Annotated in this window: 104 protein-coding genes and 4 pseudogenes (1 of these 108 only partly in view); 75 read left to right on the plus strand and 33 right to left on the minus strand. The window is 62.5% G+C overall.

Features of this window, described 5'->3' with window-relative positions; translation table 11 throughout:
• The first annotated feature begins 113 nt into the window (after window positions 1-113).
• The 6 genes from HNO88_RS12170 to HNO88_RS12195 all read left to right on the plus strand — a co-directional run bounded on the left by HNO88_RS12170 (window position 114) and on the right by HNO88_RS12195 (window position 8,944).
• Window positions 114-4,127 (plus strand): strawberry notch-like NTP hydrolase domain-containing protein, encoded by a 4,014-nt coding sequence (locus tag HNO88_RS12170; RefSeq protein WP_184245520.1) that lies wholly within the window; start codon window positions 114-116, stop codon window positions 4,125-4,127.
• A gap of 131 nt (window positions 4,128-4,258) precedes the next feature.
• Window positions 4,259-6,466, plus strand: a complete 2,208-nt coding sequence (locus tag HNO88_RS12175) for a ParB/RepB/Spo0J family partition protein (protein WP_184245522.1) — start codon at window positions 4,259-4,261, stop codon at window positions 6,464-6,466.
• 84 nt (window positions 6,467-6,550) lie between these two features.
• Window positions 6,551-7,525, plus strand: coding sequence for an ArdC family protein (locus HNO88_RS12180; protein WP_184245525.1), 975 nt, complete (start codon window positions 6,551-6,553; stop codon window positions 7,523-7,525).
• 56 nt (window positions 7,526-7,581) lie between these two features.
• A complete protein-coding gene (locus tag HNO88_RS12185) occupies window positions 7,582-8,169 on the plus strand; it encodes a DUF6927 domain-containing protein (RefSeq protein WP_246381659.1) in 588 nt (195 codons plus the stop codon).
• Window positions 8,170-8,192: 23 nt separating this feature from the next.
• Window positions 8,193-8,411 (plus strand): hypothetical protein, encoded by a 219-nt coding sequence (locus tag HNO88_RS12190; RefSeq protein WP_184245530.1) that lies wholly within the window; start codon window positions 8,193-8,195, stop codon window positions 8,409-8,411.
• Window positions 8,408-8,944: a thermonuclease family protein gene (locus HNO88_RS12195; RefSeq protein ID WP_184245533.1), complete on the plus strand. Its 537-nt coding sequence runs from the start codon at window positions 8,408-8,410 to the stop codon at window positions 8,942-8,944. Before HNO88_RS12190 ends, HNO88_RS12195 begins: the two co-directional genes overlap by 4 nt.
• On the opposite strand, the gene HNO88_RS12200 is transcribed toward HNO88_RS12195, so the two are convergent.
• Window positions 8,928-9,419 carry a hypothetical protein gene (locus HNO88_RS12200; RefSeq protein ID WP_184245535.1) on the minus strand — a complete coding sequence of 164 codons (492 nt, stop codon included), beginning with the start codon at window positions 9,417-9,419 and terminating at the stop codon, window positions 8,928-8,930. The two genes, HNO88_RS12195 and HNO88_RS12200, sit on opposite strands and share 17 nt — an antisense overlap.
• Window positions 9,420-9,588: 169 nt before the next feature.
• Here HNO88_RS12200 and HNO88_RS12205 point away from each other — a divergent pair, with 169 nt between their 5' ends.
• The 8 genes from HNO88_RS12205 to HNO88_RS12240 all read left to right on the plus strand — a co-directional run bounded on the left by HNO88_RS12205 (window position 9,589) and on the right by HNO88_RS12240 (window position 15,294).
• Window positions 9,589-10,845 (plus strand): hypothetical protein, encoded by a 1,257-nt coding sequence (locus HNO88_RS12205; RefSeq protein ID WP_184245537.1) that lies wholly within the window; start codon window positions 9,589-9,591, stop codon window positions 10,843-10,845.
• Window positions 10,846-10,879: 34 nt separating this feature from the next.
• Window positions 10,880-11,680 (plus strand): Mom family adenine methylcarbamoylation protein, encoded by an 801-nt coding sequence (locus tag HNO88_RS12210; RefSeq protein ID WP_184245539.1) that lies wholly within the window; start codon window positions 10,880-10,882, stop codon window positions 11,678-11,680.
• A 58-nt stretch (window positions 11,681-11,738) separates the two neighbouring features.
• The gene (locus HNO88_RS12215; RefSeq protein WP_184246030.1) at window positions 11,739-12,050 is read left to right on the plus strand and encodes a hypothetical protein; all 312 of its coding nucleotides are present in this window, start codon (window positions 11,739-11,741) and stop codon (window positions 12,048-12,050) included.
• Between the two features lie 118 nt (window positions 12,051-12,168).
• Window positions 12,169-13,134 carry an adenine nucleotide alpha hydrolase family protein gene (locus HNO88_RS12220; RefSeq protein WP_184245541.1) on the plus strand — a complete coding sequence of 322 codons (966 nt, stop codon included), beginning with the start codon at window positions 12,169-12,171 and terminating at the stop codon, window positions 13,132-13,134.
• 229 nt (window positions 13,135-13,363) lie between these two features.
• Window positions 13,364-13,471, plus strand: a complete 108-nt coding sequence (locus tag HNO88_RS22305; protein WP_246381664.1) for a DUF3768 domain-containing protein — start codon at window positions 13,364-13,366, stop codon at window positions 13,469-13,471.
• Window positions 13,472-13,586: 115 nt separating this feature from the next.
• A complete protein-coding gene (locus HNO88_RS12230) occupies window positions 13,587-13,934 on the plus strand; it encodes a hypothetical protein (protein ID WP_184245543.1) in 348 nt (115 codons plus the stop codon).
• Window positions 13,888-14,406, plus strand: a complete 519-nt coding sequence (locus HNO88_RS12235) for a hypothetical protein (protein ID WP_184245545.1) — start codon at window positions 13,888-13,890, stop codon at window positions 14,404-14,406. Before HNO88_RS12230 ends, HNO88_RS12235 begins: the two co-directional genes overlap by 47 nt.
• Before the next feature lie 570 nt (window positions 14,407-14,976).
• On the plus strand, window positions 14,977-15,294 hold the full coding sequence (locus tag HNO88_RS12240) for a single-stranded DNA-binding protein (RefSeq protein ID WP_184245547.1): 318 nt from the start codon (window positions 14,977-14,979) through the stop codon (window positions 15,292-15,294).
• 417 nt (window positions 15,295-15,711) lie between these two features.
• Here HNO88_RS12240 and HNO88_RS12245 read toward each other — a convergent pair whose 3' ends face one another.
• On the minus strand, window positions 15,712-16,026 hold the full coding sequence (locus tag HNO88_RS12245; RefSeq protein WP_184245548.1) for a hypothetical protein: 315 nt from the start codon (window positions 16,024-16,026) through the stop codon (window positions 15,712-15,714).
• A gap of 199 nt (window positions 16,027-16,225) precedes the next feature.
• On the opposite strand from HNO88_RS12245, the gene HNO88_RS12250 reads away from it, so the two are divergent.
• The 7 genes from HNO88_RS12250 (at window position 16,226) to HNO88_RS12280 (ending at window position 22,489) form a co-directional block, all read left to right on the plus strand.
• Entirely contained in the window at window positions 16,226-16,543 is a 318-nt protein-coding gene (locus HNO88_RS12250; protein ID WP_184245551.1) for a hypothetical protein, read from the plus strand.
• Window positions 16,544-17,361: 818 nt separating this feature from the next.
• Window positions 17,362-18,354 carry a DUF2493 domain-containing protein gene (locus HNO88_RS12255; RefSeq protein ID WP_184245553.1) on the plus strand — a complete coding sequence of 331 codons (993 nt, stop codon included), beginning with the start codon at window positions 17,362-17,364 and terminating at the stop codon, window positions 18,352-18,354.
• Window positions 18,355-18,676: 322 nt separating this feature from the next.
• Window positions 18,677-19,018, plus strand: coding sequence for a hypothetical protein (locus tag HNO88_RS12260; RefSeq protein ID WP_184245555.1), 342 nt, complete (start codon window positions 18,677-18,679; stop codon window positions 19,016-19,018).
• A 731-nt stretch (window positions 19,019-19,749) separates the two neighbouring features.
• Window positions 19,750-20,514 carry a hypothetical protein gene (locus HNO88_RS12265; RefSeq protein ID WP_184245557.1) on the plus strand — a complete coding sequence of 255 codons (765 nt, stop codon included), beginning with the start codon at window positions 19,750-19,752 and terminating at the stop codon, window positions 20,512-20,514.
• A gap of 100 nt (window positions 20,515-20,614) precedes the next feature.
• Window positions 20,615-20,833, plus strand: a complete 219-nt coding sequence (locus tag HNO88_RS12270; RefSeq protein WP_184245559.1) for a hypothetical protein — start codon at window positions 20,615-20,617, stop codon at window positions 20,831-20,833.
• Between the two features lie 8 nt (window positions 20,834-20,841).
• The gene (locus HNO88_RS12275; protein ID WP_184245561.1) at window positions 20,842-21,819 is read left to right on the plus strand and encodes a deazapurine DNA modification protein DpdA family protein; all 978 of its coding nucleotides are present in this window, start codon (window positions 20,842-20,844) and stop codon (window positions 21,817-21,819) included.
• A gap of 103 nt (window positions 21,820-21,922) precedes the next feature.
• Window positions 21,923-22,489: a hypothetical protein gene (locus HNO88_RS12280; RefSeq protein WP_221419994.1), complete on the plus strand. Its 567-nt coding sequence runs from the start codon at window positions 21,923-21,925 to the stop codon at window positions 22,487-22,489.
• A gap of 122 nt (window positions 22,490-22,611) precedes the next feature.
• Here HNO88_RS12280 and HNO88_RS12285 read toward each other — a convergent pair whose 3' ends face one another.
• Window positions 22,612-22,830 carry a hypothetical protein gene (locus tag HNO88_RS12285; protein ID WP_184245565.1) on the minus strand — a complete coding sequence of 73 codons (219 nt, stop codon included), beginning with the start codon at window positions 22,828-22,830 and terminating at the stop codon, window positions 22,612-22,614.
• 514 nt (window positions 22,831-23,344) lie between these two features.
• On the opposite strand from HNO88_RS12285, the gene HNO88_RS12290 reads away from it, so the two are divergent.
• The 14 genes from HNO88_RS12290 (at window position 23,345) to HNO88_RS12355 (ending at window position 34,013) form a co-directional block, all read left to right on the plus strand.
• The gene (locus tag HNO88_RS12290) at window positions 23,345-23,767 is read left to right on the plus strand and encodes a type II toxin-antitoxin system TacA family antitoxin (protein ID WP_184245567.1); all 423 of its coding nucleotides are present in this window, start codon (window positions 23,345-23,347) and stop codon (window positions 23,765-23,767) included.
• Window positions 23,760-26,201: a type IV secretion system DNA-binding domain-containing protein gene (locus HNO88_RS12295; protein ID WP_184245569.1), complete on the plus strand. Its 2,442-nt coding sequence runs from the start codon at window positions 23,760-23,762 to the stop codon at window positions 26,199-26,201. Before HNO88_RS12290 ends, HNO88_RS12295 begins: the two co-directional genes overlap by 8 nt.
• 3 nt (window positions 26,202-26,204) lie before the next feature.
• Window positions 26,205-29,183 carry a MobF family relaxase gene (gene mobF / locus HNO88_RS12300; RefSeq protein ID WP_184245572.1) on the plus strand — a complete coding sequence of 993 codons (2,979 nt, stop codon included), beginning with the start codon at window positions 26,205-26,207 and terminating at the stop codon, window positions 29,181-29,183.
• Window positions 29,180-29,518, plus strand: coding sequence for a hypothetical protein (locus HNO88_RS12305; protein WP_184245575.1), 339 nt, complete (start codon window positions 29,180-29,182; stop codon window positions 29,516-29,518). Before mobF ends, HNO88_RS12305 begins: the two co-directional genes overlap by 4 nt.
• A complete protein-coding gene (locus tag HNO88_RS12310; RefSeq protein WP_184245578.1) occupies window positions 29,502-29,735 on the plus strand; it encodes a hypothetical protein in 234 nt (77 codons plus the stop codon). Before HNO88_RS12305 ends, HNO88_RS12310 begins: the two co-directional genes overlap by 17 nt.
• Complete coding sequence (locus HNO88_RS12315) at window positions 29,728-30,258, plus strand: DUF2726 domain-containing protein (protein WP_184245582.1); 531 nt, start codon at window positions 29,728-29,730, stop codon at window positions 30,256-30,258. The genes HNO88_RS12310 and HNO88_RS12315 overlap by 8 nt, the downstream gene beginning before the upstream one ends.
• Entirely contained in the window at window positions 30,242-30,397 is a 156-nt protein-coding gene (locus HNO88_RS12320; RefSeq protein WP_184245586.1) for a hypothetical protein, read from the plus strand. The genes HNO88_RS12315 and HNO88_RS12320 overlap by 17 nt, the downstream gene beginning before the upstream one ends.
• Window positions 30,398-30,420: 23 nt before the next feature.
• Window positions 30,421-31,194 (plus strand): hypothetical protein, encoded by a 774-nt coding sequence (locus HNO88_RS12325; protein WP_246381667.1) that lies wholly within the window; start codon window positions 30,421-30,423, stop codon window positions 31,192-31,194.
• A gap of 10 nt (window positions 31,195-31,204) precedes the next feature.
• A complete protein-coding gene (locus HNO88_RS12330) occupies window positions 31,205-31,405 on the plus strand; it encodes a hypothetical protein (RefSeq protein ID WP_184245589.1) in 201 nt (66 codons plus the stop codon).
• 14 nt (window positions 31,406-31,419) lie between these two features.
• Window positions 31,420-32,235 (plus strand): CsgG/HfaB family protein, encoded by an 816-nt coding sequence (locus tag HNO88_RS12335; RefSeq protein WP_184245592.1) that lies wholly within the window; start codon window positions 31,420-31,422, stop codon window positions 32,233-32,235.
• A gap of 58 nt (window positions 32,236-32,293) precedes the next feature.
• Complete coding sequence (locus tag HNO88_RS12340; protein ID WP_184245595.1) at window positions 32,294-32,638, plus strand: hypothetical protein; 345 nt, start codon at window positions 32,294-32,296, stop codon at window positions 32,636-32,638.
• 1 nt (window position 32,639) lies between these two features.
• On the plus strand, window positions 32,640-32,906 hold the full coding sequence (locus tag HNO88_RS12345) for a DUF5818 domain-containing protein (RefSeq protein WP_184245598.1): 267 nt from the start codon (window positions 32,640-32,642) through the stop codon (window positions 32,904-32,906).
• A complete protein-coding gene (locus HNO88_RS12350) occupies window positions 32,903-33,346 on the plus strand; it encodes a hypothetical protein (protein ID WP_184245601.1) in 444 nt (147 codons plus the stop codon). The genes HNO88_RS12345 and HNO88_RS12350 overlap by 4 nt, the downstream gene beginning before the upstream one ends.
• Window positions 33,347-33,425: 79 nt before the next feature.
• Entirely contained in the window at window positions 33,426-34,013 is a 588-nt protein-coding gene (locus HNO88_RS12355) for a UPF0149 family protein (protein WP_184245604.1), read from the plus strand.
• On the opposite strand, the gene HNO88_RS12360 is transcribed toward HNO88_RS12355, so the two are convergent.
• Both HNO88_RS12360 and HNO88_RS12365 read right to left on the minus strand, forming a co-directional pair.
• Window positions 34,008-34,490, minus strand: coding sequence for a hypothetical protein (locus tag HNO88_RS12360; RefSeq protein ID WP_184245607.1), 483 nt, complete (start codon window positions 34,488-34,490; stop codon window positions 34,008-34,010). The genes HNO88_RS12355 and HNO88_RS12360 overlap by 6 nt on opposite strands.
• A 70-nt stretch (window positions 34,491-34,560) precedes the next feature.
• The gene (locus tag HNO88_RS12365; protein WP_246381669.1) at window positions 34,561-35,064 is read right to left on the minus strand and encodes a helix-turn-helix transcriptional regulator; all 504 of its coding nucleotides are present in this window, start codon (window positions 35,062-35,064) and stop codon (window positions 34,561-34,563) included.
• A 288-nt stretch (window positions 35,065-35,352) separates the two neighbouring features.
• Between HNO88_RS12365 and HNO88_RS23000 the strand changes: the two genes are divergently transcribed.
• The 3 genes from HNO88_RS23000 to HNO88_RS12380 all read left to right on the plus strand — a co-directional run bounded on the left by HNO88_RS23000 (window position 35,353) and on the right by HNO88_RS12380 (window position 36,639).
• Complete coding sequence (locus tag HNO88_RS23000) at window positions 35,353-35,622, plus strand: helix-turn-helix domain-containing protein (protein WP_184245610.1); 270 nt, start codon at window positions 35,353-35,355, stop codon at window positions 35,620-35,622.
• 72 nt (window positions 35,623-35,694) lie between these two features.
• Window positions 35,695-35,919, plus strand: coding sequence for a hypothetical protein (locus tag HNO88_RS12375; RefSeq protein WP_246381734.1), 225 nt, complete (start codon window positions 35,695-35,697; stop codon window positions 35,917-35,919).
• A 3-nt stretch (window positions 35,920-35,922) separates the two neighbouring features.
• Window positions 35,923-36,639 carry a hypothetical protein gene (locus HNO88_RS12380; protein ID WP_184245613.1) on the plus strand — a complete coding sequence of 239 codons (717 nt, stop codon included), beginning with the start codon at window positions 35,923-35,925 and terminating at the stop codon, window positions 36,637-36,639.
• A 682-nt stretch (window positions 36,640-37,321) separates the two neighbouring features.
• Here HNO88_RS12380 and HNO88_RS12385 read toward each other — a convergent pair.
• The gene (locus tag HNO88_RS12385; RefSeq protein WP_312857069.1) at window positions 37,322-38,437 is read right to left on the minus strand and encodes a ThuA domain-containing protein; all 1,116 of its coding nucleotides are present in this window, start codon (window positions 38,435-38,437) and stop codon (window positions 37,322-37,324) included.
• 361 nt (window positions 38,438-38,798) lie between these two features.
• Here HNO88_RS12385 and HNO88_RS12390 point away from each other — a divergent pair, with 361 nt between their 5' ends.
• Both HNO88_RS12390 and HNO88_RS12395 read left to right on the plus strand, forming a co-directional pair.
• Window positions 38,799-39,035, plus strand: coding sequence for a hypothetical protein (locus HNO88_RS12390; protein WP_184245616.1), 237 nt, complete (start codon window positions 38,799-38,801; stop codon window positions 39,033-39,035).
• A 267-nt stretch (window positions 39,036-39,302) separates the two neighbouring features.
• Window positions 39,303-40,010 carry a FadR/GntR family transcriptional regulator gene (locus tag HNO88_RS12395; RefSeq protein WP_184245619.1) on the plus strand — a complete coding sequence of 236 codons (708 nt, stop codon included), beginning with the start codon at window positions 39,303-39,305 and terminating at the stop codon, window positions 40,008-40,010.
• Here HNO88_RS12395 and HNO88_RS12400 read toward each other — a convergent pair.
• The 5 genes and pseudogenes from HNO88_RS12400 to HNO88_RS12425 form a co-directional block, all read right to left on the minus strand.
• Entirely contained in the window at window positions 39,973-40,368 is a 396-nt protein-coding gene (locus tag HNO88_RS12400) for a hypothetical protein (protein ID WP_184245623.1), read from the minus strand. The two genes, HNO88_RS12395 and HNO88_RS12400, sit on opposite strands and share 38 nt — an antisense overlap.
• A complete protein-coding gene (locus HNO88_RS12405) occupies window positions 40,361-40,609 on the minus strand; it encodes a beta-xylosidase family glycoside hydrolase (protein ID WP_184245626.1) in 249 nt (82 codons plus the stop codon). The genes HNO88_RS12400 and HNO88_RS12405 overlap by 8 nt, the downstream gene beginning before the upstream one ends.
• Window positions 40,600-41,040, minus strand: a pseudogene (locus tag HNO88_RS22855) (family 43 glycosylhydrolase); the annotation flags it as partial. The pseudogene HNO88_RS22855 and the gene HNO88_RS12405, both read right to left, overlap by 10 nt.
• A complete protein-coding gene (locus HNO88_RS12420; protein WP_512698570.1) occupies window positions 41,037-43,271 on the minus strand; it encodes a glycoside hydrolase family 2 TIM barrel-domain containing protein in 2,235 nt (744 codons plus the stop codon). The pseudogene HNO88_RS22855 and the gene HNO88_RS12420, both read right to left, overlap by 4 nt.
• Window positions 43,272-43,546: 275 nt before the next feature.
• Window positions 43,547-43,834 (minus strand): hypothetical protein, encoded by a 288-nt coding sequence (locus tag HNO88_RS12425; RefSeq protein ID WP_184245635.1) that lies wholly within the window; start codon window positions 43,832-43,834, stop codon window positions 43,547-43,549.
• A 439-nt stretch (window positions 43,835-44,273) separates the two neighbouring features.
• Between HNO88_RS12425 and HNO88_RS12430 the strand changes: the two genes are divergently transcribed.
• From HNO88_RS12430 to HNO88_RS12440, 3 genes are all read left to right on the plus strand, one after another.
• On the plus strand, window positions 44,274-46,688 hold the full coding sequence (locus HNO88_RS12430) for a TonB-dependent receptor (protein WP_246381673.1): 2,415 nt from the start codon (window positions 44,274-44,276) through the stop codon (window positions 46,686-46,688).
• Window positions 46,689-46,847: 159 nt separating this feature from the next.
• Entirely contained in the window at window positions 46,848-49,160 is a 2,313-nt protein-coding gene (gene bglX / locus HNO88_RS12435) for a beta-glucosidase BglX (RefSeq protein ID WP_246381675.1), read from the plus strand.
• An 8-nt stretch (window positions 49,161-49,168) separates the two neighbouring features.
• Window positions 49,169-52,498, plus strand: a complete 3,330-nt coding sequence (locus HNO88_RS12440; RefSeq protein WP_184245638.1) for a glycosyl hydrolase — start codon at window positions 49,169-49,171, stop codon at window positions 52,496-52,498.
• Between the two features lie 71 nt (window positions 52,499-52,569).
• Here the strand turns inward: HNO88_RS12440 and HNO88_RS12445 are convergent, their stop codons facing one another.
• Together HNO88_RS12445 and HNO88_RS12450 are read right to left on the minus strand one after the other, a co-directional pair.
• Complete coding sequence (locus HNO88_RS12445; RefSeq protein ID WP_184245641.1) at window positions 52,570-52,899, minus strand: hypothetical protein; 330 nt, start codon at window positions 52,897-52,899, stop codon at window positions 52,570-52,572.
• Between the two features lie 156 nt (window positions 52,900-53,055).
• Window positions 53,056-53,703 carry a TetR/AcrR family transcriptional regulator gene (locus HNO88_RS12450; RefSeq protein WP_184245644.1) on the minus strand — a complete coding sequence of 216 codons (648 nt, stop codon included), beginning with the start codon at window positions 53,701-53,703 and terminating at the stop codon, window positions 53,056-53,058.
• A 142-nt stretch (window positions 53,704-53,845) separates the two neighbouring features.
• On the opposite strand from HNO88_RS12450, the gene HNO88_RS12455 reads away from it, so the two are divergent.
• Entirely contained in the window at window positions 53,846-54,625 is a 780-nt protein-coding gene (locus tag HNO88_RS12455) for a sterol desaturase family protein (protein ID WP_184245647.1), read from the plus strand.
• A gap of 25 nt (window positions 54,626-54,650) precedes the next feature.
• Here the strand turns inward: HNO88_RS12455 and HNO88_RS12460 are convergent, their stop codons facing one another.
• The 4 genes from HNO88_RS12460 to HNO88_RS12475 are packed head-to-tail and all read right to left on the minus strand — an operon-like array spanning window position 54,651 to window position 59,251.
• Window positions 54,651-55,436 carry a DeoR/GlpR family DNA-binding transcription regulator gene (locus tag HNO88_RS12460; RefSeq protein ID WP_184245650.1) on the minus strand — a complete coding sequence of 262 codons (786 nt, stop codon included), beginning with the start codon at window positions 55,434-55,436 and terminating at the stop codon, window positions 54,651-54,653.
• Between the two features lie 19 nt (window positions 55,437-55,455).
• Entirely contained in the window at window positions 55,456-56,703 is a 1,248-nt protein-coding gene (locus tag HNO88_RS12465) for an MFS transporter (protein WP_184245653.1), read from the minus strand.
• Window positions 56,700-57,851 (minus strand): FMN-dependent L-lactate dehydrogenase LldD, encoded by a 1,152-nt coding sequence (gene lldD / locus HNO88_RS12470; protein ID WP_184245657.1) that lies wholly within the window; start codon window positions 57,849-57,851, stop codon window positions 56,700-56,702. Before lldD ends, HNO88_RS12465 begins: the two co-directional genes overlap by 4 nt.
• On the minus strand, window positions 57,848-59,251 hold the full coding sequence (locus tag HNO88_RS12475; protein WP_184245660.1) for an FGGY-family carbohydrate kinase: 1,404 nt from the start codon (window positions 59,249-59,251) through the stop codon (window positions 57,848-57,850). Before HNO88_RS12475 ends, lldD begins: the two co-directional genes overlap by 4 nt.
• A gap of 93 nt (window positions 59,252-59,344) precedes the next feature.
• On the opposite strand from HNO88_RS12475, the gene HNO88_RS12480 reads away from it, so the two are divergent.
• From HNO88_RS12480 to HNO88_RS12490, 3 genes are all read left to right on the plus strand, one after another.
• Window positions 59,345-61,462: a bifunctional rhamnulose-1-phosphate aldolase/short-chain dehydrogenase gene (locus tag HNO88_RS12480; RefSeq protein WP_184245663.1), complete on the plus strand. Its 2,118-nt coding sequence runs from the start codon at window positions 59,345-59,347 to the stop codon at window positions 61,460-61,462.
• Window positions 61,463-61,478: 16 nt separating this feature from the next.
• The gene (gene rhaI, locus HNO88_RS12485; protein WP_184245666.1) at window positions 61,479-62,771 is read left to right on the plus strand and encodes an L-rhamnose catabolism isomerase; all 1,293 of its coding nucleotides are present in this window, start codon (window positions 61,479-61,481) and stop codon (window positions 62,769-62,771) included.
• 70 nt (window positions 62,772-62,841) lie between these two features.
• Complete coding sequence (locus HNO88_RS12490; RefSeq protein ID WP_184245669.1) at window positions 62,842-63,096, plus strand: Arm DNA-binding domain-containing protein; 255 nt, start codon at window positions 62,842-62,844, stop codon at window positions 63,094-63,096.
• A 75-nt stretch (window positions 63,097-63,171) separates the two neighbouring features.
• On the opposite strand, the gene HNO88_RS12495 is transcribed toward HNO88_RS12490, so the two are convergent.
• Both HNO88_RS12495 and HNO88_RS12500 read right to left on the minus strand, forming a co-directional pair.
• Window positions 63,172-64,506 carry a c-type cytochrome gene (locus HNO88_RS12495; RefSeq protein WP_184245672.1) on the minus strand — a complete coding sequence of 445 codons (1,335 nt, stop codon included), beginning with the start codon at window positions 64,504-64,506 and terminating at the stop codon, window positions 63,172-63,174.
• Complete coding sequence (locus HNO88_RS12500; RefSeq protein ID WP_184245675.1) at window positions 64,503-65,078, minus strand: TetR/AcrR family transcriptional regulator; 576 nt, start codon at window positions 65,076-65,078, stop codon at window positions 64,503-64,505. Before HNO88_RS12500 ends, HNO88_RS12495 begins: the two co-directional genes overlap by 4 nt.
• 143 nt (window positions 65,079-65,221) lie before the next feature.
• Between HNO88_RS12500 and HNO88_RS12505 the strand changes: the two genes are divergently transcribed.
• Genes HNO88_RS12505 through HNO88_RS12515 form a run of 3 tightly spaced genes read left to right on the plus strand, consistent with a single transcriptional unit; the run spans window position 65,222 to window position 69,505 of the window.
• On the plus strand, window positions 65,222-66,457 hold the full coding sequence (locus HNO88_RS12505) for a hypothetical protein (protein WP_184245678.1): 1,236 nt from the start codon (window positions 65,222-65,224) through the stop codon (window positions 66,455-66,457).
• Window positions 66,450-68,177, plus strand: coding sequence for a DUF1592 domain-containing protein (locus HNO88_RS12510; RefSeq protein ID WP_184245681.1), 1,728 nt, complete (start codon window positions 66,450-66,452; stop codon window positions 68,175-68,177). The genes HNO88_RS12505 and HNO88_RS12510 overlap by 8 nt, the downstream gene beginning before the upstream one ends.
• Complete coding sequence (locus HNO88_RS12515; RefSeq protein WP_312857070.1) at window positions 68,174-69,505, plus strand: DUF1552 domain-containing protein; 1,332 nt, start codon at window positions 68,174-68,176, stop codon at window positions 69,503-69,505. The genes HNO88_RS12510 and HNO88_RS12515 overlap by 4 nt, the downstream gene beginning before the upstream one ends.
• Before the next feature lie 593 nt (window positions 69,506-70,098).
• On the opposite strand, the gene HNO88_RS12520 is transcribed toward HNO88_RS12515, so the two are convergent.
• Complete coding sequence (locus tag HNO88_RS12520; RefSeq protein ID WP_184245684.1) at window positions 70,099-71,283, minus strand: class I SAM-dependent methyltransferase; 1,185 nt, start codon at window positions 71,281-71,283, stop codon at window positions 70,099-70,101.
• Window positions 71,284-71,658: 375 nt separating this feature from the next.
• On the opposite strand from HNO88_RS12520, the gene HNO88_RS12525 reads away from it, so the two are divergent.
• The 7 genes and pseudogenes from HNO88_RS12525 (at window position 71,659) to dnaA (ending at window position 80,099) form a co-directional block, all read left to right on the plus strand.
• A complete protein-coding gene (locus HNO88_RS12525) occupies window positions 71,659-72,780 on the plus strand; it encodes a class I SAM-dependent methyltransferase (protein WP_184245687.1) in 1,122 nt (373 codons plus the stop codon).
• Window positions 72,777-75,134 (plus strand): sensor histidine kinase, encoded by a 2,358-nt coding sequence (locus HNO88_RS12530; protein WP_184245690.1) that lies wholly within the window; start codon window positions 72,777-72,779, stop codon window positions 75,132-75,134. The genes HNO88_RS12525 and HNO88_RS12530 overlap by 4 nt, the downstream gene beginning before the upstream one ends.
• Entirely contained in the window at window positions 75,131-76,372 is a 1,242-nt protein-coding gene (locus HNO88_RS12535) for a hypothetical protein (RefSeq protein WP_184245693.1), read from the plus strand. Before HNO88_RS12530 ends, HNO88_RS12535 begins: the two co-directional genes overlap by 4 nt.
• A gap of 114 nt (window positions 76,373-76,486) precedes the next feature.
• Window positions 76,487-76,692: pseudogene (locus HNO88_RS12540) on the plus strand (IS630 family transposase); the annotation flags it as partial.
• Between the two features lie 576 nt (window positions 76,693-77,268).
• The gene (locus tag HNO88_RS12545; RefSeq protein ID WP_221419995.1) at window positions 77,269-78,210 is read left to right on the plus strand and encodes a hypothetical protein; all 942 of its coding nucleotides are present in this window, start codon (window positions 77,269-77,271) and stop codon (window positions 78,208-78,210) included.
• Window positions 78,211-78,236: 26 nt separating this feature from the next.
• Window positions 78,237-78,407, plus strand: a pseudogene (locus tag HNO88_RS23005) (pentapeptide repeat-containing protein); the annotation flags it as partial.
• A gap of 228 nt (window positions 78,408-78,635) precedes the next feature.
• On the plus strand, window positions 78,636-80,099 hold the full coding sequence (dnaA, locus tag HNO88_RS12550) for a chromosomal replication initiator protein DnaA (RefSeq protein WP_312857071.1): 1,464 nt from the start codon (window positions 78,636-78,638) through the stop codon (window positions 80,097-80,099).
• 325 nt (window positions 80,100-80,424) lie between these two features.
• Here dnaA and HNO88_RS12555 read toward each other — a convergent pair whose 3' ends face one another.
• Window positions 80,425-81,096, minus strand: a complete 672-nt coding sequence (locus tag HNO88_RS12555; protein ID WP_221419996.1) for a hypothetical protein — start codon at window positions 81,094-81,096, stop codon at window positions 80,425-80,427.
• A 202-nt stretch (window positions 81,097-81,298) separates the two neighbouring features.
• Window positions 81,299-81,775, minus strand: coding sequence for a thermonuclease family protein (locus HNO88_RS12560; protein ID WP_246381678.1), 477 nt, complete (start codon window positions 81,773-81,775; stop codon window positions 81,299-81,301).
• A gap of 104 nt (window positions 81,776-81,879) precedes the next feature.
• On the opposite strand from HNO88_RS12560, the gene HNO88_RS12565 reads away from it, so the two are divergent.
• The 3 genes from HNO88_RS12565 to HNO88_RS12575 all read left to right on the plus strand — a co-directional run bounded on the left by HNO88_RS12565 (window position 81,880) and on the right by HNO88_RS12575 (window position 85,169).
• Window positions 81,880-82,245 (plus strand): MucR family transcriptional regulator, encoded by a 366-nt coding sequence (locus HNO88_RS12565; protein WP_184245706.1) that lies wholly within the window; start codon window positions 81,880-81,882, stop codon window positions 82,243-82,245.
• 884 nt (window positions 82,246-83,129) lie between these two features.
• Entirely contained in the window at window positions 83,130-84,065 is a 936-nt protein-coding gene (locus HNO88_RS12570; protein WP_184245709.1) for a hypothetical protein, read from the plus strand.
• A gap of 822 nt (window positions 84,066-84,887) precedes the next feature.
• Window positions 84,888-85,169 (plus strand): hypothetical protein, encoded by a 282-nt coding sequence (locus tag HNO88_RS12575; RefSeq protein WP_184245711.1) that lies wholly within the window; start codon window positions 84,888-84,890, stop codon window positions 85,167-85,169.
• A gap of 187 nt (window positions 85,170-85,356) precedes the next feature.
• Here HNO88_RS12575 and HNO88_RS12580 read toward each other — a convergent pair whose 3' ends face one another.
• Entirely contained in the window at window positions 85,357-85,788 is a 432-nt protein-coding gene (locus tag HNO88_RS12580) for a hypothetical protein (protein ID WP_184245714.1), read from the minus strand.
• A gap of 410 nt (window positions 85,789-86,198) precedes the next feature.
• Between HNO88_RS12580 and HNO88_RS12585 the strand changes: the two genes are divergently transcribed.
• On the plus strand, window positions 86,199-86,927 hold the full coding sequence (locus HNO88_RS12585) for a helix-turn-helix domain-containing protein (RefSeq protein ID WP_184245717.1): 729 nt from the start codon (window positions 86,199-86,201) through the stop codon (window positions 86,925-86,927).
• Here the strand turns inward: HNO88_RS12585 and HNO88_RS12590 are convergent.
• From HNO88_RS12590 to HNO88_RS12600, 3 genes are read right to left on the minus strand one after another with little or no spacing between them, the layout of a single operon-like run.
• Window positions 86,901-87,755, minus strand: a complete 855-nt coding sequence (locus tag HNO88_RS12590; RefSeq protein ID WP_184245720.1) for an alpha/beta hydrolase fold domain-containing protein — start codon at window positions 87,753-87,755, stop codon at window positions 86,901-86,903. The two genes, HNO88_RS12585 and HNO88_RS12590, sit on opposite strands and share 27 nt — an antisense overlap.
• Before the next feature lies 1 nt (window position 87,756).
• Window positions 87,757-88,590, minus strand: coding sequence for an SDR family NAD(P)-dependent oxidoreductase (locus HNO88_RS12595; protein ID WP_184245723.1), 834 nt, complete (start codon window positions 88,588-88,590; stop codon window positions 87,757-87,759).
• On the minus strand, window positions 88,587-89,774 hold the full coding sequence (locus tag HNO88_RS12600; RefSeq protein WP_184245726.1) for an LLM class flavin-dependent oxidoreductase: 1,188 nt from the start codon (window positions 89,772-89,774) through the stop codon (window positions 88,587-88,589). Before HNO88_RS12600 ends, HNO88_RS12595 begins: the two co-directional genes overlap by 4 nt.
• Before the next feature lie 225 nt (window positions 89,775-89,999).
• Between HNO88_RS12600 and HNO88_RS12605 the strand changes: the two genes are divergently transcribed.
• Together HNO88_RS12605 and HNO88_RS12610 are read left to right on the plus strand one after the other, a co-directional pair.
• The gene (locus tag HNO88_RS12605) at window positions 90,000-90,830 is read left to right on the plus strand and encodes an SDR family NAD(P)-dependent oxidoreductase (protein ID WP_184245730.1); all 831 of its coding nucleotides are present in this window, start codon (window positions 90,000-90,002) and stop codon (window positions 90,828-90,830) included.
• On the plus strand, window positions 90,827-91,600 hold the full coding sequence (locus tag HNO88_RS12610; protein ID WP_184245732.1) for an SDR family NAD(P)-dependent oxidoreductase: 774 nt from the start codon (window positions 90,827-90,829) through the stop codon (window positions 91,598-91,600). Before HNO88_RS12605 ends, HNO88_RS12610 begins: the two co-directional genes overlap by 4 nt.
• Window positions 91,601-92,048: 448 nt before the next feature.
• Here the strand turns inward: HNO88_RS12610 and HNO88_RS12615 are convergent, their stop codons facing one another.
• Both HNO88_RS12615 and HNO88_RS12620 read right to left on the minus strand, forming a co-directional pair.
• Window positions 92,049-93,029, minus strand: coding sequence for an Abi family protein (locus HNO88_RS12615; RefSeq protein ID WP_184245734.1), 981 nt, complete (start codon window positions 93,027-93,029; stop codon window positions 92,049-92,051).
• A 524-nt stretch (window positions 93,030-93,553) separates the two neighbouring features.
• A complete protein-coding gene (locus HNO88_RS12620) occupies window positions 93,554-95,482 on the minus strand; it encodes an AAA family ATPase (protein ID WP_184245736.1) in 1,929 nt (642 codons plus the stop codon).
• Window positions 95,483-96,093: 611 nt separating this feature from the next.
• On the opposite strand from HNO88_RS12620, the gene HNO88_RS12625 reads away from it, so the two are divergent.
• The 7 genes from HNO88_RS12625 (at window position 96,094) to HNO88_RS22315 (ending at window position 105,695) form a co-directional block, all read left to right on the plus strand.
• A complete protein-coding gene (locus HNO88_RS12625; protein ID WP_184245738.1) occupies window positions 96,094-97,167 on the plus strand; it encodes a dsDNA nuclease domain-containing protein in 1,074 nt (357 codons plus the stop codon).
• A 41-nt stretch (window positions 97,168-97,208) separates the two neighbouring features.
• On the plus strand, window positions 97,209-98,918 hold the full coding sequence (locus tag HNO88_RS22310) for a coiled-coil domain-containing protein (RefSeq protein ID WP_246381680.1): 1,710 nt from the start codon (window positions 97,209-97,211) through the stop codon (window positions 98,916-98,918).
• 407 nt (window positions 98,919-99,325) lie between these two features.
• The gene (locus HNO88_RS12640; RefSeq protein WP_184245740.1) at window positions 99,326-99,964 is read left to right on the plus strand and encodes a hypothetical protein; all 639 of its coding nucleotides are present in this window, start codon (window positions 99,326-99,328) and stop codon (window positions 99,962-99,964) included.
• Complete coding sequence (locus tag HNO88_RS12645; RefSeq protein ID WP_184245742.1) at window positions 99,961-100,635, plus strand: hypothetical protein; 675 nt, start codon at window positions 99,961-99,963, stop codon at window positions 100,633-100,635. Before HNO88_RS12640 ends, HNO88_RS12645 begins: the two co-directional genes overlap by 4 nt.
• A gap of 2 nt (window positions 100,636-100,637) precedes the next feature.
• Window positions 100,638-102,131 (plus strand): S1 family peptidase, encoded by a 1,494-nt coding sequence (locus tag HNO88_RS12650; RefSeq protein WP_246381723.1) that lies wholly within the window; start codon window positions 100,638-100,640, stop codon window positions 102,129-102,131.
• 256 nt (window positions 102,132-102,387) lie between these two features.
• The gene (locus tag HNO88_RS12655) at window positions 102,388-104,613 is read left to right on the plus strand and encodes an ATP-dependent nuclease (protein ID WP_184245749.1); all 2,226 of its coding nucleotides are present in this window, start codon (window positions 102,388-102,390) and stop codon (window positions 104,611-104,613) included.
• Between the two features lie 938 nt (window positions 104,614-105,551).
• Entirely contained in the window at window positions 105,552-105,695 is a 144-nt protein-coding gene (locus HNO88_RS22315; RefSeq protein ID WP_246381683.1) for a hypothetical protein, read from the plus strand.
• A 620-nt stretch (window positions 105,696-106,315) separates the two neighbouring features.
• Here the strand turns inward: HNO88_RS22315 and HNO88_RS12670 are convergent.
• A complete protein-coding gene (locus HNO88_RS12670; RefSeq protein ID WP_184245752.1) occupies window positions 106,316-107,224 on the minus strand; it encodes a LysR family transcriptional regulator in 909 nt (302 codons plus the stop codon).
• Between the two features lie 114 nt (window positions 107,225-107,338).
• Between HNO88_RS12670 and HNO88_RS12675 the strand changes: the two genes are divergently transcribed.
• From HNO88_RS12675 to HNO88_RS22325, 3 genes are all read left to right on the plus strand, one after another.
• On the plus strand, window positions 107,339-107,917 hold the full coding sequence (locus HNO88_RS12675; protein WP_184245755.1) for a flavodoxin family protein: 579 nt from the start codon (window positions 107,339-107,341) through the stop codon (window positions 107,915-107,917).
• 64 nt (window positions 107,918-107,981) lie between these two features.
• On the plus strand, window positions 107,982-108,122 hold the full coding sequence (locus tag HNO88_RS22320) for a hypothetical protein (RefSeq protein ID WP_246381686.1): 141 nt from the start codon (window positions 107,982-107,984) through the stop codon (window positions 108,120-108,122).
• Between the two features lie 185 nt (window positions 108,123-108,307).
• Window positions 108,308-108,556, plus strand: coding sequence for a hypothetical protein (locus HNO88_RS22325; RefSeq protein WP_246381689.1), 249 nt, complete (start codon window positions 108,308-108,310; stop codon window positions 108,554-108,556).
• A 569-nt stretch (window positions 108,557-109,125) separates the two neighbouring features.
• Here the strand turns inward: HNO88_RS22325 and HNO88_RS12685 are convergent.
• The gene (locus HNO88_RS12685) at window positions 109,126-109,515 is read right to left on the minus strand and encodes a type II toxin-antitoxin system VapC family toxin (protein ID WP_184245758.1); all 390 of its coding nucleotides are present in this window, start codon (window positions 109,513-109,515) and stop codon (window positions 109,126-109,128) included.
• Window positions 109,512-109,757: an AbrB/MazE/SpoVT family DNA-binding domain-containing protein gene (locus tag HNO88_RS12690; RefSeq protein WP_184245761.1), complete on the minus strand. Its 246-nt coding sequence runs from the start codon at window positions 109,755-109,757 to the stop codon at window positions 109,512-109,514. Before HNO88_RS12690 ends, HNO88_RS12685 begins: the two co-directional genes overlap by 4 nt.
• Window positions 109,758-110,111: 354 nt before the next feature.
• Between HNO88_RS12690 and HNO88_RS12695 the strand changes: the two genes are divergently transcribed.
• Window positions 110,112-111,302 carry a tyrosine-type recombinase/integrase gene (locus HNO88_RS12695; RefSeq protein ID WP_184245765.1) on the plus strand — a complete coding sequence of 397 codons (1,191 nt, stop codon included), beginning with the start codon at window positions 110,112-110,114 and terminating at the stop codon, window positions 111,300-111,302.
• 243 nt (window positions 111,303-111,545) lie between these two features.
• On the opposite strand, the gene HNO88_RS23010 is transcribed toward HNO88_RS12695, so the two are convergent.
• Together HNO88_RS23010 and HNO88_RS12700 are read right to left on the minus strand one after the other, a co-directional pair.
• Window positions 111,546-112,373, minus strand: a complete 828-nt coding sequence (locus HNO88_RS23010) for a DUF3226 domain-containing protein (protein ID WP_376768771.1) — start codon at window positions 112,371-112,373, stop codon at window positions 111,546-111,548.
• Window position 112,374: 1 nt separating this feature from the next.
• Complete coding sequence (locus HNO88_RS12700) at window positions 112,375-113,562, minus strand: AAA family ATPase (RefSeq protein ID WP_184245768.1); 1,188 nt, start codon at window positions 113,560-113,562, stop codon at window positions 112,375-112,377.
• A gap of 427 nt (window positions 113,563-113,989) precedes the next feature.
• Between HNO88_RS12700 and HNO88_RS12705 the strand changes: the two are divergent.
• Window positions 113,990-114,774 (plus strand): annotated as a pseudogene (locus tag HNO88_RS12705) (IS110 family RNA-guided transposase); it runs 234 nt beyond the window's last position.

The raw sequence follows: 114,774 nt of genomic DNA on the forward strand, positions 1-114,774 counted from the left end.
TCGTATCGGCAAGCTGCTCGATCGCTTCCTGCCAGACGAATGCGCCAACTTCTTCCAAGCCGCAGGATATCAACGCTCATGCTGAAAATGCTCTAGTGCGCCACCTGCAGGGAATGTCGCCGCCGTGTGTGTTTGCCGACATCGCCTCTCGCCATGCGTTGCTGCAGACGTTGCCGACCCAGACTGTTCGCAGCGAGGAGCAGATTGCCTGGCAGCAGTTCTCGACGCCGATGGACCTGGCGGCGCTGGCGGTGATCGTGGCGCAAGCTACTCCCGATGACATCGTGCTGGAGCCAAGTGCGGGCAACGGGCTCCTCATCGCCCAGCTCGCGCCGGTCGCCACCCTGCAGCTCAACGAGCTCGACGAGCGCCGACGCCGTCACCTCGCGCGTTCCTTCCCTTCCGCAAAGATCTCCGGCCACGACGGCGCGGCGATCGGCAGCGTCATGGCACACTTGCCTCGACCGACGCTGATCCTCATGAACCCGCCGTTCTCGCGCTCGCTCGGGCGCGGCGCCGATCAGAATGCGGCTGCACGCCACCTGCAGGCCGCTCTTCGCCGGGTCGCACCTGGTGGCCGTGTCGTGGCGATCATGCCTGACTGGTTTACCAATAGCGCGCGCATGAAGACCGTCTATGAGACCGTTCTGCGCGACACGACCGTCCAAACCTCGCTGCGCGTGGAGCGGTGCTACGAGAAGCACGGCACCAGCATCGCGGTGCGGCTCTACGTGATCGACAAGAAGCCGGGCCATATTGCCCCAACCGTCATCCAGCGCACCGGCGTGCTCGACCTGCTCGATGCCATCTCGCTCGTACCGCGCACGAAAGCCGCTTCGACATCCGGTATGCCGGCACCCATCAAGCGCTCGTCGTCGCTGTTCAAGGCCGTCCGTTCGACTGGGCAGGCCGCGCCGACGATCGTGCGCAATCCGGTCATCAACCAGGTCCTGCCCGTAGCTTACGCGCCGCTGGAGCAGCCCAGGCCGCTCGGCGAACAAGTCGGCGTCTACCTGCCATATCGCCCGAGCCGCCTCGACTTCTCCGCCGCCGGCGAGCACCCCACCGCATTGGTCGAATCCGTGGCGATGGGCTCGATCGCGGCACCCCGGCCCGACTACGTTCCGCATCTGCCGGAACGGATCGTCACGGAGCGCACCCTCTCGGAGCCGCAGCTAGAGACGCTGGTCTACGCCGGCACGGCATGGAGCCAGTGGCTTCCCGGCAAGTTCGTGCCTGCGAAGGAAGGCGTTGGCTTAACGCTGTCAGACGAGGGCCGCGAGTACCGCAAAGGCTACTTCCTGGGGGACGGCACCGGGGCAGGGAAGGGGCGTCAGATCGCCGCGTGCATCCTCGACAACTGGCTGCAAGGGCGCCGGCGCGCCATCTGGGTGTCTAAGAACGAGCAACTGCTCGAAGACGCCCGACGCGACTGGTCCGCGCTCGGGGGCCTGTCGGCCGACGTGCAGCCGCTCTCCAATTGGAAGATCGACGAGGCGCTGACGCTCGCCGAAGGTATCCTGTTCGTCACGTATCCGACCCTGCGCTCGCAGCGGCAGGACAGCAGCCGATTGAAGCAGATCACCGATTGGGCAGGGCCCAACTACGAGGGTGTGATCGCATACGATGAGGCGCATGAGATGGGCGGGGTTGCAGGCGGAGAGGGGGCCATGGGCGTGAAGGCCGGCTCGCAGCAGGGCATCTGCGGCGTGCTGCTCCAGAACAATCTACCCGCTGCTCGCGTCCTCTACGCCTCCGCGACCGGCGCATCCGAGGTCAACAACCTCGCATATGCTGTCCGGCTCGGCTTGTGGGGACCGGGCACGGCCTTTGCCAACCGCGAGCAGTTCATCACCCAGATCCGCTCGGGCGGCGTTGCCGCCATGGAGCTCGTTGCCCGCGATCTCAAGGCGACCGGGCTCTATGCCGCGCGTGCCTTGAGCTTCGCCGGAGTCGAATACGACATCTTGAAGCACGATCTCACGCCCGACCAGATCGAGATCTACGACGCCTACGCCGACGCGTGGATGGTCATCCACCAGCATGTCGAGAGAGCGCTGGAGCTGACCGACGTGGTCGACGGGCTCGAAGGCAAGACGCTCAACGGCGGCGCCAAAGCGGCCGCGCGGTCGCGCTTCGAAAGCTGCAAGCAGAGGTTCTTCGGTCAGGTCCTGCTCAGCATGAAGATCCCGACGCTCATCCACGCGATCGATGGGCATCTGGCGAACGGCAAGTCCATCGTGATCCAGCTGGTCACCACGGCCGAGAGCATCCTCGATCGCCGTCTCGGTCAGCTCTCGCCCGAGGAGCGCGCTAATCTCGACATCGACCTGTCGCCGCGCGAGTACGTCATCGACTATCTCGAACGGGCCTTCCCGACCCAGCAGATGCAGGTGTTCACCGACGATAACGGCAACCCGCGATCGGCGCCGATGTATGACGAGGCTGGTCACCCGGTCCACAATCCCGAGGCGATGGCGGCCAAGGCCGAACTCATCGAGCGTCTCTGCGTCATGCCGCCGATCCGGCCTGCTCTCGATGCTGTCATCGAACACTTCGGCACCGATGCGGTGGCCGAGGTGACAGGCCGCACCAAGCGGCTCGTGAACGCGCCTGACGGCAGTCAGAAACTGGAATCGCGCAGCACCCGTACAAGCCAGGCCGACGCCGCGGCGTTCATGGCCGGAACCAAGCGGATCCTCGTCTTCAGCGATGCCGGTGGCACCGGGCGCTCGTACCATGCGAGCCTCGAGGTGGCGAACCAGCAGCAGCGCGTCCACTTCCTGCTCGAACCCGGTTGGCGTGCCGATCGCGCCATCCAGGGTCTTGGCCGGACCCACCGCACGCACCAGGCGAGCACGCCGCTGTTCACGCCGCTCACCACCAACAGCCGCGGCGAATTGCGCTTCACCAGCACGATCGCGCGCCGGCTCGACACGCTCGGCGCCCTCACGCGCGGCCAGCGCCAGACCGGAGGCCAGAACCTGTTCGATCCGGCCGACAATCTCGAAAGCGAGTACGCCAAGGCTGCGCTCGTGACCTGGTTTCACTTGCTCGTCGCCGGCAAGCTCACCAGCACCAACCTGGGCGATTTCGAGGACCGTACCGGCCTTGAGCTTACCGGCAGCGACGGCATCATCGTCGACGAGCTACCGCCCATTCAACGCTTCCTCAACCGCCTGCTGGCGCTGCCGATCGCGCTTCAGAACGCGATCTTCGACGAGTTCCTGGACCTGATCGAAGCCCGGGTCGCCGCCGCGCGCGAAGCCGGCACGCTCGATGCCGGGGTCGAGACGATCACGGTCGAGAAGGCACGCGTGATCGATGACACGGTGCTGCGCACAGATCCGCACACCGGCGCGACCTCGCACCTGGTCACCCTTGAGGTGGAAAAGCGGCTGAAGTCGGTCACTCTCGATCGCATCATGAGTATCGCCCAGTTCGACGACAGCTCGGCTTTCGTGCGCAACACCAAGTCCGGCCGAGTCGCGCTGCGCCTGTGGACCCGCTCGATGATGCTGGAGACAGGCGAGGTCCTGCGCCGCTTCTCGCTGATGCGGCCGGTGAGAACCGAGACCTGGCTCGCGGCCGAGCTCAAGGAATCCGCATGGGAACTGACCGACGAGGACACATTCCGCCGCTTGTGGGATGACGAAGCGCAGGACGCCGGCTCGCGGCTCGAAACGAGCACGATCCGGGTCGCGACCGGGCTTCTCCTGCCCATCTGGTCGGCGTTGCCCAAGGATCACCTCGCCGTGAACCGCATCGTCGACGAGGCAGGTCAGTCCTGGCTCGGCCGCCTTGTGTTCGAGGAGCATGTGCCCGCGCTGCTCAAGACCTTCGGGGTCGACGCCGCGACGAAGCTCAGCCCGGACGAGATGGTGCAGTCGGTCCTCAAGGGCGGCACGGTCGAGATCGCGACACCGTGGCCGATCACGATCCGCAGCAGCATCGTCAATCGGCAGACGCGCACCGAGATCATCGGTGCCCCGGCCGACCAGCTCGCATGGTTCAAGTCGCTCGGCTGCTTCACCGAGATCATCGCCTACAAGACGCGCCTGTTCGTGCCAGTCGATCGGGCGGACAGCATCATAACGCAGCTGACGGCGGGCGCTTGCGCCGCTTGAACGCAGCCGTCGCGTGCCGCCTTTGTCCTTGTGGCACGCACGCGACCGCCGCGGCGGATCCATGGAGAGAAGAGGGAAAGGGAGGGGCAGCTTCGCAAGAGTGACGGAGCGAGTTGGAAGGAGAATATCCCATGTTCGAGTCTATCGCCCTTAGCAAACTGCAGCTTTCCGCCAGCAACGTGCGCAAGGTCCTCAGCCCCGAGGCCGACCTGCAGCTTTCCCACGACATCGAGGCTCGCGGCCTCCTACAGAACCTCATCGTCTCCAAGGCCAAGAAGCGCGGCCACTTCGACGTGATCGCCGGTGGCCGCCGCCTACGCGCCATGACGCTGATCGTCGAGCGCGGCGCCTGGACCAAGGATCACGAAGTGTCCTGCCTGGTCATCAACGGCGACGAGGCCACCATCTCGGAGACCTCGCTCGCCGAGAACTTCCAGCGCATGGCGATGACGCCGGCCGACGAGTGCCGCGCATTCCAGCACTTCATCGGCACCGATGGCTCGATCGACGAGGTCGCCAAGCGCTTTGGCCAGACCCGCCGCTTCATCGAGGGCCGCCTGCGGCTCGCGGCGCTCGCCGAGCCGATCTTCGATGCGCTTGCCGAAGGCAAGATCACGCTCGATCTCGCCAAGGCCTACGCCTCGACCGACAATCACGAGAAGCAGCTGCGGGTCTTCCAGACCTACGGCTCGGGCGGCTACGGCTACGGCAACACCGCTGACTCGATCCGGCGTGCCATTGCCCAGGGTGGTGTAAGCGGCAAGGATCCGATGGCCCTTCTCGTCGGCGAGGACGCCTACGTGGCCGCTGGTGGTCGCATCGAGCGCGACCTGTTCACCGACAAGGCCGATGACACCTGGTCGGACCCGGAAATCCTGGAGCGGCTCGCCGGCGAGAAGCTCGAGACCGAAGCCAAGCGCATCGCCGAGACCTCCGGCCTGGCGTGGATCCGTCCGATCGCGTCGACGGACACCTGGAGCCTGCGCGAGAATCTGCACCGTGTCACCCTGCCGACTGCCCCGCTCAGCGAGGAGGCCCTCGCGCGCATCGCCGAGATCGAAGAGCGCCAGGCAGCGATCGAGGTCGAAATGGAGGGCGAGAGCCTCTCCGACGATGCCTTCGGCGAATTCGAGACCGAATCCGAGAGGCTGGCCGAAGAGCACGAGACGCTCTCGCAAGCGACCCCGATCCTGCCGCCTGAGTGGAAGGACAAGGTCGGTCAGATCCTGAAGCTCTCGCGTGACGGCGAGATGGTGCTCGAGCCCACCTTCTACAGCGAGACCCCGCTGCGCCTCGAGGCCGACGAGGAAGGCAACCTGGTTCCCGCGGCGCCGCAGGCTCCGACCACCGGTGGCTCCGACAACACCCCTGCCAAGCGACCCGAAGCGGTGGCACCGGGCGGCAAGGCACTGAGCGCACGCCTCTACGACGAGCTCGCCGTGCAGCGCCGCGACATCTTGGCTGCCAACATGCTGCGCGACCCCGGGCTCGCGCTCGACTACGCGATCTTCGCGATCGTCGATGGGGCCAGCAGCCTCGGCACGACGATTGGCACTCGCCGCCTCGAGGATCCGAACGTCGGCGACCTGCCCGTTACCAAGGCCCGGGAGGTCCTTGCGGAAGCGCAGGACGCGCTCGACAGCACCTGGACCGAACACGAGTGCGAAGTCGCCCGCTTCGACGCGTTCCGGGCGCTGGACGACGACGCCAAGGGCGCCTGGATCGCCTACTCGGTCGCCATCTCGCTGCAGGCGAAGCCAACTTACGATCAGCGCCAGAACCCGATGCAGAACCGGCTTGGCCAGATCCTCGAGATCGATGTCGCCGCCTGGTGGCGTCCAACCTCGGCCAACTTCTTCGACGGCATCCAGAAGGGCGGCCTGCTGCAACTCCTGCACGATCTGGGCGGCCCCAACCTGTCGAGTCGCTATGCGTCGGCGAAGAAGCCGGAGATTTCGGTAAATTGCGAGAAGCTGTGCGCCGGGCAGGCGATCGTCGAGGACGACGTCCGAGACCGGGCACTGACCTGGGTTCCGAACGCCATGCGCTTCCTTGAGGCGGGCAGCGCCGGAGCCGATCCGCTCGACGCCCTGGGGGACGACGATGAGGACGACACGGCTCCGCTCGACGGCGGTGTTGGCGAGGACGGCGAGCGGGACGCTTCGCTCGACGGAGGCGTGGGCGAGCCCGGGGAGGGCGCGGCCGACGACGAACTGACGGCGCGGCTCGAGGAGCTTGAGGGGGAGGACGGGAACGACCTCGATGACGGACGCGAGAGCGAGTTCTCCGAGACGGATGGCACGCAAGCGGCCGAGCACGAGCAGCTCGCCGCCGCCTGAGCCGCAAGAGCTCCACACCCTCCTAACTACCTGCAGCCGGGGCCAAGCGCTCCGGCTGCTTTTCTTCGTGAAAGGCAAACCCCCATGTCGAAGCCCACCCGCCGTGGAAACGCACCCCGGCGCGATGTCGCGCAGGAGATCACCGACCTCATCATCCGCAAGCTGGAAACCGGCGTCACGCCCTGGCAGCGCCCGTGGCGTACCTTCGGCGCCAGCGGCCGCCCGCTGCGCCACCAGGGCTCTGCCTACACCGGCATCAATGCGCTCTACCTGTGGGCGATCGCCGACAGCGCCGGGTACCGCAGCCGCTACTGGATGACCTACCGGCAAGCGCAGGAACTCGGCGCACAGGTCATCCGCGGCGAGCGCGCGTCGACCAGCGTCTACTTCAACAGTGTCAACCGGTCAGAGACCGATGTCGCGACCGGCGAGGAGACCAACCGCGTCATCCGCTTCATGCGTTCCTATGCAGTCTTCAACGCCGACCAGATAGACGGCCTGCCGGGGCACTTCTACGCAACCGCCAATCCGGTGCCGCCACCGCCGTCCGAGCACCAGGCCGCGATCGACGCGTTCTTCTCGCCCGTGCCCATCGAGGTACGCCATGGTGGCGATCGGGCATTCTACAGCCCGTCGCACGACTTCATACAGCTTCCCCAGCCCGCGGCCTTCAAGTCGGCGCACCATTACGCCGGCACCAAGGCGCACGAGATGGCGCACGCGACCGGTCATCCGGCGCGACTTGCCCGCACCTTCGGCAAGCGCTTCGGCGACGATGCCTACGCAATGGAGGAGCTTGTGGCCGAGATCTGCGCCGGGTTCGTCGGCGCCGAGCTCGGACTTCCGACCGAGCTGCTCGACAACCACGCCAGCTACCTCGATCACTGGCTGCGCGTGCTGCGCGCCGACAAGACCGCCATCATCTCGGCCGCATCCAAAGCCGAACAGGCCTTCAAGTGGCTGAGCAGCTTCTCAGCGCCGCAGGAGCACGCGGCCGACGCGACCGGCGACAACGCCGCTGACGAACTCGCTGACGACGCAGCCGCCCTTGCGGCCTGATCCCACACACCAAGGAGAACACCATCATGGGATGGCTTTTCATGTCTCGCTTCTCGATGGGAGGCTTCGAGACCCCCAAACAGTACCTGGATGACCAGTTCACGTATTCGCGTGAGTCTGAGGGGAAGACCTATGGCCTGCGGGTCCTTGGGTCGGCTTGCGTCGGCAACCGGGTCTACTACGCAGCCTGTGAGCCGACCCGAGCGGGCGCGGTCGGGCCGGCTTTCGCCGTCATCTGCCTGGTGCGCTGGAACCCGCGGTCACCCACCAACGAGCACTTCGGGTACAAGGACATGACCGAAGACATGGGCCCCTGCGAGGTAAGCTGTCCGGCGCGCATCCTCGATCTTCTCGGACCAACCCAGAAAGAGTATGCCACCGCATGGCGCGCGGCATGCCGGGAGACGATCGCCAAGCGCAAGCGCGACCTGCCCGATGGCGGCATACTGCGCTTTGAAGAGCCGATCCGCTTCACCGACGGCTATGTCGGTCAGGAGTTCAAGATCGAGCGGGCAGGACGCAACGTCCGGCTTATGGCCCTGGACAACCACGGCCGCTACACGGTCAGCCGCCTGCGCGAGCGGGATTGGCGGATCATCCCCCAACCCAAGGTTCATGCGGCGGTCTTCCCGCCGCGCGCATGATGGTCCGCTCGAAAGGCTTCACTATGCCTCACCACCCGCCTGCAGCGTTCTCGCGTCTGCGCACGCTACTTTGCAGCCGGGAGAACGCCGACCGGATCGCCACCCGCGTCTGCGAAGAGACCCGTTCGCCCGTGTCCGTGCTACGCACGGACTTCCCCTTGCAACCATTCCGCGTCATCGCGTCGCGCGACGTCGAGCCTGTGCTCAGCGGCATGGTCGAACACGAGTTGATGATCCTATGAGGCGCGTCGCACTTCTTCTTTCCTGCGCCCTTCTTGCCGGGTGCAACCAAGCCTCCGGCGGCGCAGCTCCGGACACACTGCAGGCGTCCGCCGACGCAGTCGACGGAGACACCGTCTCGGTCCACTTCCGCTTGCTCGGCGTCGACGCCGTCGAACGACGCCAGCAGTGCGAGCGGAAAGACCGTTGCTGGAAGTGCGGCAAGGCTGCATCGAGCCTCGTCTCGGATGTGCTCGATCGGGCGCCGGCGACGATCGCGATGACTGGCGAGGAGACCTACGGGCGCCCTGTCGCCATTGTCAGCGCTGGCGGCAAGGATCTGGGGCTAACCCTGATCCGTACCGGTTTTGCCGTTCCGATGGCCCAGTACCTGCGCGACGATCCGGAACGGCTTCGCGCCTACGAGGAGGCCTATGCAGCGGCCAAGGCCGACCGCATAGGGATGCACGCGGGCGAGTGGATCGAGCCAGGCGAGTGGCGCAAGGGCCGCCGCCTCTCGTGCGAGAGGCGGCCCAGTCTTAGTACGGCCCGGTGATATCCGGGTCGAGATACCAGGACGGTCCCTCGACGAAGTTAGGATCGGCGTTGACCAGCGGCCCGTCGGGCTTGGTCGACACATAGGGATTGACCAGCGGCATGGTTCGCGACTTGTCGTGCGCGAGACGCGTTGTCAGCTGGGCGCGCTCCAGCAGCTTCTCCTCCAGCCACATGAGGTCATCGAGGACGCGCACCACGCCGCGTCCCGCGAGGCTGAAGTAGAGGCAGCGCTGATAGTCGTCACACCCGGTCGAAAGGATACGCGCGAGCCGCGCCTTGCCGCCGATCTCGCCTTCATGGACCCACTGCACCGCCTCGCGCAACTCGCGGGCCGCGTAATACGCATCTTCCGGGCCAACACCGATCGACAGCGCCGCAAGGGCGCGCCGGGTGGGCGTGTTGAGAGGATCAAGACTTTCGTCTCGCAGGTTCAGGTCGAGATCGAAACGATCAACAAAAGCATTGGCCTTCATCTTACACTCCTCCTGCGTAGGAACGTAACGTGAACATATGGCGCCGTCAACCGATCCTCTCTCTTCTTCGCGGCTTCTTTGACTCTGCTTAAGAGCTCAGCTGAAGGCCAGGAGAGGAGGGGGAGGGTACCCGTGCGTCCGACGAACGGACGTCATGGAGATCCGCGAGATGACCGAACCCTTCATCGTCACCGAGGCGAGCACCTGGATCGCCCGCGGCCGAACTCCCGAGCATGCCGAGGCTTTGGCGCAGGCGTGGCGAGACTTCCCCGACCTTCAACCAAGCGCGCCTCTGGCGGACCGCATGGAACGCATGCGCCAGCGCGTGGCGGCCATGCGCCCTGTGAACGACGCGATCTCGGAACAGACTGCCCGGGACCGTGAGGCCGCCAACTTCGCGTTCACGACGCGGCGGATCGACGCCGGCGCGCACGATGCACGCGACATCGCGATCCTGCATGCACGCGACACCTACGGTTATCGGTGGCTGGCCGCCGTCCGATACAGCGAAGGCCGGCTTGCAGCTGAGGCCGGTTGGACGCGCCGGAACGTCCTCGACGAACCGGAAGCCTATGCCCGGGGCTTCGCAGACGGCGGCGGCGACGAGGCCGACATCTTCGATGCGGCGCGCCGCAGCTTCGCCGCCGCACGAGACGCCGCCGCATTGAAAGAGGACGCTGCGGCGGGACGTCCACTGCCAAGCACTTGGCCCAAGCCGAGCGATCAACACCGCCCCGCCAGCTGGCCGCGCCGCCTGCTCATCATCGCCGAGCAGCCTGCCTCCTCGCTTGCCTTGCTCGCGCAAGTGCCGATCGGCGCCGTGGTGGTCCTGACGTCCTCTCGCGGCTTCGTCCCGCTTGCCGATCTCGGTAACGATGTGGCCGAGGCAATGACCCCCGCGCAAGCCGACGCCCTGGCTGTCGATCCGACACAGCATGCTTCACTTCTTGCAACCCTCGCGGGTCGCGAGGTCGACGATGTTCTGGTCGCGGCCGATGGCGAGTACCTGCGCGTCATCGACGCACACGCGCGCGCCCTTCCGCTCTGCCGGACCATGGAGCGCACGCGCAACACGCCGCTCCAGCAGCGCCAGCATTTGCGCCTCTGGCTCGCGCGGGGCTTCGCTCCCGGCGAGAACCTGGGTGCCGGCCACATCCGCTGGAGCAAGCGCGCCCAGGGCTTCGCTGCAAGCCTGGGTGAGTTCAAGGCGAGGGTGGATCCATCCCACACGGGCCGGGGTGCCCGTATCCTCATCACGACTGAAGGCGGGCTCCCGGCGACGGGCTTCGCCACGTCTGCCGGCGCGATCCTCGATCCCGAGGTCCAGGTGACCAGCAAGGCGCGGCTCAAGGCCGAGATGGAGCGCGCGCTGCGCGCCTTCGGCGCTGCGACGCGGCTCATCGGCGCCAATCAGGTTCTGGTCTGAGCGACCACTTCCTCCCGAACAAGGCTTACCAACAATGCAGACATCCCGAAGCCAGCGCTGGCGGGAACGGCGTGCCATGTGGTCGACCGATCTCACACTGGTCGATCCGCGCGCCTACAGCGTGGACGTCATCAGCCACGCAGACGCGGCCGCGTTCATCGCCCGGCACCACTACTTGCCGAGCTACCCTGCAGCACAGCTTGCCGTGGGCCTCTTCGGCAAAGGCGCGCGGCTCGACGGCGTCGCCGTCTTCGCGCGCCCTGTCACCGATGCCGTCATCACCGCACATACAGGTTTCGGGGAGCCGGCGCGCGGCACGGTACTATCCCGGCTGATCCTCACCGACAGCGTGCCCCAGAACGGTGAGAGCCTGTTCGTCTCGCGCGCCTTTCGCGTACTGCGCCGCGAACGCCCGACGATCGAGGCCGTGGTCTCCTATTCCGATCCGCAGGCCGGACACATCGGCAAGGTCTACCAGGCCCTGTCGGGCGCTTACCGCGCCACGACCAAGCCGCGAACCGTGCTCCGCCTCGACGGCGCCACGATCTCAGGCCGTACACTGTCGAAGATACGCTCGCTCCACTGCGGTCACGCCGGCGCGATCGACCAGCTCGTGCGGGCAGGACTGCCGGCGCCTTGCGCCGGTGAGCATCCCGCCACCTGGCTCGAGCGCATGCAGCGGGAGCGCCGCCTCCTCCGCCATCGCCAGGAAGGCCTGTTCACCTACTGCTTCGAGTTGACCCGGGAGGCGCGCCGGCGTGGCCGAGCGCTCCCGCGTCTGCCCTATCCCAAGCTCCTGCCGATACCTCACCCGGTGCTGCCGCTGTTCGGCTGACCGGCCGGAGAGAAGAGGGAGGGCATGGGCGTCCACCGACGCCGCCAGGAGAAGTGACATGCCTCTCGCCCCCTCATCCGTCCCCGCTGCCAACATCGCCGAGGTCCTACAGGACGTCGTCGGTGTGATCGACATGAGCGATCCCGAGCACGGGAGCTTCGCCGACAGCGCGGCCGATTGTCTCGACGAGCTGTTGCGCCACGAGACGCCGATCCGCGCGGCGCTCGCCGCGGTCAGCGCGCCGGGCTTCATCAACACATACGGTTGTCCGTGCGGCGCCACCTTTGAGAACCTCTGGCCGGCGCAGTGCGACGACAAGTGCCCCGCGTGCGGGACAACCTGCAGCCCCACCACCAGCGCCGACCAGTGACTCACTTGCGAAAGGATACAACCAAGTCCGAGCGCGTGGCGCCGCCACACTACCCGTCCGAACGGCTTTACTACGAGTAGCGCCTGCGGCCCTGGCCGCTTCTGCAAGGATCCCTTTTATGCCAATTCCCTCCAGCGGCCTTTCGGCCGAGACGACGTCGCGCGCACGTTGCGCGCGTCCTCCCGTCGTTTTGAGCTACGGCGTGGGCGTCGATAGCACCGCGCTGCTCATTGAGCTGGTCTCGCGCGGTGAGGCTCCCGATCTCGTCCTGACGGCCGACCCGGGCGCCGAGAAGCCGGAGACTTACGCCTACCTCGACATGATGCGAGTCTGGATGGCCGAACGCGGCATCCGCCATGAGGTCGTGCGCTACGTCACCAAGCGCTTCAAGAATTACCCGCCCTACCAGGACCTGGCCGGGAGCTTGCTCACCAACGGCTGCCTGCCAAGCGTGGCCTTCGGCAGATCCAGCTGCAGCCTCAAATATAAGGTGGCGCCGCAGGACGCCTTTCTGCGAACATGGTCTCCCGCTCTCGCAGCGTGGGGGCGCGGCCAGAAAGTCGTGCGCCTGATCGGCTACGACTTCTCCGCGCGTGATACCCAGCGCTACCGGCACGCAGCGACGATCGAGGATCCGCTCTACGACAACCAGTACCCCTTGCGGGACTGGCGCTGGGATCGCGACGCCTGCACGAACCGGATCATCGCCGAGGGGTTGCCGGTCCCGCCCAAGAGCTCGTGCGTCTTCTGCCTGGCAATGAAGGAAGACGAGGTCCGCGCGCTTCCGCCTTACTGGCTGCGCATGATCGTTCTGATCGAAGCCCGAGCGGCGCCCCGCCTGCGCAAGGTCGAGGGCCTGTGGCGCCGATCGACCCGATCGCGTCCGGGCCGCATGACCGATTTCATCCGCGCCGAGCGCCTGCTTGACGAGACCGAGATCGACGAGATCATCCGCTCCGCACCCACTGAGCTCGTCCGATATCAGGACGCGGCCGCCAATCATCCCATCGAGATCAGGCCCACACTCGCGACTTGGCTGACACGCTTCCACACCCGGTTCGAGGATCCAGCACCATGCCTGTAATCGACACCGAGGCGATCGCCCGCCTTAATGACCGCGCTCGCCATGGGCTCGATCGTCGCGCGCGCATCGTCATGACACGTACCCTGCTCGGCAAGCTCACCGATGACACGTCGATGGGGAGGTCTTCGCCCAGGCTGCGACGCTGTCGGCCATTCGCAAGTGCACCTTCGGGACCGGAATCCCTGAGCGAAACTTCGCGCGTTTCCAGATCAACGGTACGCCGGCGCTCATGAGGATCGACTACTATGCCGAGGACATGGTCCACGGCGCCGAGGATCCCGCCGACGCTTCCACCACGATCCGCGTCGTCACCATCATGACGCCCGAGGACGACTGACCGGCTGCGCCAACGCACCGGTCAGCGCCTTCCAGCGGTCCGCCGCTTCAATCCATCCAGGTTCAACCCCGCTCCGGGCAAGCCGCCCGGCGCACCATCGTGAAGGAGTACCCACATGACCCCTCAAATCGCCGCTCTGCGCATCGGGCGAAGCATCATCGGCGTCGAAGCCGACATGGATCAGCTCCTTGTGAAATCCAGTCAGCTGATGATCGAGATGGCCTCAGCGCGGGCCGCCACCGGCGTCGAAGCACATACTCTGCAGCAGCCAATGGTCCGGGTCGCCAATCTTCAGCGGTCCCTCATGGAGGCCCGCTCCGAGTTGGTCCGGGCGCACCGCGACCTGTCCAACCTGGCTGAGAAAATGGACATCGGCTTCCAATGCCCGGATTCCGCCTCGCTGGAAGGTGAGACGCATGCCGCGCGTCACTCCGCTGCTGGCACATTGGCTACTCTCGCCTGAAGCACCGAGCGAAACATCAGACGCGCCGGGCAACCGGCGCGTCATCCCTGGCGCGCTTGACGCCCTACTGACCACATTCACGATCGTTTTCGAGAGAACCGCTGAGCAGTTGCTTCATCACTCTGACCAGGAGCAGACCATGAGCCGATATGAATTACAGCCCAAATCCTACACGCCGCGCGTTGCCAGTGTTGTCGTTGGTTGGGACCGACCCCTGAATACCTTCTTCGCGCAGGTGTTCATGAAATCCCGCATTCCGGGTGACGAGCCGGAGGCCACCATCTGGGAGGGTACCGAGTTGGGCCAGATCCAGAGCGCTGCCGAAGCGCTGGCGCTGGTCGACGCATACGCAGACGTGCCGGTAGACATGGCTGCGCGCCTCGAAGCCGACCGAGATAACTCGCGCTCTCAGGCGCACGGCCCGAGGCAGCTTGGCATGAAGCGGCTCATCTTCCCGCCTTCCAACGACTGAACCGTTGCTCCTAGCGGCACAAACCGCCCGCCAGGCTCAGGACCGTCGATCCTGGCAATGACCTGCAGGTACCTTGCAAGGTGGGCCACCCTACACCCAGCGACGTGGAGGCGAGCGACGACAACCATGCCGCGAGTTGCGGGAGAGGGCAGCGGTGCTCGGCCTCGCAGGTAAACGTGAAACCGAGAGATCCCTGGCGCGCCGGTCTCGTTGATGAAGAATGCCCTCGCAGGCGCTTCGCGGGCAGCGAGAGGGTCGGGCAGCGCCCTTGCAGCAGGCCTCGATCGTCTGGTGGAGACGACGGGGCGAGCTAAGACCTTGCTCAGCAGCGGTTCGTCCGTGGCCGGTTAAATCCAGCAAGCTTCCCCGCCGTTGAAGTGCCACCTGCGGCGAGCGCCGGCCGATCACAACCCCCTCCGGTCACCCGTGTTGCCGCTGCGCGGCTGCCCGCGCCAGCTCCCTTCAGGGGTTCCCCTCCCGCTTCGCGTCCGGTGTGATCGGCCAACGCACGCCGCTCTTCGGTGTCACCGGCGGGAAAGCCCGCTGGACCCAACCTAGGAGCGAACCGCCATGAACAACGTCAACCTCGCCGGCCGCGTCGCCAAGACCGAAGCCCGCAACAACGTCACCACCCTGATCGTCGCTACCGACCGCGTGAAGCTGCGCGAGGGCAAGACCTACATCGACGAAGAAACCGGCTACACCGCCAAGGAAACCGAGTTTCACAAGGTCACCTGCTTCAACGGCCTCGGCAAGGCCGCCGCGACCCGCAACCCGGGCGACGTGGTCGCCATCGCCGGCCGCATCCACTACTCGCGCTGGGAAGACCGGGACGGCAACACCCGCTACGGCTGCGAGATCATCGCCGACAAGATCGACTTCTTCTGAGCCTTAGAGGGCGGCGCCAAGGCGCCGCCCTTTCGCTTACGCTCCAGCTGGAGACGCGAACGATGAGAAACTTTCACATCACCGCCGCCACCGCAGATCAAGCCGCCCGCCGCCTCAAGGACCTCGAGCACTACGCCGATCGGCGCGACCAGCTGATCGACATGCTCGACCTAGACGCTCTCGGGCCCGGCCAGCTCTACACCATCTTCCAGGAGCAGGACGCCATCGAGGAGGCGATCGATTGGGGTTACCTCCACGTCGAGCACCTGGCGCGCATGGAAGCTCTCGCGCTGAGCTCGCGCAGCCGGTGCTCTTGGCCGCCTGATTGGTTCCAGGTTCGCGCCAGGGCTTCGCCCTGGCGCTTGGAGTGCGCTGCGAGCGCGGCTCAGCGGCATCGAGCCACTTCGCCGCGATCGCTCACAGACCCTCGGAATTGCACTTGCCAAGGCTCCAGGCGAGACGCGGATGCTGTGCGCCATTCGCCGCATGCTGCCTGATCTGGCTGCAAAGCGATTTCAGTTTGGCTCGGCGCTCCGGCGTCATCTGAGCCGTCCTCGTGCGCGGCTTCGACGTCGTCCCCGATCCTTGCCGCGCGGCGTAGTCCATCGCGCTGTTCATCGCCTCGGTCTGTATCGTCGGACCCCAGTCCACGATCGGAAAGTCGTCCTGCGCCAGTGCCGCGGTCGAGGCGCTGCAGGCGAACGTCACTGCCGCCAGCTTCAGTACCACCATCGAAACTCACCTCCGTCGTGATTTTCCGCCAGACAGCCTGCACAAGACGCGCGACAATACCGCGTCGCTTGCGGCGGTCTGTTGTTCGATCTGGTTGAAGTGCGCGCCTCTTCATCTTCAATCCACCTTGGACTTGTCACTTCCGACGTGCACCATGCTGCGGCTTGGAACAGCAAAGCTAACACGCGAGAGGCGCCCGATGGACGATGAAACCCTGGATGAGATCGCCGACGAGCTGCGTCTGCGCGGTCTTGATGTCCGCCCGCTTGGCTACCGCGGCATCGGATCACTCGCCCCAGTCTGGTCGATCATCGATCCCGTAGAGGACGTCGTCATCCGCATCACGATCACACCCAGCGCCAGCAACACACCCCAATTCTGGGCCGAGGCCTTCTGCAGCGTCAACGCGCGCTATGTCGTGCCCATCATCACCAAGCTGGGCGACGTCGCCAACGAGGTCCTGGTGCGCCGAGCCTGTAAACTGAGGGCCGAGCTCGCCGGCAAGGTCACCGCTTAATCGAGGGCGCAAGGCATGCGCAGATCAGGGGCATCGAACCCCTCTGCTGCGGTGGTCGTTCGAACTACTCATCCGCGCCCGGTTCCTCGCGGCGCAACATCGCCGACAGCTGCGCCGCCGCGTCTCTATCCAACATAGCGGCTGCTGCATCCAGCTGGTGCATCGGCATCTCGTCGCGGCAGGTGCTCAGGGCGACAAGACGAAAAGAGAGGTGCTCCAGAAGGAAGGCTGTGAGGACAGTCCAGGATTATTCGTCACCGGCTATGTTCGGTTACCGAATAACTGGTTTGATCGGGTAAGCGAGGACCTATCAAACGAACAGGCCGGCTGCATGCCGCTGGCGCGGCACCGGGCTCTATTCCGCTAGGCCTTCTCGCATCGCCGGCTGTCGCCGGCCCGCTCAAAGTCCAAGCTCCACCAAGCCCCGCTGCGCGGGTCTCGGCCCTTCGGGTGGCGATCCCTTGCAGAACTATCCCAACCACGCCGCATAACGACGCACCGAGGCAAGGAAGGACGATTTGCTGTTAACCCGCGCCAGCGCGGGGCAAATCGGTTTCTCTCTCTACATCTCGGTATCAGACAAGCTTCATCGCCGTAGTCTGAGGGCCTCCAGCACGCCTCCGTCAAGGATGAGCGGTACCCCCAATTTTGCCGCCGCCCTTCCGCCTGCGGCTCCAGGACGACAACAAAATCGGCTCCCCCACTCCCCGCTTGCGCGGCGGCCTCACGGCCGTCCCTGACCTCGCCGCGCCCGGCCCTCCTGATGAGATTCATCTTTCATCTGAACGAGATGAGAGAGTTCAACAATGGAGGCTTTTATGACCAAGTCGATCAACTCGCTCGTCGAACTCGAACTGCTTTTCAACGACCGCATCGATTACGCTGCCGATCGGGACAGCGCTGGCGCCTACGATCAGGCCTTCATCGAGACCAGCGAGATGGCCAAGCTGAGCATCGTCGACGAGCCCATGGCAACCGAGATGCCTGACCCCGAAATGGCCCGTGCCGCCGTGGAGCTGGCGGTGGGTACGATCTTCGACGTCTTCCGCGACACCCGCATGGAGGAGTTCGCGCAGCAGATCGTCTGGGGCTTCGTCAATTCCTTTCACATGACCGCCCGCCTTGCTGAAGGTCGGGAGGACGACGCCGCCAAGAAGCTTGGTGACCTGGCACGCACCTATGATCCGTCCGAGATCTACGCCGTCGAGCTGGAAGAGACGCAGATGCTCTGCCAGACCCTCCAGGGTTGCCGCGAGGCCCTGGAAGCCATGCGCGACCACGCCTCCGAGGTGTACCGCGTCGAGACCGGCAAGCCCTTCCAGGCCACCCGCGGCTCGCAGGTCTCCAAGAACGGGGTCACCGCGTCCCAGATCGCAGCGCGCGACTTCCTCGCCGCACGGTCGCGTGAGCGTCGCGAGCAGCTGGCGCCTGAAGGTCCGATGGTCCTGGTCTCGGGCGGTCAAGACTGGCACGACCATGAGCAGATCTGGGACCGCCTCGACGACATCAAGGCGCGCGTGCCTGAAATGGTCCTCGCCACCACCGGCATGCGCAAGGGTGTCGACGCAATCGCCGCCAGCTGGGCCGCAGCCCGCCGCGTCAAGCTCATCACCTTCGTTCCGGACCGCAAGCACGGTGCCCGCGCCGCCTTCATCCGCAACGAGAACATGCTCAAGCTCAAGCCGGTCGAGGCCGTCATCTGCCAGGGCTCAGGCATCCAGAGCAACCTTTACGAACTCCTGCGCAAGGCACGCACCCCGATGCACGCCCTGCGCACCGCCAACCAGCGTCCCGACGCCAAGCTTGCGTAACGCCGCCAGCGAGGGGCTTCGCGCTTCGGCTCGAAGCTCCTCGCGCTTCTTTCTTTTGTTGCGCCAGACCGCGGCTCAGGGGCATCGAACCCCTTCGCCGCGAGAGCGCCAGACCGATGGGTCAAGGGTCAAACAGTGGGTCTCTCTAGTCGTCCCAGTGTGTCGGCCGCGCCGGCACGTCTCAAGGACGGCAGGGTCCCACCATTTTCCTACGGAAAATCGTTGCCCCTACCGCCGCTGACGCGGCCGCTTCGCGGTCCTGCGACACGCACCGGCGCGACCGACCCAAGTCCTCCCGTCATTGACACAAAGGAGGAACATCATGCAGATTTCGTTGTTCAGGGCTCTGAAGTCCATTAACATGCCCGACGCCGCCGCCGAGCAGGTGGTGCACGCCTTCGAGGAGCACATCGACATGGCAGTCTCGGAAGCCATGAAGCACTACGATGACCGGATCAGCGCGATGCAGACCGTGCTCGAGGCGAAGATCGACGCCGGCTTCAAGAGCATCGAAGCGAAGTTCGAGGGCAGGTTCACAGGCTTCGAGGGGAAGCTCTCGGGAATGCAGACCTCGATCGACGTGCTCAAGTGGGTCGTCATCACGCAAGCTTCGCTCCTGCTGCTGGCAGGCACCATCGCAGGATACGTCAAGCTGGCGACCTGACAACGTGGGGGCTTCGGCCCTCGCCAGCATCCGAGTGACGAGCCATTCGCGGATGCGGGTGGCCCTTTTCACGTAGGCCGTCGGGCATGACACGCCAGCGGACGTGAGGCGCAGAGGTCGCACGCGTGGCGCGCGGGCAGTGGCCGGCGCGGCAGTCCCTTGCTCGCTGCCGGCCCTTCGGCCATCACCGCTTCGCGCGGTCTGCCTAGCCGGGTCACGGCATCGCCGATCCTCGTGCCGCGCGGCGCATCCGCGCCTGGCGCACGTCGGTCGGCTCGCCTCGCGGTAGAGCTGGTGGCGAGGTCGCTCGCATGGGGCGAGGGCGGTGGCCGGCGCGGCAGTCCCTTGCTCGCTGCCGGCCCTTCGGCCGTCACCGCTTCGTGCGGTCTGCCTAGCCGGGTCACGGCATCGCCGATCCTCGTGCCGCGCGGCGCCTCCGCGCCTTAGCGCACGTCGGTCGGCTCGCCTTGCGGCAGAGCTGGTGGCGAGGTCGCTCGCATGGGGCGAGGGCGGTGGCCGGCGCGGCAGCCCCTTGCTCGTTGCCGGCCGTTCGGCCGTCACCGCTTCGCGCGGTCTGCCTTGCCGGATCGCGGCATCGCCGATCCTCGTGCCGCGCGGCGCATCCGCGCCTGGCGCACGTCGGTCGGCACGCCTCGCGGCACCTCTGAAGGAGGTCCACTGGAGAGGAGAGGGAGGTGGCCGGCTGTCGAACGACAGACCGGAGAAGTACCATGCCCACTTACGAGACCGCTTACATCGGAAGCGCACCCGCCGAGGAGGATTGCGCCCAGGTCGGCCGCACTCCCGACTATGTCAAACACAACCGCCTTGAGGTCGAGATCTACCGTGCTGCGATCATCGCGCGCTTCGGGGTGCCGCCCGAGGGCGTCGTGCTGGAGGCCACATCGTGTCCGCATGATTTCGGATCGTATTACGAGCTTCAGGCTCGCTTCGACTGCCAGAATCCGGTCGCGGTGGCCTATGCCGAGGCGGCTGAGCAGGGGCTCGCCCGCTGGCTCGACACCGGCTTCCTGGCACCGTTCGAGTACGGAGCCGAGGCGACGGTGCGGACCACCAATTACCGCACACGCAATGAGGCGGTGCAACGCGTGATTGTCACGCTCGAGCGCCAGCGTCTCTGCGGCTACGGCACGCCGGCCGAGGCCCTGATCCTTAACAACCTGCGCGCCGCGTTCCCTGCGCCTGCAGAGCAGGCAGACGCCATCCTGCGCCAGATCTCGACCGAGAGGCAGATCCGCAAACCCGAGCATCACAGCGTCGATCTCTACTTCCCCTACAAGCTCACGTTTTTCCCAGAGCTGTTCAACCAGCATCGTGGTTCCGACTATCCCCAGGGCGACGTGATCGACGTCACAGCCCACGAGCTGCGCCTTCAGCGCAGCACCTACATCGTGTGCGACATCGGCTCTGTTCCGACCCTCGATCAGGCCCTGGCGCTCTGCTGGGAGCACATGGCCCGCTACGTCATTCGCTGACGATCAACCTCCCGATCAACACTGGCACAAGCAGCGCGGTGCGGCTCCCCTGCGGGACCCGGCCCGCTGACTTCGCGCGCGCCCCGCCGAGTGAAACGTCATGACCATCATCACCGTCCACCAGTCACTCTCGTTCGAAACAATCACCAAGACTCACCCGCACCGGCTTTCCGCCGAGGCCCACATGACCAAGGTTCTTCGAGCGTACGGCGACTGGCCACAGGACGCCGCCGTGGATGCAGCACGAGCCGGCAGACCGGTTCTCGTGCGCGAAGATGGCGACGACGAAACAATCGAAATCCGCGACGTGGCTGATTGAGCCCTACCATGTCGATCGAGATCATCGTGGGCCTGCCGCACCTTAGCGATGGGCCTATCCTTCGCCGCGCCCGCACCATGCAGGTGCCTGCTCTCATCTCTGCCAATTGCCTGTCCCGCTGGCGCCGCCATGAAGGCTGGCGCCAATGGTCCGGATGGCGGCTTGCCTCTCTCGCAAATGCTCGCGGGCTGCGCAGCCTCGATCTCGATTCCGGAGGCTACGTCGCAATGGTCACCTATGGCGGCATTCCCTGGACCGTTGACGACTACATGGCGCTCGCATCGAGCTTTCCATTCCGCCGCTTCGCGAGCTTGGACTATTGCACCGAGGCTGGGGTAGCCCGCGATCGGGAGGAGGTACTCGATCGATTATCGAGAACGATCCGAGCCAATCGAGACTGCCGCGAGCGCACCAACGATCTTGGGATTGAGGACCGGTTGATGCCGGTCCTGCAGGGCCGTGCCCCGAGCGACTACGAGCGTTGCGCAGATGCCCTCGCGTGGTCGCTGGCCAGCGGAAAGGTAGTCGGCGTCGGAAGCATGTGCCGGCGTCACATCCACGGGCCTGACGGCCTCGTGGCCGTCTTCGAGCACCTCGATCGGATCCTTCCCGATGGCGTCATGCTTCACGGTTTCGGGGTCAAGGGAACGGCACTGTCGTACCTCAAGGGGCTGGAACACCGCATCGCCAGCATCGACAGCCAGGCTTATGGCGTCAGTGCGAGGCAGGACGCTCTTGAGCGGGGCGTGAGCAAGAGTGACGCACTTGTTGCCGACCACCTGGAGAGGTGGACGGCCGCCCAGAGATACCGCGCAGCTGCGCCTGCGCGTGCGACCCAATCCGAACTCGCATTGCCGCCACCGGAGCCGAGCCACAATGACCGCTGGGAAGCCGCGATTGCGACTGCACGCGAGCAGATAAGATCTCTGATCGAGGAGGGCCAACTCGATCATGACGAGGTGACGGCAAGCTGGGTGCAGGAGTGAGCGTGCGACATCTACTACGAGGATCAGGCGGCGCACTGAACCGGGACCTCAGCCATGGGAGAGGAGGGGGATGGAAGAACGCGGTTCTTCCAGGGAGACGAAGATGTCGATCACCTTTTACGTCACCGACCTCGATACGCGCATCCAGTCCGTTCCGGCAACAATCAGCCCCCGCGAACTTGGTTCATTTCGCGCCTTCATGCGCGAGCAGGGTACGGCCACTGAGGATGATCCCGACGGCGAGCCCGAGCGCCTGACCTACGCTTTCGATGCCAGCATCTGCCGGTTCGCCATTGCCTCCATCGCTCGCATCTTCGGTAATCGACACGAGGCGATCGCCGTCATTGAGGAGGCACAGTTTCTTGGTCGATTGCTTTCGTTCCGTCGCAAAGAGGTGACGCACGAACTGTCGATAGAGGTGTCTCAGCGTCTCGATGGCCCAGGCGAATTGGACCTCGCCAATGGGAACGCCTACGCGGTCCTGGAGGCCCTCGATCTTGAGCCCGAAAGCATCGGCGAGATCACATTCGACGAGCTGCGGATGAGGCTGTCGCTACCTACCGTCAGGCAGGCCTTCCGCGATCGACGCATTCACCACCGCCTGCCCTTCTTCGACGTGGCAGCAGCGCTCGATCCCCACGAACAATCCGCTCGGCTAGTCTGGGCATAGCCTCCGCCAGACAGCCGACAAACTAAGGGCACGCTCGCTTACGCGGCGTCCCCTTTTTTGCATGGTGCTATCACGATTGAACCCACTGCGACTTCGTCGCGTGCAGTACCGACATCGCCTCCTCATTCACCCAGGCGCCGCTCCACTTCATCGGGCCCGAGCTTGCGGATCAGATCGAAAATTCCTTTCGCCCGATCCGGCGACAGCTTGAGCAATCCCGAGCGATCCAGGGCCTTGGTGATGAGCTCACGTTCGCGCTCTTCGAGACGCTTCTTTCGCTCCGCGATCTTCTCCTCCTCAGCAGCAATTTGCTGACGTTCTTTTTCCAGCGATGTCGCCATCATTCGTCTCCATTTGGTGGCCCAGGCTGCAACGGGCAGACCCATCAATCGGGCACCCATTTCTATCAGCAGGTACGAGGAACGCCATACATCTTAAGCATGCTGCCCCACGTCCCATCGACAGACACTGGCGTACACAACTCATTGCTATGTCTAACCGTAGGGGACTACGACTACCCTGATATTTGAGCAGCTGATTGCGCGTCTGCGACGCGCGGAAGATGCCGGCGAAGGGCCGGGGTCAAATGCCCATCGGCTGCGCCGATGGGCACCTTTTGCGGCAAGCTTCTCCGGCCTGACGGCCATGAGCGCTGCCCCGGACGCCGCTCAGGATCAAGCAGGCAGGCACAATCAAATGGCACATCCAGAAACGCTAAGTCCCTAAGAACAAGGGAGCACACCGTACACGCCTAGCGTAGGCGTCTTTGCGGCGTTAGTCACTGTTATGTATAGAGGAAAGTTGCTCCCCGGTCCGTGTCATACGCATGTATGACGGTCAGCGGCCTGCGCGGAAATGGCGGGCGACCGCGGGTTTCAACGTCATACCGGTGTATCACGCGCGTTGCCGGTGGACGCTTTCGCTTTAGCCGCCTATAATGGCGTTGCGATACAGAAACCAGGCGCCTTCATCTTCGAAGGTGGTCTGATGAATACCAAAAGACAGGTGCTTACGGTCCGGGTAACGCCGGCCGAGCGAGATGCTCTTAGCCGAGCGGCGGAGGCTCGCGGCAAAACGGTGTCCGAGTGCCTGCGGCTTGCTGTCGCTTTTGGCCTACCGTTTGTTCAAAGTGGCCATGGTCTCGACCTCTACCGAGTCATCGCAAACATCGAGTATCTACAGGCTGCGATCGAGACGATCATAGCCCGCGAGCACTCCGACGTTACGGAGCGGCTACTCGACGTCGCCATCGAGCGCATGGAGCAGTTCCATGCGTAAGGCACAGGCCTCGGATGACATCCGGTTCAACGGCAAAAGCGCCACCATCAAGCACCACTCCGAACGCGGAAAGGTCGTCCGAAATTCGGGCTCGTTCACGCGCGGTTCGCAGCTCGTAACTCACGAGGTCCTGATGACCTGGCAGGGGGTCAAGCTCCCCTTGCAGGTGGTCGCGATCTGCTGGATCGTTCTTTTCTCATCGATCGCCTACTTCTGGCTTTTGCCAGAGGAGCTGACCCTGATCCTCATGCGGATTTGGTCCGGCATCTGGCTCATGATGGACTTCGATCCGGGCAAGCTCATCAACCTTAAGCTCCCCACCGGACGCCTCATTCTGATCCCCATGGGAAGCGTCCAGTACAACAGCTTCGTTGAGGTCGCGGTCGACAAGGGGCTTCGCTTGACGCTCGCTTCGCTGATCGGCGCGGCGTTCCTGACGGTGCCGCTCACTGTGTGGTTCGTGGAGTTCTCGCGCAAGCGCGGGAACGACATTCTTGATGAGCACCATGAGCGTGGATCGATGCTCGTCGAGCATGGCGAGCTGGTCGATGCGATCCGGCGCTACAACATGGGTGAGCTTGCCGGAGACTGCGCCAAGAAGCAGCCGCCACTTGATCCGAAGAAGGTCGCTGCGCTGAGCGTCAAGGAGCGCGCCAAGCGAGGTTTCCATGTTCCCTACAACCTCGCAGGAGTGCCCTACCCTTGGCGGCTAGAGCAGTCGCACACGATGTTCATCGGTACGACCGGCTCGGGCAAGACCACCCAGCTTCGCGCACTGGTCAGCCAGGCCCGCACCCGTGGCCACTCGTGCGTGATCTTCGATCTTACCGGTGCCTTTGTCGAAGCGTTCTATGACAAGGACCGGGACTTCATCCTCAACCCGATGGATACCCGGTGTCCGCCCTGGACAATCTTCAGCGACTGCCAGAACCACGCCGACTTCATGGCGGCGGCGGCAGCGTTGATCCCGAGCTCGGGCGACAACGCCGAGCCGTTCTGGGCGATGGCGGCACGCACCCTCTTCGTCGAGATGTGCATCAAGCTGATCGAGTGCGGCGAGACCACGAACGGCGCCATCGCTCACCGACTGATGCAGGCCGATCTGCCTTCCGTGCACAAGATGCTCGAGAACACGATCGCCGACCCGCTGACCGCGAAGGAAGCGGCCCGAATGGCCGAGTCGATCCGCGCGGTTTTCAACACGAATGGCCAAGCGATCCGCTTCCTGCCTGACCCGGTTCCGGGCGGCGCGCCACCATTTTCGATCAACGAGTGGATGGCCGAAGAGGGGGGCACCGGATCGATCCTCTTCATCTCCTCGACCCATGCCGACCTGACGCTCAATCGCGCGCTCCTGACGCTGTGGATGGATCTTGCCGTCGGCGCGCTGATGAAGCTTCCACGCACTCGTGACCTGCGCACCTGGTTCTTGTTCGACGAGGTTCATGCACTCCACCGCTTACCTGCGATCGAGCATGGGCTGCAGACGGCGCGCGCGTTTGGTGGCGCCTTCATTCTGGGCATGCATAGCTTCAGCAAGCTGGCCGAAACGTATGGCGAGAACGGCGCCGTCCACCTGACCTCGCTTGCCGGCACCAAGCTCATTCTCAAGACCGCCGATATGCCCACCGCGAAAGTCTGTGCGGACTTCATCGGCAACCGTGAGGTGCGCCGTATGGATGAGGCCTACAGCTACGGCGCCAACAGCACTCGCGATGCTGCGACGCTCACGCCGCGCAAGGAAGTCGAGCCGCTGGTGATCCCGGACGACATCAAGGAGCTTCCGTCGATGCACGGGTTCGTGAAGTTTCCTGATGGCTTCCCGGCAGGACGTATCAAGCTCATCTGGCGGGACTACCCTGCAGTCGCAGAGCCCTTCTGCCGCAAGGCCGACATGAAGATGGCGGAGTACAAGCCGCCTGTCGCGAAGAAGGCCGACGAGGAGCAGGGCGGGCGCGAGAACGCGAACGTCAGGCAGGCTCCACCGGAAGCGAGCGGCAAGGGAACGAAGGAGGCTCTCGAGCCGGCTGCACCCGAGAAGGTTGGGATCGAGCAGGCCGACTTGTTCAAGTCGCAGGACCTTCCGCGCGCAGGGCAAGCGAAAGCCGATGATCCGGATGGGCGAGAGGCAAAACCCGTGGACCTGCAGCGCGGGGAGCGCGCGGCGCAGTGGCGGCGTGCCAGTCTTGGGACGCAGGGGGTGATCCCCGGTGAGTCAGCCGACAAGCCGCGCGATCCGACCGAGATGCGAGCGAACGATAACGCCAAGTCGCAGGACCGAACCGAGCAACAGATCAGCTTCGAGGAGCGGCATGGTATCGGCGCGGACGATGGAAGCGCACCCGGCGGCAAGAATCACTCACGGGATCAATCCAGGGATCACGCCAACGACATCGATCCCGGCATCGATGACGATACGGACATGGGGATCTAGGCGATGCACTCGATTGCGACGGTCCGATCGGCTGCAGGTGCCGCGAGCTACTTCGCCAAGGACGACTACTACACCGGGGAACATGCCGAAGGTGTCAGCGCGTGGGGCGGGGCCGGTGCCAAGGACCTTGGTCTTCGCGGCGAGGTGGACAAGGACGCCTTCGAGAACCTGCTGAACAGCAAGCTGCCTGATGGCACCATCGTCAACGCGACCGAGAACCGACGTGCTGGTCTCGACCTGACCTTCTCCGCTCCCAAGAGCGTCAGCATCCTGGCTCTTGTCACCGGCGACAAGCGGATTCTGGCTGCTCAGGAGAAGGCGGTCCTCGCCGCGATGAAGATGATCGAGAGCAAGCACGCAGAGGCCCGGGACTACTCTCAAGGCCGCAATGGTGAGCCGGTGCGAACCGGCAATCTCGTATATGCGACGTTCCAGCACGACACCTCGCGCAAGCTCGACCCTCAGCTGCACACTCACGCCGTCGTGGCCGCGATCACCAAGCTTGGCCAGGGCACATGGAAGGCGCTCTGGAATGGCGAGATCTGGAAGAACAACACCGTTATAGGGTCTACGTACCATGCCGCGCTCCGTGCTGAGTTGGAGAAGATCGGCTACCGCACCGAGATCACCGGCAAGCACGGGCAGTTCGAGATCAAGGGGGTCCCGAAGCCCATCATCGACGAGTTCAGCCAGCGACGGCAGGACATCCTTGCCAAAGCCGAGCAGCTGGGAAAGGGACGGGGCGATACCGAGACCTTGCGCGAGATCACCAAGCGCACGCGCGACGACAAGCTGAACGTCGAGGACCGCGCTGCCCTGGGTCAGTCATGGCGGGAGCGGGCTACGGAGCTAGGCTTCGATGGCAGCAACCTGGTCGCCGAGGCAAAGGCTCGTGCGAGCGGACCGGATCGCTACGCCGAGCGGGAAGCGGGGACGCTCTCAGGCATGCGCGAGCTCTATGCGCAGCTGCGCGATACGCTAGGCGAGTACCTCAGACCAAGGGATCCTCTGACCACCAACGGCCTGGCGCGCAGCTTGCTCTCGCCGGCAGACCTCAGAACCGAGATGGCGGTGGCGTCGGCCGTCCGCATCCTTGGCCAACGCGAGGCCGCCTTCGATCCCGGCCGGGTCGCCAAGCAGGCGCTCGACCTTGGGATCAAGGGCGTCACCTTCGACCGGGTCGATGCGCGCATCGACAAGCTGCTGGAGAGCGGCGAACTCATCGCCGGGAAGTCTGACCGCCATGATGGCGTGTTCACCCTCGTCACCACCCCAGACCACATCGCGCAAGAGCGCAAGCTCCTTGCCGGCATCGACGAGGGCAGAAGGGCGAGTTCGGTCATCGTCCCGGCAGCGCAAGCCACCGACCGGCTCCAGGCCGTCGCCGGCGATCGGCCGCTCAATGGCGAGCAGCTCGGCGCCGCCATTCTCGCGCTCTCCAGTACCGACCGCACCGTCGTGGTCCAAGGCGTCGCTGGCGCTGGCAAGACAACCCTGATCGAGACCCTGGCCAAGGTCGCCCACGAAGAAGGCAGGGACGTCGTCGGCCTCGCGCTAGCCAACAAGATGGTTAACATGCTCAAGGACGAGGCAGGGATCCCGGCACAGACCGTATCGTCCTTCGTCAACGACCACCTGCGCGGCGCCCTGCGCGGTGAGGGTCCGCGCTTCGAGGCGTCGAGCGAGGCGCTGCGCGGCAAGGTCCTGGTCCTCGACGAGGCTTCGCTTGTCGCCAACGAGCAGATGAACAACCTCGTCACGATCGCCAATGCGCTGGAGGTCGATCGGCTCGTGCTGATAGGCGACCGCAAGCAGCTGCAGCCGATTGACGCAGGCAAGGCCTTCAGCCTCGTCCAGAGCCATGATCCCTCCATGGCCCGGCTCGATACGAGCCAACGCCAGATGACCGACCACATGAAGGCGGTCGCGACCCTGACCGGACAAGGCCAGTTTCGCGCCGCATTCGAGGTCTTGGGCGAGCGGGTGATCCAGGCCGGCGATCAGATGCTTCCGATCGCCGCCAAGATGTGGCTCGATCTTTCCGCGCAGGACCGGGAGCGAACCGCCGTCTACTCGTCCGGCCGCGATGCCCGCTCGGAACTGAACAAGACGATCCAGTCTGGCCTGCGCGACGAAGGCACGATCAAGGGCGAGGGCAGGGCGCTCACGACGCTCACCGCCGTCAACACCGAGCGCGAGCTCCTGAGATACCCTGCGACCTACAAGCGCGGGCAGGTGATCGAGGTGTTCGCCAGGAACGGCCCGTCAGGGCTCGATCGCGGCCGCTACGAGGTGAAGCGGGTCGATGACCAGGGCAAGGTCCATCTCACCGACGAGCAGGGCAACAAGCTGCGCCTCGACCCCAAGAAAATGGACCCCAGCGACGATCGCGACCCTTTCACGCTGCTCGAGAAGGACCGGGTAAAGCTTCATGAGGGCGACCGGATCTTCTGGAACGCCACCGACAAGCAGCGGGGGCTCGACAATGCTGCCAGCGCCAAGGTGCTGCACGTCGATGCCGATACCGTGCGGGTTCAGACCGCCAACGGCGCCATCGTCGATCTCGCATCGGGCGACCGCATGCTGGAGCGGCTTGGCCTCGCTTACGCGATCAACATGAATCAGGCCCAAGGCATGACGACCGACAAGGGCATCGGCACCATGAACTCGAACGAGCTTCATTTATCGAACCAGCGCCTCGGCCACGTCATGGCGACCCGTGTCCGCGAGGACATCACGATCGTCACCAACGACAGCCAGGCCCTGCTGCGCACGATCGACCGCAACCCGGGCAACAAGATGAGTGCGCTCGAGGCGATCGGCGAGAAGGTTATCGATCCGATCCGGTCGCCGCAAGCTGCCGGCGCGCCGCCGATCGTCGCAAGGCCCACCATCGATCGCGAAACGCTGCGCGCGCAGCCTAAGGCCCCGATCACACCGCAGCTGCCTGTGCCCGAGAAGGGCCTGGACCTCAGCCTGTGACCGCGCCTGCCCTGCATCTATGGTCGCAATGGGACCGCCTGGCTCAGACCTGGATCGAGCGCGCGTGCGATCCGCAGACCAGCACGGCCCGGGTCTGCACCGCGATGATCGAGCGCCTGCAGCGCACCGAGCAGCTGCAGGAGTGGATGCTCGCCGTCCTATGCGGAATGGCTCTCATCGCTCTCTGGACGATGTGGGAGCTCGCCCGGCGCCGATCGCGTCAGGCCATCGCGGCACAAGCTGCCGAGGCCGGCCCCGCAGGCCCCGATCCCGACCATCGCGTCCCACCAAACCATTTCCTGCCAATCGGAGGTAAGCATGTCCGCCGACGCTAATAGCCTCATCGCGCCCGTCCACGACGGAATCGAGCTTGTCGTGCCGGAGCCGCGGCGCCGGCGCATCGTCCCGCCTGATCCCGAAATGCTCATGGCACTGTGGAAGGGCGTGTGGAGCACGTTCATCACCGTCTTCACGCTGAGCGGCCTGCTCTTCGCCTGTGCGCAGGAAGACCCGCCTGCGAAGCCCAGGCAGGCGGTAAGCCGCGATGGGTAACGCCGACCTCATCCACTCCTTGCTGCCCGTCTTGGCGATCCTGGGCGCGGTTCTGGTGCTCAAGGGGCTGTTCGGTGGCTTCGGCGCCGCGACGCTGCCTGTCCGGCCGATGCCGCTCATGACGCCCACCGAGCGGCGCACGTTCGGCTACATCGAGGACGCGCTCCCGTGGGCGAGGATCCACGCCCAGGTTTCGATGGGCGCGATAATGGCCCCCAAGGCGGGGCTGAACCGGTCCAAGGCTACGACGGTGCGCAATCGCTTCTCCAGCAAGCGCATCGACTACGTCGTCGAAGATCGGGCCAGCGGCGCGATCGTCATGCTGATCGAGCTCGACGATCGCTCGCACCGGGCAGAGCAGGATGCGCGGCGCGATCGTATGACCGGCGCGGCCGGCTACTTCACGCTGCGGCTCCCCGCTTCGGAGAAGCCGACCGCGCACAGCGTGCGCCGGCATCTCGCCGCTGCCTTTGACCTGCAGCCGCAGCTTCAGGCGGGAGGTGGCCGTGTACGCCATCATTGACCGCCAGACCGGCCAGCAGATCGGCAAGCCGTACAAGAACAAGAACCGGGCCAGAACACGCCGGGACAAACTCGACCTCGCCTATGGCGGATACAAGCACTTCGTGCGCGACCTCGACACGATGAAGTCACTGACATGACAGGCGGAACAGGGGGAACAGCCATGGCACTTGATGATCGCGATTACATGCGACCCAACCAAAATCGCTGGAATGCCAAGCGATGGAACGACCGAAAAACCCGTGTCGAGTTGGATGACAGCAAGCCGCTCGGAAGCGCGAGCTGGATCGGGCAGGATCCAAGCGAGGCGGTCAAAAGCAAGCACCCCGGGTTTGCAGGCTCGCCCAAGCCCAAGGGTAAGGCAGGACCCTGGTTCGAGCCCAAGAACCGGGGCTTCGACTACCAGAAGAACCGGTGGCGTCCTGGCCAAGCGAAGAGCCGGCCTGCCTGGCTCAGCTATCTCCCACTCGGGCTCGGCGCGCTACTGATCGCAATTCCGATGTTCGGAGATGGGAAGCGCCATGGCTGGCTTCCCGACGTCGAGCGGGAGGTGACGTTCCCGAATTCCGGGAGCGTGACCGTCGCGCGAGATCTCAGCATGAAGCGCGTGACCAGCTCGCTCGTTGTCCAAACTTCCGACGCCAATGCCGTCGTGCAGCTATACGATCCCGAGACCCACCAGCATGTCTTCTCGGTTTACGTCCACGGCAACGACCGTGTGCGCGTGCCGGTGCCGCGCGGCACCTACGAGATGCGGCTGATCGAGGGCATGAAGTGGCATGGCCCTGAGCGCTTCTTCGGCCGCAACACCGCCTACGAAACTGTCGCCCGGCCCATGGTCTTCGAGCACCGCGGCGGCAACGGCATCGACCTAAGACGCCGGCCGCATGGCGGGCTGCCTACCCTTCAAATGATGAGTGATCCCGACAAACTCTAGGAGAACTAGCATGAGCTTTGACTTTGATGATGCCGGCAACTTCGGCTCGCGCCGCGAGGCCGAGGAATGGGCCAAGCGCAACAACATCGATCCGCGTGACCTGCACATCCGCGAGGACAGCAGAGGGTGCGACGTTGGCGTGCGCCGATCCGCCATCCCCAGCGGCGGCTTCGACGATGCCGACAAGCGCCGCAAAGACGGCTTCTTCTAAAAGGATCCTTAGCCATGCGAACACACTTCCTGGTGGCAGCGATGACCGCTGTCCTCGCTGTTCAACCCGCCAACGCGCAGAGGCTGGGCAAGGGCGGCATGGGCGTCGATGAGACTGCCGAGTTGCCTCGGTGCAGTAAGCCGCTCGGCAGCATCGCCCTCGTCGAGGACAAGGGCGCACCCAAAGTCGAGGATCAGCTGCCCCCCGGCATGCGCGCCCTCATGCAAATGGCCGAGCGCCAGAATGGCGGACCCACCAAGGTCGACCCACTTCCGGTCCTCAAGCTGCTCACGGCCCAGTCCAACTGCTTCGCGCTGGTCGAGCGCGGGGCCGCCTTTGATGCTTTGCAGCGTGAACGCGAACTCGCCGCAGGCGGCAGCGTCGCGAACGGTACCGCCCTGAACAAGGCTACGTTGCGCGCGGCCGACTACCTCCTGAGCGCTTCCGTTCTCTACTCCGATGGCAACAGCGGTGGCGGTGGCGGCGGGATCGGCGGGGCCTTCGGCTCGGCGGTCGGCCTCAAGACGAAGACCCTGCAGAGCCAGGTGATGCTGACCATAGTCGAGGTTCAGACCGGCCTGCAGGTGGCAGTAGCCACCGGCTCAGCGCGCAAGCGCGACATCACCGTTGCAGGTGGCGGCCTGCTGCTGGACCTGGGCGTCGGCGCGCTCGGAGGTGCCTACACCAGCACGCCAGTGGGCCTTGTGACCGCTCATGCCGTGCTGGACGCGTACCGCAAGATCGCACGCAACGTGCAGGCGCGCACGGACCCTCCAGGATCCGCCACCGCTCCCACGAGCCCCGCCGCGCCTCAGCCAACCGCTCCCTAGCTACTTAACACAAATCAATCTCGGCTGAACTTAGCTGCCGATCGCAAGGACCATCCCTATGAAGACCATTATCTCCCTCACCGCTCTCGCTCTCGCCGCCGTCAGCACGCCGGCGATGGCCCAAACCTTCGAGAAACAGGAACAGCGCGCCAGTGCCGCTGTCGAACAGATGAAGGCGCAGGCCGCCAATCTGCAGCAGGCAGCCAATGGCGCGAGCCTCGCCGAGATGCAGGCGCGCTTCAACAAGCCCTCGGCCGAGCACTGCAATGAGCATGATGGCAGTTGCGAGCACTGCGCCGACAAGGATTGCGCTGACTGTCCCGAGCACCAGGCGGGGAAGGGTGACTGCCCCGATTGCTTTGATGAGGCCGCTGGCCTCTGCAAGGAAAAGGGGCACGGGTAACATGATCGCCCGCGAGGTGCGCCGCCACGACGACGGCGCCATCCCGCCCGTGCCGGCAGAAAGGTCGAGCACGCGGCTGCGCGTCACGGGCAAGTTGCAGCTCGCCCAGCGGGGGCCGGTGCTACTGACGGATGACGGGGCCTGGCTACTTGAGACCGAAAAGGATCTCAGATCGCTTGTCGGGCAGACGATCGTCGCAGAGGGCGAGCGTCATGGCCTCGATCACCTCCGCGTCGATTACGCTGCCCCGGCGCGAGACAGGCCATGAACATGGCATCGGTGCCGCGCACGACCTGCCCATACTGCCGACGAGTTCTGTCGCCTTGGCGGCATCGTCGACTGTTTGGCCTTTGCGGTGAGTGCCACCGGCCGCTCGCGCTTGTGCCAGATTTCTTCCGACCTCCCGCGTACAGGATCTGGAACCTGCTCGGCATCGTCTACGTCGTGACGCTCCCGATCATCGGTGGCGCACTTATCTCCCTTGCGATCGGGGATCTTCCGCCCCGCGAGCTTGTCACCGTCGTCTCTCTCGTGCTGCTGCTTTGGGGGGCGACGGATCTATGGGACGGATATGCCGGCATCCGAACCCATATGGTCCGGACCCGAACGCGCGTTCTTGAGAACAGCGCAGCCGTCCGGGTCTCAGCCTGGAAGGCTCTGGCCGGCGCGGCGGCGCTGGTAATTGGAATTACCGGATTATCGATTTAGCGCTTCTATCCGGACAAGCGTCTAGCGCTTCCATAGGCTGACCCGATAAGCACCATTCGAGGTGATGGAACGAAACCGTATGGCTTGGCAGGATTACGAAGCTTGGCGTGCAGGCGAACAGGGTGACGAACCCGAAGTCCCGCTTGTGGACGGGGTCTTGTCCGGCGCCGTCGTTAGCCTGCGCAGCTTTCCCGATGAGCAATGGATTGCGACGATCGTCGGCGAACCAGCTCTTAATGCCAAACCCGGAACACTCCAGGGGCGAGCGGTCGCGCACCTCAAACATAGGATGGCGGAGATTCGCGCCGCGCTGACCGAAGATCAGAACGGCTACACGCCGCTTTTGACGGTGACAGAGGAGGGCGACTTCGACCTCACTGCCTGGGCAACAGGATTCATCGAAGCAATCGCGCCTGATCTGGAGACCTGGGCTTACGTGCTCGCGCACAAGCCAGAGGGTGGCCTTCTGGGTCTCTTGGGATCGCATGCAGTGGGCACGATGGGAGAAGCGGTCAAAACACGCATTTCTCAAGATGCCGATCGGGATGTCCTTCTTGCCGCCAGCGAGCGATCATGGGAGTTCATCCCGCAACTCGTGAAGGCTCTCTATGACAAGAAGCTTGAGCTCGCCGCGCCACCGGGATGGTCCACTACGCCGGCTTCATAGCTTCCCGCGCTTCCGGCTTATCGCTGCCCAGTCCTGCCATGGTGGATCAGTCTCACCCCGCCTACGCGAGGCGATGCACAGGATCGTCGCCCCGAGCATCAGTATCAAGATCGATGCCGTGGGTGCGCCCCGGATGAGTGCGTAGGCTTCCCGCGAGACAGAGAGCGACGCCCACCTTGCGAAGTGTGCGCTAAGGCAAAGGAGCTGCAGCGCCGCTGCCCAAAGCGGCCAGATCCGTCGTGCATAAAGCGCCAGTGTTCCGAAGCAGATGAACCCGATGATATCGGCTCCGAGGGACGCCACATCGACAGAGGTGAACTGACTAGGCACGATCCTCTCCATGGTCAGCTGATAGGCGGCCATGGCCACGATCGAGGCGACACCCAATCGCTCCGGCGCGTCACCCTTCCAAAGAACGACGACAAACGTCGCGGCCATGAAGACCTGATAGGGAAGGACAAGCTCGCTCAGCTCCACGGCTTGGCCTGAAGCACGAGGAAACGAATGGTACCATGCTTCGGCGCAGTGGTGGGCGGCGAGGCGGGGCTCACAACATGCGACCCAACGAGTCCGCGATGGCCAGCGTTGCCGCGATCGTGACCGCAATCGTCGCCGCGAAAATGAACACCAGCGCCCACCGTCCCATCTTCCCCAACCGCTCGTCTACCAGCTGCAGCCCAAAGGTCCGCTCGGCGCTCTGCGAATGGGCCGCTGGGCCGACGGACGGAGGATCGACAACGAGGTTCATTTCGCTTGGCGAGGGGACATCCTCACCTACCGAGATTGTCGAAGCTTCGTCGATGCCCTCCGAACCATATGTGGTTTTTCCACATATGGCCTGCAGCTCCGTGTACTGTCGAACAGTGTCCTTACGGTTGAGCGTTCCCCACTTGTCACGCACGGATGCGATCCGCTGATCGACGGTGTTAGGCGCGAGATTCAACTCGCGGGCGATCTCTTTGGTGGTGAGGTGGCGGAGGAGCAGATCCAGCACCTCTGTCTGCTTGGAGGTCAGCTGGTCCAGCATTTCTGCCGCCTGTTGCTGGCTCAACAAGGTTGCGGGTCCCTTTCTCTCGCTCGGCGTTGCATCCTGGCAAGACCTGAAAACGGACTCACATGTAAAGCAGTGTGAAGCGTCACGTTGGTTAACAGATACTAATAAGTGGCGGTTCCGTTCAGGTGATATCAGGGTGATCACATATGTGGAAGAACCACATGCATATGGGGAAGAACCACACAACAGCTCATCCTGCCTTGACCGTCTACCTGTCTCAGAGAGATCATGCATTATCTGCTAATGCGTCGCACTGTAGCATCCGTGCACCAAGAGAGAGGGCTCATGGCTCAATCCCAAAGTTCGGGCAGGTTCCAAGGTTCGCCTGAACGCACAAACACGTTGCCTCCCGGACCACCACTTGCACGATTGAGCCGACGCGAGCGCGACGTTCTTGATCTTCTTCTGCAGTGCAAGACGTCGAACGAGATTGCTGCCAGCCTCGAGATACCCCCACACGAAGTCGAGCCAGGCCTGGAGATAGCACGGTCGAAGCTCAGAGCACGGTCGCGGGCAGAGCTGGTGCTGATCTATTCACGCTCGCTCGGTCGCTAAGCATCGTCGCGGTATCACTGACCTGCTTTTCTAAGCATCTCAGCAATTCGCCTTGCGCTGCGTGTCGCGGAGGTGAACGTTCCGATCGACATTGCCTACATTGACCACATGGCAACGATCATGAGAACCGACGAACAGCGCCGGGCCGGCGCCGCCGCGCGAAAGGTCGGCGGCTATTCAGAACTGATCCGCCTCGAGACCGAACGTCGGGCGGCAAAGGGTGCAGGGCGCGTTGTTAAAGACGGTGTCAGCTGGCGGTATTCCTTCGCTCCCACCAGCTCGTCCGCGAAGAAGTAATCCGTGCCTCTCACGCTGGGCTTTCTCACCAGCGTCCTGATCCTGTTGCCTGGCCTCGTGGCCTTGGCGACCTTCAACCTTCGTGTCGGACGAGCAGGGGCGCGCCGGCCCGAGCAATCCCTCACCGCTATAAGCGCGCTCGTGGCGGTCACCATCGTGGCCGTCATGACCCACTACGTAGGCTGGGTCGTCGCCGCGGCAGCGATCGACGCCGCGATTGCCATCCATGACGCATGGCACGTTGATCTGGGTCCTGCTGTGCCCAATCCGATCGCCACGTTCTTTACCGCGGTCACCAACGCGACGCCGATCACCCCGAACGAGGCCATCGCGCCGGCAGCACTCCTCCTGCTTGAGGTCTTCGCCATCATCGGCTTCGTTGGTAGTGACAGCTTCGATCTACTCGTCGATCGCATGGATTGGAGCGGTCAAGGCTGGGTGTTCCAGCACAACGCGTCCCGCCCAGAACGGCTTTGCACCCATCGGTCACGTCTTCACATCGACGGTGGGTGGAGCCTACGGCATCGCCTACAAGGGCGTCGTCATCGACGCGCGACACGGTACCAATGGCGAGCTTCTATCAGTCGCGCTCGCACGCCCCGAGCGGTTCCGAAGCAGGCTGACGAGGCGGGTAAAGACGATCCGGAAAGCGGGTTCGAGTTGGCCCATGATTGGGTAGGGCAGCAGCTCCCGCCCAAAAACCGGATGATGCGCGCCTGATCGTCTCGGTTTTGTAAGAAAGGGATCCTGCCCCGTCGGCTTCGACCGAGTACGCCATCAATGAGGGGCAGACGAAAGTTTCCGCCAGTGCGGCGGAGCGCAAGGGCATTCAACCGTTCGTCGCGCTCAGCGTGGAGGGCCGCAATGCGATCATGGTGAAGTAGAGCAGCCGGTCAAATTCGCTGGAGAGCTCTCTTTCGCGCCAGGTGCCGGGTACGTTACGTCGGCGGAACGGGGCTTCGCCGGAGACGGCTCGTTCTCGCAGGCGGCAAAGGTGGCTCGACGGCGCCGCTCTATGCGAAACGAAGCGTCGCACACGTTCAATGCACCCGGCACGGTCTACGTCGGCGTGTGCGCCGCTTCCCACCGAGAGGGCGAGATGGCCAATTCGTATCGGCGAATACAGAACCTAGACCGGGCGCGTGTCATTGTGCGGTAACGGAAGCGGCATCGGTCGTGCTGCACCGGGTGGATACTAAAAGCGAGAAGACCTACCGCGACGTGAGTGATCGTCTGTGGCGATAGTAGTCGCTGGTAAGATGAACCAATTGTAAGCAAACACTATCCTCATGATTGCTCGTTAGTTGGGCTGCGAACCGCAGATGCGATGTTCCCAAGCCACGCTAACAGCAACGTCATCCTTGCTGATCGTGGAACCGCTCGGACCAGTTCACGTCCGTGCTCATCGCTTACACGATCCTTGCTTGCGCCGATCCGCCGCCCACGCGACTGCGGCCTCAAGCATGTGGACATAGTTGGGCGCGCTGTAGGTCTCTGGCCGATGTCCAATGGCGGAATAGAACATTCGGCCCTTGCCGATGCATTTCGTCCAGGCGATCGGATGGTCCCCCATTCGCAAGTCGACTTTGCTATGGCCGACGGGCGAATAGGTCCGCTCGTCCAGCGTGGCGAGGACCTGCGCGCCGCTGGACCTTGGGTTTGTTCTGAACGAATACCACTCGTCGTTCATCACCCACTCCGCAGGCACCGCCGTGGAGAGCGGGTGGTGTGGCTCCGTCGCGATCCGAGCTTGCTGAAACTGCGGCGCCATCGGATGCGCAAGGAACCGCGCGCCGATCAGCGTATCTGCGTACCAGTCCCAGAACGTGACCGGATCGCCGGCCGAGCCGTGAATGCCGATGAATGCGCCGCCTTTCTCGATCCAGTTTTTGAAGGCGCTACGCTGCGCAAGTGTCAGCACATCGCCGCTGACGTTGTTCCAGATCACCGCATCGAACTGGCGCAGGATCGCCGGGTTCATGGCGCCGCCGCTGGTCGTGGAAACGATGGCCCAACCCTGGCGACCCGCCATCTCCAGGAAAGCGGCATGCGCCGCCTCGACCGAGGGTGTATCCTCGAACCCGTTGATCTTTTCGAACAACAGCAGGCGCGGCTTGCCGACAGGCATGTTGAAGCGCGGCACATCGTTGTCGTAGCGGGCGCAGCGGGCGCGCTTGTCATCCTCGGTCACCGGAATGGCCCTGAGTTCGCGATCGAGCGCGGTCAGTTTATCCGGTTCAATCCCGCCGAGCCCGGAAGCGTTGCGCAGCGATACGATGGCGGCGAAGCTCGGCGCAGTCGTACCGGCGAAGCTTGCCGGAAGGCGCGTGAAGCGATCGGGGCCAAGGCGTCTCACCACGTCGGTCGCCGCAGGGCTGAGAAGCACGTCAATCAAAGGCGAGTCGATCGAAAATGGAGACTCCCGCAAGGGACAGTCTACCACCGGTGCGGCCATGGCGGGAACGGCAGCAAGTGTCAAAGCCAGTGCGGCGGCGAGCATGGTCGACCGGCGCGTCACGCCCGCGCCTCCGCAGACGCGGTCATAACGGGGCGGAAGGCGCTTGCCATGATCAGCGGGCCGGGCACGATCACATCCGATGACCCGCGTGCTTGATGATAATCGTATGCGTGTAGCTCAGTCCGACGCCGCACATGAAGAAGAGCCTGGTCAGCAGAACCGGTGACCTTCGATCGGCTCGGTGTGCCTGTCGTTGAAGCGACCATCTGGCCGCTCGGTGCCGCGATAAGTCCCGCCATGTTCGCTCTCCCATGTAGTCTATCTTTTGTAGGAGTATATAACCCATCATCACAGATCAATCGAGTGATCAGATCATGATGTCGAAGTCAGGCGAGCGATAGGCGAAGCCGCGATCGGCGGCTTGGTTGACACCCCCGATACTGTGGACACGCTGGCGCTCTTTATGGCGCGTTACCTGAACTTCGGCCTGAGCCAGCAGGAGCTGCGCTACGGCGGCTGCACATCGGCACCGCTCAGACCGGTAGCGGCTTTTCGCCCTGCAACGGTTAACTCTGGTGCTCGCCAGCTGCGTGGCGATGGAGTCCGCGAGGTCGGCGGCACTGCGCTGAAGTTCCCGGTTCTGGTATCGACCTCGTGAGGCTGGTGGCGGTGTTCGGCGCCTTGATCATACCACTCGCCTCGGCAGCCAGCGGTGACATCGTCCCATCGCTTGCGGCAGGATCGCCAACAAGGAGCAAGTGACACCTCAAGAGCGTAAGTACGCAAATCTCCACGATCGGTTTGTCGTCGTTGCACGATCTTGCGACATCAAACGTGGACCTCGCCCCATTGCGACTGGTAGCAGATGCCTCGATGTGCGGGAGGATCGAGCAGGTCGCACCGCTCGACGATTAGGAGTGAATTGATGGCGAAGCGCGGCGACGAAAAGGCGGAGCGGCTGCATCAGCTAATCGCCCGCCAGATCGGTACCGCGATCCTCTCGGGCAAATACGAGCCGGGAGCACCCTTCGACGGTGAAATTGAGCAATCTGCTGCGCTTGGTGTCTCCCGTACTGCGTACCGCGAAGCGATGCGCATCCTGATCTCAAAGGGCATGGTTGAGAGCCGTCCTAAGGCGGGCACCCATGTCACCGACCGGGCGAAATGGAACTTGCTCGATCCCGAGATGCTCGCCTGGATGTTCGGGCAGGAGCCGGACGAGCGCTTCGTGCGCGATTTGTTCGAGCTGCGCGGGGTTCTAGAGCCCGCCGCCGCCGAACTCGCCGCTATGCGCCGGACGCCAGAGCAGCTCGCGGCCATGGCCGAATGCGTAGGAACGATGGCACGCGTCGGCCTGGCACGAGATGCGGGACAGGAGGCGGATCGGCAGTTTCACCGGGTGCTGCTTGAAGCCACTGAGAACGAGGCCTTCATGTCGCTAAGCGGCTCGATCGAGGCTGCGGTCCAATGGACTACCCGCTTCAAGCAAATGGCCCGCTTTTCACCGCGCGACCCCGTGCCTGACCACCAGGCGGTCTATGACGCCATTGCCAGGGGGGATGCTCGCGCCGCCGGGGAAGCCATGCGCGTGCTGCTCAACCTCGCTTTGGGTGACATGGGCCGCGCCGCTTAGCCGCCGGGCTTGACCTGGAACCGGTCAACGTCAATCGCGCCTGCTCGGCCGAGCGGATTGAAGGTGAACGGCCAGGCCGTGCTCCCTTCCACCAGCCGTAGAACGCAAGCCTGCAGGCTGGCTCCGCCATGGTGAAGGTCTTCGCTCCGTCGAGGCTGTAGCTGTACGTCACCGCCCCTTCCGCATTTACCCGGGTTTGCACTACGATCCGGTCCAGGCCGGTGGGCAGATCGGCCAGCGTCCGGTCAATGCTGGCGCGGGATAGCACCAGGTTGACCTTGTCGCCTGCGCGCACCACCCCGATCCAACTCGGCTGCGCGTTGAACATCGTCAGCCCCGCCCGTTGGCCATCAGCCATCCGGTCCCAGCATGACGCTTGCCGTGTAGGTGGAGGCCGGACCGACGAGCACTTGCGTCAGTGTGTTGCGCGCCCGCACGATTTGGTTGGCGGGCAGGGCGTTGAGACGGAGGAAGCCGCGGTGCTCGCTAAGGCTCCAGGCGGTGTTGTCGAGATTGTGGTTCCAAGCCCATTGCAGTCCCAGGTGGCGCGGGGATCCTCGTAGCCTGGGCCGGCGATCACTCGCGTGGGTTGGCTCCAAGGGCCCTCAGGGCGGGAGCCGGTTGCTATGAACACGCCTTCGTCGGGCGTGGCCCAGTAGACAAAGAAACGGCCGCCATGCTCGCAAATCGATGGCGCTCAAGGCGCTCCGCCGTAGCCTGTGCCGCAGGTGGCGGCATCCGTGAGGGCGACGGGCAGGCTGAGGTTGTACGCCGGTGTGTCCGACAGCTAGGGCAGAACATGGGCAACGATGGTCCAGTGGACAAGATCCGTCAAGCGCAGGATCGGCAAGCCGGGCGACAAGTGGAAGCTCGAGGACACGAGGTAGTACGCCTCACCACGACGGATAACATCCGGGTCCGAGAAATCGGCGTGAAGCACCGGGCTCTCGTACGTCGTCGCCGGCGCGCGCCACCCGTGCTGGACGGGTAGGAGTGCGCCGGTGGCTATCAGCAGTGCGAAACGCTTCATGCCAGCATGGTGCTGACGGATGCTGCGGGTAGTCCTCGGCTCGTTGCCTTCATCGTGACCATGCCTCCGGTGGTCCCTCGTAGGATCGCCAGTGCCCGCCCACGGAATGTCCGCGCCTGGGAAGCGCGCAACGAACCCACAGCTCGCGGATTGGCGCTGCCGAACGCCGCCAGTTCCGCTGCTCCGCAAAGGTCCAGCGAGACCATACGCTCGTCCTCGGGCAGCACGCGGCCTTGTGCGTCGACTACTTCGATACGGGCATAAGCGAGTGCCTCGCGTCCCTTGCGACGCGAAGGGCCCTCCATGACGATGCGCAAGGCGGCAGCCGGTCCGACCGTCTCCAGCTTGCGCCGCGCGACTTCACGCCCGCCAACGAAGGCGACCGCCTCCAGCGTGCCGGCGGCGTAAGGCACGGTCGCCTCGATGGTGTGCTTGTCGTCGGCGCTGAGGGTTTTCTCGTCGACCATCTTGCCGTTGTGGAGCAGCTGCACCTTCTGCGCGCGGGTATAGGCGCGCACCGTTATCTGTTTGCCCTCCTGGCCTGGCCAGTTCCAGCTGGCAACTTCGTCGGGCCAGCCCCAGTTGGCGGCCCAGGGATAAGTCCCTTCGGGTGCAGGACGCGCCGCGACCAGTTCCAGCGGGCTCAGCCCCCAAGCCACGTCGCGGGCGAGCGAGGCCGCCTTCTGCTGACCAATCAGGTCGAGATCGCCGCACCAGGCGTTCACCCAAGGCCAGGCCGCGAAGTAGAATGGCGGATTGCCCTTCTTCAGGAACGCCGTCGCTCCCAGTCCCGCCTCGCCGATGTAGTCCATTGCCGTCCACAGGAACTCGCCCAGGAAGTAGGGTGCGCGCTCGCTCAGCGCGGCATAGTCGAACACCTCGCGCGCGAAGGTCTCCGAGGCATAGACCACGCGCTCGGGATGGGTGACGTGCTCGGGCTCGATGTCCTCGAGCCGGTAGTTGTAGCCGGGTACGTCGATGAACAGAGTGGAAGCATTGTCGACCTTACCCGCGCGGCCAGGCCGAGCGGTCCCGGCAGCGACAACCATCTCCTGGCCAAGCACACCGTTGAGGCCCGCCGTCACGGGCCGGGTGGGGTCGATCTGCTTCACGGCGTTGGCGAGCTTCCACTCCCACTCGACACCCTCGTCGGTCGCGCGAGAGGGTATCTCGTTACCGATGCTCCACATGATGATCGAGGGGCTGTTGCGCCTCGACAGTACCATCGCCTCGATCACTTCGCGCCAATAGTCGCGGAAGTGAGTTGCAAAGTCCTGCGGCTCCTTGCTCTCGTGCCAGGCATCAAATGCCTCCTCGATCACCAGCATGCCCAGGCGGTCGCAAGCGTCACGCAGCGTTTGCGAAGAGGGATTGTGCGAGCTGCGGATGGCGTTAAAGCCGCGCGCCTTAAGCAGTCCAATGCGACGCTCGTCGGCATCGCCATAGGCGCAGGCACCCAGGAGACCATTGTCGTGATGGATGCAGCCGCCTCGCACTTTCGTGGGCTTGCCGTTGATCGACATGCCGCGCTGGGGATCGAAGGTGACGATGCGCACGCCGAAGAGTTGCTCCAGCCGATCAATCACAATGCCGCCACGCAGCAGTTCGGTCTCGAGTGTGTAGAGGTTCGGCTCATCCGGCGACCACAGGCGTGGGCCCTTGAGCTTTAGCATCTGTTCGACTTGCGCCGAGCCGGGGGAGCGCGCTTCCGCTGCTACTGCACCCGATCCGTCGCGCAGCCGCGTGATTACTTCCAGTCCTTGCGCTTGCTCAATCACGGTTTTCACCACTACGTCGGCCCGTCCGTTCGCAAAACGCCGCGTCCAAGCAGAGACGCCCCAATGCGCGATGCGGCCAGTGGCGGGCAGCACGTTCAGCGTGACAGGGCGGTAGATGCCCGAGCCGGCATACCAGCGCGTATTGCGCCCTTCGTTGCGGACGCGCACGGCAATGACGTTGTCGCTGGCCCGGTTGATCTGCGGCGTGAGATCGAGCGCAAATGGAATGTAACCATGCACGCTCCCGCCCACTCGGGTACCATTGAGGTAGACATCGCATTCCAGATAGACGCCGTCAAAGTGCAGTTCGAAGCGCGCATCGACAGGGTAGGCGTCGAGGCGGAAGTGCTTGCGATACCAGCCCTCGCCCCCGACGGTGAAGCCGGTGGCGCCTTTGCCGATCGCCTTCTTGTCGAAGGGACCGATCTGGTCGGGTCCCGCGCTACCGGGCAAGTCTTCGACGCTCCAATCGTGCGGGAGGTCGAGCTTGCGCCAAGCGGAGTCGTCGAAGGAACGCGCCTCGGCTCCTAGAGCGCTACCGCGGAAGAACCGCCAATCGCCATCGAACGAGATGCCTCTGAGCGGCCATCGATTGCGTTGTTCGTCCAACTTTCCGACTTCAGCGGTCTGCGAAGCTGCTGCGGTAATAGGGAGGAGTGCGGTTCCAGCGGCGAGGATCAAGGTCGTGCGGCGATCGGTTGTGGTGAGTGGACGTCGTCCGAGGCTCGTCATGCGACCTCTCCCAATGCTTTCAATTGCTCGTCGATGCGCTTCAGCGGTTCAGGCTGCACGACGCCGAACACCAGCAGCGAGGCCAACGAGAAGTTGCCGAGGTGCACCTGAAGCTGCTCGTTGCCGATCCGGCGATCCATGCCGGGGATCTCTTTGTTGACGATCGCCCAAGCTGCAGGGATCGACTGAAGCACCGCGATCGGCGTGTCATGGGAGGAAAGCACGCGAGGGATACGACGCGGCGCAATGTAGGCCTTCGCCGGAGGGTAATGCGGGGCGTCCAAGGTAGATGTCCTTCCTGGATGTCGATGTTGAGCAGGAACATGCCGATTTGCTGAAAAAGAAGGCAGGCGACCGCACGTGTCCGAGGCAATGCGCCACGCCTGTCACGGGCTATCGGAGCGCCCGTCCGCGAATAACTCAGAGTTCATGCTTGCATTAAAAGCTACTCCGTGTAGTTCTATGCTCGCTAAGCGGTAAGTCAAGCCGCGGCGATGTGGGTGAGAGCATGAGGGCAAACGTCAACGGATCATCAATCACGTCAGCGCATCGAACGGCATTCTCGGGTCTGTGAGATGATCGGCGTCGATGGCCGGGCCATACGCGCGCTCTGATCTCGCCTCATGTTCCAAGTTGCGCCGCATATGCCTTACACAACATGGTCTGAGTTATATCCGTAAGGAAAGTTACAATTGGGAGGGTACAATGAGGACTGTTTGTAAGTTGTTGCTCGCGTCGGCGAGCATTTCTGCCATTTCGACGCCGACACTAGCTCAAGTCGTTGGTAATGATGAAGTCAGCGGGCCCGATAATACGATCATCGTTCAGGCCCGCCGTCGCGACGAAGACGTTCAGGACGTTCCGGCGGTCGTTGATTCCGTGACCTCGGAGCAAATCGCCAAGCTCAACTTCCGCGATTTTCGCGAGGTCCAGAACGTCGTCCCTGGCCTTGAGCTGACAACGGAGTCGAACGGCGTTGGTGGCAGCGCCAAGCTGCGCGGCGTCAACTTCGACGTGAACGCGAGCGGCTTCAACGCTACTGTCCAGTTCTACATGAACGACGCGCCGATCACCGCCGGCCTCGTACTTCAGCAGATGTTCGACGTCGGACAGATCGACGTGCAGCGCGGTCCGCAAGGCACCCTTCGCGGAATCGCTTCGCCCTCAGGCTCAATCACCGTCACCACCCGCAAGCCCGACCTTTACGAAGCTGGCGGCACGGTCGACATGACCGCCAACGACATCGGCACGCTCAACTTTCGTGGCGCGTTCGGTCTGCCGATCATCGAGGGCATCGCCGCGATCCGCGTAGCCGGTGTTATCGATCAGAACGAATTGAACCGGGTCAAGACGATCAATTCTAACTTCGGCGGTCGCGATCCTTCCGCAAGCACAGAAGCGGGTCGCGTCTCTGCCATCGTACAACCGGCTGACTGGCTGAAGTTTGAAGGCGTCTATCAGCACATGGATCGGCGCGTGCGCAGCTACGATCAGGTGGCTTCGTTCAGCGAAGTGAACCCGGCTGCGCTGCCCAGCCCCGTGTACATCGACACTAGCGACCGCCTTAGCGATCAAGTCGATCCGACTCGGATCCATCAAAAGTACAACATTTACAACTGGCGTGTCGAAGCTGGTGCGCTGGGGCAGCAGCTGATCTATCAAGGTGGCTATTCCACGCAAGACGTGCAGTCGCGCACTACGCTCGACTCCGCAGTGGTGTTTCCGGGCCGCAACGTATTTCAGGACACGGACAGTCGCTCCAAGTCGACCTCCCACGAAGTCCGCTTGCAGAACCAGGATCGTCTGTTCGACTTCCTCGACTACGTCGTCGGTTACTTCCAGCAGCGGAACAGTGCTCCCACCGATCTTCTGCGTCGCACCGCCGTGCGGCTGCCGGTGGCGTTCGGTGGTGGTCTGGCAACGATCGTCGACACGCCGATCGAACGTCGTGGCGTAAGCAAGGAGCGCTCGTTTTTCGGCAACCTGACAGCTCACCTGGGTTCGGCGACCGAAATCTCGGGCGGCTTGCGTCACATCGACTATGAGTCGAATAACACCTTGGCGGTGGGTGGGCCGATCATCGCCCGCGACGGACAAGACGAGAAGAAGTGGATCTATACCGGGTCCATCAAGCACAATTTCTCGCCGGACTTCATGGTTTATGCCAGCACCGGCAGCTCCTTCCGTCCCGGCATCAACGTGGTAGGTAACTTCAACATCGTGCCATCGGCGTTGGAGCGCAGCTTTAGCAACCTGCCGGCTGAAACGTCGAAGTCGTACGAAGTCGGCTTTAAGAGCACGATGCTTGACGGTCGCATGAACCTCAACGTCACCGCCTACCATCAAACGTTCAAGAACTATCCTTATCGTCCGACGAACGGCGTATTCTTCGTCAACACGGCGGCCGTGCGCAACGCCACCGGCCAAGTGACCGGCGTGCGTCAGGAAGTAGCGCAATTTAACTTCGTCGGTGCCGTGCCGGTCGAGGTCAATGGCGTCGAAGGCGATCTAAACTTCAAGGTCTCGGATCGCTGGAACCTGGGCCTGGTCGCCAGCTACTCGCTGGGCAAGATCAAGGATGGCACCATCCCTTGCACCGACATCAACCAAGACGGCAATCCTGACCTGGTCACAACCGCACCGACCCTGGCTGCGCTGCAAGGCGTGACTGGCGCGAACAACCTTTCAACCTGTCAGACCTCGATCCGTTCGGGTCTTCAGGCACCGTTCTCGGCCTCGCTGCAGAGCGAGTACCGCATCCCGATTTCGGATCGCGTCGACGGTTACCTGCGTGGCTTGGCGTCGTACAATGGCAAGTCGCAGGCTGACCCGACCAGCCGCTTCGACAATGTCGGCGGCTATGCCCTCGTCAACCTCTACGCGGGTATCCGCGATCCAGAGGGCAACTGGGAAGTCGCGCTTTTCGCCAAGAACCTGTTCGAAACCGAAAAGGCCCTGTCGCGTGGTGCGCCGCTGGTCACCAACTATCAGCAGCTTGGATTTGGTGGCTTTGGTCCGACGGGTCCAATCCTGACCGGCCCGACCAGCGCCAGCACCACCAGCACCTACACGGGCATCACGATGACCCCGCCGCGCGAATTCGGCCTGAACGTACGTTATTCGTTCGGCTCGCGCTGACGATATCGACTGATCGATGGGAGCGGTGGCGGAAAATCCGCCACCGCTCCCGTCATTTTCCCGTCGGGTCGGACCACACCGGCCAGACAAAAACATCATGGCTCCGCATCAGACCGGATCGCGGCGAGCGGACCAGAAGAATTCAGGAGCTCGTGGATCATGCGCCGTCTTGCCAAGACTTTCGCAGTAGGCCTGATGTTAGGCTGCGCGCTCCTGCCAGCGATCGCTCCCGCCAATTCCAGCATGCCTGCGTCAACAGCGCTCTCTCCGAATGACGCGGCGATCGACAACCGTGTCAACGAACTCCTCAACAGGATGACCATTGAAGAAAAGGCGGGACAACTCAGTGTATTCTTTTACGTAGCTCAAGTTCCTGCTTATGCCGACGTGGTGAACAAGCAGATTGCTGCCGGACATGCCGGTGCCGTGTTGTTCACCACCGATCCTGCAGCACTTAACCGCGCACAGAAGATTGCAGTCGAACAGACGCGAATGAAGATTCCGCTTTTGGTTGGGTTCGACGTCATCCACGGACTGCACACGATCTTTCCAGTTCCCCTCGGCCTCGCCGCGACATGGGACCCGGCGTTGGTCGAGAAATCGCAGGCAGTTGCCGCCGCGGAGGCTCGGGCAGTTGGCGTTCATTGGACATTCGCCCCCAATGTAGACGTTACCCTCGACCCCCGATGGGGGCGCATCGTCGAGGGTGCGGGCGAGGATCCTTACCTCGGCTCGGCCATGGCGCGAGCGCAAGTGCGCGGCTTTCAAGGGTCTTACATCGGTGCTCCAAACCGCATCATCGCAGGCCCCAAACATTTTGCAGCTTACGGCGCGTCGATGGGTGGACGTGACTATGACGAGGTCGAGGTCTCTGCCAGTCAACTGCGTAACCTGTATTTTCCGCCCTTCAAAGCTGCAGTCGATGCTGGCGCAGGAAACATCATGGCTGCTTACATGCCGATCAACGGGGTACCGGCTGCAAGCAATCGATGGTTGCTGCATGACGTGCTTCGTCGCGAGTGGGGCTTTAAAGGCTGGGTTACGAGCGACAACGCGGGAGTGAATTCGCTCGTCACGCATGGCGTGGCCAGCGACAGTACCGATGCGGCCATTAAGGCCTTGCAAGGCGGCACGAACATGGAAATGGTCTCTGCAGGCCAAGCGTCGGACATGGCCAAAATACCGGCCGCAATCGCCGCGGGTAAGGTGACGAGCGCAGAGCTTGATGCCATGGTACGCCCAATTCTAGCCGCCAAGTTCCGGATGGGCCTCTTCGACAATCCTTATGTGAACGAAGCACATGCGGCCAAGGTTTGGACCGATCCAGCGAACGCAACCGCTGCAAGGATCGCTGCGGAACGTTCCGCAGTGTTGTTGCGAAACACCAATCGGCTTTTGCCGATAGATGCCGGAAAACTTAGGTCGCTGGCAGTTATTGGGCCTTTGGCTGATTCGGCGCGCGATGTGCTCGGTTCCTGGATATTCAGTTTCAATAAGCCGAGCAGCAACAGCATCCTGAGCGGCATACGAAGCAAGGTTGGCGGTCAAGTTAAGGTGCTCTACTCGGAAGGCGTGCGCATTCCGCCAAGGTTGCATCCGTCCGGCTTCGATATGATGGATGCCAGAACGCAGGTCAGAAAGCCGCCGCTAGATGAGACCGCCGAGATCGCCCGCGCGGTGGAACTTGCCAAACAGTCGGAAGTCGCGATCCTAGTATTGGGCGAAGCACAGAATCAAAGCGGCGAGAACGCCTCGCGCTCCTCGTTCGAACTGCCCGGCCGCCAGCGTGAACTGCTGGACGCCGTCACCGCCACCGGCAAGCCCGTCGTCGTCGTGCTGATGAGCGCACGGCCCTTGTCGATCCAGGACAGCAAGGCAGGCGCCATCCTCGACATCTGGTATCCGGGTAGCCAGGGCGCGGCAGCGACGGCGAACCTGCTGTTCGGCGATGCGACACCAGGGGGAAAGCTACCGATCAGCTGGCTGCGCAGCGCCTCGCAAGCGCCGATGACGTACGCTCGGCTTCCCTCCTTCGCGCCCAAGGACGCCTTCAAGCGATACCAGGAGGTAAGCAATGAGCCAGCCTGGCCGTTCGGCTTCGGGCTGAGCTATACCAGCTTCGGCTACTCCGATCTGAAGGTCGCGTCGTCCGCGATCAAGCCCGGTGAAAGCACGACGGTGACGGTGATCGTGACCAACACCGGACGTCGTGCGGGCGACGAAGTGGCGCAGCTCTACATCCACCAGCGCGTGGGATCGACCTCGCGGCCGATGCGCGAGCTGAAGGGCTTTCAGCGCATCGCGCTCAAGCCGGGCGAAAAGCGCAAGGTGACTTTCAAACTCGGCCCCGACGAACTGCGATACTGGAGCGCGGCGGCAAAGGACTGGGTGCAGGAGCCATCGGTGTTTGACGTCTGGGTGGGGGGGGACTCCGCCGCGGCGTTGGCCGGTACTTTCGAGGTGAGACCATGATCGGATCGATGAAGCGCAGGGCTGATTGGCGCACCGCTCTTGTCGTAACCACGGCCATTGCCGGCCTGGCTGCCGGAACCGGTCACGCGAAGGATCGGGAGGCGACAGGTGACGGCGCTCGCCTCGAGACCGATTTCCGCGATCCGCCCGCCACCGCTCGTCCGCGAGTGTGGTGGCACTGGATGAACGGCAACATCTCCGACGACGGCATCCGCAAGGATCTCGCCTGGATGAAGCGGGCAGGGCTGGGGGGCGTGCAGAACTTCGACGCCAATCAGGAGACGCCGCAAATCGTCCCCAAGCGGCTGACGTACATGACGCCTGAGTGGAAGCGAGCTTTCCAGGTCGCGGCGTCGGAAGCGCAGCGGCTGGGCCTGGAACTGGCAATCGCCTCCTCGCCGGGCTGGTCGGAGACCGGAGCACCATGGGTCGCGCCTGAAGATGGCATGAAGAAGCTCGCCTGGAGCGAGCGGCTGATCGAAGGGGGCAAGCGCTTCGACGGTGTGCTGCCGGCTCCCGCCAATGTGACCGGACCTTTTGGCGATCTCCCGACCGAGGAGGGCGTGCCGGGCAAGCAGACGCCGTCGGTTTACCGCGACTTCGCCGTGTTCGCCTATCCGGTCGGTCCTGGCGCGACTCTGCCCGCTCCCCGCTACAACGCCGGCGATCAGCAACTCGACACAGGCGCTTTGGTCGACGGCAAGCTGATGACTTCGGCCATCATCGATCTGGGCACGCGTGAGAGCCCGGCGACCGTTACCGCGACTTTTGCCTCGCCGCAGGAGGTCCGTTCGCTGACGCTCGCCGTGCCGGGCATCGCGCCCAGCCCACGTGGGCCCGGCTTGCTGCCGCGTCTGGAAGCGAGCCGTGACGGTAAGACCTGGACGAACGTAACCGACATTCCTGTCAGCGATGCACCCAGCACCGCCAGCTTCGCCTCAATCAAGGCATCGCAGTTCCGCGTGGTGTTCGCCCGTCCCGACGGTACGGACCGTTCGTTTGGCGGAGGTTTGCCGTCCAAGCTCCAGATACGCGAGCTGCGCTTCTCGGGAGAGAGCCGGGTCAACCTGTTCGAACCCAAGGCCGGCTTCTCGACGGTGCGCGACTACTATGCGCTCGACGCCGGCGCCAATCCCCGCCCGTCGGCACTCGCCCCACGCGATGTGGTGACGCTAACCGACAAGGTCCGTGCTGACGGCACGCTCGACTGGTCGCCGCCTGCCGGCTCGAACTGGCGCGTGGTCCGGCTCGGCTGGTCGCTGATCGGCAAGACCAACCATCCCGCCAGTCCGGAGGCAACCGGGTTGGAGGTCGACAAGATGGATCCGGCCGCGGTGCGTCGCTACCTGGACAAGTATCTCGCAGCGTACCGTTCGGCAGCAGGCGAGCCTCTGGTCGGCAAGGCGGGCGTGCGGGCGATCGTCAATGATTCAACCGAGGTGGGACCGTTCAACTGGACCGGCGACATGGCCGCGCAATTCAGACGCCTGCGGGGCTATGACCTGGCTCCTTGGTTGCCCGTACTTACTGGCGCAGTCGTGGGTTCGCGCGAGCAGAGCGACGCGTTCCTCTACGACTATCGCCGCACCATTGGCGAACTTCACGTCTCCGCACACTATGGCACGATAGCTCAGGTGGCGCACGAGAACGGGCTGAAGGTCTATGGTGAGGCGGTCGAGAACGCGCGCAGCACACTGGGCGACGATATGGCGATGCGAAGGTTTGCCGATTACCCGATGGCGGCAATGTGGTACGTTCCACGAGGCGCATCAATGCCCGCCGCCTTCATGGCTGATATACGGGGCGCGGCATCGGTCGCGCACGTGTATGGGCAGAACATAGCGGCGGCAGAGTCGCTGACCTCGATCATGAACCCATGGAACACAGGGCCAAATGAACTCAAGCAGATCATCGATTTGGAGTTCGCGCTTGGAGTCAATCGACCCGTCATTCATACTTCGGTACATCAGCCGGTAGATGATAAAGTGCCTGGCCTATCGCTGGGCGTGTTCGGCCAGTACTTCACCCGACACGAGACCTGGGCCGAGATGGCGCGGCCTTGGGTCGATTACATCGCGCGTTCTGCATACATGCTGCAGCAGGGCCGCAACGTCGCCGATGTGGCATTCTTTTATGGCGAAGAGGCTCCGCTCACCAGCTTGTATGCCACCGGCCTGCCGACCGAGGTGCCGGCCCCGTTCGCCTACGACTTCGTCGACCCCGACGCGCTGCGTGATGCGCTGAAGGTAGAGGGTCCCGAAATCGTGGCCAAGGGCGGAGCGCGCTATCGTGTGCTCTACCTGGGTGGATCTAGTCGGTGGATGACCCTGAGCGCCTTGCGCCAAGTCGCGGCTCTGGTAGAGGCAGGCGCAACCGTAGTCGGTGAGGCGCCGCAAGGCTCGCCCGGCTTGGGTGAGAACGGTCCGGAGTACGAGGCGCTTAAACGCAAGCTGTGGTCTGGCCAAACCACTAGCACGGTCGGCAAAGGCCGCGTCATCGCCGGTCGCGATGTCGGCGCAGCGCTGGCCTTAGCGCAAGTCGCACCGGACTTCGAAGCTGCCGGCGTTGCGGAAGGCGCGGACCTGCGCTTCGTGCATCGCCATCTCGACAATGCCGAAATTTACTTCGTCAATAATCGCCAGAATCGGAAGGAAGCCTTTGACGCGCACTTCCGCGTCACCGGCAAAGCTCCGGAGATCTGGCGCGCGACCACGGGCAAGGCGGAGGCAGTATCCTACCGCATCGAGAACGGCCGCACGACAGTGCCGCTGGCTCTTGATGAGGAAGAGGCGGTGTTCGTCGTCTTCCGCAAGCCCGCCAACGTTGCCTCCGCTACTCTCGCCAAGGCAAAACCGGTTACGGTGGCGACCTTGGACGGGCCGTGGCAGGTGAGCTTCGAGCCTGGTCGGGGCGCGCCTGCGTCCACGACGCTGCAGTTACTCTCGTCGCTGAGTGAGAGCAATATTCCGGGCATTCGCTACTTTTCAGGCATCGCGACCTATACGCAATCGCTGCGTCGCCCTGCCGCAGCGAGCGGCGAGCGCCTGTGGCTTGACTTGGGCGATGCCCGCGATGTCGCCGAAGTGCGGATCAACGGCAAGCTGGCGGGCGGCGTATGGCACGCGCCCTACCGCGTCGAAGTGACCGGCCTGCTACGTCCCGGCGTCAACAAGGTGGAGGTGAAAGTCGCCAACTTGTGGGTAAATCGATTGATCGGGGATCAGCAGCCCGATGCTAAGAAGATCACCTGGACCGCGATCAAGACCTACAGCAAGACCTCCAAGCTACGCCCTTCGGGACTGCTAGGACCGGTGCAGTTGCTTGGGCAGGGACGCTGACGGAAGATCGAGGCACGCCAGTCGCCTGTGCATGGAAGCGGGCGGCCGTTTATCGATCGCCCGCTTACCGTTCAGCTCGGCTTTGCGGCCGTGAGATCAGCCTGGATCTTGGCCAGCGTTTCATCGGTGAGCTGCTCGCCCGCGAACTGCTGAAGCTGTGACAGGGTCATGCCGCGACCCATCGCGATTTGCGGGTTGTTGACGATCTCGGGGATGTACTTGAGCAGGATCGCTTTGGAAGCCGCATCGTCCATGAGCGTGCCGAGGTCGGTTTCGTCCACCTTGTAGGCAGCCGCGGTCTTCGCGGCGGCAGTCGAGACCGGCGCAGGCGCCGCTTTGGCGGCAATGGGCAGGACTGCAGACGAGGCCACGAGCAAGGTTGAGATCAGGGTACGCATCATGGGGATTTCCTTTACCAAGTGGCCGCTGCATCAAGGCGCAAGGGCACTCATTCCGCGGGAGCCGATGCCGGATGCGGGAGAGTTTTCATATCATTTGCGAGCCATGAAGGTCAATATAGCTACTTGGCGTAGCTTAGAAATTCGGGGCGCTTCGGCTCACCACGCCGAAGCTCCCCGCAGCAGCTTGCCAACGAGACCGAGAGCGAGTCCCTCCGCTTCCTCTGCCTCGATCACTGACGCCTCGTCGCGCATCGCCACACTGCCAGCAACCGCGGCCATGATCAGCTCCGCTGCCCCTGCAGGATTCGCGGCTTCGATCCCAGCGGCGGGACCAAGCTCCTCGATGGTGGCGACCATCAGGGCTATCATGTTGCGATAACCCCACGAGGTGCTCACGGACAGCGCTTGCCTGTCGGCCTGCGGCAAGCTCGCCATGAGACGGTTGACGGCGCGAACCTCCGGCTTGGTGGCCCACCGCAGCAGAATGGCTGTGTAGGACGCCAGCCTGCACTCGAGATCCTCGCCTTCAGGCATACCCGCCTCCTCCGAGCGGAGGACCGACCACCGGTTCATTCGGCTGTCGATGGCGGCGCGCAGCAAGTCTGCTTTGTCGGAATAACGCTTGTAGATCGTTGTCTTGGGGATACGCAGCGCTGCCGAGAGCGCCTCGATTGAGAAGGCCTCGTAGCCATGCTTCAAGAACATTTCGGTGGCATGTTCAAGGATCTCATCCGTGATTTGCGCTGACAGTTTAGCGCTCGGCCGCCCTCTTCGGCGAACGGGCTGTTTAAGCGTTTCCTTCACTGCCGCCTTCCTCTCGATCGCGTGCTCGCTTGCGCAGGTAGCGGCTTCAAGCCCGATGGCAACGCCGCTTACCTTGACAAAATTACTTGCTCCTGCAAAGATACGATCAGTAGCTTATTTGATGGTGCGGAGTCGCGCAGGGATGTTGCAGGGTTTGATCAGCGGGGAGCAGATGCTGCAGGTGTGGCTCTACCTCTTCCTGGCAGCCGGTCTGGTCGCCGGGATCTGGACGGGTTTCTTCAAAGCACGAAAAATTCAACCGCGCGGGTTCAAATGGAAGATCCTGCGCAACGAAGCGCTGTTCGCGGCCGTCAATCTAGTAATCACCGCCTTCATCCTGGGCACCACGACGGAGTGGCTGACGGCTCGTGGCTGGATCAGCTTCCGCAGCGAACCCGCTGCTTGGTGGGTGATCGCGCTGGAGTACGTGCTCTATTTCTTCGCATTCGACACCTACTTCTACTGGCTCCACCGCTGGATGCACAAGGAGCCGTTCTATGGCTGGGTCCACAAGATCCATCACAAGTCGACCTCGCCCAACCTGCTGACCACGCTCTCGGTCAGCCCGCTCGAGTCGGTGATCAATGGTGGCTTCGTGCCATTGTTCCTGGCATTGTTCACGGTTCACGACGCGACCATGGCGCTGATCGCGCCGACCAACGTGATCATGGGCCTCTACGTCCATTCGGGTTACGAGTTCATGCCTCGCTGGTGGAACCGCAGCTGGCTGACCAAGTGGTTCATCACCGCCACGTTCCACGACCAGCATCACCGCTACTTCACCGGCAACTTCGGCGGCTACACCACGTTCTGGGATCGGCTATGCGGGACCATGCGCACCAAGTTTGAAGCAGACTTCGACAAGGTCAAGGAGCGCGCCGCCAGCGCCAAAAGGGTGAGCGCTCCAATCGAGGTGGGTTGAACGCGATAGTTTCGAGCATGTGTCGCTACTCGGCGATCAGAAGCCTGATGCCGGCTAAGCCCACCATTTTGCGACTGGCATCGTCGATCCCATGGTCGGTGATCAGGACGTCGATCTCGTCTAGCGCGCAGACAATCGCTCCGGAGCTCTGACGAAACTTGCTGCTGTCGATCAGCAGAATGACCTCTTCCGCGCGATCGATCAGACGGCGCTCGGCGGCGACCAGGATGACGTCCTGCTGCATGACCCCGGGCGGACCTACTGACGCCGCTCCCATGAACAGCTTGGGGGCATGGAACTGTGGCATCGAGTCCTCGCCCGCCGGCGCCAGAATTATGTTCTGCTCGCGGAATACCGTACCGGAGGGCAGCAGGATCCGCGTGCCTTCCTGAGGCAGCAATGCATCCACAAGGTGGAGCGAATTCGTCAGCACCTGCAGGTTCATGCCGGCTAAGTGCGGGCACATCTGAAGCGTGGTCGTGCCACCGTCGACCATGATTCCTTCACCTGGCTGGCAGAGTGATGCGGCCATGCGGCCGATCGCCTGCTTCTGCGCCAGGTTCTGCGACAGGGACTGCGCGAACGGCGTGCCTGCTAGGCGTGATGGCGGGCCCTTTTCCGTGCTGGCGGCCTCGGCGAGCTTGGCTCCGCCACGAACCCTCAAGATATCGCCGCGCTCTTCCAGGCGGGTGAGATCGCGGCGAATGGTGGCGGGAGAGGCGGCCAGGCTCGCCTCCAAGTCGCGATAGGAAACGAAGCCGGTGGGCTGCATCGCTTCCAAGATCAGCTTTTCGCGTTCCTCGGCATGCATGTCGCCCCACGTACTCCCTTCAGGCGGTGCGCCGTTCCGCCTCGAGTTGGTCGAGGGACTTACCCTCGTTGCGCGGTGCCCAGAGCGCTCCGATAAGGCCGCTCATGATCAGGAAGCCGGTAAGTATCCAGGCAAGGTTCGTAAAGCCTGTGGCATTGAGCATGGGCACGAAGAAGCTGAATACACCAAGCGCGATCCGCACCACCGCGAAGCAGACGCCCTGCGCCGTGGCCCGCAGGGCTGTGGGGAACTGCTCGGCACTCCAGAGCTGGAAGAAGCTCTGCGCGCCAAAGCCGCCGCCGAACTGGAGCAGCACGACGTAGAGCAGGGCGATCGGGATGGTCAGAGGAAATAAGGCGAGCAGGGCCATTCCTATCACCTGGATGACGGCCGAAACGATGAACAGCCAACGCTGGTTTACCTTGTCGGCCAGCTTCATGAAAACAAGATAGATCGAGACCATGCCGACAAAGAATGACAAGGCCTGGATCGCGACTGACTGCGCCTGCGTCGCCGCGCCCACCGTGCGCAGTATGTAGGGGAAGAAGAACCCGTTGGTGCCTGCCCACAAGTTCCAGAAGCCGTACATGCCCACGAGGCCCAGGATCGAGGCCAGGTGCTTGCCCTTGAACAAGGTGCTGACTTTGGGCCGCGGGTGCTCGGACTGTTGCGCCTCGACCCAGCGGCGGGATTCGTCCATCCGGCTGCGCAACAGCGTCAGGCCAAGGGCGATCACGACGAGGTGCGCAAAGACGATGCGCGCGCCCAGTTCACCCAGCGAGGTCAGCGCCAGGCTCATCAGCAGAACCACCACAGGACCAAGGTACCATAGCACTTGTGCCACGCCCGAGTGCTTGCCTCGCGACTTGTCCGGGGCCTGCTCCGCAATGAGGGACCAACTCGCGGGAATGTCCGCCCCGACTGCGAGCCCGACGATCAGGAAGCCCGTCACGATCATCCACGGTGCGACGGCGAAGACGAGCAGCAACATGCCGGCCGCGTAGATGAGCATGTCCCACTGGTAGATCTTCTTGCGGCCCAGCTTATCGCATAGCCTCCCGCCGATCAGCGCGCCGACGCCCGCGCCAATCGCATTGGGTCCAAAGGCGGCGATCAGGCCAACGAAGTCGTTGGATAGATTATAGCTTTCCTGCCACAGCGCGAGAGCGGCGGCACCGGCAACGATCGAGCCGGCATCGATATAGTTCGCCAGGCCGGCAAGGATCGTTTCGCTCCAGTTATCCCGTTCAACCGCCTGCTCGCTCATCCTTCGCTCCCGATCAGCACTGTTCTGTCTATTTCGCTCAACCGGGTTGTGCCGGTCAGGGCCATGGCGATGCGGATCTCCGCTTCGATGATGCCTAACATTTTGATGATAGCCGCTTCCCCGCCCGCAGCCAGCGCCCAGGCCCAGGCGCGGCCGAGCAGCACGCCCTTGGCGCCAAGCGCCAGCATACGCACCACGTCCAGGCCGGAGCGAATGCCACCATCGGCCAGCACGGTCAGCCTGTCACCCACGGCGTCCGCAATCGGAGGCAGCGCGCGCGCGCTCGACAGTACGCCGTCCAGTTGGCGACCGCCATGGTTGGAGACGACGATCCCGTCAGCACCCACTTCAGCCGCTTCGCGTGCGTCTTCGGGATCGAGGATGCCTTTGATCACCAGCGGCCCGTTCCATTCCGAACGGATGAAGTCGAGATCGCGCCAGTTGATCGACGGGTCGAAGTTGTTGCGCATCCAGGCGAAGAAATCCTCGATGCCGGTTTTGCCTTGTAGCACCGGAGCCACGTTGCCGAGCGTGTGCGGGCGGCCGTGCAGCCCGACGTCCCATGCCCAGGCCGGCCGTTGCACCGCCTGCCACATGCGCCATGCCGCACCCTTGAGCCCGGCCGTTCCGGCGAGCCCGGTCCGATAATCGCGATAACGGCTGCCCGGTACCGGCATGTCGACGGTGAAGACCAACGTCGAGCACTCGGCGGCTACAGCCTTGGCCAGCAGGTCGCGCATGAAGGCTCGGTCACGGATCATGTAGAGCTGGAACCAGAACGGCTTGGATGCGGCTTGCGCCACCTCGGCAATGTCGCACGCTCCCACGGTGGAGAGCGTGAACGGAATGCCGGCCTTCTCTGCCGCACGGACCGCCTGGCGCTCGCCGCGCCGTGCGTTCAGGCCGGCCAGGCCTATCGGCGCCAGGACGACGGGCAGGGCAAGCGGCTGGCCGAACAGCTCGGCTGAGAGATCGAGCTGCGACACGTCCCGCAGTACGCGCTGGCGCAAGGCGATGTCAGAGAGGTCGTCGACGTTGCGTCGTAGCGTCGCCTCGGCATACGATCCTCCGTCGATGTATTCGAACAGGAAGCGCGGCAGCCGGCGGCGGGCCGCTTCGCGAAAGTCGGGGATGGAGGCGAGGATCATGCGAAAGCTCCCACCGCTTCGCGCCAGCGCTGGCGATAGCCGGTGAGATCGCCCGCAAGCGGTTCGACCCGGCGCAGCCCACCTGGAGCGGCGAGCATCGGATTGATCAGTCGCAGCGCGCCGAACGACACGTCGTTATGGGCATTGGCTACAAAGACCTGCGTATCGGGGCGTAGCGAGGCCAGCGCGCGGACGAACACTTCGGCCTCGGCAAAGCGCCCCTCTACGAGCAGTCGGTCACGCGATCCGATGAGGTCGAGCGTGGTGTCGGCGACCAGCGCGGCGTAGAGGCACGCGGCGGCGCGGCGCGCGTACCAATCTTTGGGGTAGGCAATCCATGACGAGGACCCATCGGGAAAGGGGCCGCAGCCCGGCGCAAGAGTTGGGAGCAGCATCGCGCCGTTGGTTAGCACTTCAGGCACGGCGCCCAGCAGACGTGGTTGATCCGGCGTAATGTCGACGCGCCGTGTATCGATCTCGATCACCTGCTCGATCTCGCGCCCGCCCATGAAGCGCCCAGAAGGAACCGGCCAGCCGTAGGCATCGACGTTGATCAACGTGTCCCGGCCTTCCGGCAAGCAACTGTCCGTCATCACGGATGCAGGCCGGCGCATGGCCACGAACCACGTTCCGGTCGAGAGAACGGTCGCCTCCGCTCTGGCGATGTCGAGGAAGCCGCGCGCTGCGAGCAGCGCCGCGTTGGAGTCGTGGATGCCTGCCAGCACCGCTACCGACCCTGGCAAGCCGGTGGCTTCCGCCAGCGTTGGACGGATCTTGCCAACAGTGTCCTGCGCACGTGCGATAGGCGCGAAGCGTTCCGCCCATCCAAGGCGTTGCGCCATATCGGAAAAGCGCCCGGTTCCAGGCGACCACAAGTCGCTATGGCACCCAAGGCTGGTAACTTCGCTGACAGCTTCCCCACTCAGCCACCAGGCCCAATATTGCGCCCAGGGCAGCAGCGTGGCCGTGGTCATGGCCTTGGGATAGAGCCGTTCGGCCCAATACACTTGTGCTCCAAGGTTAAGCCCAGCCGGCAGCAAGGGCGAGCCGGTCTGTCCGAACGGGTCGCGCTCCTGGCGGTAGCTGGCGGCTACGTCCTCAGGCACGACCTGCTCGTAATCGAACGGCGCGAAGGCCGGGCCATCTGGCCCCAAAGCCACGAACCCCGCGCCGTGTCCGACCGGGACGATCACCTCAATTGGCTGATCCGCGTAGCGCGCCAGCGTCACGCGAAGCCATGCGGCAATGCCATCGTGGTCGAGGCGACGAATACCGTCCTGCTTCAGAACGACATTTGGTCGCGCTTGGCGATCGATCATGCGCCCGTCGCGAGTCCACAATGTGACCTTGCTCAGCGTCTTGCCGATATCGACGACAATGGTGGCGCCTCGCTCTGTCATGCTCGCCCGCTCAATCCTCATCTATGATCGCTTATGATCGCTTTGTATTGAAGTAGATTGATATTGGGAAGGGCCAATGATAGATGCATCGCCATGATCGTTGACACGCTCCTTGCTTCGCCCGCGACTCCCTTCGCCGTCCCCAGCAGTCGCTGGGATGACGCAGCAGCCGCAACGCTCTCTCCAGCCGAGCTGCTGCTGTACCGTTCGAATCTTCTAGGGTCGGACCTCACCGTCACCAACTTTGGCGGCGGAAACACTTCGGCCAAGCTCACTGAAGTCGATCCGCTTACCGGCGAGTCCGTGGAAGTGCTTTGGGTCAAAGGTTCGGGTGGCGATATCGGGTCGATGAAGCTCGACGGGTTCGCCACGCTCTACCAGGACAAGCTGCTCGGGCTTGAGGCACACTACGCCGGCCTCGAAGACGACGATAAGATGGTTGGCTACCTGCCGCACTGCACCTTCAACCTCAATGGCCGCGCCGCCAGCATCGATACGCCGCTGCACTCGCTGTTGCCGTTCGCGCACGTCGATCACGTTCATCCTGACTCGATCATCGCTCTTGCCGCTTCGTCCGGTGGTGAAGCGGCGACAAAGGAGATCTGGGGGGGGCGCATTGGCTGGCTACCGTGGAAGCGCCCTGGTTACACCCTGGGCGTCCAGTTGCGCGATTTTGTAAGGGCCAATCCGCAAGTCGAGGGCGTCATGCTCGCTGGGCACGGCATCATCTGCTGGGCCGACAGTGCGAAGGCCTGCTACGAACACACGATCGAACTGATCGCGGACGCCGCACGATTCCTAAACTCCAGACTTTCCGAGAAACCGGCTTTCAACGGTGCGTCCTCCGAACCTCTCTCCCTGGAGGAACGCGCCGCAACCTGTGCCGACCTTATGCCACGCCTGCGTTCCCTGATGAACGGAGCGAGGCGTAAGGTCGGCCACTTTTCGGATGATGCGGAGGCGCTGGAATTCGTCAACTCCGTCGATTTCGAAAGGCTAGCAAACCTGGGCACCTCATGCCCAGACCACTTCCTGCGGACCAAGATCGCACCGTTGACGCTAGATCCGGCACGGCTGCAGGACAATACCTACTTGGCCGAGAAGATCGCGGGCTATCGCGCTATGTACGCGGCTTACTACGAGCGGTGCCGCCGCCCCAACTCGCCCGCAATCCGCGACGCTAATCCCGTGGTAGTCTTGGTGCCAGGCGTCGGGCGAATGACGTTCGCAAGCGACAAGACCACTGCCCGCCTCGCCGGTGAGTTCTATGGCAATGCTATCAATGTCATGCGCGGCGCCGAGGCGATCGGCGACTACATCGCGCTCGATGAGCAGGAAGCCTTCGACATTGAGTACTGGCTGCTCGAGGAGGCGAAGCTGCAGCGCATGCCTGCACCCAAGCCCATGGTCGGGCGCATCGCTCTTGTCACCGGGGGTGCCGGCGGCATCGGCGCGGCGACGGCGGCAAGGCTGCTGGAAGACGGGGCATGCGTGATGCTGGCGGATCGCGACGGAAATGCACTCGACGAGGTGCGCACCGGCTTTGCCAAGCAGTTCGGCAAGGACGTGGTCCGCTCGGCCGTGTGCGACGTCACCGACGAGGCGCAAGTCCGCGCCGCGTTCGACGCCTGCGCCCGTGAGTTCGGTGGCTTGGACGTGCTGGTCGCCAATGCCGGCATCGCCTCGTCCGCTCCGATCGAGGAAACCACGATCGAGCTGTGGAACCGCAACTATGACGTTCTGGCGCAAGGTTATTTTCTCACCGCCAAGCACGCCTGGGCGCTGATGAAAGGTATGCAGGATCAGGGCGGCACGTCTATCGTGTTCATCGGCTCGAAGAACGCGGTCGCTGCCGCTACCAATGCCAGCGCCTATGCTTCGGCCAAGGCTGCGGCCAACCACCTGGCCCGCTGCCTAGCCCTGGAAGGCGCGCCGCATGGCATCCGCGTTAACACGGTCAATCCCGACGCGGTGATCAAGGGCAGCCGCATCTGGGACGGCGACTGGCGCAAAGAGCGTGCGGGCGCCTATGGCATCGACTCAGGAGCCGAACTCGAGGCGCACTACCGTGATCGCTCGATGTTGAAGCGCGATGTGCTTCCTTCCGACATCGCGGAAGCCGTCTTCTTCCTTGCGAGCGACCAATCCGCCAAGTCGACAGGCAATATGATCAACGTCGACGCGGGCAACGCCCAGGCCTTTACCCGCTGAGGCGAGGATACCAGATATGACCGACCTTCCGATTTCCGCCGAACTTATAGCCGAGAGCAATGCGCGCGAACTCGCCGCGCTGGAGGACGATTATGCCTCTCTCGGCCGCAAGCTCGAACGTACCGGCATTGATATCGAAGCGATCAAGAGCCGCATCGCCAGCTTTTCGGTCGCAGTGCCCAGCTGGGGCGCGGGCCGTGGCGGCACGCGTTTCGCCAAGTTCCCGATTCCGGGCGAGCCGACTTCGATCCATGAGAAGCTGGAGGATTGCGCGGTCATCCAGCAGCTCAGTCGCGTTACACCTCGTGTAAGCCCGCACTTCCCGTGGGACAAGGTATCCGACTACAGGGGCCTGCGCGAGGAAGCGGCAAGCCTTGGCCTCAGCTTCGACGCGGTGAACTCCAACACGTTTCAGGATCAGGCAAATCAGGCGCATTCCTATGCGACCGGCTCGCTTTCCTCGACGATCGAGGCAACGCGGATGCAGGCGATCGAGCACAACATCGAGTGCATTGAGATCGGCCGGCAGCTCGGTTCCAAGGAGCTGACGGTATGGGTCGGTGACGGTACCAACTTTCCCGGCCAGCAGGACCTTGCGCGCAGCCTCGACCGTTATCTCGAAGCGGCCGCAGAAGTCTACACGGCGCTCCCTGAAGACTGGCGCATGCTGCTCGAGCACAAGATGTTCGAGCCGGCGTTCTACTCGACCGTAATCAGCGATTGGGGGTCCTCGATCCTCGCGGCGCAGGAGCTGGGGCCCAAGGCCAAGTGCCTGGTCGACCTTGGCCATCACGCGCCCAACGTGAACATCGAGCAGATCGTCGCGCGCCTTCATCGCTTCGGCAAGCTGGGCGGTTTTCACTTCAACGACAGCAAGTACGGCGACGACGATCTCGACTCTGGCTCGATCAACCCGCACCAGCTCTTCCTGGTGTTCAACGAGCTGATCGAAGCCGAGTTGAACCCGCGAGAGGGCTTCAATCCAAGCTACATGATCGACCAGTCGCACAACGTGACCGACCCGATCGAATCCATGCTGTCATCGGCCGAGGCCATTACCCAATGCTTCGCCAAGGCACTGCTGGTCGACCGTGAGGCGCTTCACTTCGCACAGGAGGCCAATGACACGATGATGGCGTTCCAAGCGCTGCGTCGTGCCTACAATACAGACGTCGCACCGATCGTGTCGCAAGCGCGGCTCGAAGCGGGCGGCGCAGTCGATGTCCTTCGCACATATCGCGAGAGTCGCTACCGCTCGCGCAAGTCGCAGGAGCGGAAGGCGGTAGGCCTCGGGGCGGGCATCGTCTGACGCAATGGCTTAGAGGCAGCGGGCAAGTGAGGCTCAATCTAGCCTAAGCGATGTCCATTTAAGGTGTGCGATGCCAAGGAAGCTGCGAAACGCCTTGTCTGCAGACTATGTGCAGGATGCAGTTCCAGGACGCTATGTAGATGGCGACGGACTTCACCTCCTGGTTCGACGCTCAGGCTCCCGTTCTTGGGTATTTCGCTTCATGGTGCAGGGTAAATCACGCGACATCGGACTTGGTCCAGCCGGTCCGGGAGGCATTGCACTCGAAGAGGCTCGGCAGCGACGCGATCAGTACCGCGCATCATCACAGAAGCTTCAAAGCTAAGGGTCAACGCGGCGGCTAAAAGCCTCTTTACTGACGCTCATGGTCGAGCGCGGCCGAGACGCACGCCGCAGCATTCTACCGCTGCCTGCGTACCTGTTCGCGCGAGACTTGCGGCGCATTGTTGCCAAAGCTGCTGCGCAAGTACGTTGCCAGCGCCGCGACATCCTCATCTGACAACCGCTTGCCGAAGGGCTTCATCGTCGTGCGATTGGCGGAGAATGGCGGGTCGGGTAGGTCTGGGCCGTAAAGGATGACGTTAATCAGCGAGGACGGGTCCCGCGCCTGGACGATCGTGTTGTGCACCAGCGGCACGCCCAGGATGCGGTCGCCCTTGCCGTCGGGCAGGTGACAGGTGCCGCAATGGACGGTGTAGACCACCTCGCCCTGATTCACGCCCGAACGCAGCGCCGCGAAGTTCCAGCGACCGGGTGCGGGCTCGATCCCGCGCAGGTACGTGGCGATGGCGGTGGCGTCGGCCGGCGCCAGGCGCGCGGTGGAGGCGAACACCTCGGTCATTGGCCCGTGCACCACCGCGCGGCGGTTCTTGCCGGTGAGCAGGTACTGCCGCAGGTCGTCAGCGCTCCAGTCGCGCAGACCGTGCGGACCGGGGGTGAGGTCGACCGCGGCCCACTTGCGGTAGGCCCCGCTCTTGACCAGGTCGGTGTAGGTGCCGCCCTGCAACGCCCGACCCTCATCGGGCGCTCCCAGCATGTTGCGCGGGGTGTGGCAAGCGCCGCAGTGGGCGACCGCCTCGACCAGGTAGGCCCCGCGGTTCCAAGCGGGCGAGCGCCCTGTCTCGGGCTGGAACGCGGCATCGTCGTGGAACAGCCGCTTCCAAAAGTGCAGCAGCGCGCGGTTGCCGAAGGGGAAGTCCATCACGTTGCCGCGATTCGCCTGCGCCACCGGCGGGATCGAGCGCAAGTAGAGGTAGAGCGAGGCGAGGTCGCGATCGCTCATCTTTGCGAACGAGGTGTAGGGAAAGGCGGGATAAAGGTGCGAGCCATCGGGCCGCAGCCCACGCTTCATCGCGGCATGAAACTGCGCGTAGGTCCAGGCGCCGATGCCGACGGTCCGGTCCGGCGTGATGTTGGTGGAGTAGAGCGTGCCGAACGGCGTCGCGAACTTGACGCCGCCGGCGTTGGCGGCTCCGCCGGGCGCGGTGTGGCAGGCGGCGCAATTGCCGACTTGCGCGAGGTAGCGGCCCTCCGCCACGCTGCCGCCATGGGTGTCCAGTGGCGCGGGCGCGGCGATCGCGATCGGCCGGAACACGTAGGCGGCGACCGCTCCCGCCAGCAGCAGTACGACCAGGCCGAGCCAGAAGCACCCGCGCCAGGACCAGCGCTTCGCGGCCCAGTTACGTCGGCCGGCAGGCGGCACTTCGGCGGGCATGTCAGGCGCGGCGGCGCTCACAGGCCGGCCTCGTCGAGCGGGATGCGGGCCAGGCGCACCCAGACGATCGCCCGCTCCCGCAGGAATTCGGCGGCATCAGGATGCTGACTGGTGTGCCAGTTCATCATCGACCCGGTCATGTGCGCCATAAACGCGTCGACCGCCGCCGCTTTCTCGATCGCGATGGGCGGCATGGCCCGGGCGATCAGCGCGCGCAGCGCCTCGCCGCGCCGCTCTTCCAGCACCATCAAGATCGGGTCCTGAATGCTGGTATGATAGCGATACATGAAGTTGGTAAAGCGCTCGCGCTTGCCGATCATCGTGCCCAGCAACTCGGCGACGCGGATCAACCCCGCCGCGCCTGGCTCCACCACGATCGCCTGCATCCGCGTCTCGAACTCCACCACCATCCGGTCCATCAGCCGGCGCTTGAGATCGTCGAGGTTGCCGAACCGCTGCGTGATCGCCGCGCGCGACAGGCCGACCCTGCGCGCGATCTCCGAGATGCTGAGTTCGTGCGGGCCCAACTCCGCCAGCACGGCCGCGGTCGCGTCCAAGACCTGGGCATCGGTGACCGAGAGGGGACGGGCCATGCAGGCAACTGCTTCCTTGGTGATGCGGGAGACGCGAATATTTCCCGCCCATATCAACGCTTGCTGTTTCTTACAAGTCTGTTACTTACAGTCCCGTAAGGAACTCGAGCGAAGTCTCGCAGGACAATTGGAAGAGGCATTGGATGGCGTTGCGCCACCGCATCGGACGCAAGGGAGTATTGCTGGCCGCGGGCGTGGTTCTCGCGGTCGGCAGCCTCGTCACTTACTCCTACCGGGCCCCCGCGCGCCTGCAGGCGGGTGGCGGCTCGTTCCTGCGTGACGGTACCGCCGGCTTCGTCGTCACCGACATTGCCTACGCCCTGGGGCCCGACACGCAGGACACCCCGGCCTGCCCGCAAGGCATGTCGCTGGACGTCTCGCAGATCTTCGCCGCCAGCCCAGACGGGCAGCAGCGCCCTGGCGAGGACGACGAGGCCTATACCAAGCGCAAGGAAGCCGGGGGCAAGGCCCTCTCGGCAACGGCGGATGGGCGCGACTACTGCACCAACCCGGCCCTCGCGCCGGTGGATACGCATGCCCGCCTGCTGCTTGACCCGCGCGCCCGGGCCGAGGGCATCGACCTCGACGGCAAGATCTCGCGCTCGCCCGCCGACGCTCGCAGCGGGAAACTGGACTTCGTCGGGATCGATGGGACCAAGGGCGTCGACAACCAGTTCTGGCGCGCGGTGGGCTGCAATCGCTCGTACCAGAGCCGCGGCCAGTCGAACGGTTTCAAGATCGAAATGTACTCCGGCTCGTGGGGCATCCTAATCAAGCTCGATGGCGTCGACGACCTCCGGAACGACGATTCAATCAAAGTCGGGCTCTACGCCAACGCTGACCCGCTCCAGGTCAGCCCGACGCGCAACGCGCTCGAATACGCGACCTACGCAATGGATGCCGATAAGCGCTTCCGGGCCGAGACCACCGGGCGTATCCGCGACGGGCTTCTGACCACTGACCCGGTCGACGTGCGCTTCCACCACGTCGTCAACGGCATGTACCTGGAGCGGCCGCTGCGCGATGCGCGCATGCAGGCGACGCTTTCGCCGCACGGCGTGCTCAAGGGCTTTCTCGCCGGCTACTCCCCGGTCGAGGCGATCTACAACTATCAGTTCGGCTTCCGCGACGCAAAGGATGCTGCCGGCAAGCCGACGCTGCAGCGCGCCGTCGCCTCGGCCAACGGCGCCGCGCGGGTGCTGGGCCACACCTGCCCCGGCATGTGGCAATCGCTGCACCGCATGGCCGACGGGCACCGCGACGCGAAGTCGGGCGCGTTCACCTCGATCTCCACGCAATACCGCATCGAGGCGAGGCCGGCCTTCGTGGTCGACGTGCTGACCCACAGTAAGAACGACAAACTGGTGCGCAATGACTAGCCCTGACCCCACTTTGCCCGCCGCCCTGCGCCGCTGGAGCCGGTTGCGCCGCGCCCGCTTCCCGGTGCTGGCTGGCGGCGCGCTCGTGCTGCTGCTGGCGCTCGCCGGCGCGCAGTTCATGGAGCCGAGCGAGCCGGAGCCGGTCGGCGGCCCGCCGATGATGCGTCGCCTGACCGAGGCCCAGTACCGCGCCATCATCGCCGACATCTTCGGCCCGCAGGTCCCGGTCACCGGCCGCTTCGAAAAGGCGGTCCGCGTCGGTGGGATGATCGCGATCGGCACCGGCAGCGCCGGCATATCGCCCTTCGCGATCGAGCAGTACGACGCCTCCGCCCAGGGGATCGCCGCCGCGGTGATGAGCCCGTCGCGCCGCAACCGCTACCTGACTTGTGGCCCCAGCGATGTGCGCCGATTCGACCAGCCTTGCGCGACGCAGTTCCTGAACCAGAACGGCCGGCTCCTGTTCCGCCGCGCGCTGACCCCGGCCGAGACCAACAAGTACGTCGGACTCGCGCGCCGCGCCACCGGGCAGCTGGGCAACTTCCACCGCGGGCTGGAGCTCAGCCTCTACACCATGCTCATCGCGCCCGACTTCCTGTTCCGGATCGAGCACGCGAAGCCGGGCCTCGATGGCCGCCCGGGCGAGCTCGACGCCTATTCGCGCGCCTCGCGGATTGCCTTCTTCCTCACCGGTTCCACGCCCGACGACGCGCTGCTGCGCGCCGCCGAGCAGGGCGAACTGGACCGGCCCGGCGGCGTGGAGCGCCAGGCCGAGCGGCTGATGGCCACGCCCCGCTACGAGCAGGCGGTGCGCAGCTTCTTCGCCGACATGATGCAGTTCGACCGTTTCGGCGACTTGTCAAAGGACCCGGCGATCTACCCCGCGTTCAACTCCGACCTGGCCGAGGACGCGCAGGAGCAGACGCTGCGCACCGTGGTGGAGCACCTCGTCACCAAGCGCGGCGACTATCGCGACCTTTTCACCACCCGCGACACCTTCCTCACCCGCAGCCTGGGCGTGGTCTATCGCACGCCGGTGCCGCAGCGGGGCGAGTGGGTGCCCGCGACCTTCGCGCCCAGCGCGCATCGCGCCGGCATCCAGTCGCAAGTGGCGTTCCTCTCGCTCCACTCGCACCCGGGACGCACTTCTCCGACGCTGCGCGGCTATGCGGTGCGGCAGATCTTCCTGTGCCAGGACGTGCCCGACCCGCCCGCCACGGTGAACTTCACCGCGATCGAGGCCAGCGCCCACAGGCCAAACGTCACCGCGCGCGACCGAATTTTTCAGCACGCCACCGACGCCTCGTGCGCGGGCTGCCACAAGGTCATGGACCCGCTCGGCCTGACGCTGGAGAACTACGACGGGCTAGGCACCTTCCGCCAGCGCGAGAACGGCGCGCTGATCGACACCAGCGGCTCTCTCGACGGCACGGACTTCGACACAACCGATGGCCTCGCCAATGCGCTGCACGATCACCCGGAGACGCCGCGCTGCGTGGCCGAACGGATGTACAAGGCGGCGGTCGGCCGCGACATCACCTGGAACGAGCGCTACTATCTCGACTGGCTGATCGGCCGGTTCGCGGCGGACGACTATCGCATCCCCGACCTGATGCGGCGGATCGTCACCAGCGCCGAATTCTTCGCCACCACCCGGCCGGTCATGCCCGGCACCCTCGTGCGCGCAGACGCCCGCACCATCGCTGGAGACAGGCTGTGACCTCTCTTTCCCGCCGCACGATGCTGCGCGGCGCTATCGGCTCCGCCGCCGTAGGCGTGGCGCTGCCGCTGCTCGACTGCTTCCTCGACACCAACGGCGTGGCGCTGGCCGCAACCGGACAGCGCATCCCGGTCCGCTTCGGAACCTGGGTATGGGGCTGCGGGTTCATACCGGAGAAGTGGATCCCGACCACGGTGGGCCACGGCTACGCCCTGCCCGCGGACCTCGCCCCGCTGGAGCCCTACCGCGACAAGCTGGCGCTGTTCAGCGGCTTTGACGTCAAGCTCGACGGCGTCGCCAACAAACCGCACATCACCGGGTGCCTGGGCCTGCGCACCGGCATCCCCGTCCCCAACGAGGACGTGAAAGCCCCGACGCTCGACGTGCTGATCGCGCAGAAGATCGGCGGCGAGACGCGCTTCCGCTCGCTCGACGTCTCCACCTGCGGGCTCAAGAAGTCGTACTCGTACCACGCGGCCGGCTCGCCCAACCCCAGCGAGACCTCGCCAAGCGCGCTGTATCGCCGTATCTTTGGCGCCGGATTTCAGGACCCCAGCGCTTTGGCGTTCGAGCCCGACACGCGGATCATGGCGCGGCGCAGCGTCCTCTCCGCGGTCACCGACGACCGCCAGCGCCTGATGCGCACCGTCAGCGCCAGCGATCGCGCCCGGCTGGACGAATACTTCACCTCGATCCGCCAGATCGAGCAGCAGCTAGACCTGCAGCTGCAACCGCCTGCGCCGGTGAAGGACTTCACCCGCCCCGCCGCTCCCGACGAGGAAGGGCAGGGTTCCGAGATGGGCCAGGTGATGGAGACGCACCGCATTATGGCCGACCTGCTCGCCAAGGCGCTGCAGGTGAATCAGACGCGGGTATTCAACGTCCTGTTCTCCGACACGGCCTCCAACCTGCGGCGCGAGGGCGAGACCACTACTCACCATACCCTGACGCACGAGGAGCCGGCTGACGCGGTGCTCGGCTACCAAAAGGAGCACTCTTACTTCGCGACCCAGAGCATGGTCGCGTGGAAGGAGTTCCTCGACTCCCTGGCGAGCATTCCCGAGGGCGACGGCACCTTGCTCGACAACTGTCTGGTAATGGCGCACTCGGATTGCTCGATCGCCAAGGCCCACGCGGTCGAAGGCATCCCTACCATGATTGCGGGCAACTCCGGCGGAGGCGTGCGCACCGGATACCACCTTGACGGTAAGGGCGACTCCATCGCGCGCCTTGGCCTTACCGTGCAGCAGGCTATGGGCGTGCAAGTGGAGAAGTGGGGTCAGTTGTCTATGGAGACCAACCGCACGATCACTGAACTGATCGCTTGATAAAGCGATTACACTTACACGGCTTGTCCCGTGTCTAAGCCGGCTTTGAAACTTGATTGTGGCTGATCTTGCTTGCGAACGCTGGCCGTGACCTAGATCTTCGAAAGAAAGGAACAGCGCGCCAGCACTGCCGTCGGGAAATGGATACGCAGGCGCTCAAATGACAGCAGGCAGCAATCGCGCGAGCCTGGTTGAGTACAGGTCCGCTTCAACAACGCTCATTTTCGGCAGTACGGGCAACCCAGCGACACGTGCTCCCGGACGCTTACGGTTGCTCGCTAGTCACTGCCCGTTATGCACGATGTGGTCTGAACCCGATATGATGTCACCTCGCCATGCCGGTAAGCGTCCGCCAAGGACAGCCAGTAGCGGTAAACGTCCGTTCGTTCAGGCGACGGGCAGGGCACTCCAGCGCCTGCCGATGGTGGATAGCGGAATGGCCGGTTTGGAGCGGGACGTTCAGTAAACGTCCGTTTGTTCACGCGACGGGCCGGGCGCCTCAACTCCTGCCGGTGGTGGTTAAAGGTCTGTGCGCTTAGGAGAAGCCGAAGAGTCTTGTGCTCGTTCGTTCATGTGCCCGGGGGGCCTTGGGTCTACTCAGGCTTGTGGCACACCAAAACAGTTTCAGTTCGCATCCGCTTAGACAGGCTCTCGCCTGCGATCGGTAGATAACGGCTGGCCTCGGGAAGGCTGCGCTCACGTCGCTCGACCACTGCCATGCCGGCGCGCTCCGCGGCCGTGGCCACGCCGGTGGCGTTGTTGATGAACGCGCCCTTTATGCAGCTATTCCCGACAACGAACGTCGCCTTGCACCCGGGCCTCAGAACGCGATGAACTTCGGAGGTCATCCCGATCAGATCGAGCGCATATCGCTCGATCACACCCTCCAACCTCCTCGCGAGCGGTTCGTCACCCCTCATCGCGCATGCCACGCGCGCGACGTCCACAGCGTGATCGTGTGCGTCGGCGGAGCGTTCGGCCCCGATCGAGCTGGACCGGATGCTCCGCAGCGCAGGCACCGAGTGACCTAGCCAGACCAGCGACATGCGATGTCCGCGCATATAGTCGATAGCATTCAGATAGGGGGGCGAAGTGATGACGGCATCTACGCTGGCATCAGGTATAGAGAGTGCGCGGGCATCGCCCTGACCGACGCGCGCGCGTCCAGTGGGCGGTGCGGCGAGAAGGCGCTTGCGGAGCTGCGCGACCGACCGTTCGAAGTTGGGGATTACCTTGTATTCCGACACGGTAGCGACGCGATGTGGTCGGCTGTGCGACGTATCACGGGCGAGCGACGCGCCTTGTTCCTTGGTGATGATAATGCGGCTGAACGCGACGCGCAGAACGTCGAGCGCGGCGGCATGGCCATCGGGCTGAGCGATCCGGCCGAGCGTATCAAGCGCGTGCGCGATCCGCGCCAGATCGGCGCGTTGCGCTTTGTAAAACCAGAAGTCGACGAAACAGGCTGTTTCGGCATCGCTCTGCCATTCCAGCACCGGCTCATCATCGCGCGCGACCAGCGCGAGAACCTGGGCGAGGACCGAGCCGATGTCGTCGTCGCTGACCGCGGTCGTCCAAGCTCTGCTCATCAGGACAGCCAGTGGGTCGAGGTCGCATCCAACCGCATCGTGCCCCGCGTCCAACGCGTGCCGGACGACCGTGCCGGACCCCATCATAGGATCAAGTACGGTGCTGCCTACCGGCAGGTTTTCCAGCGGCACGAGCGCGAGATCTGGCGCCATTCGTGCCGGAAACGGATGGATCGATCGGACCTTCATAGATCTGGTCCTAGGGGTCATTCGCGTCGAAGGAAAGTTTGCTCTTCAGCTCTCCCATGCGCTGTCGCGCAATGTGGCGGCTTTCCGCACGTCGAACATTGGAAGCAGCCACAAAAAAGCTTCCCCCAGCGCAAGGTAACTGCTTCTTAGGCAAAAGAGGGACATCCTGAGTTCCATGGATGCTATGGGGGTAGCGGCTCTGCGATGTTGGTAATTGCTGATCCATCGACGCCAAGCGCAACAGCTTGGCAATATAATCGTCTGGGTTCCGCTCCATATTCTTCTGGCTGGACAGGCGCCGATGAACGCGAAGCGCGAATTCACCGCATCCACGCCTATCCAGCTCGCTTCCCTGCCTTCATCGTCCGCAAGGCCTTGGAGGTCGCGCGCGAACGCGGCCTGACGGTTCATCGCGTCGCCGACATCTTCTGCGGCAGCGGCACGGTGGCCTACGAAGCCGGCGCGCGAAATCTTGAGTTTTGGGGTTGCGACATCAACCCAGTCGCGACGCTGCTGACTCGCGTCAAATCGATGTGGTGCGATCCGCTGCTGTTCGAGGAACAGGCAGCGCGCATCACGACGAGGGCCAGCCTCGAATCCGCTGCTTCGTCGTTGTCAGCGCAGGCGACCGCCCGATTGATGCACTGGTACGCTCCGCATCAGTTTGATGGGCTTGTGCGATTGCAGAACGCGATCGCGGCCGAAGTAGGGGCCGATGGCGATGACGCACTGGCGTTCGCCTGCGCCTTCTCGGCGATCTTAAAGTCGGCGTCGCAGTGGCGGTTGCGGTCGGTCAAGCCATCTAACGATCCGAACAAACGGGCTATGCCCGTGATCGACGCGTTCCAGCGTCAGTGCCGTCTCATGGCGGCGGCTTGGTCGGACATGTCAGGAGTGCCGCGCAGGGACGCGACGATCATCCAAGGGAATCTGTTGCACGTCGATCCTCCGGCTGATCCGGTCGATCTCATCGTCACCAGCCCGCCTTACGCCACCTCCTACGAATATACCGACCTCCACCAGCTATCCACTTTGTGGCTTGGCTTCGCCGACGATCATCGGGCGTTGCGCGATGGAGTCATCGGCACCAGCAGTCGGCGCGCGAACCTAGCGCGCGCGTTGGAGGGGCTGAACGCGGTCGGGATGCAGATCGTCTTCAGCCTGTTCGGATCGAACCGGCCGGCTGCCGAGGCGGTTGCGACGTACTTTCTCGACATGCAAAAGGTCGCGTACCGCTGCCGTGACTTCCTGCGACCGGGCGGCATGGCAGTGTTCGTGATCGGCAACACGATAATGAGCGGAGTCCGTATCGATAATGCCAACCACCTTGTCGAAAGCCTGCTCGATGCCGGCTTCGTCGACCTGCGGGTGGTGAAGCGGCAGCTCACGAACAAGCCGAACACGCCTTATCGTACCGCCAATGGTCGGCTATCCTCGATGCCGATCGGACCCCAAGTCTATGCCGAGGAATACATCGTGATGGCGCATCGTCCATGAGTGCAAAGCCACTCAAGTTCAAACCCTATGCCCGGCTGCTGACGATGCTGGGCGATCAACTCATCCGCAATGAGCAAGTGGCGCTCTCCGAGTTAATCAAAAACTCCTACGACGCCGACGCTTCCTGGGTCAAAGTGACGTTCGAGGGCTTCGACCGCGACTTCAATGCCGGTCCCCAGGCCAAGATCATCGTCGAGGACGATGGTCTTGGTATGTCGGCGCACGTGATCGAGAACCATTGGGTCAACCCAGCAACCCCTATGAAGCTATTGGGAAAGAAGGGCGACAAGCAGAAGACCGCCTTGGGTCGGATCATCCAAGGCGAAAAGGGGATCGGTCGCTTCGCTCTGCTGAAGCTCGGTCGCGACATCACGATGGTTACGCGGCCGGCGGACTCGCCGACCGAGAATGTCGTGGAGCTGAAGCTGGCACAGTTCGACGAAAACTTCCTGCAAGGCGACCAAGCGATGTTCCTCGACGAGATCGAGCTGCAATTAGAGGCGCGCACGCCAGCGACGGTGATCGTCGAAGGCGAGGTGGATTTGGGGGGGCACCGTGCGATCCGAAGACCGCACGGGACACGGATCGAGATTTCTCCGCCGGTGGGCGCCTGGACGCGGGGCAAGGTCGAGAAGGTCTTCGAGGACCTGAGCCGGCTCCAGTCGATCTTCATTGGGCCGCCCGCCGAAGACGAGGCGCCCGAAGCGATCAAAGGCCACGACGTCGACGCAGGCGATGCCAGCGACCCCAAGGTAGCGACTGAGCGTGATAATGCGACGTCCAACGCGGCGGTCGAGCTGGACCTGCCGCGTAAGGACGACTTTGCTGTCTATATCTACCGTAACAAGGTCTATGAACCGCTCGGGTCCGACCTGCGGGAGCGCCTGAGCGTCCTTCTCCAAGAGAACACCGTATTTCGGATTGAGGGTCGGTTTGACGAGACCAAGGAAGCCTTCGAGTTCAATCTGGATGGCCAGCACCACGAGCTTGCACTGGTCGACGCCGAACTGACGGGTCTCGCCGTCTTCCGCGAGTATTTAAAGCGCCGCGGCCTCAATCCCGGTCAGGCTGAGCTTCTCCGCACCATGTGCGGCTCCTTCGGGTTTTCATTCTACGTCTTCGATTTCAGCACCGATGCCAAGGGCAAGCTACAGCTCGACAAAGCGGATAAGGATCTTATCAAGAACCACCGCATCTATCTTTATCGCGACGGCATCAGGGTCTACCCCTACGGCGATCCGGACGATGATTGGCTGCTGATCGACGTACGTCGTGGCACTGTGCGGGCGAGTGAGTTCCTGAGCAACGATCAGGTAGTCGGCTTCGTCAACATCTCGCAGGCTGAAAACGGACGCCTTCGCGACAAGACGAGCCGTGAGGGCCTGGTCGACACCGGGCAGGCTGTCGACGACTTTCGGTCGCTCCTTCAGACCTTCCTCGCCTGGGTGCGGAAAAGCCCCTACAACCTCTATCGCCAGCGCACGAAGAAGTCCGGTGATGTCGATGTTTTCAAATCGGGCAAGGTTCAGTCACTAATCGATGAGGCGGTGTCCGCCGCCTCCGCAGAAGATGTTCCGTCCCCGGTCCGCGAGAAGATCACCGAGGCAAATCGGCAATACAAGGCGGAGCGCCGGTACCTCGTCCAGCGGGCCGAGAATACCGAGCATCTCGCTGGCGTCGGCTTGTCCGTCGAGGCGGCCTCGCACGACCTGATGCTGGCGATGCAGCGGGTCATGGCGGCGATCGACAAGCTCATCGTCCTTTGTGACGGCGATGCCCCACTCGATCGCGAAGCCCTGAGTGCGGAGCTATTGGCGATGCGCGGCCTGCTGAGCTTCATCCAGTCGCAGCTTGCGGACATGCAGCTTCTGTTTCGGTCGACGAAGCAGCGCCGTAAGGACATCCGCGTCCTCGACCTTATCGAGAAGGTCACAAAAATATTTGCGACGCTCTTGCAGCGTCACAAGATCGAGGTTCGACTGGAAACCGTGGGGTCGCCGCTCGTCGCCAAGACCACTGATGCGGTGCTGCTCCAGCTCCTCCTCAACCTCTTTGATAATGCGATCTACTGGCTACAGGCCGCACCTCAACCTCGCGAGATCGAGATCATGCTGGACGGCAATGAAGGTGTGCTGACGTTCGCTGACAGCGGTCCTGGCTTCCGCGAGGAGGACGTGCCCTACGTGTTCGAGCCGTTCTTCTCGGGGAAGGGTGAGGATGGCCGCGGTCTTGGCCTCTACATTGCGCGCCAGCTTCTTGAGCGACACGAATACACGATCGAGGTCGCGACCAAAGAGCAACGCATTCTCAAGGGCGCGAACCTAATTGTTTCCTTCGTCAAGGGTGATGCATGACCGCAATCGTTCCACACCTCTTCAAGGGCATCGCCGTGGTCATCGACAACGGTATCGGAAAGGAGGACGCGATCGATCAGATACTCGCGAGCATTAAGGCTGGGGGTGGTCACGCGATTGGGCTGACCGAGCGCCCCGCGACAGACTATGACCTGGAGCATTTCTCCCACGTCTCGTTCTTCATCATGGATTGGAACCTGGCCAACGATGGCGGCGAACCGCTGGAAGCCGGCATCAGACTTCCGGGCGGACTGCACGAAGCGATGGTGGCAGACAACATCGCTTTCCTGAAGCGGCTAAGCAAGAACCGCCACGCGCCCGTGTTCATCTTCACCAATGAAGACCCGGGCGACGTTATACATGAGCTATCGACCGATCCGACGCTCCATAAAAGTGTGCAGGAGTCGCATATCCTCGTGCGCCGAAAGGTCGACGTTACCGACAAGCTCTACGAGGTTTTGGAGGATTGGGCGCGAAACACGCCGTCGGTTCTTACTTTGAAAACATGGGAGAAGAATTACCTTCGGGCCGCAAATGACTTGTTCATCGACTTACAGAATCGCACGCCCTACTGGCCGGTACTGTTGTGGCAGACCTTCGGCGAGGATGGCGTGCCCCCTAACGTCGAGATGAACCGTTTGCTCAACCGATTGGTGGAATCGCGCTCTGAGTTGCTCGACCTTGACCTCGCGCCCTTTCTCGAAGTGGTGGAGGAACAGCGTAAGAAGGACGAGGACTCGTACCGTGCATCGATGCACAAGGTGCTCGAAGGTGAGCGCTTTCTTCGTGACGAACGACTGCAAGAGGGACTTTACGCACCCGGCGATGTGTTTGCCTTTCCCGTGCAAGAAGGCAAGATGTCGTTTTACGTCAATGTTCGCGCAGAGTGCGATTGTCTTCGCGGAAGCAACGACATGCAACTCTACCTGCTTCAGGCCAAGCGTGTGGACGATGTTGAATCAAAGATCGATCATAAATTCGGGACGTTCACCAGCGAGAAGGATGGTGAAGCGATCATCTTCGCGATGATGGATGGGGATACCTACTCGATCAAGTTCAAGGACATGAAGATTAAGACCCTCAAGGTGATGAAGAAGGAAGAGGCAGTCCGGGTCGGCCGGCTGTTGCCGCCCTTCATCACGCGCGTCCAGCAGCGATACGCTTCCTATGTGCAACGCCCGGGTATGCCCCGGATTCCGTCGGCGCTCTACGCGGCTAAGGAGGAACAGGTCGCCTAAACCGTGTAAAAGCGTTATCAGCCCAACTTGGTCCAGACTATGGTAGTCGACGGGTCACTCAGGAAGTGGCAGATTATATATCGGCCCCTCCATCGGGCAAGAGGCATGTAGGACGCGGGCGCATTCCTGCGCTTCTTTCCGCCTCATAGCCCGAACTTCAATCTGATCGAAAGAGCGTTCGCCCGCCCCAAGGCCATGCTCAGGAAAGCCAGTGAGCGGACCGTCTTCGGCCTTCGAGGTCTTATCGGCACACTCGTCGATCTCTTCCGGCCCGACGAGTGCGCCGATTACTCAGTTCGTGCGGTTACGGCCCACACTAATTAGAGTTCGCTGTAGCTCCGGGCGATCGTTGAACTTACGGTCAGGGTCATTGCGGCCCGAGCCTTTTATCTTGGCAAGTGTGTAGCGCAGTCAGAACGAATGTGCGAGCCCGGGGGGGGCGGGCCGGGAAACTTCTCTCAGCTCTGTCGGTGCTGTTAGCGGCAGCGCCAGGCTTCAGGTGTGACGCTGCCGGCGTACATACAATCACTCTTCTTCTAATCCGCTCAGCATCCGCCGAGTGCACGGCCTAGAGAGATCATGGCTAGAAGGGCGCTTAGTAGAAATTCGATCCACAACATCTTTGTACTCCTTCGCTTTCTTGCCCGCTTTGGGCGAACGAGATCTACCGCGCCGTGATTTGCCGCTCCAGCTTGAAGGGTGGTCCTAATCCATCGCTGTGTCACTCTGTAAGGCCGCCCCGAACTGTCATGCAGCGGTTTGCTGTTAACTGCACCGGTCAAGGTGCAGCGAAGGACGGGAGAGCGTCACACGAAGACGAGATAACGCGAAATGGTGCTAAACGGCTGGCTTGACGATCGTGATCCTGACTCTAGGATCCGTGTGCGAGGAGTTCTATGCGCGAAGGACGCAAAGTTTACCGATCTGAAGATAAGATTCGCAGTATGTGCGAAGTGCTCTATCGTGCCCGAGAAATCGTTAGATGCGATCTGAAAAGGCTCGCGGAGAAGGCACAGATAAACTACTCCACTCTTCGATCGGCGGCCAAGTCGGGTAGTTTTTCAGCTGATATTGAGGCAGCGTTAGCTCAGGTTTGCCGCTTCGACATCCAGAGTGCGGCGTGGGTCGATGATGACGTTCCGAACGCTGTTCGCGCTCAGCTAACACGGGCCGGCTACAGGGGAAGGGATACGCCAGAGCGCTTCCAAGTCATGCTAAATGACTGCTGGGCAAGCACATCTGTTCGGTTCGAAGCGCGCCGGCGCAAGTATAGCTCGATTGATCCGCATATGGCTTATCATGAGCTTTCTGATTGTGGGCAGTCAACATCGGCCGGAGCGGAGATGCCGTTCATTTTCAATTGCCACTTCGAGCCGTTCTACCATCATAGCGGTATTCGATTTGGCTTTCGCAAGGCGAAGGTCTCGCTTGATATTGCCTGCGAGTGCGGCGCTCGAGCTGAGCAGCGGCTAGGCCATCCCGAGCCAATCGCTCTTCGCAACGCGGAACTGGTTGGCTGCAGCATGAAGCAACGACTGAACTGGGTCATTGAAAGGCAAGACGGCGCCGACGCGATTCTCGAGGGTGATTACGCCACGCAAGATGAACCCTTGGTAACTGTTGCTGGGTTTGTCGACGGTACAAGCTTAGCCTCCCGCCTTGAAGTGAATTTATATGATCGTACAACCTGTGTGGCCGACGCCTCGGTCACGGTTCATGGTAATAAAGCACAGATAATCGAGCAAATCTTTTCGAAGCATATACCCGCTGTTCAACATCGCAATGGTTGGATTATATTGAGTGAACAAGAGAGCGTTATTGCAAGGTACGAGGGATGAGGTATCTAGACGACAGCGCATCGGCAATGATTGATCGCGTCCTTGCTGCTAATACCGACAATTTTGTTGAATTGGTCGCAGTAGCAGGTCTTGATCCCAAGAATGACTTCCGTGGTACGCTCTTGCGTAATGTCGACTTCGCTAACTGCGATCTCAGCTCTTTCGATTTTACCGGCACCTGCTTCGAGATGTGTCAGTTTACGGGAGCACAACCAAATGGCCCTAACTTCGCGGATGCAACCTTTTCCCAGTGTACTCTTCTTGAAGGGCATTCGCGTCGGGGGCCAGGACGTAGCATGGCAAGCCCTCGGCTAATAAGCTCGACGAGCCTGCCGCCAACGAACGAGCATAACTCAGATTTCCCCAGTCCGCGACGCAGATCGTCGTATTTGTCACGCGCAGTAGGTTCGGTTGATCACCAATTTGTGGACGAACTACGCCGTGAAGAGGCGCTCTACCTCGACTTGGAATGGGCTGACATCAGCAAGGGACTGCGCAAGGATCTCGGCCCAGAGATCCACGGGCAGTGGATAAAGCCAATCCAGCTAGGCAACTACCACCCGGAGAGCGGCACGCTAGATCTCTATTTGCCGACCGAGTTCAGCGCGAACTGGGTGCAGGACCGATTTGCGGATCGGCTCTCGCTTGCGTGGAAGATTGCGCGGCCCGACGTGCGGCGCGTGCGCATCTTGGTAAATCCGGGGCGCAAGCAGCTGCCGGAGCTGCGCCTGGGAAATGCAGGTAATCCGCGCCGGCCAGCGAACGACTCTGCCGCAGCAGGCGATCTGCGTATTGGGGCGACGGGGAGTGGCGCATTTGGAGCAGGTATAGCCGAGGTTGACACGTCACAGACTTTCGCGAATTTCGTCACCGGAGCCAGCAATGTGTTGGCCGCCAACGCTGCGCAACTTATGGCCGCAGTGGCTACGCCGCAGTTCTCGCCGCTCTATCTGAAAGGTGCAACAGGCCAAGGAAAGACGCACCTGCTCCATGCGATTGGCCATGCCTACCTGTCGGCGCACCCGCATGCGCGCACTCTGTATTGCTCGGCCGAGCGCTTCATGGTCGAGTTCGTCCAGGCACTTCGTCAGAACCAGATGATTGAGTTCAAGTCGCGGATGCGCGACTTCGACCTGCTGTTATTGGACGACATCCAGTTCATCATCGGAAAGGCTTCGGCGCAGGAGGAGCTGCTCTACACGATCGATTGGCTGCTTCAGGAGGGCAAGCGCCTAGTCTTCGCCGCGGACCGTGCGCCGCAAGCGCTTGACGGAGTCGAGCCGCGCCTCCTCTCGCGCCTGTCGATGGGCTTGGTCGCCGACATCCAGAGCGCCGACATTGAGCTGCGCCGCTCGATCCTAGAGAGCCGGTTGACGCGCTTCGCCTCGGTCAGCGTGCCCGCCGAAGTGATCGAGTTTCTCGCCCGCACCATCAACCGAAACGTACGCGAGCTGGTCGGCGGCTTTAACAAGCTAATCGCCTACGCCCAGCTGACCGGCCAGGCCGTCTCGCTCAAGCTTGCTGAAGAGCAGCTCACCGAAATACTCTCGGCCAATCGTGGCCGCATCACTATCGACGAGATCCAGCGCACCGTTTGCCAATTTTACCATATCGATAAGACCGAGATGAGCTCCAATCGCCGCGCCCGTGCCGTAGTGCGTCCTCGCCAAGTGGCGATGTACCTGTCCAAGGTCCTCACTCCGCGCTCCTACCCGGAAATTGGCCGCAAATTCGGCGGTCGTGACCACTCGTCAGTGATCCATGCTGTACGCTTAATCGAGGAGCTATGCACACGTGATCCTGGCTTCGGGCAAGAGGTGCGTTCGCTGTTGAGTCTGATTGAGGGGCGGCATTGGGACGACCCGTCCGAGAATTCTACTGGTTCATGACCTTGAAGGTTGCGGCCACAACGGAATTGTCGAGCAATCTACTAGATGAACATCATCCAGGCGATGATCGGAACGGATCATCTCGATTGAGGATCGTGCTTCCATTCTAGGCGTCCCGTAGCCGGTATGGTCGCCCGAGAGCTGCCGCGCGCTTACCTGAACGAATGTCTGAAGTTGGGGAGCGCAGTTGCTGTCGTGAATGACCGCGAGTGGGTCTCCGCCGCTGCAAAGCTGCCAAGCAGCTAGCGCCCAAAAGGAGGCATGTCGGAACCCATATGATCGCGGAACAGAGGCAATGAGAAAGTTCTCGGGAGCCGGGACGTTTTCAATGCGGCTTGACGAAATCCCATGACGACTGCCATTTCGTCGTTCGAGGTATAATGATCATCTCCGCCTTCGGACTATTTGAAATCACATTGATAATGTAGCTCCCTCGAGTCAAACGGTAATCTATGACAAAGGTCAGTTCGCACGGAATATGGCCTGCTGGGTGATCCGGTGTGATCAGAGTATTCGGCGCCGAGTAGCTTGCCACTTCAACTGTACGTACGCCTGTCGCTGCTGCAATCCGGTAATGGCCATCGCTATAAACTGCAAGCGACGCGAAGCCGCTGTAACGTGGGCTCCCAACAGCAACCTTCGCTTTTCCTGACTTTGTCAAAGCATCAGCGCGTCCACCCCCTTCCATCGGAAAGATGATGGAGCCCTTCTTGCCCAGCGCAAGTGGCGCAAAGCTTGATGTAGAAGGCGACTGCTTTGCAGATATCAGACTCGCAGGATCACTATATTCTCGCAGGACCTTCAGCTCCTCCGGAATGTGGCCGAAGCAATCCTTCGTACCGTACCTACCCGTACGGGGCACGTTCAAAACATCGTGGACAAATGCACTCATCACAAGCGCAGTGAGAATGCTGACGACGGCAAAGAATCCGAGCAGGTTAAGCCAACGAGACATGCGCCATGATGAAGTTACGAGTATCTCCGGTGCAAGACACATAGCGTCCGCCTTCACATTTAGGTCACGCCCATCCACAACCGTTTGCGGCTTTCTAGAAGCGGTCGGTCATCCAGGTGAACGAGCGGCCGACTTGGGAAGCGGGCAAATCATTGTGAGCGTCTAGGATTGGGTTCGGGCCGCAGCAAACCGGCCAGGCGGTTCGCGCCCATCGGATGCGCTCAGCGCGATTAATCGCCTCAGTTCAAAAAACATCCCGAGGACAAGTTCGTGCGACGTTCAGCCCATCATCCCACTCGGCCTTGTAGATCACCTGTTCGTGCCTGAGCTGCCAGCAGGAGAGATCGCCCTTGTCACCTGCCACCATCGCGAGTGTCCGTCCGTAATCATCCTGCCCCACCCGCTTGATGGTAAGCTCGCCAATCATCGCCGCCCCTAGGCTGCTGGTGGACGCGTAGGGATCGCCAGGTGCACAATTCCGTCCGGATCGGCAATGACCCGGCAACTCGGGAGCATCAATGCCCAGCAAGCGAATGCGCTCGTCTCCGCAGCGTATGGTATCGCCATCAGTGACCGCGCAGCCGCCTATCGTTTCGGCGTATCGCACCACTGCGGTCTCGTTTGATGCGGATTGCTCCCAAAGGGTGAGCGCGAACGCCGCACTGCCGCCAAGTGCGGCTGCGCCAAGGAATGCCGCGCCGATCTTCGCTACGGTCTTCATCTTACGCTTGCGCCGATAGTGGGGCAGGCCTGCTGCGGACCAGGGGGAGGGCGGTGGTCGTCTCATCACGGTAGCTTGGCGTCTTCCTGCTTAACGGCCTACCAATGCCGCATGTGCGATTTAGACGAGAAGCAGAGTTGAGCGACCAGCATTGGACGATCCATGAGGATCACCTGATCAGCTTAATCGACGGGAAGCCTTACAGGCTGCTGGAACGCCACCTCTATAAGCACGGCTACACTGCTGAGAGCTACAAAGAGGCATTCGGCCTCACGTCTGACTATCCGATGGTCCCAGCCGAGTTCGCCCGTCGGCGATCGATCCAAGTTCGGCAGATTGACCATAGCAATCGCTGGGATCCAATCACGAACATGCGACTGGGTGAACGACGAACTCTCGGTGTTCCATACCGTTCACGCCTTGATGGGCCTAGGAAACCGCGAATGCCGTCCGATGTAGAGCACGACTGAGGCGAGCCGGTCACCGGCTCAGAATGGCCGAGCAAAGCGGCCCTTCCGCTCACGCCTAGAAGGAGACGTTAAGCAGTGCATGGCAGAAGGTCGCCAACGCCGACGAGCACGGAACTTATGCTGAAATGCTTAGACATGAGAGCCGCAGAAGGCGCACCTTCGAGGAGTGGCAAAGAATCGAGGGTGAACGGTTTGCAAGGCCTCGATGGCTGTCCATTTTCCATTTTATAGTTCTCCCGTTGTTTGTTGCTCTTCTTCCAGTCGGCGTCATCAGCCTTGGCATGAGCGTAGTGTTCTTCTCACGGGGCAACATAGGCGGGGGATTTTTCATGCTATGGCTTAGTTTTTGCTTTCTTTTCATGTCCTCCGTTATGTGTTGGCAAGCATGGGTTTCTTGGAAAACCAGAAAGTCCCCACTCGCGGTCATTACAAGTGAAGGCATCTTCCTGCCTTTCAAACGACCCGAGTATGTCGCTTGGGATGAGGTGCAAGCTGTGGGTGCGTTCTACTTGAAAGGGACTGCGTTCCTCGACCTCACGCTCAATGATCCAAGGCGCACCTTTGGGCGTCGACGCGGGTGGTGGCACGGACCTTGGCGCGATCGAGTGACGTTGAGGATTGAGTCTACGTCTAACCCGCTGCTGCAAGCAGCACGCGATGCCCATAATCGATCAGTGGTGACGGTGGGCGCGTAAAGTGCAGCCCGCCTCCTCATCACACCTCTGGCGGGAATGGCAGCTAGCCACCACGTTTGGTGGAAGCTGCCCGGTAGGAGCCGCCCAATGTCAGTCGTTAATCGGTCCAAGATCGTTCCTTGATAGCAGCCGCGGTGAAGCAGCATACGAACAGGCGTCCCGCGGTCGTCCTCTAGATTCGAGAGATCAATGATCCAAACCATCATCGTCTCGGTAGCTCTTACTTTCGCAGGAGGCGTAGGGACGCCGGCCGCTGAAATGGCCGCCCGCCTCGCTTGGGTACAAGAAGTTAAGTCCCTACTTCCGTTCACAAAGGTGGCGGATCGTCCCGCGGCCTTTAGAAATTATGCCGCTACGCTCGTTGATATCGGGCTGTGCGACACGGCAAAGGAACTGCTCCGAAGCCACACGAGCTTTGACGCGGAACTAGTCAGTACCGTGATGGATCACGCAACATCTCTAGGTGAAGCGCGCTGCGCAGCATCATTAGCCCAGCTGGTGCTGTCCCGGCTGACATCGTCGACATCCAGAAGTCCACTGAGGCTTGCAGAACTCCAGATGGCGGCAGGGGCAGCGATCCAGGTTGGCGGCAATCGATCACTGGGAGCGACGGTCATAAGCAGTGCTGAAGCGAGTCTTCAGGCCGACAAATCCGCTTCAACTCTCACGAGCGACCAGGCGAGCACGAAGACGCTTTGGATCGCGAGAGCGGGTATCTTAGATATCTACTCGGGTACGCCGTACTATGCTCCCACGCTCGCCCAATACGGACAGGAACTTGCGTCAGGTCTTTCTCGCTCGAAAACTTACCTTCCGCTTCCGATGATCCGCGGCTTCGCAATGCGATTTGGGGCAAGCGACCGAGCAGATCTTGTCGAACTCGTTGCGAGCAAATTGTGGCCAGCTGACAGGCAGGAGATTGTCCACGCAGCCAGCTTGGCGCGCAATCCTGAGATGGGCGAAACATTAGGCAACAAGCCGAAGCCTCGATGCGGACAGAGCCTAGGCTCGCTCGCCTCCCAACCGCGCAGTTCGGAAAGGCGAGAAGGTTTCGAGAGGATCGTGGACCTGACGGTTCAATCCGGCAGAGCAGCAGTCGCTGCTCGATGCTCCACGCCTCGCTAAGGAAGGATGGGCCGGCGGAACGACCGCTTCCCATCCCGTCACGCCCATCCACGACCGTATCCGGTTCCCTAAGAGCAATCGGTCATTCAGGTGAACGAACGGCCGCAATTGGGAAGCGGGCAGGGCGATGTCAGCGTCCGGAGCTGGGTCAAGGCTAAGGCACTGGAAATTAGCATGCCTGCGCCGGTCATGAAAGTGGCGCGGCGGCTGACGCCCACAATCCCGCTCAGCGGTGAGTGGACCTTGGCTTGTGACCTGCCGGTCCTTCTGCCCCCTTATCCATTCGACTTCCGTTAGCTCGATAGCTAAGATTCGGATCATGGGTAGTGTGCACAAATTTCAGCGTCCGCCGAAGAACGAGCAACAGTTTTAGGGCTATCGGCCGACCGCGCCAAGTGGAGCGAAGCGCGGGAAGTTGGCGGGTTGGCAGCTGCAGGGTTGGCAGAAGACTTCAATCGCCTGGTTGGCGCTTGTGCTCTTTGCTGTTGGAATGTGGGCAATAGGCAAGTTACTGTAGCGGCAGTTGCCGCGCGTGCCGGCTCGCAGGCATCCAGAACACACGATCTCTCCCGTTCACTGCTGATTGCATGCTGCCTCCAAACTGCTCGGCAAAGCTGCATGAACGGTAGCTTGTGGGAAGCGCGTCATCGCCGCTGAGTGGCGGCAAGTGGGTCGCCCCTGCTGCAATGCTGCCGGGCAGCTCGCGCCAAGAACTGGGCACTCGGCGCAGGGCTCAAGGCGATTAACCGGCAGCTAAGAACTGCCGTCTAATCACAACGGATGTTGACCGCTCGGCGATCTAGAAGCATTTTTTCAGCGGCCTTGAGCGCCCTCGTGACGGCTTGTGTTATCTACCTTAGCGGCGGCAGTCATGTAAACTCTGGCGCTATTTTCCTCGGGCTTATCATGGTCTGGAGCGGTTGGAACGGCCTGTTCAATCTGCTCTCATTGTGGGTTGGTCGGCAGGACGAAGCCCACTGCGCCGACTATGATGACGAAGGCGCACAGGCTGCTCGAATGATGTCGCCTCGGCTTACCACTGTCCTTTCCGGTGTATTTTGGTTTAACAGCGGCCTTATGATGATGGTCGAATTGAATAGTTAGCATCGGCTCACCCCTCCGTCACACCCACCCACGACGGTGTGCGGCCTCCCAGAAGCGCTCAGTCGTTCAGATGAATGGATGGCAGAAGTTCGAAGGCAGGCAGGGCTGTCTGACCGGCCGGAGCTGGGTCCTGCTGACCAGACAGGGAAGGGCAGGTGTCGCCCAACTGTGGACGCTCAACGCCGCATCACAGTTCACCCGTATGAGCCGTCTGCCAACTGTCCAATATGGGTGCCCACCAATTTGGAACGGACTTGCTGAGGTCTGCAGGTTCGAAGAAGACTACGACGTCGGAGTCGCCCGGTTTGCCATGAAAACCTTGGAAGGTGCGTAATGCTTCAACAATAAGGAAGTCGCTTCCAGTTCGACCGAGCCCGGAGAATTGTCCGCGTAAGCAACGTATCAAGTAAATCGCCAGTTTATGAGCCGCTGGATTGCGCCTTATACATTCTTCCACGAAGGCAGGTTCCCAAGCCGTGCTGAAGTGGATCGCCTGTCCGTCGGCACGAGTGATCTTCCAATACTCAATACCATCAGGGCCGCCCCCTTCGGCAAACAGTTCGTATCCTCGCTCGTGGTCGACCGTGCGTCCTGCGCTGCTATCTGCGACAAAGGCCATGAAGCCAGATTAACGGCAAAAACGGCTGTGAGGAACCCACAGCAGACAGTCCGCTAACCACCACTTCCACGTCGTTCAGCCGGCACAATCGGGTGCCGAAAAGCGGCCATCAAGTACGATTAACAAATGGCAGCTTGTGGGAAGCCGTCGAGCGCCGCTAAGCGTCCGAGAATGGGTCTCCCTGCGAAAGGGCAGCCATCAGCTTTGATCGTAAGGACATATGCGATCGGTGCAATGTGGATGGGCTGAAGAGCGTCCACTCCTCCGGCCGTGCGGCAGCGTGGTGGCGCTTGCGCGACGATGCTAAGGCTGATCGTTCTAGCCCATGGTCCTGGATCAAGATGTTGTCAGATGCACCCAAGCCCACCAAATCCCCCACCGTGGTGAAGCGACCGGGAGAGCAGCGTAGCTTGTCGCGGTCGGCAACGCGGGCGCTGGATGTGCTGGAGCTGTTCGGAACGCGGCGCTGCCCCTTGCGTGCGGTCGAGATCGGCGCAGCGCTCGATCTCAATCCGTCCTCCACCAATCAGATGCTCAAGACCATGATCGGTTCGGGCCACCTGGTGTTCGATGCCCGCAGGAAGACCTACCTGCCGTCAGCGCGGCTGACCAAGTTCAGCCGCTGGATCGGCGTGCTGTATGGTCCCGGTGCGGATGTCGGAGATTTGCTGGCCGAGGTCGGCCGGCGGACGAACCTCGTCGCCACGGCATCTTCGCCGAATGACTTGTTCATGCAGATCATCGATTCCGCCATTCCCGAAGGCGCCACGGCGGAACGGGGCCTGCGGATCTCGATCTTCGGCTCGGCGGTGGGTTCGGCTTACCTGTCCACGCTGGATGATGCCGACATCAAGCGGCTTATGGTACGCGCGCGCTTGGACGAGGCGCGCATGCACGCGCTGCCCAGCGAGGTTGCCGCGGTGCGCGCGCGGGGCTTCGCGCAAGGGCCAAGTGCGGACGACCGGATCTGGTCGATCGCGCTGCCGCTGCCTGCCGCAGTCTTTCAGGTGCCCACCGTGCTCGGCATCGCCGGACCGTACGAAGCGGTTCGCGAGGATGCTTCGGCTCTTGTCGAGATGGCACGCAGTGTCATTCTCGATCGGTGCGGGCGATCATCGGAGGCCGGCGAGGAAGGATAAGGTAGCGGCCAGGACCGCGGGTGAACCGGGCAGGTCCAGGCCGCGCGTCACTGCAACGTGATCCATCCCGGCAACCTCGTGGACGGTCGCGGAGCGCGATGCGGCGGTGAGCCGTCGGTGGAAGGCCCGGGCGTCATCGAGCAGCACCTCTCCAAGCCCGACGCTGATGTAAGTGGGAGGAAACAGCGCGGGATCGCCAAGCAATGGCGAGGCCAGCGGATCGGTTGCAGGATGGCCTTGCAAGTACATCCGCGCCGCCTCGATTGCCGAAGCCTCAGAGAACAGCGAGTCTGCCTCGGCATTTGTCTGGTAGGAGGCGCTGGTGGCACCCAGATCGAGCCACGGCGAGTGCAGGACGAGGCCGGCAATCGCGAGACCGTCCTGCGCGCAGAGCTGCGCCAAGGCCGCCGCGATCGCTCCGCCCGCGGAGTCGCCGGCGAGGATGAGGGGGCCTTGCGAGGCGAGATGCCTCACGACGCGCATACCGTCGTTCAAGGCTGCTGGGAAAGGCGCCTCCGGGGCCAGGCGATAGGCTGGGCAATAGACGGCGGCGCCTGACGCGTGCGCCAGGTCCGCGGCATAGCGGGCGCAGAATTCAGGTGCGCCTTGCCGGAAGCCGCCGCCGTGAAAGTGGACGATCGTGGGGGCGTCCGAGCTTGGTTGCCCGAACCGGATCGTGCGAACTCGCGCAATGACCTCATCGGCTTGCCCTGCCACGCTCGGCAGGGCTCCGCCGGCGATCGCGGCGGCCAGCATGTCGCGCTTGCCCTGCAGCTCTGCTGGAGCGGATTGGCCCGGGCGTTCGGGCAGCGCATCCGGATGCGTCACGCTAGGTTCCGGCCCCAATCGTCTGGCCATGCGGCGCCGGCAGCTTGGTGCTGAACCCGCCCGCCGCGATGTATCCGCCGTCTACCGCAAGCGTCTGTCCGGTGACATAGGTCGCCATGTCGGACAGCATGAACACGACGGCGTTGGCGATCTCGTCCGTGGTGCCCCGCCGCCTCATCGGCACGTTCGCCATGCCTTGGGCTTCCCGTTCCGGGTCTCCCAGCGGAATGCGCGGGGTCACAACGCCGCCGGGCGCGACGCAGTTGGCGCGGATGCCATGGGGTGCCCACTCCTGCGCCATGGTCCGCACGAGATTGACAAGCCCCGCCTTGGCCGCCCCGTAAGAGCCGTGGTTCTGGGCGGAGCGAAGGCCATCCACCGAGGCGATCGTGACCAGCGAACCCGGTGCCCCACGCGCGATGAGGTTGCGCGCGAACTCGCGCGCCGCGATGAACACATAGCGCAAGTTGCGATTATGGTCGGCGTCCCAAATCTCGATCGTCATCTCGGCAAGCGAGCTCCACGCCGCCATGCCGATGATCGTGACCAACCCGTCGACCGGCCCGAACTCGCGCTCCACTTGCGCAAAGGCAGCCGTCAGCGAAGCCTCGTCGGTCACGTCGGCCTGGACGGCATAGGCGCGCACGCCGAGCTGTTCGACATCGTGCTTCACCCGCTCGGCCCGCGCGATCTCGATATCCAGAAGCGCAAGGTCGGCGCCCAGAGAGGCGAGCAGCCAGGCGGTTGCCTCGCCGATGCCCTGGCCGCCGCCGATGATGAGTATGCGCCGGCCTGCGAAGCCAAAGAGATCGCGCTCCACTGCGGTCCCGCTCATGCGGCCTGCCGATCGGAACGCAGAGTACGCTCGGTGTCGCTGATCTGTTGGCCCAGGCTGGCGGCTGCGCGCGCCGCACCGCGCTTCTGCAATTCCGGCATCACACGCGTGCCGAGCAGCTCGATCGACTTCATCACCGCTTCATGCGGCAAGTATCCGAAGTTCAGGTAACACAGGAGCTGGTCCACGCCGATCGCCTCCCAGCGCAGGAACTTCTGCAGGCATTCGTCGGGCGTGCCGGCGATCACCATGTCCTCCTGGTCGAAGCGCTCAATGTCGAAGTCGTTGCGGACCTTCGCTTCCAACAGCGGGAAGGCATCGGCCTTCTGCTCGTCGGTGAGATGAGCCATCTCCCACTTGAGGTGGAACTTGGCCAAGCCTTCGTACCACCACCACATCGATTCCCAGACGCGATTGGTGGCGAAGCTGTCGCGCGATTCCGCACAGTGGACCAAGGTGTACACGCCGACCTTGTTGGTGTGCACGCCGGTCAGCGGCACCGCCGATTCCTGCGCAGCGCGATAGGTCTTGATGATCGAGGCCAGCTTGTCGAGCGGCTGCATGATGGAGAAGCACAGTAGTCCGCAGCCATTCTCGCCCGCGATCGTCGCGCTGCTCTCAGTGGCGGCGGCCATCCATGCGGGCGGGTGCGGGTACTGGTAGGGCTTGGGTGTCACCATCCGCTTCGGGAACTTGAGATACTCGGAGTCCTCCTCGTAGTACTCCTGGTCCCACATGCCGACGACCGTGCGCGCGGCGGCCCTCATCTTGTCCTTGCTGGCGGGGATGTCGACGCCAAACGCGATCTGCTCCATCGGTGTCGAGCGGCCCATTCCCCACACGGCCCGACCGCGCGAGAGCACGTCGACCGTCGCGACCTTCTCGGCAACGCGCGCGGGGTGGACGAACTCGTGTGGCATCAGCGAGACGCCGAAGCCCAGCTTGATCCGCTCGGTGATCTGCGACAGCGCTCCGAGCACGGCCTCGTTGCACGGCATGTGGCTGCGGTTCTCGCGGAAGTGGTGCTCCACCAGCCAGACGGTGTCGAAGCCCACCTTGTCGGCCAGGACGATCTGCTCGATGTTTTCCTTGTAGACACGGCGCTCTTCAGTGCGCTGGCCCCAGGGATGTTCGCCGGCCCAGGGTTGCGGAACATCGAACTCGTAAAGGAGGCTCAGGTCCATAGTCGTCTCCCGATCTTGTCTTGTTACAAGATTGCTAGGCGCCGTTGATCCGGCACTGCAATTCAAAACGACGCCTTGGGCGTAAATACATCATTACGGAAAACGAGCTGCGTATATACGAATTTGCTCGGCGGATCGGCCTGGTGGCAGAATGATGATTGACCATGCGCCCCCATGACCGCAGCCTTGTCTCGAAAAGCTGAAGACCGATCGAGAGGATGTGCCATGCAGATCGAACCTGTCGCCCAAGAGGCGCCGGAAAGAGCTATCGTCCGGGAGTTCGACCTGAGCGGACGCACGGCCGTCATCACCGGGGCGGCATCGGGCATCGGTCGCGAAACGGCGCGCCTGCTTGCCGAGGCCGGCGCGCGCACGCTGGTCAGCGACGTGAACGAAGGCGGCCTTGCGGAGACGGTGAGGCTGATCGGTAAAGCAGGGCGCCCCGCGATCACGCAGGTGGCCGACGTCTCCCGCCGGGCGGAGATCGAAGCGCTGGCGGACCTCGCCTTGGCTAAGACGGGTCGCCTCGACATCTGGCTCAACGTGGCGGGCATCATCGTTCATCGCCCCTTGCTCGAGGCGCGAGAGGATGAAGTGGATCGCCTGCTCGCGATCAACCTGAAGGGTGTCTACTGGGGCTGTGTCGCCGCTGGGCGGGCGATGAAGGAGACGGGCGGCTCCATCGTCAACTTGTCCTCCAGCGGCGGCGAGACGGCGGTGCCGGGCCTGTCCCTCTATTCGATGTCCAAGGCCGCCGTGAACATGCTGACGCGCACGGTGGCAAAGGAACTCGGCCCTTTCGGCATCCGCGCCAACGCGATTGCACCAGGTTGGGTCGACACGCCGATGGGCCTGCACAGCTTCCGTGATGAGAGCGGCGCGATCGATCCCGGCAAGCGTGAACTCGGCCTCCAGCAGCGCGCCCAGGCTTCGCCGCTGGGGATCACCGGCACCACGCGCGACATCGCGCTGGCCGCCCTCTACCTCGCCTCGGATGCTAGTCGCTTCATGACCGGGCAGATTCTTCGTCCGAACGGCGGAGTGTCGATGCCATGAGCGTTCAACTGCGTGTTCAGGGCAAGGTCGCGCTTGTGACGGGTGGCGCGCAGGGCATCGGTGAAGGGATCGTCCGCAAGCTCCTGGAACACGGGGCTGCCGTCGTCATCGGGGACATCCAGCAGGAAAGGGGCGCCGCCCTTGCCCTGACGCTTGGAAGCCGAGCAAACTACCTAACGCTCGACGTGACCGATCCCGGCAGTTGGTCGACGTGCATCGAGAGGGTGGTCGCGCAGCATGGCGGCATCGACATTCTGGTCAACAATGCCGGCGACGGTACCGGCGGTCCAATCGAGCACCAGGATGTGGCGCGTCATCGCGCCATCGTCGCACTCAACCTCGACGGAACCTGGCTGGGCATCCGCGCCGCCGTACCGGCGATGGCAGCACGGGGCGGCGGATCGATCGTGAACATGTCGTCGATCGACGGGCTCGCCGGAGTCTCGGGCCTCAGCACGTACGTGGCGACGAAGTTCGCTGTCACCGGCATGACCAAGGCCCTTGCGCTGGAACTTGGCGACCGCGGTATTCGCGTCAACAGCGTACACCCCGGCATCGTCGAGACAACGCACGACCGCAAGATGCCGGCAGCGGCGATGGAACGCCTTCGATGGGCGATCGATCGTCAGCCGATCAAGCGCATGGCCAAGGTCGAGGAGGTCGCCAGTGCCGTGCTGTACTTTGCTTCCGACGAGAGCGCGTACTGCACCGGCTCGGAACTGGTGGTCGATGGGGGCCACTTGGCAGGCCCCTACCGAGATCCGATTTGATATGCACTTCCGCAGCTTGCGCGTTCCTTTCCTTCGAATGTTGCGGTTCGTTGATTGCTTTGGGAGTTGCAGACACGTCCCAATCTAAGCCGCCTGCGTGACCTCCTTCCGTCATTCGGACGGCTGACAAGCGATATGAACGAAGGTCTGCTTTCGATGAAAGGAGATGAGGTCGTGAACGTCTACTTCTGGGTCACGTCAGAGCGAGCGTGGCCGGTAGCTCGCGACCAACTTACGCCTTCCGTGGCTACGCCCTCAACGGCAGTTTCTGCCAGGAGGCGCGGTCGAGTGCTTTCTTGACTAGCCACCAGAGTGCGCCAAAAATAAGCCGCTAGCTGTCGGTCAGCTCACGCGAGCAGATTTTCAAGGCGATAGCTAACGTAGCTCGTAGCCTCTGATAGCATAGATGCCGGCGAAGGCCGTGCCGGCTGCAAGCGGCTCCGCTCGCCTAGTTCCAGAGCGCACTCGCTTCCCAGCCCAGAGGAAAGCCAGAGTTGCCGACCGCAACGCCCGGGATCTCAGGAAATGTCGCGAAATGCGCTTTGAGATGATCTGACCACTCGATAGCGGCATTTGGGTCGATGATCCGGAGCATATACTGCATGATTGCGGCAACGGCGTAGAGCCGGCTGTGCGCGAATGAGTCCTTGGCGAGAGGCTCGAGCAAGGCAAATTCTCCAGGCCTTGGCGGAACAGGCTGGTCGGCGGGAGAGCGGTTCCATAACCGCGAATGATGCGCAGCCACGTTGCGAATATGGTTGATCGCGCGCAACCAGCTAGGGAGGAGCGGCCGGCGAACAACGCTGAGAGAGCTGGCCAGTTGTTGCTGATCGGCAACTGTCATGCCCCCGACCAACTTGGATAGCATGCCAAAGTCCCATACTTCGATGCTAATCCACAAGGGCAGTGGGCCGCCATACTTCGCTCGGTAATGCGTGGTGAATTGTTCCTTTGAGCGCTGCTCATGGTCATCAAGTCTGGCAAGCCAAGCGTGAAATGGTATCACCCCAGTCCGAGGGTTGGGCTGGGTCGCGAACTTAGGGTAAAAATGGCCAGCCTGGCGGTGCGCCCAGGGGCCGCGCGGCCCGAGCAACAGCGCTACCGAAACGCGTATGGCGACCTCGATCCGCTCAATCGCCTCAAGAAACAAGGCGCGCAGGCGACGATCGAATTCGGCAAGCCCAATTGCTTGGTCAAGCGTCGCGCCGAGCACGAATTCGTCAGAGTAGACGATCGCGGGCTTACCTGAGCCATCGAAGCCAAGCGCGGATTTGCGCAAAGGATGCCAGTAGCCGCTGAGACGATAATAGCCATATTGGGCCAGCAACCGCTCCGCGGTCGCGTGGTCGCCGATATCGAGCCCTCGGCTTTGCAATAAGGCGACCTGCCCGGGAATGTCGAGAAAGGATTTGGCATAGGGCAAGGTCATACCGGCTACCCTAAACGAAAACCGGCCCGCGCACACCCGAGGGTGTGGGGGCCGGCCGTGTTGCTCATGATATAGACGCGACGGGTAGCCGTTTCAACAAGAAGTTGAACCGCTGTCACCCCGCCACCTTTTGCATCGCCTTGCCCTCCAAATGAAAATACCGACGGCGGCTCTTTCTCTGATTCCCGGTTCATCAGCGGCTTGCGATAGATTCTTGCTGCCAGGTGTTTCCGCGCCGGCGGAGAGCCAGCTCTGGGCACTGCCTCTCAACATATCATGTGGAACGGCATGAAGATTTCACAATCTGGCGTTCGGTTGCGGCGGCGGTCGACCAACTTGCGTCGTTCGCGGGTGGACCTAGAGCGTTAGCTTGCGCCAAAGCCCGCGATCCGCTCCGCGTGGCGTCGCGTGCCAGCAAAGCGCACCAAGACCGATCGCTCACTGACCGATGGTAATCGATTGCAGGTAGCTCGGCCGTTTTTCACTTGGCGCACTGCCGCAACAAGGGCCTGTGTATAGAGTCCCTAAGACTGCTCCTGCGGAGGTGCAGCGTTCACCGCAGTGGAGACCGTCTGTGCGATTTGTGCGAAGTCGCCCTTTCGGCGCCGATCCAAGATCGCGCGCCGCGGATCGGCGTCAAGTAGGTCCATAAGTTGATATGCGAGCTCGACCTTGTCGATCCGCCGTCCCGTCGACGCCTTGAATGCGGCTTCCAGTGCCTTCATGCGGCGGTCGCTCGAAAGGCCCCCACCCGGCAGGAGGTTGGCGGCCGGAAAGTGGCGGGCGACGATCGCATTAGCGGCCTCGAGGAGCAGACCTGGATCAACGAAGTCCTCAAGCAGGAGCGCCTTCCGGCCCAGGCCCTCGACGATGACGATCCGGTGGGACGGGATGCCTCCGTCCGCAAGCACCTTCGCGATCTTGCGGCCGCCGTCGTCTCCGTCGACCAGGAAGGCAACATTGTCAGCCTCCGCCGGCAGGATGGGCGCGAGCGAGCGGGCAACCGACGAGAGACCGGGGACGAACTGGAAGCCGAGTGTCTCCGCGTTGAGCGCCTCGCGGAACATCGTTGGGTAGAGCAGCATGTCGCTGGGACCCTCAACGCAAACGGCACGACGTGTTGGGAAGAAGGCCATCGTTGAGGCGCCCAGACCGATGAGGAGAGGCGCGACGCCGCCGCCCCGCTCACTCCAAAACTTATTGACGATCGCACTATGCGCCTTTTTCGTCGCTATCGGCTGCACCAGCCTGACGCCGTGCCCAAGGTCCTCGGGTAGGCACCCTGCGGAGTGGGTGGTGTAAACGACTTTCGAAGCTATTCGCTGCCGCGCGAGCATCTGCACGAGGTCCGCCTGCGCGTTGTAGTGCAGGCGCTGCTCTGCCTCGTCGATGAGTAGGATCGGGTTCTTGGCGTCCGCCTTGAGCGTGAAGGCGTGCAGGGCCACGAACTGACGAAGGCCGTCGCTGCGCTCGGCCAGGCGAGTTAGGCGCTGATCCTCGTTCAGGACTTGGACCTCAACGAGCGTGGGCGACAGCCGGAGGGATACCGATATGCCGGACTGTCGCCAGGCTTCCCTGAAAACGATTTCGAGCGACCGGTTGGCGCGACGCTCAAGGGTGGCGAGTTCGGCAGTGTCGCCTGCGTTGGCCGCCGCCAACACGTCGCCAGCTTTGAGATCAGCCGCGGCCATTAGCGCATCGAGCGGAGCGGGCACCTCGGCAGCTAGGTCCGGCATGGCGTAGGAGGATTGGAGACTGCGCGCCGCCTCGTCGAAAACGAGGAAGGTCGGAACCAGCGGATGAAGGGTGTCAATCGCGCGACGCAGCGGGGCGGGGCGCTCTTCAGCTTCAACCGCGTGGCGCCAAAGGCGTACGGCGCTGCGCAGCGTCCGGTCCTTCTCGACACCGCTGTCTAATCCGCCGATCAAGTCGGCTGCGGCCTTGAGCCTATCTAGCAGCGCGGCGTCAATCTGAGACTTGGCTTCTGCGAGCGCGCCAGCCGTTTCCAGCAGGGTTTCGTCGCCGTCGTCGTCAACGATCTTGAGCGCTGCCAAAATTCTTGGGCGCGCGAGGGCCGCCGCGGTCGCCTCGGCAAGGCCGGCTCTGTGCGAGAGGTCCTTGTCGGGCGGCGTCGGCTCCACCGAATAGCGCAGTTCGCCATCGCTCTTCTTGTGCACTCGGAACCAGCTGGGGGCGGGCAGGCCCGCCGCCTCTATTTCGCCTTCGTCAAGAAGGAAGCTGGCGATGAGTTCGACCTCGTCTGGAGACGCTCCCCGCGCGACATCCGCGGCCGTGAACGGGTTTCCGTCGTCGAGCCGCTTCAATGCGGCGAGAATGGTTGACTTCCCCGCCTCGTTGGGACCCACTAACGCGACCAACTTACCATTTGTGCGCAGTGTGGCCACATCGCGGAAGCGCCGGAAGCCGCGAAGCGAGACCGAGAACAGTTCCATCAGATCGTACTGAGCACTTGGGCGAGGTGGGCGCAAGAGCCTCGACAGCAGCCTTGAAGTTCACTTCGCGCTCTTGATTGCTAAACGTCGCCCGTATGTAAGCGGCCCAATTTTCCGTCGTTCGGTGATAACGGTTGTACAAATGCCGGACCTCGGCTTTATGGCCAAATCCGCCGTCCGACACGTCATCGGGGAACTACAGAAAAGTCCCTCTTCCGGCCTCTTTATACGCTCGCCACGTGGCCGACGAAGCGCTGGTCAGCCTGCATGAACAAGTGGCAGAACTTGGTGAGCGAGGAGGACGGTCTGAATGGCGGCAAGTGGGTCACGCCAGAGCGAGCGCGGCCGGCAGCTCGCGACCAGCTCCGGTCATTAGCTCATCCGCGCTTCGGCGTCTGTTTAAGCCAAAAGCCGACGTGCAACTCCCGGATTCAACGGGTTAGATACCCACCGATGGACCGCCGTCGGTGAATGGCCGGGACAAACCTGAAAGCGGGATTCGATCATGGTATAGCATCCCTGTCGACGATGGATCGCGCAACCGAGCGGCTCTCGACTGTTGTGCAATCTCGCGATTGCGGGCATCAAATTGCATCCGAAGGGGGAAATGCATGGTCTTAGCGACGAATCTGGTCAGCACCCCCTTACGTGAGAAAGGAGCGACTGGTGGTCGGTATGACTTCCAGACCATGTGGGGTCTGGCGTTGCTCTTTCAACAGCATGGAACCAATGATGACTACGCGATTGTCTTTGAGTTCCACGACGATGTTGCATTGCTCAACAGCGCCATCGATCCCACTACGGTCCGCTTCTATCAGGTCAAATCTAAGGCTACCAACGGTGGTTGGACGCTCACTTCCCTGCTAAAGCGGGAGAAGGTCAAAATTGAGGAGGGGATAAAAGAGAAGCCCTCATACATCGACAAGATGTTCGACAATTTGGACAAGTTTCAGGGCGCGGTACTGTCCGCCGACTTTGTTTCCAATCAGCTTTGCGGATTTAACGCCGCTAAAAACGCTTTCCGCTTGAACGAGTGCTCGTCCGAAGACTTCAAAAAGATCGTGGCATCGGTTCAGCAGGCCTATCCGAAGGCTACTGAAGCCCAGATCGGGCTGCTAGGCTTTCAGCACACCGACCTCAGCCTTGGGGACGTCGTTTCCCACACAAAGGGCAAACTCCAGACCTTTATTGCCGGTCAGCTCGGCTCGGTTTGGTTCAGTCCCGAGGCCGTCTATCAGGCGATCGCCGACGAATTCCGAAGGAAGGCCAATTTTTCCGGTGAAATCACGTCACTCGAGAATGTCATTAAGGAAAAGGGGCTCACCAAGGCCAATGTGCAGGAGTGGTTGATTGCCATCCAGAGCAACAGCCGCTCTCCGGATTGGAGCGCGATAGCGCCCAGCCTGAGCTACCCGTTCACGGAACAGCTTCGCATCAGCCAGGAATATGCGGTCTATCGCAGCGCCGCCTTGAATTCGGCTGATCGCGCGGTCCAACGAATCCGGATGAAAATCGTAGAGGCCCTACCGACGGTCATCGACGATGCGAGCCTGACCCTCGTCGACATGGTCGAGGCTCTTTATCCACGGGCCGAAGCAATAGGGAAAAAGTATCTGTCCCCGTTTAGTCCATCAAGACTGAAGGCGATGATCATATATGAGATATACGCGCATCATCAAATCTGAACAATACAAACGCTTGATCAGAAGTCTCAGAAAGAAGTCCCATGAAAAGCTTGAAGTTGCGAAGGCTTCTTCTCCTGTCGCGACACGAGAGGAAAGCGAGGCAGGAGAAATTTGACGACAGCATCACGGTTGTCCGCGGCGAGAACGACACCGGCAAGTCGCATCTAATCAAGTCCATTTACGGCGCCTTCGGTGCCGACGCCTCGGTTGTGAACGAGAAATGGTCGAAAGCATCCGTCGCCACGATGGTTGAATTTTCCGTGGACGGGGCGATCCACTCGATCCTCCGCTTCGACGACCAGTTCGCTTTGTTCGATGCTGCGGACGACCTCCTCTGGACCGGAAATTCGCTCGTCAACGAGGTCGGGCCCAAAGTCGCCGAGCTGCTTGACTTCACTATCCAGCTGACCACCAAATCCGCTGCTCTTGTGGTGCCGCCGCCGCAATTTTGCTTTCTGCCCTTTTATCAGGATCAGGATCGAGGTTGGGACGACAGCTGGAGCTCATTCAGAAGTCTCGCGATGATTCCCCACTTCAAGAAGAGCATCTTGGAGTATCACACTGGTATCCGCCCGAGAGAGTATTACAGCGCGCAAGCTCAGCGGGCAGATGCGCAGCGCGAGCAGAACGAACTTAAGGCCGAGCGACGAGCCCTGGATCGCGCGACGGCGCGTCTGCGTAACGGACGATCTCCGGTAACGGTGACTTTCTCACCGGAGCTGTTCGGAAATCAGATCGAGCAATTGCTGGCTGAGCTAAACGAGCTTAGGGCGATCTTCGAAGGCGTGAAGCACCGGATATCCGAACTCCAGTCTCGTCGAGCAGTGCTCGTTGAAGAAATCGAGATCGCGCAGGTCGCGTTGACGGAGCTCGACGCAGATGTAAAGTTTACTCAAAATCTAGCGGACTCCCAAGTCGTTTGCCCTACCTGCAGCACCGTCCATGAGAACGACTTCGCGAACCGCTTTAGCCTGATCAGTGACGCGGACGCATGTAGGGGCTTTCTCGCTAAGGCCCGGTATTCGCTGGCCGAGGTGGAGGCAGACGTGGCACGCCAGTTGCAGACGCTACAAGCGTATAATGACCGGATCGGACGCATCGATGCCCTGCTGGCGGAGAAACGGGGCGAGGTAAAGCTTCGCGACATGCTTCAAGACGAGAGCGAACGCATCGTTGATGCAACAATCGCGGCAGAGCGCGCCGTGATCGACGGAGGAATAGTGGAATGGCAGATCAAGGAGGATGAGGCTTTCAAGCTGATGAAGGCTCACAGCAGCGCCAAGCGCAAGGCGGAGATCGTGGCCTTTTATGCCAAAAAGCTTAGCACCTTTGCAACGGATCTTGGTGTTACGTTCGAAACTGCGGTGAAGAAGAGCATCTCACCGAAGATCAATGAGACTGGGAGCTACGGACCGAGGGCTATCCTCGCCTACCACTTCGCGCTGTTGCACACGATCCGTGAATTCACCACTTCCTGTCTGTGCCCAGTAATCTTGGATACGCCGCTGCAGCAGGACCAGGACGAAACCAACGCGGCTGCCATCATTGCCTTTGCGCTCAAGAACCGGCCGCGTGATATGCAGCTGGTCCTAGGCACGGTCTCGTTGCACGGCGCAGAATATAATGGACACGTGATCAACCCGCAGGTGAAAGAGTCCCTTTTGCGCGAAGACGAGTTCGAGACCATCAATTCCTATATGCGACCTTTCATCAACAAGCTTCTAGGACACGATCAGGGCGAGCTTCTCTAACCGTAGCCTTGCCAAGGCTGAGAGCCGCTGGTCTGTGTTCAGCCGACTGGCGCGTTCGCAGCTATAGGCCGACGGATGCGTCAGCCTCCGTTCCCGCCCGAGGCCTTCGTTCGGCGCGGCCGGTGAACCCAGTTCACGCCGTTGCCGCATCGTCGATGCGGCCGCCTAGAGCCCCAACGGGGGCACATTAACAAGCGTCCGAAACTGGGAAGCTGCAGAGCGCGGATGAGCGGCGTGGGTGAGGCCGTATGGCCGGAGAGTAGGTCGTCCGCTCTCGCTTAAAGCCGAAGAACCATGGTCGCCCAGTCAGCCGCGTGTTGCCGGACGCGGGGTAGTCGATGATACTTGCGCACATCCGCGGCTTAGGCACATAATCCCAGTGCGAATTGAGCTGCGGGGGCACCAGGGTGAGCGAAGGGGAACGGATAGGCGTACCTGCGGTGCCGGAGCCACCATCGAGCCGTTCCGAGCCGAATGGAGGCAGGTTCTCCAGCAGACTGCTTGGGATCGGATTTGTCACGGGTCTGGCGTTGGCACTCGCCTGCCTTGCCCTCAGTTCCTACTATCTATTTTCGTTTGAGCAGCACGCCAATTCGGCAGTGACGAAGGCCCTTGAGCAGACCACACGCGGTCAGACGACCAACCAGATCCATGCGACGCAGTTCGCCCTGGGCGTCCACATGTACATGGCTAAGGTTCTGCTCCTGTCCTGTGGAATTTTTGCGGGCGTCAGCTTCGGGTTCCTCGGCTTCTGCCTCTTCCTCATCGGTGTTGAAGGAACCGTGGAAGCCCAATTGGAAGGTGGCGCCGCGCTTCGGCTAAACGTAGCGAAGCTGGCTCCCGGCGCGTTCGTGATCGTCTGCTCCGCTGTTCTGATCGGCGTCTGCGCGACGGGAGTGGCGGCGACTCAGGTCACCGCGAGGAATCCGGTGTCAGTGCCACAGGCGAACCTCCCCGATGTTCGTCAGGCTAAGTCGGTACCTGCTGAACAGACTGCGACGAACGCAGAGGATCCACGCTCCCCAGATGAGGTGGAGGGAAAATGACGAGTACCGGTCGCCTACGCATATTCGAACCGCTGATATTCGCACTTGTGCTGTTTGCTGCGGCGGCATCGGCCGAACAGAACCAACCGTACCCCTCCTCCGGTACGAAACAGGAGCAGTGGACGTACGTCACAGGCCTCGCTTCCGAAGGGTTCGCGATGAAGGCAACTGAGGCGAACATATCCGGCAGGGCTCGTGACACCGCTTTCCGCAGGCGCGGAGTGCGCTTCTTCCGGGCCGCGAAGTTCCTGAGGGCGTACATCGACCAGCATTTCGTTACCCAAGCAGCGAAGAGATCGCCCGCATACGTGTACGCCAGCTTTACCCTCGCCCTTTATCTGGAGAACGCTGGTGACGTGTGGCGGGCACGAAGCTGGTATGAGGAGGCTCGTAGGTACGATGCGTTCGCGTTAAGCGCGGGCCAAGCCGGCCCCACGTACAATGGCGCCGCAATACGGTCACTTATCCCTGTTCGGCTGGAGCGCGTCACGCGACTCGCCAACCTTAACGGCGGAACCCATCCACAAGCCGAAATTAGCATCAGCTTCAGCGCCCCAAGCGACTATCAGGCTGGGGTCGCCTTCCTACTCCACCGGCAGGACAGAATCCCCGACCTGTTCGGCGGAGGTGAGACGGTAACGGATCAACCTACCCGAGGAGACGCCCCGTGACTATGAGGTCCATCGGCCGTCTTCTTCTCGGCAGCGCGGTCGCCTCTCTGACCCTGCCGGCGTCGACCAGCGTGGGTGCACAGGAGCCTTCAGTCGCAGTCATGCAGGCGGCCCTCCGTTCCGTGGGGCGTGTGGTAGCCGAGGATTGCGGCGAAACGGCCGAGCGCACCGCCACCGCGTTCGTATGGAGCGACGACGAGACGCTCGTGACCGCTCGCCACGTTGTTGCCGGCTGTGCCCTGATTAGCGTCACTCTCGAAAGCACCGGGCAGACATACACGGCTGTTCCGAAACGGGAACTCGCCAAAAGGGACTTGGTCCTGCTCCGGACGGACAAGCCGATGGGGGTCGTTCCTCTTTCGGCGGCGGGCGGACTTCCAAACGTGGGCTCGCGCGTCGTCGCGATAGGCTATCCCATTGGCGTGCCCACATCCGACTCGAAAATGCTCGACGTCACCGTGCGGAATGCGCCGCCAGGCTCCAAGCTGATGGATCTGCTGCCCGCCGAACTGGGGAAGCAGGTCGCTTCGAGCGGCAAGTTCGCGTTGGATACCGCGATCCTCCGCCTTGACGGCAACCTGCTCCCCGGACACTCCGGCGCTCCCCTCATAGATGCTGCGGGCTATGTTCGGGCGATAGGAAGCGGTGGCCTTCAGAACGGGGCGGGCGGCGTCGTATGGGCCGTTAGGTCGGACTATCTGGACGAACTGGCCGCCGGTCCGGCTATCACCTCCGTCGAAGCGGAGCCAAACGATTCCGAACTGCGGTTCGCCCATCAGCGGCCTCAGAGCGACGAGAAGTCGGTGACCTGCGGACCGGCCGTCTTCGTCTACTCGCGATCGTCGTCGCTGGAGGATCTTTACGTCAGCTCCGACGACAAAAATGGACTGCAGCAGCTGACGATGACCGCCAACACATCGCTCGGCTCTAGCGTGGGCGAGCGGTTCGACATCTGGGTCGACCGGGATACCGGCGCTTCGCTGGCGGTTCCCGCGGGCAGAAGCATCTCCGCCGGTGACGATGGGCTGTGCGAGGTCGAAGTCTCGCCTAACGTCCGCATGGCTATCCAGGCGACCAACACGCCTGCTACTGATCCCCCCAAACGTCAGTTGCAGGTGCAGCTGGCGTCCGTGACCTTCGAGACCTGGCTGGCCAGTCAAGCGGAAGGTCCGTACGCGACGGATCCCTCGTTCAGCTACGTCATGCCTATGCAAAGGCCCGACGGCTTCGTGGTTCGACGTGCTGGCTATTTCAGGAACAGCCCGGTCTCCCTGAGTTCGGTTCAGGCAGACTACGCGTTCGTGACGCACATGGCGCGCGGCAACCGCTACTACGGCGTAGCGAGCATCCGGAGCGGTCTGGTTATCGACCTTAACAATATGCAGAGTTGCGGAGTAAATCCGAACTCTTCCACATGCGTCGCCGAGCGCGAGAAGTTCCGTGACTGGAGCCGCTCAAGCCTCGCCGTCCACCTCGCGACGATACCGCCGATCTAGTCCGGGTCACCTCCAGGGAGGTCGCAACCCAATCCGCGGCTTGTCGACGGCTCGTCCGACCCGCGCGCTGACATCGAACAACGACATGAACGTATGTCCGTAGTTGGGATGCGGGAAGGGCGGTCCGAGTGGCCGGAGATGGGTCGTAACCGCTGCGGCAGGTGTCGACTCAACTCAGGCCATTCAGCGGTGGGGCTCTGCGGGCGAGCGTCCGACGACGCTGGCATATTCAGAGCCGGATCGTTAGAGGTCAGAGATGGGGGAAATTAAACAAGATCCGGCCGGACCGGAAGTTGCTCAGCGTCTCGGGCCGTCTGCGGAGCCTGTTCTCGAAAGGGTGACGTCTGGCACGCCGGTTGGCCTGTCGGACACGCGTTCCGCCCGTGCGCGGCGGTGGAGCCGTCTTGCCTCCGTGCGAGTTAAAAATTTTAAAGCCACGAGTGAGGCGCTGATACCGCTCGCGGATGTTACTGTCCTTGTTGGGCCCAACGGGTCGGGCAAATCGTCCGCCCTACAGGCGATCCACTGGGCGGCTCGCGCTGCAAGCTATATCCAGCCGCGCAATACCAGCGAGATGATGGCGTTCGAACGCATCGATTATCTGCCCTCCAGTGAGCCCCTGCGCACGGCGCACAAGAGCGAGCTCAAAACGGGCAAAGACACGCAGCCTACGGAAGTCATTTTTACCCATGAGGGTGAAGGAGACGAAGCACTCAATGTCGGCGTCAGCATCTTTGCGGCCAGGAACCGAGGCGGAATTACCGCCCATATCGATGGTCCTCTAGCAACGCCGTACAAACAGCGGGTTCAGTTCATCACAGCCTATATCCCGGGTCTAGCGGGTCTGTCCGAACGCGAATCGATTCTTGCGCAACCACTTCTGCGTCGCCAAGCGGCCAGCGGAGATGCTGGCGGCGTTTTGCGAAATATCCTTTGGAATATCAGGAGTCAGCTGGTTGGAGAGGTCGACGCCAAGGCCGGCGACGCGCGGCTCGCCAAGCTGAACGAGTTGTTGAACGAGGTTCATCCGGGCATCAAGATCACCGTCGAGTTTGACGGCCGTGAAGATTATCATATCTCCGCGCGATATTCGGTCGAGGGTACGGGCATGCCTCCGCGACCGCTCGAGACACTTGCGACTGGCATGCTTCAGGTCGTTCAGATCTTCGCATATCTGGTCCTGTTCTTACCCAAGATTCTGTTGATCGATGAGCCCGATGCGCATTTGCATCCTGACAAGCAGGAACGACTGATTGAGGCACTCGAACGGGCCGCTCGCAATTTCGGGACGCAGATCGTCCTAACAACGCACAGCCCACATATCGTGCGCGCCGCGAGTCCCGCAGTGAAGCTCGTCTGGATGAACGAAGGGAGCGTTCATACCGAGGATGACGAGGCCATTCGTCGGCTGCTCGGATGGGGCGGTCTCGACAAAAGCACACTGATGTTCGTTGAGGACGAAGGTGCCACTGCGATCCAGTCGGTGTTGAGACAATGGCCTGCACTCTCAAGGCAGATCGCGGTTTGCCGGTGCTTCGGCATCGAGAACCTGCCGAAGGACAAGCTCTTAGAAGGACTGCTCGTTGATGGTAAGCTGAGGCTAAATGCCATCATCCACCGCGACGGCGACTTCATGACTGCAGTCGAGGGCGACAGATGGAAAGAAAAGTATAATACGCGTGGCGTTCACCCATGGGTGACGGCGGGCTCTGACATGGAAGCCTATTTCTGTGGAGCCGAATATCTGTCAGCACTCTACGGTATTGATATTGCAACTGCCGAGGAATGGCGATCCCGCGCGGCTTCAAATGTGAATGGCGCTCGCAAGCTATACCTGGAGAAGCGAAAGAAGCTTGTCCCGGTGCTATGGCCGAATGGAGGGTCGCCAGATTCGGAAGCACTTTGGACGCTGGCTGGTGGCCAAACGCCCGAGACAGTTAAGGGCAAGGCGCTCTGGGCACAGTTGAAGGTGGTAGCAAAGGCGGAGGGTCACGATCCCAGATACCTTGATCATTTCGAAATACCAGCAGGCTTCGAGATGGCGCCCGATCTTCGCCTCGTCGTCGAGGCGACCCTTGGTGTCACTCACCCTCCGGCGCCGACTGTGGCCATTACGCCAGTAATGGAAGCATCAGTAGGCGATGATCAGTTTAATTGGGACGATGTGGTCGACCTAAGCCTGGATGAAGTCGCTGCCTTTGCTGAAGGAGCCGGCGACAAGACCATGGCAGGTCTGCGCATTTTGGCAGAACGCGGACCTGTCATTTTGGCCGACGCTCTCAACGCTGCCGGCATTACGAATTACGGACATTTTCAAGGAAGAGTCACCCGCCGTACCCGCACCGTGAAGCGGAACGAAGATGCCTACTTGTTCACTTGGGATGATTGGACCGAAGGGGAGAATGCTGAGCGCGGATTTGGGCGGTATGCCATCTCCGACGTCACTTATCATTCCCTTAGACGCTTCTTCAACTTTGACTGAGGGTTGCCGTCAGGCGTGATCTCAATGCTCACTTCCGGCTATCCTACTCCCATTCGAGCGACAGCTAGCTCAGCATCTCTGCGCCCCCCGTTCTGCAATCCGCCGGCGCTTGTGTCTGCTTGGTCAATCCATGGTGCTGCGCGAATGGCCGGTTCATCCGGAAAGCGTCATTCAGGTCCGTGTTCGCGAACAACGGCTTTGTCCCACTTAAGGTCCTTCCGCCGTTAGCGAGCTAGCGCCTGGAAAGCGCAGGAGCCCACGTGAACGAGCGGCAGAAGTTGGGACGCAAGGAGGGGGCGTTGAGTGACCAATATTCGGTCGAGCCGGGAGCGGGCGGCGACGACAGAATGCGACCAATCGAAGTCGTTAGCAGAACGAGCTGCGAATGATCGCTTTGCCGAGAACCTGTCGTCCACTCCCAGGCGTCAGCCTCGTCTCCGTATCAGGCCGTCCGCCATTTCCGGCGAGCGAACCAGAGCAGCCACGTTGTACCCACGCGCCTGCGCCTCTTGCACAATGAGCTGGCCGGCGCCGCCAAGTGCCCCGAGTACGCGAACCTTCGAGCGCTTTCCGAATACTGGGTTGGTCATGCTTGCCTCCATCCCAACGCGCGGTGTGGCGTCTTGGTGAGCGAGGTAGCAATTCACGAAGCCACGAAGACGTGGTCACGGCTTATGGCATCTATCCCATGCCGATCGGCGACAAGGGGCTCGCCATGGTCGACGCCCGTGACGTAGGTGAGGTCGCCGCAATCGGGCCGCTGTGAGCAGTCGTCCGCGCCGCTGCCGCTCAATCGCATCAACCTGGTTGGTCCCGAAACGCTGACCGGCGCCGATGCTGCCGCGATCTGGTCCGAGGTGCTGGGGCGCCCAATCGCCTTTCCCGGCTAGGACACGGCAGGCTTCGAGCAGAACCTGCGCTAGCCCATGCCGAGCTGGATGGCATACGACATGCGGCAGATGGCCGAGCGGTTCGGGAGCGACGGCATGATCCCCGCGCCGGGTGACGTCGAACGGTTGACGGCGCTGCTCGGCCGGCCGCTGCACTCATATCGCGACTACGTCGCCCAGATCGCCGGCTGAGCCGGCACGTCCCTCCTGAACAAGGACACGTCGTCATGATCTATTCGACTGCTACCGTTCCGGTGAATCAGAAAGGCGAAACACCGCTGACCCGTGAACAGGCTTAGCAAGGCCTCGGGCGCGAGGCGCTCGAGGCCCGCCTTTTCCTGCCGCCGGGCCTGTGCACCAGCTGCGATGTCACTAAAGAGAGCGCTACGACTTCGTGCGCTAGGCGACTATCGGCGGGCAGGACCTGCGCGAGATCATCATGCTGGAGCGGGGCCGCAAGGTTACCTTCTCCCTGGCGACCGGCCCGCGCGAGGGCGCCATCGTCAACGAGCTGTTCGAGGACGATGCAGGCGAGCTCCAGCTGTAGTTCTACTGCTATCTCGGCCTGCGCGACAAGCAGCCGGCGGGATCGAGGAGCAGGCCGAGCAGGCGCAGTTCGATAGCGACAAGGGCTACAAGGCGGCGCTGCTTTCGACGCTGAAGCGTACCCGCGAACTGCTCATTAAGGGCGAACTCTGACCCGATCCAACCTGAAGATCGGGCGCGAGAAGACGCTTCAGGATGATCGCCGGCAGGACCGACGCGCTGTGGGTGGGGTTGTACAGACAGCTGCCCGTCTCCCTGAACAAAACTCAATCCAGATAGGGTGCCAGCACCGTCGTCGCCCAGGTGATGAAGGTGCGGACACGACGTGAGAGATTGCTCCGATGCGCAACCACGAACGCCGTGTCGAGCGGTTCGGGGCGAAGGTCCGGCAGGACCTCGACCAATGCTCCGCTATCGAGATGGTGGCGAACGCCGAGCAGCGCCGCCTGGATCAGGCCAACCCCCGCAAGCCCGGCAGCATGATACGTCTGCACGCTGTTGACGTGCAGCGCGCCGGGCAGGGGCAGCGTCGCGTAACGGCCCTGGCCAACCGGGTACTCCCAACCGTACGACTTTGCGCCGAGCGTTCGGCTGTAGTGAACCGTGCGGTGTTCCTGGCGCAGCAAGTCCTCGATTGACCTGGGAACGCAGTGACGTGCTAGGTAGGCGGGACTGGCCGCATTGACCATCCGGAGTCTACCCAGCGGGCGCGCGATCAGCGATTCGTCGCCGACTGGGCCGATCCGCAGAACACAATCAAAGCCTTCCTGCACCAGATCGACCTGCCGGTCGGTGCTCGACAGCTCAAGTTCGAGATCGGGATGCGCTGACAGGAACGTTGGCAGCGCCGGCATGATCGCCGTGCGCACCACCTCGGTCGGCAGGTCGACACGGAGGCGACCGCGAAGCGCCGCATGCTCCCCTGCGAACATCGACTGGAGATCATCGGCGTCGGCCAACAGGCCGCGAGCGCGGGCGTGAAACGTACGCCCGTCCTCCGTTAGTTGCACGCTGCGCGTCGTCCGGTGCAGCAGCCGGACGCCAACAGAGGCTTCCAGGTCGCGGACTGCCGTGGAGGCCCGCCCCTTGGAGATGCCGAGGCTGTCGGCAGCGCGGGTAAAGCTGCCCATGTTCGCCACCCGCGTGAAGATCAGAAGTTGTTCGAGATCCTGCATCGGTGACCCTGATTGTGCATTCACAGGAGAACAATGTGTTCCGGAAGACGCGGTTTATCACGCATGGTCGTAACGGTAAGCCTGATACTTCGAACGCTTAGTCAGGAAACGACAATGACCCAGTACAGCAGAAGAACCGTCATCGTGTACCATTCGGGCTATGGTCACACCCAGCGCATGGCCGAGGCAGTTGCCGCCGGCGCTCGCGGCACGCTGATCCCGATCAACGGCGAAGGCAACATTCCGGAGGATGCATGGAACACGCTCGCCGCGGCCGACGCCATCATCTTCGGATCGCCGACCTACATGGGCGGCCCTAGTTGGCAGTTCAAGAAGTTCGCCGACGCCTCGTCCAAGCCGTGGTCCGCGGACGCATGGAAGGACAAGGTGTTCGGCGGTTTCACGAACAGCGCCAGCATGAACGGCGACAAGCTCAACACGCTACAGTATTTCGTGCTCCTTGCCGGCCAGCATGGTGGCCTTTGGGTCAGCCTCGCGGTGAAACCGGCCAACGTGAAGGCGTCGGAGCGTGACGATCCCAATCGGATGGGGTCCTACATCGCGCCCATGGCGCAATGCGATGCCGATGCTGCGCCCGAGGAGATGTCGGTTGGCGACCTCGAGACGGCTCGCCACTACGGAGCGCGCGTCGCCGAGTTTGCTGCCCGGCTCGCCGGCGCGAACCACGCCTGAACTTCCAACCACTGCAACGCTGGGCTGCCGGTGGTGACCGTCGGTCAACATAGGAACTTTCACGATGGAAATGCGCAAACTTGGCGCACAGGGGCTGGAGGTGTCGGCGCTCGGCCTCGGGTCCATGGGGATGACCGAATTCTACGCCGGCCGCGACGAGGCGGCGGCGGTGGCATCATCGACGTCGCGCTGGAGCGCGGCGTGACGTTGTTCGACACGGCCGAAATGTATGGCGTCGATCAATAAAGAACTGCTCGGCCGCGCAATCCACATGCACCGCGAACGGGTCGTGATCGCGACCAAGTTCGGGAACGTTCGGAGCGCAGAGGGAAGCTTCCGCGGAATCAACGGTCGCCCGACTTTGTCCGTCAGGCGTGCAAGATCAGCCTCATGCGGCTCGGGGTTGATGTCATCGACCTCTATTATCAGCATCGCGTCGACCCTGAGGTGCCGGTCCAGGAGACAGTTGGAGCAATGGCCGGCTCGCGGAGGCGGGCAAGGTTCGCTTCCTCAGTCTTCGGAGGCCGCTTCCGCGACTATCCGGCGCGCGCGTGCGGTCCACCCTATGACCGCGCTCCAAACCGAGTAATCCCTCTGGAGCCCCGATCCAGAAGCCGAGATCCTGGTCACGGTGCGTGACTTGGGCATCGGGTGGTTCAGCAATGCAAACTGGGCGCATGAGAAAGGCGCCTAAGACACGTGATCTTCGGTCTACCCGCCGCTGAAGTTCGTCATTCTCAAGTTCACCGGCCTGCCGGCCTGCTACGAGTTCGCACCGCCCTTCACCATTCGCGGCTGCGACTGGCTGGGACTAGTCGTGATCCACTTCTTCTAGGTGCTGAATGCCGTGCTCGTGTCGGTCATCTTCATGCGGATTAGTAGCGTATAAACCGCCCGGGCGTGGATTTCTCACAGGCCACGTCACCCCTATTACGTTAATCCACAAGCCGCAAACCGGGGAAGCTGTAGCCGACCGACTTTCCAGCCTCCCTGCTATTTAACATAACTACTATTATCAATTCAGGCTTTTATACCGTCTTATCAATGTGGTAGAAGTGATTTGCTGCATGCTGAGCCGTTAAGCTCACTACCTCGCTGCTGGCGGCTCGTAGAGTCCTCAAAGAGATCGCGGATGGCGCAAAGCCGGAAGACATTCCCCCAGCGCTGCCAATGATGCGCGTCAGCCTCCACATTGCAATGCAAGCTCGTCAGCGGATCGCCACTACCTTGACCTCCACCGCATCAGCAACTTTCTTCCAATCCAGATCGTTGGTCCATGCGGGCAGACCGTCGCGGCGCGCGAGGGCGAGGCAGACACGGTCGCCCAGCGACAAGCCCGCTTCCGCGGTGACCGCGCGCAAACGTCCGGCAAGCTTCGCCAACGCTTTGTCGACCGGCACGATGGCCATCGGGAGTGGATCCAGCATCGCATCCACTTCGCGCTCCGGCATGCCGGCGTGCACAAAGTGGCTCACCACTTCGGCGTAGTTGACTGCGCTGATCCGTGCGCCGGCGATGGCGCTAGCGACCTTGGCGGCGCCGCGCTCGCCTTTGAGCATCGTGAGCAGCGCCGAGGCGTCGAGCACGACCTCGCTCATTCGCCGCTGTCCTCGCGCCGCCTGGCGAGAAAGGCCTCGACCAAACTGTCCGGGTTGTCACCCGTGTACTGCTTGGCCAAGGCTTGCGCACGGGCCACAGCCTGCGCCGCAGTACGCAGAACCACGCCATCGTCGGTCTCGTCGAGGTAGACCGCACCGCCGCCGTTCAGACCCAGTCGCTTGCGGATGTCGGCCGGCAAGCTCATGCGACCATTGGGTGTGATGTTCACTTGAACGGTCATTCCAGCCTCGGTGCTCCTCATTAGCCGCGTTGAAGCATACTAGGCTTCTTAACGTCCGAGCTCAACAGCAAGCCGCATGTGCCACATAGACCCGCTATCTGGCAAACGCCCTCACCCATGCTACACACCACTTAAGCACTTTCCATAATCGTGTGTTATGGTAGATATAGGCAGGTTATTGATCAGAACAGAATGGCAGGGTAGGGCATGAGTCACGACCGGGGTAATGAGGCATTCACCGGCACGGATGGCACAGCGCGAGCTGCGGGGTCTAATCGGGACGACGAAGGTCGCGGTGGCCCATCGGCGTTCGAAGCTCTCCCTGGTGCATCTTCTGCATCGGATGTCAGCACTATGACCATCATGGTACGCGGGTCTGGTCCGTTGCCGCGCCGCCACGCGCGGCGCGCGCACGCGCTCACGCCCGACGAGCGCTTGATCGGCACGCTTGCGCGCGCCGCGCCACCCGATCTGCCGCCGATCAATGCGCTTGGGCTCGAAACCGCGCTGGAGGCGATGGCACCTGCCTCCAAGCTGGCGATCGCCGCCGATCTCGATTGCTGGCTCGACTGGTGCGCGCACGAGCATCGTAAGCCGTTGCCTGCGGAACCCGAGGATCTCGTGCGCTACCTGCGTGCGCTGGAAGCGGATGGTAAGAAGCCCGCGACGCTGACGCGGCGCGTCGCCAGCCTCGCTACCGTCCATCGTATGCTCGAGCTAGGCGGCGAGACGCCGGCCACCTCGGCACCAATGGTGCGCAATGCACTGCGCGGCAATCGCCGGCGCCAAGGCGCGGCGCAGCGTCAGGCGGCGCCGTTGCGGTTCGGCGGCGAGCTGGGCGACGCGCGTGGGTGCACGATCAGCGCCATGCTTGCAGCGTGCAGCAGCGATCCACAGGGCGTGCGCGATGCCGCCTTGCTCTCGCTCGGCTATGACGCGGGTTTGCGAGTCAGTGAACTCACTGCCGTCGAGGTGAAGGATATGCGGCCGCAAGCAGACGGCACTGGGTTGCTCCACCTGCCGCGCTCGAAAACCGATCAGGAAGGTATGGGCGCCTGGGCGTGGCTTTCAGCCGACACGATGCGACGAGTGACGGCTTGGCGTTCGGAAAGCGGGATCAGCGAGGGTGTACTCTTCCGCCGCGTTGGTGTCGATCGGCGCCGGCAACGCGCCAAGGAGATCGCCGATGCGCGCTGGGCTGAAACTGATGAAGACGGTGCGGCGCTGCTGGTCACGTACACGGTGGGCGATGTCCCGCTTACCCGTCAGGGTGTGACCAGCATCTACCGGCGCATCGCGCTTGCCGCGGCCCAAGCGGGCCTTGTCGATCTGCCCGCCGGAGACCTCGACGCGGCCATCGCGGCGCTTTCGACCCATAGCTTGCGAGTCGGGCTGACACAGGACTTGTTCGCGGCCGGGGAGGATGGGGCGGGGATCGCGCTGACGCTGCGCTGGTCGTCGCCCTCCACCGCGCTGCGCTATGGGCGCCAACTACAGGTGCAGAGCGGCGTTGCGGCGCGCGTGTTGTCGCGGGTGAGATCTTAAACTCACAGCTTAGGCTCCGGGCAGATGTTGGGACAATTCTGCCGTTCGCCGGCGACATGTCGAACGGCGGGTCTTGTCAGAAGTGGACATTCAGCGATTGCAGCTCTGATCTCCTTGGCAGACTCAGATTGGGCCCGTTGCAGACTAGCCGGTTTCAAGAGCAGCAGCTGTGGAAGCGGACCTTCGTTCAACTAGCCCGCTAGTCGCAAGGCTTCCACGGTCGACAGGACCGCGCAGCAAAACTTATGCTAACCAGTTCGCGAGGAAGCCCCTCAAGCTTGAGAGGCCTATCTCGTGGCCAGTCGCGCTTCGAAGCCAAGGCCCTCGCTCCACGGACGCACTCGTTGCGGAGCCGGGGTGAAGAAGATTGCCGATGATGCCCGCAGTGGCTTTCAAAGGCCCCGATGGCTTGCGCAGCGGCTTCAAAACTGGATCTCCTGCCGTGCCGTTAGCATCGACCGCCGCAACCAGCGCTTTCGCTGGTCCACACAGAGACGGCAGGCTCGATGCTGCGCAAGCCACCAAGATGTCATCTAAGGTGCCTGGCTGAGCATTGTCAGGCAGTACGTAGATGCCGACCTTCGGTATTCCCGCTGCGATGTCCCCAGCGGCGGCAGGCAAAACTAGAGGAAAGCCCGGCACGCCGGCAGCGCCGCCCTCTTTTCCGCCTGGCCCATGCGACGTGTTTAAAGCTGTGAGACCCGCGAGTAATTGGGCGAAGCGGTGGGGTGCATTTTGATCGTCTGCATCGGCAACGATGCACACTCCAGACATCGAGGTAACATCAAGGATCTCTAGAGCTGCGCGCAACTCGCTTAGCAGGCGGCTGTCGCCGCCCGCCACAGATACAGCAACCGAGCGTGCGTCTGCTCCGCTCCGCGTATACATATCTGGATATCGAACGACGTGCTCCAGTCGATCTCCTGTCGGAAACACGCGAGGAATCAAGCCGCCCCAGAAAGGGTCAACGGCAGCGACAGTTTCAACCTTGTCGAATCCGAGCTCTCGCAGGAGCACTCCGAAGAACGAAGCGTCGTGGGGGCCCTCAACTACTGCGAGGTGGTACTTCATTTTATCGGATGTCGAGCCCCCGCTCTTGAACTAATCGTTTCAACATATTGCCGTTGTATCGGCGGAGCGTGCCACCTGAGGGACCACGACTTGGCAAGTGGAACGCCGCCAAATCATCTATATCATTTCGGGGAACGGCTGCCGTAATCTCTTGAATTGCTTCCAAACTGTGGGTCGTTGCGAAAATCTGGACTTCGAGTTCTGCCGCCGAGCGCAGAAGCCACGGGAACAATGTATCAAGTGCGCTCACATGCATCGCTGCTTCGATTTCATCGATCATAAGGATGCCGCCACGAACCTCATTAATGGCCACCGCAATCGCTAGCGCTCTTCTAAAGCCGTCCCCGAGCACTGTAACCGGCACCCGTCGGCTACGCTCGAAAACCGCGATGAGAAGGGGGCGATCGCCTTCTGTTGCGATGATTTCTAGGTCTACGAGCTCGGGGTCGATGCCGCGCAACAGGCCTAACACGGCGTCTTTACGACCAGAGGAGATCGCGTCCGATAGTCTCCGCATCTGTAGAGGCTCGTTGCGATGAGAGTAGGGGCTTAGGACCGCTGAGCGCGTTTGAAGGCCCCGCGCACGAGGCCCCCTCAAAAGCGGGGTTGAGGACCAAATCTGAAGGTCTACAGATAAGGCCGTTCCATGCTGACGCACTTCGTCTGAACCGCTCCCGAAGGTAAGCTTCCCTTGAGCGACGGCGGGGGACGAGGGATCAAGATCTGCACGGATGGATAGGTGCCATCCGTCCTCCTCTACCCCAAGCTCCTGGAGCCTCCTGGAGCTTCTATTAAGTGGTTTGAAGCGAGGTTCGGGCGCAATGCCCCGTACTGGCTCACAAGCCGCCTCTAAAGACCGAACTGGTGTGCGACCCTCTGCGGCTAAGCGTAGATAGCTCGTGCTCCGCTGCCACTCGCTGGTGTCCTGATGAAACAGCCATCGAACAGCATCTGACCATGATAAGCCAGGCGACGCGGAGGACATGAAGGATCGAACCTCCCTGTTCCGGGCAACCGATGCCCATTCCACTACGTCCAGAGGAGCTGCAAACACCGCGAGCGCCTCTAGGGCGGAGGTCTTGCCGCTGTTATTGCCACCTACAATCAGGTTGAAATGGCCTGCACCATCGAAGGTGAGATCTGCCAATCCCCGAAAACATCCGACATAAAAAGTTTCTATGTGGTTCATCAATTCCTACGAGGGATCCCCCCTCCTTTCGAAGTTGCCCAACGGCAGGACTGCTGAAATCACATTCGCGGCGACGACCACGGCTCGTACCCCCAGGTAGCGCCCTCGGCAAGCGTACGCGGTTGGCACAGTCAAGACAGGATCGCTCGCAGCCTTTGACGCTCCCTCGCCGCGAAGCAGTATGGGACCGTGTGTTCCTTTCCGCGGACCGCTGCCTACAGCGCTGGACATGCTCATGGACCGCCTGGATCGAGATGGTCGGACCACTACTGTGCCATCCGAACCAGATCATTACAGTAGACGCCACGATGCCTGTCGAACTTGATTCTATATCGCACTATGGCCCTGACGTGATGTGGTGGACGACCCCTGCACGAGCGTAGCTGTGCAATCATGTGGTCGTTGAGCCACGTCTAGGAGTCGGTCCATGCAGAAGGATGTCGTTACCGTCGGTGTCGATCTGGCGAAGAATGTGTTCCAAGTTCACGCCATTGCTGCCGATGGCAAGGTGCTGGTCCGTCGGCAGCTTCGGCGTGCCGAGGTGTTGAAGTTCTTCTCATCCTTGCCGCGCTGCTGGTAGGTATGAAAGCATGTGCTTCGGCACACCATTCGGGCCGGGAGCTTCTAGCGCTGGGCCATGATGTGCGGCTGATGCCTCCGGCTTATGTGAAACCATACGTGAAGCGCGGCAAGACCGACGCTGCCGATGCGGAGGCGAGCTGCGAGGCGGTGACCCGGCCGACGATGAGGTTCGTCGCGGTGAAGAGCGTCGATCAGCAAGCGGTGCTGATGCTCCACAAGACCCGTGACCTGCTTGTGCGGCAGCGGACTGCACTGATCAACGCGTTGCGCGCGCACCTGTCGGAGTATGACATCGTGTCCAGCAAGGGGCCTGGTGGGGTTAGCGTGCTGATGAAGCTCCTGCACGAGGGGCAAGAGCAGCTGCCGGCACATGCGCGATCGGCGCTGCATACCATCGGTGCCCAGCTGAGATCTCTGGCGAGCGAGGTTGATCGGCTCGAGGCACAGATCCTGGCCTGGCATCGTACCGATGACACGAGCCGCCGGCTCGCGACCATTCCTGGCATCGGCCCGATTACCGCCTCCGCAATCGCTGCAGCTGTACCCGACGCATCATTGTTTCGTTCGGAACGGCAATTCGCTGCATGGCTAGGGCTCACTCCGCGTCCCCATAGCTCGGGTGGTAAGGAG

Source organism: Novosphingobium chloroacetimidivorans, assembly GCF_014204535.1.
In the GTDB taxonomy this organism is placed as follows: Bacteria; Pseudomonadota; Alphaproteobacteria; order Sphingomonadales; family Sphingomonadaceae; genus Novosphingobium; species Novosphingobium chloroacetimidivorans.

Coding starts and splice junctions, on each gene's coding strand:
- HNO88_RS12270 (WP_184245559.1), top strand. CDS start 20,615: ATGACCATCATCACCGTCCACCAGTCACTCTCGTTCGAAACAATCACC.
- HNO88_RS12480 (WP_184245663.1), top strand. CDS start 59,345: ATGATCGTTGACACGCTCCTTGCTTCGCCCGCGACTCCCTTCGCCGTC.
- HNO88_RS12535 (WP_184245693.1), top strand. CDS start 75,131: ATGACCGCAATCGTTCCACACCTCTTCAAGGGCATCGCCGTGGTCATC.
- HNO88_RS12625 (WP_184245738.1), top strand. CDS start 96,094: ATGGTCTTAGCGACGAATCTGGTCAGCACCCCCTTACGTGAGAAAGGA.
- HNO88_RS12255 (WP_184245553.1), top strand. CDS start 17,362: ATGACCAAGTCGATCAACTCGCTCGTCGAACTCGAACTGCTTTTCAAC.
- HNO88_RS12295 (WP_184245569.1), top strand. CDS start 23,760: ATGCGTAAGGCACAGGCCTCGGATGACATCCGGTTCAACGGCAAAAGC.
- HNO88_RS12340 (WP_184245595.1), top strand. CDS start 32,294: ATGAAGACCATTATCTCCCTCACCGCTCTCGCTCTCGCCGCCGTCAGC.
- HNO88_RS12560 (WP_246381678.1), bottom strand. CDS start 81,775: ATGAAGACCGTAGCGAAGATCGGCGCGGCATTCCTTGGCGCAGCCGCA.
- HNO88_RS12445 (WP_184245641.1), bottom strand. CDS start 52,899: ATGATGCGTACCCTGATCTCAACCTTGCTCGTGGCCTCGTCTGCAGTC.
- HNO88_RS12600 (WP_184245726.1), bottom strand. CDS start 89,774: ATGGACCTGAGCCTCCTTTACGAGTTCGATGTTCCGCAACCCTGGGCC.
- HNO88_RS12595 (WP_184245723.1), bottom strand. CDS start 88,590: ATGAGCGGGACCGCAGTGGAGCGCGATCTCTTTGGCTTCGCAGGCCGG.
- HNO88_RS12280 (WP_221419994.1), top strand. CDS start 21,923: ATGTCGATCACCTTTTACGTCACCGACCTCGATACGCGCATCCAGTCC.
- HNO88_RS12685 (WP_184245758.1), bottom strand. CDS start 109,515: ATGAGCGAGGTCGTGCTCGACGCCTCGGCGCTGCTCACGATGCTCAAA.
- HNO88_RS12315 (WP_184245582.1), top strand. CDS start 29,728: ATGGGTAACGCCGACCTCATCCACTCCTTGCTGCCCGTCTTGGCGATC.
- HNO88_RS12650 (WP_246381723.1), top strand. CDS start 100,638: ATGAGGTCCATCGGCCGTCTTCTTCTCGGCAGCGCGGTCGCCTCTCTG.
- HNO88_RS12330 (WP_184245589.1), top strand. CDS start 31,205: ATGAGCTTTGACTTTGATGATGCCGGCAACTTCGGCTCGCGCCGCGAG.
- mobF (WP_184245572.1), top strand. CDS start 26,205: ATGCACTCGATTGCGACGGTCCGATCGGCTGCAGGTGCCGCGAGCTAC.
- HNO88_RS22305 (WP_246381664.1), top strand. CDS start 13,364: ATGAGGATCGACTACTATGCCGAGGACATGGTCCACGGCGCCGAGGAT.
- HNO88_RS12260 (WP_184245555.1), top strand. CDS start 18,677: ATGCAGATTTCGTTGTTCAGGGCTCTGAAGTCCATTAACATGCCCGAC.
- HNO88_RS12180 (WP_184245525.1), top strand. CDS start 6,551: ATGTCGAAGCCCACCCGCCGTGGAAACGCACCCCGGCGCGATGTCGCG.
- HNO88_RS12645 (WP_184245742.1), top strand. CDS start 99,961: ATGACGAGTACCGGTCGCCTACGCATATTCGAACCGCTGATATTCGCA.
- HNO88_RS12690 (WP_184245761.1), bottom strand. CDS start 109,757: ATGACCGTTCAAGTGAACATCACACCCAATGGTCGCATGAGCTTGCCG.
- HNO88_RS22325 (WP_246381689.1), top strand. CDS start 108,308: ATGCGGCTCGGGGTTGATGTCATCGACCTCTATTATCAGCATCGCGTC.
- lldD (WP_184245657.1), bottom strand. CDS start 57,851: ATGATCCTCGCCTCCATCCCCGACTTTCGCGAAGCGGCCCGCCGCCGG.
- HNO88_RS12545 (WP_221419995.1), top strand. CDS start 77,269: ATGCGCGAAGGACGCAAAGTTTACCGATCTGAAGATAAGATTCGCAGT.
- HNO88_RS12455 (WP_184245647.1), top strand. CDS start 53,846: ATGTTGCAGGGTTTGATCAGCGGGGAGCAGATGCTGCAGGTGTGGCTC.
- HNO88_RS12235 (WP_184245545.1), top strand. CDS start 13,888: ATGCCGCGCGTCACTCCGCTGCTGGCACATTGGCTACTCTCGCCTGAA.
- HNO88_RS12465 (WP_184245653.1), bottom strand. CDS start 56,703: ATGAGCGAGCAGGCGGTTGAACGGGATAACTGGAGCGAAACGATCCTT.
- HNO88_RS12195 (WP_184245533.1), top strand. CDS start 8,408: ATGAGGCGCGTCGCACTTCTTCTTTCCTGCGCCCTTCTTGCCGGGTGC.
- HNO88_RS12215 (WP_184246030.1), top strand. CDS start 11,739: ATGCCTCTCGCCCCCTCATCCGTCCCCGCTGCCAACATCGCCGAGGTC.
- bglX (WP_246381675.1), top strand. CDS start 46,848: ATGCGCCGTCTTGCCAAGACTTTCGCAGTAGGCCTGATGTTAGGCTGC.
- HNO88_RS12200 (WP_184245535.1), bottom strand. CDS start 9,419: ATGAAGGCCAATGCTTTTGTTGATCGTTTCGATCTCGACCTGAACCTG.
- HNO88_RS22320 (WP_246381686.1), top strand. CDS start 107,982: ATGGAAATGCGCAAACTTGGCGCACAGGGGCTGGAGGTGTCGGCGCTC.
- HNO88_RS12505 (WP_184245678.1), top strand. CDS start 65,222: ATGGCGTTGCGCCACCGCATCGGACGCAAGGGAGTATTGCTGGCCGCG.
- HNO88_RS22310 (WP_246381680.1), top strand. CDS start 97,209: ATGAAAAGCTTGAAGTTGCGAAGGCTTCTTCTCCTGTCGCGACACGAG.
- HNO88_RS12325 (WP_246381667.1), top strand. CDS start 30,421: ATGGCACTTGATGATCGCGATTACATGCGACCCAACCAAAATCGCTGG.
- HNO88_RS12500 (WP_184245675.1), bottom strand. CDS start 65,078: ATGGCCCGTCCCCTCTCGGTCACCGATGCCCAGGTCTTGGACGCGACC.
- HNO88_RS12290 (WP_184245567.1), top strand. CDS start 23,345: ATGGCGGGCGACCGCGGGTTTCAACGTCATACCGGTGTATCACGCGCG.
- HNO88_RS12490 (WP_184245669.1), top strand. CDS start 62,842: ATGCCAAGGAAGCTGCGAAACGCCTTGTCTGCAGACTATGTGCAGGAT.
- HNO88_RS12520 (WP_184245684.1), bottom strand. CDS start 71,283: ATGAAGGTCCGATCGATCCATCCGTTTCCGGCACGAATGGCGCCAGAT.
- HNO88_RS12240 (WP_184245547.1), top strand. CDS start 14,977: ATGAACAACGTCAACCTCGCCGGCCGCGTCGCCAAGACCGAAGCCCGC.
- HNO88_RS12175 (WP_184245522.1), top strand. CDS start 4,259: ATGTTCGAGTCTATCGCCCTTAGCAAACTGCAGCTTTCCGCCAGCAAC.
- HNO88_RS12675 (WP_184245755.1), top strand. CDS start 107,339: ATGACCCAGTACAGCAGAAGAACCGTCATCGTGTACCATTCGGGCTAT.
- HNO88_RS12355 (WP_184245604.1), top strand. CDS start 33,426: ATGGCTTGGCAGGATTACGAAGCTTGGCGTGCAGGCGAACAGGGTGAC.
- HNO88_RS12440 (WP_184245638.1), top strand. CDS start 49,169: ATGAAGCGCAGGGCTGATTGGCGCACCGCTCTTGTCGTAACCACGGCC.
- HNO88_RS23010 (WP_376768771.1), bottom strand. CDS start 112,373: ATGAAGTACCACCTCGCAGTAGTTGAGGGCCCCCACGACGCTTCGTTC.
- HNO88_RS12205 (WP_184245537.1), top strand. CDS start 9,589: ATGACCGAACCCTTCATCGTCACCGAGGCGAGCACCTGGATCGCCCGC.
- HNO88_RS12570 (WP_184245709.1), top strand. CDS start 83,130: ATGATCCAAACCATCATCGTCTCGGTAGCTCTTACTTTCGCAGGAGGC.
- HNO88_RS12510 (WP_184245681.1), top strand. CDS start 66,450: ATGACTAGCCCTGACCCCACTTTGCCCGCCGCCCTGCGCCGCTGGAGC.
- HNO88_RS12185 (WP_246381659.1), top strand. CDS start 7,582: ATGGGAGGCTTCGAGACCCCCAAACAGTACCTGGATGACCAGTTCACG.
- HNO88_RS12275 (WP_184245561.1), top strand. CDS start 20,842: ATGTCGATCGAGATCATCGTGGGCCTGCCGCACCTTAGCGATGGGCCT.
- HNO88_RS12400 (WP_184245623.1), bottom strand. CDS start 40,368: ATGGCTGATGGCCAACGGGCGGGGCTGACGATGTTCAACGCGCAGCCG.
- HNO88_RS12565 (WP_184245706.1), top strand. CDS start 81,880: ATGCCGCATGTGCGATTTAGACGAGAAGCAGAGTTGAGCGACCAGCAT.
- HNO88_RS12345 (WP_184245598.1), top strand. CDS start 32,640: ATGATCGCCCGCGAGGTGCGCCGCCACGACGACGGCGCCATCCCGCCC.
- HNO88_RS12605 (WP_184245730.1), top strand. CDS start 90,000: ATGCAGATCGAACCTGTCGCCCAAGAGGCGCCGGAAAGAGCTATCGTC.
- HNO88_RS12285 (WP_184245565.1), bottom strand. CDS start 22,830: ATGGCGACATCGCTGGAAAAAGAACGTCAGCAAATTGCTGCTGAGGAG.
- HNO88_RS12615 (WP_184245734.1), bottom strand. CDS start 93,029: ATGACCTTGCCCTATGCCAAATCCTTTCTCGACATTCCCGGGCAGGTC.
- HNO88_RS12610 (WP_184245732.1), top strand. CDS start 90,827: ATGAGCGTTCAACTGCGTGTTCAGGGCAAGGTCGCGCTTGTGACGGGT.
- HNO88_RS12220 (WP_184245541.1), top strand. CDS start 12,169: ATGCCAATTCCCTCCAGCGGCCTTTCGGCCGAGACGACGTCGCGCGCA.
- HNO88_RS23000 (WP_184245610.1), top strand. CDS start 35,353: ATGGCTCAATCCCAAAGTTCGGGCAGGTTCCAAGGTTCGCCTGAACGC.
- HNO88_RS12460 (WP_184245650.1), bottom strand. CDS start 55,436: ATGCATGCCGAGGAACGCGAAAAGCTGATCTTGGAAGCGATGCAGCCC.
- HNO88_RS12670 (WP_184245752.1), bottom strand. CDS start 107,224: ATGCAGGATCTCGAACAACTTCTGATCTTCACGCGGGTGGCGAACATG.
- HNO88_RS12265 (WP_184245557.1), top strand. CDS start 19,750: ATGCCCACTTACGAGACCGCTTACATCGGAAGCGCACCCGCCGAGGAG.
- HNO88_RS22315 (WP_246381683.1), top strand. CDS start 105,552: ATGGCATACGACATGCGGCAGATGGCCGAGCGGTTCGGGAGCGACGGC.
- HNO88_RS12580 (WP_184245714.1), bottom strand. CDS start 85,788: ATGGCCTTTGTCGCAGATAGCAGCGCAGGACGCACGGTCGACCACGAG.
- HNO88_RS12230 (WP_184245543.1), top strand. CDS start 13,587: ATGACCCCTCAAATCGCCGCTCTGCGCATCGGGCGAAGCATCATCGGC.
- HNO88_RS12530 (WP_184245690.1), top strand. CDS start 72,777: ATGAGTGCAAAGCCACTCAAGTTCAAACCCTATGCCCGGCTGCTGACG.
- HNO88_RS12700 (WP_184245768.1), bottom strand. CDS start 113,562: ATGAACCACATAGAAACTTTTTATGTCGGATGTTTTCGGGGATTGGCA.
- HNO88_RS12555 (WP_221419996.1), bottom strand. CDS start 81,096: ATGTGTCTTGCACCGGAGATACTCGTAACTTCATCATGGCGCATGTCT.
- HNO88_RS12250 (WP_184245551.1), top strand. CDS start 16,226: ATGGACGATGAAACCCTGGATGAGATCGCCGACGAGCTGCGTCTGCGC.
- rhaI (WP_184245666.1), top strand. CDS start 61,479: ATGACCGACCTTCCGATTTCCGCCGAACTTATAGCCGAGAGCAATGCG.
- HNO88_RS12655 (WP_184245749.1), top strand. CDS start 102,388: ATGGGGGAAATTAAACAAGATCCGGCCGGACCGGAAGTTGCTCAGCGT.
- HNO88_RS12350 (WP_184245601.1), top strand. CDS start 32,903: ATGAACATGGCATCGGTGCCGCGCACGACCTGCCCATACTGCCGACGA.
- HNO88_RS12310 (WP_184245578.1), top strand. CDS start 29,502: ATGTCCGCCGACGCTAATAGCCTCATCGCGCCCGTCCACGACGGAATC.
- HNO88_RS12475 (WP_184245660.1), bottom strand. CDS start 59,251: ATGACAGAGCGAGGCGCCACCATTGTCGTCGATATCGGCAAGACGCTG.
- HNO88_RS12395 (WP_184245619.1), top strand. CDS start 39,303: ATGGCGAAGCGCGGCGACGAAAAGGCGGAGCGGCTGCATCAGCTAATC.
- HNO88_RS12335 (WP_184245592.1), top strand. CDS start 31,420: ATGCGAACACACTTCCTGGTGGCAGCGATGACCGCTGTCCTCGCTGTT.
- HNO88_RS12170 (WP_184245520.1), top strand. CDS start 114: ATGTCGCCGCCGTGTGTGTTTGCCGACATCGCCTCTCGCCATGCGTTG.
- HNO88_RS12620 (WP_184245736.1), bottom strand. CDS start 95,482: ATGGAACTGTTCTCGGTCTCGCTTCGCGGCTTCCGGCGCTTCCGCGAT.
- HNO88_RS12210 (WP_184245539.1), top strand. CDS start 10,880: ATGCAGACATCCCGAAGCCAGCGCTGGCGGGAACGGCGTGCCATGTGG.
- HNO88_RS12695 (WP_184245765.1), top strand. CDS start 110,112: ATGACCATCATGGTACGCGGGTCTGGTCCGTTGCCGCGCCGCCACGCG.
- HNO88_RS12245 (WP_184245548.1), bottom strand. CDS start 16,026: ATGGTGGTACTGAAGCTGGCGGCAGTGACGTTCGCCTGCAGCGCCTCG.
- HNO88_RS12190 (WP_184245530.1), top strand. CDS start 8,193: ATGCCTCACCACCCGCCTGCAGCGTTCTCGCGTCTGCGCACGCTACTT.